Source organism: Brevibacillus jepli (assembly GCF_047229145.1).
GTDB lineage: Bacteria > Bacillota > Bacilli > Brevibacillales > Brevibacillaceae > Brevibacillus.
In genome coordinates this window covers 1-115,343 of the sequence record NZ_JBFEFW010000002.1, presented here as the reverse complement: position 1 = coordinate 115,343, position 115,343 = coordinate 1, and the positions used below count along the sequence as shown (strand labels likewise).

Annotated in this window: 87 protein-coding genes, 7 pseudogenes and 1 riboswitch (1 of these 95 running past the window's edge); of the genes and pseudogenes, 76 read left to right on the top strand and 18 right to left on the bottom strand. The window is 46.2% G+C overall.

Annotation, left to right across the window (positions count from 1 at the left end):
- From AB1L17_RS02655 to AB1L17_RS02620, 8 genes are all read left to right on the top strand, one after another.
- Positions 1–15,595 carry the 3' portion of a non-ribosomal peptide synthase/polyketide synthase gene (locus AB1L17_RS02655; protein WP_412843983.1) on the top strand. Its footprint begins 3,863 nt before the window's first position, so the window shows 15,595 of its 19,458 coding nt (coding positions 3,864–19,458); its start codon lies off the left edge, out of view; its stop codon occupies positions 15,593–15,595.
- A gap of 82 nt (positions 15,596–15,677) precedes the next feature.
- Positions 15,678–17,462, top strand: coding sequence for an ABC transporter ATP-binding protein (locus AB1L17_RS02650; RefSeq protein WP_412843982.1), 1,785 nt, complete (start codon positions 15,678–15,680; stop codon positions 17,460–17,462).
- On the top strand, positions 17,462–19,261 hold the full coding sequence (locus AB1L17_RS02645; RefSeq protein WP_412843981.1) for an ABC transporter ATP-binding protein: 1,800 nt from the start codon (positions 17,462–17,464) through the stop codon (positions 19,259–19,261). Before AB1L17_RS02650 ends, AB1L17_RS02645 begins: the two co-directional genes overlap by 1 nt.
- Positions 19,261–19,959: a 4'-phosphopantetheinyl transferase family protein gene (locus tag AB1L17_RS02640; RefSeq protein WP_412844122.1), complete on the top strand. Its 699-nt coding sequence runs from the start codon at positions 19,261–19,263 to the stop codon at positions 19,957–19,959. Before AB1L17_RS02645 ends, AB1L17_RS02640 begins: the two co-directional genes overlap by 1 nt.
- 37 nt (positions 19,960–19,996) lie before the next feature.
- A complete protein-coding gene (locus AB1L17_RS02635) occupies positions 19,997–20,731 on the top strand; it encodes a thioesterase II family protein (RefSeq protein WP_412843980.1) in 735 nt (244 codons plus the stop codon).
- 51 nt (positions 20,732–20,782) lie between these two features.
- Positions 20,783–22,369: a proprotein convertase P-domain-containing protein gene (locus AB1L17_RS02630; RefSeq protein WP_412844121.1), complete on the top strand. Its 1,587-nt coding sequence runs from the start codon at positions 20,783–20,785 to the stop codon at positions 22,367–22,369.
- A 263-nt stretch (positions 22,370–22,632) separates the two neighbouring features.
- The gene (locus AB1L17_RS02625) at positions 22,633–24,054 is read left to right on the top strand and encodes a serine hydrolase domain-containing protein (protein ID WP_412843979.1); all 1,422 of its coding nucleotides are present in this window, start codon (positions 22,633–22,635) and stop codon (positions 24,052–24,054) included.
- 24 nt (positions 24,055–24,078) lie between these two features.
- Positions 24,079–24,915 carry a M55 family metallopeptidase gene (locus AB1L17_RS02620; RefSeq protein WP_412843978.1) on the top strand — a complete coding sequence of 279 codons (837 nt, stop codon included), beginning with the start codon at positions 24,079–24,081 and terminating at the stop codon, positions 24,913–24,915.
- A gap of 67 nt (positions 24,916–24,982) precedes the next feature.
- Here the strand turns inward: AB1L17_RS02620 and AB1L17_RS02615 are convergent, their stop codons facing one another.
- The 3 genes from AB1L17_RS02615 to AB1L17_RS02605 form a co-directional block, all read right to left on the bottom strand.
- On the bottom strand, positions 24,983–25,645 hold the full coding sequence (locus AB1L17_RS02615; protein ID WP_412843977.1) for an S-layer homology domain-containing protein: 663 nt from the start codon (positions 25,643–25,645) through the stop codon (positions 24,983–24,985).
- Positions 25,646–25,744: 99 nt separating this feature from the next.
- Positions 25,745–26,008, bottom strand: coding sequence for a hypothetical protein (locus tag AB1L17_RS02610; RefSeq protein WP_412843976.1), 264 nt, complete (start codon positions 26,006–26,008; stop codon positions 25,745–25,747).
- 237 nt (positions 26,009–26,245) lie between these two features.
- Complete coding sequence (locus tag AB1L17_RS02605) at positions 26,246–26,899, bottom strand: C40 family peptidase (protein ID WP_412843975.1); 654 nt, start codon at positions 26,897–26,899, stop codon at positions 26,246–26,248.
- A gap of 145 nt (positions 26,900–27,044) precedes the next feature.
- Between AB1L17_RS02605 and AB1L17_RS02600 the strand changes: the two genes are divergently transcribed.
- The 4 genes from AB1L17_RS02600 (at position 27,045) to AB1L17_RS02585 (ending at position 30,216) form a co-directional block, all read left to right on the top strand.
- Positions 27,045–27,731 carry a response regulator gene (locus AB1L17_RS02600; protein WP_412843974.1) on the top strand — a complete coding sequence of 229 codons (687 nt, stop codon included), beginning with the start codon at positions 27,045–27,047 and terminating at the stop codon, positions 27,729–27,731.
- A gap of 3 nt (positions 27,732–27,734) precedes the next feature.
- Positions 27,735–29,108, top strand: a complete 1,374-nt coding sequence (locus AB1L17_RS02595) for a sensor histidine kinase (protein WP_412843973.1) — start codon at positions 27,735–27,737, stop codon at positions 29,106–29,108.
- 136 nt (positions 29,109–29,244) lie between these two features.
- Positions 29,245–29,484, top strand: coding sequence for a glutaredoxin family protein (locus tag AB1L17_RS02590; protein WP_412843972.1), 240 nt, complete (start codon positions 29,245–29,247; stop codon positions 29,482–29,484).
- Between the two features lie 117 nt (positions 29,485–29,601).
- Positions 29,602–30,216, top strand: coding sequence for a MarR family winged helix-turn-helix transcriptional regulator (locus AB1L17_RS02585; protein ID WP_412843971.1), 615 nt, complete (start codon positions 29,602–29,604; stop codon positions 30,214–30,216).
- Between the two features lie 11 nt (positions 30,217–30,227).
- Here AB1L17_RS02585 and AB1L17_RS02580 read toward each other — a convergent pair whose 3' ends face one another.
- Positions 30,228–31,124, bottom strand: coding sequence for a LysR substrate-binding domain-containing protein (locus tag AB1L17_RS02580; RefSeq protein ID WP_412843970.1), 897 nt, complete (start codon positions 31,122–31,124; stop codon positions 30,228–30,230).
- Positions 31,125–31,268: 144 nt separating this feature from the next.
- Here AB1L17_RS02580 and AB1L17_RS02575 point away from each other — a divergent pair.
- The 15 genes and pseudogenes from AB1L17_RS02575 (at position 31,269) to AB1L17_RS02505 (ending at position 48,446) form a co-directional block, all read left to right on the top strand.
- A pseudogene (locus tag AB1L17_RS02575) lies at positions 31,269–31,936 on the top strand (MOSC domain-containing protein).
- A 152-nt stretch (positions 31,937–32,088) separates the two neighbouring features.
- Positions 32,089–33,909 (top strand): PAS domain S-box protein, encoded by a 1,821-nt coding sequence (locus AB1L17_RS02570; RefSeq protein ID WP_412843969.1) that lies wholly within the window; start codon positions 32,089–32,091, stop codon positions 33,907–33,909.
- 68 nt (positions 33,910–33,977) lie between these two features.
- The gene (locus AB1L17_RS02565) at positions 33,978–35,177 is read left to right on the top strand and encodes an NAD(P)/FAD-dependent oxidoreductase (protein ID WP_412843968.1); all 1,200 of its coding nucleotides are present in this window, start codon (positions 33,978–33,980) and stop codon (positions 35,175–35,177) included.
- A 30-nt stretch (positions 35,178–35,207) separates the two neighbouring features.
- Positions 35,208–36,628: pseudogene (locus AB1L17_RS02560) on the top strand (MBL fold metallo-hydrolase).
- A gap of 253 nt (positions 36,629–36,881) precedes the next feature.
- Complete coding sequence (locus AB1L17_RS02555; protein WP_412843967.1) at positions 36,882–37,766, top strand: D-alanyl-D-alanine carboxypeptidase family protein; 885 nt, start codon at positions 36,882–36,884, stop codon at positions 37,764–37,766.
- Between the two features lie 50 nt (positions 37,767–37,816).
- A complete protein-coding gene (locus AB1L17_RS02550) occupies positions 37,817–38,119 on the top strand; it encodes a hypothetical protein (RefSeq protein WP_412843966.1) in 303 nt (100 codons plus the stop codon).
- Positions 38,120–38,374: 255 nt separating this feature from the next.
- Positions 38,375–41,326: a formate dehydrogenase subunit alpha gene (gene fdhF, locus AB1L17_RS02545; protein ID WP_412843965.1), complete on the top strand. Its 2,952-nt coding sequence runs from the start codon at positions 38,375–38,377 to the stop codon at positions 41,324–41,326.
- Positions 41,326–41,805, top strand: a complete 480-nt coding sequence (locus AB1L17_RS02540; protein WP_412843964.1) for a helical membrane plugin domain-containing protein — start codon at positions 41,326–41,328, stop codon at positions 41,803–41,805. Before fdhF (AB1L17_RS02545) ends, AB1L17_RS02540 begins: the two co-directional genes overlap by 1 nt.
- Positions 41,802–42,215, top strand: a complete 414-nt coding sequence (locus AB1L17_RS02535; RefSeq protein WP_412843963.1) for a phosphate-starvation-inducible PsiE family protein — start codon at positions 41,802–41,804, stop codon at positions 42,213–42,215. Before AB1L17_RS02540 ends, AB1L17_RS02535 begins: the two co-directional genes overlap by 4 nt.
- The gene (locus tag AB1L17_RS02530) at positions 42,212–42,562 is read left to right on the top strand and encodes a Na-translocating system protein MpsC family protein (RefSeq protein WP_412843962.1); all 351 of its coding nucleotides are present in this window, start codon (positions 42,212–42,214) and stop codon (positions 42,560–42,562) included. Before AB1L17_RS02535 ends, AB1L17_RS02530 begins: the two co-directional genes overlap by 4 nt.
- Positions 42,563–42,595: 33 nt before the next feature.
- Positions 42,596–43,417, top strand: coding sequence for a formate dehydrogenase accessory sulfurtransferase FdhD (gene fdhD, locus AB1L17_RS02525; RefSeq protein ID WP_412844120.1), 822 nt, complete (start codon positions 42,596–42,598; stop codon positions 43,415–43,417).
- Positions 43,404–44,411, top strand: a complete 1,008-nt coding sequence (moaA, locus tag AB1L17_RS02520) for a GTP 3',8-cyclase MoaA (protein WP_412843961.1) — start codon at positions 43,404–43,406, stop codon at positions 44,409–44,411. The genes fdhD and moaA overlap by 14 nt, the downstream gene beginning before the upstream one ends.
- A gap of 10 nt (positions 44,412–44,421) precedes the next feature.
- Positions 44,422–45,684: a molybdopterin molybdotransferase MoeA gene (locus tag AB1L17_RS02515; protein WP_412843960.1), complete on the top strand. Its 1,263-nt coding sequence runs from the start codon at positions 44,422–44,424 to the stop codon at positions 45,682–45,684.
- Between the two features lie 139 nt (positions 45,685–45,823).
- Positions 45,824–46,059, top strand: a pseudogene (locus tag AB1L17_RS02510) (hypothetical protein).
- Positions 46,060–46,190: 131 nt separating this feature from the next.
- Complete coding sequence (locus tag AB1L17_RS02505) at positions 46,191–48,446, top strand: ATP-binding cassette domain-containing protein (protein ID WP_412843959.1); 2,256 nt, start codon at positions 46,191–46,193, stop codon at positions 48,444–48,446.
- A gap of 48 nt (positions 48,447–48,494) precedes the next feature.
- Here the strand turns inward: AB1L17_RS02505 and AB1L17_RS02500 are convergent, their stop codons facing one another.
- Positions 48,495–49,052, bottom strand: a complete 558-nt coding sequence (locus AB1L17_RS02500) for a helix-turn-helix domain-containing protein (protein ID WP_412843958.1) — start codon at positions 49,050–49,052, stop codon at positions 48,495–48,497.
- Positions 49,053–49,179: 127 nt separating this feature from the next.
- Between AB1L17_RS02500 and AB1L17_RS02495 the strand changes: the two genes are divergently transcribed.
- Positions 49,180–50,136, top strand: a complete 957-nt coding sequence (locus tag AB1L17_RS02495; protein WP_412843957.1) for a PLP-dependent cysteine synthase family protein — start codon at positions 49,180–49,182, stop codon at positions 50,134–50,136.
- A gap of 75 nt (positions 50,137–50,211) precedes the next feature.
- On the opposite strand, the gene AB1L17_RS02490 is transcribed toward AB1L17_RS02495, so the two are convergent.
- The gene (locus tag AB1L17_RS02490) at positions 50,212–52,269 is read right to left on the bottom strand and encodes a LuxR C-terminal-related transcriptional regulator (protein ID WP_412843956.1); all 2,058 of its coding nucleotides are present in this window, start codon (positions 52,267–52,269) and stop codon (positions 50,212–50,214) included.
- Positions 52,270–52,456: 187 nt separating this feature from the next.
- On the opposite strand from AB1L17_RS02490, the gene AB1L17_RS02485 reads away from it, so the two are divergent.
- Entirely contained in the window at positions 52,457–52,882 is a 426-nt protein-coding gene (locus AB1L17_RS02485; protein WP_412843955.1) for a VOC family protein, read from the top strand.
- Between the two features lie 69 nt (positions 52,883–52,951).
- Positions 52,952–55,615, top strand: a complete 2,664-nt coding sequence (locus AB1L17_RS02480) for a choice-of-anchor Z repeating domain-containing protein (RefSeq protein WP_412843954.1) — start codon at positions 52,952–52,954, stop codon at positions 55,613–55,615.
- A gap of 49 nt (positions 55,616–55,664) precedes the next feature.
- Here the strand turns inward: AB1L17_RS02480 and AB1L17_RS02475 are convergent, their stop codons facing one another.
- From AB1L17_RS02475 to AB1L17_RS02465, 3 genes are read right to left on the bottom strand one after another with little or no spacing between them, the layout of a single operon-like run.
- Positions 55,665–56,756 carry a Ger(x)C family spore germination protein gene (locus tag AB1L17_RS02475; protein WP_412843953.1) on the bottom strand — a complete coding sequence of 364 codons (1,092 nt, stop codon included), beginning with the start codon at positions 56,754–56,756 and terminating at the stop codon, positions 55,665–55,667.
- Positions 56,753–57,850 (bottom strand): GerAB/ArcD/ProY family transporter, encoded by a 1,098-nt coding sequence (locus tag AB1L17_RS02470; protein ID WP_412843952.1) that lies wholly within the window; start codon positions 57,848–57,850, stop codon positions 56,753–56,755. Before AB1L17_RS02470 ends, AB1L17_RS02475 begins: the two co-directional genes overlap by 4 nt.
- A 5-nt stretch (positions 57,851–57,855) precedes the next feature.
- Positions 57,856–59,178 (bottom strand): spore germination protein, encoded by a 1,323-nt coding sequence (locus AB1L17_RS02465; RefSeq protein WP_412843951.1) that lies wholly within the window; start codon positions 59,176–59,178, stop codon positions 57,856–57,858.
- Between the two features lie 243 nt (positions 59,179–59,421).
- Between AB1L17_RS02465 and fdhF (AB1L17_RS02460) the strand changes: the two genes are divergently transcribed.
- The 15 genes and pseudogenes from fdhF (AB1L17_RS02460) (at position 59,422) to AB1L17_RS02390 (ending at position 72,835) form a co-directional block, all read left to right on the top strand.
- Positions 59,422–62,406, top strand: a complete 2,985-nt coding sequence (gene fdhF / locus AB1L17_RS02460; protein WP_412843950.1) for a formate dehydrogenase subunit alpha — start codon at positions 59,422–59,424, stop codon at positions 62,404–62,406.
- Positions 62,381–62,875, top strand: coding sequence for a helical membrane plugin domain-containing protein (locus tag AB1L17_RS02455; RefSeq protein WP_412843949.1), 495 nt, complete (start codon positions 62,381–62,383; stop codon positions 62,873–62,875). Before fdhF (AB1L17_RS02460) ends, AB1L17_RS02455 begins: the two co-directional genes overlap by 26 nt.
- A 24-nt stretch (positions 62,876–62,899) precedes the next feature.
- Entirely contained in the window at positions 62,900–63,139 is a 240-nt protein-coding gene (locus AB1L17_RS02450) for a heavy-metal-associated domain-containing protein (protein WP_412843948.1), read from the top strand.
- A 518-nt stretch (positions 63,140–63,657) separates the two neighbouring features.
- Positions 63,658–63,897 (top strand): annotated as a pseudogene (locus AB1L17_RS02445) (Na-translocating system protein MpsC family protein); the annotation flags it as partial.
- A gap of 28 nt (positions 63,898–63,925) precedes the next feature.
- On the top strand, positions 63,926–64,258 hold the full coding sequence (locus AB1L17_RS02440) for a radical SAM protein (protein WP_412844119.1): 333 nt from the start codon (positions 63,926–63,928) through the stop codon (positions 64,256–64,258).
- A pseudogene (locus tag AB1L17_RS02435) lies at positions 64,237–64,491 on the top strand (excinuclease ABC subunit UvrA); the annotation flags it as partial. The gene AB1L17_RS02440 and the pseudogene AB1L17_RS02435, both read left to right, overlap by 22 nt.
- 558 nt (positions 64,492–65,049) lie before the next feature.
- Positions 65,050–65,185: riboswitch (cyclic di-AMP (ydaO/yuaA leader) on the top strand.
- Between the two features lie 211 nt (positions 65,186–65,396).
- Positions 65,397–66,311: an ectoine/hydroxyectoine ABC transporter substrate-binding protein EhuB gene (ehuB, locus tag AB1L17_RS02430; RefSeq protein WP_412843946.1), complete on the top strand. Its 915-nt coding sequence runs from the start codon at positions 65,397–65,399 to the stop codon at positions 66,309–66,311.
- A 14-nt stretch (positions 66,312–66,325) separates the two neighbouring features.
- Entirely contained in the window at positions 66,326–66,967 is a 642-nt protein-coding gene (gene ehuC, locus AB1L17_RS02425; RefSeq protein WP_412843945.1) for an ectoine/hydroxyectoine ABC transporter permease subunit EhuC, read from the top strand.
- A gap of 5 nt (positions 66,968–66,972) precedes the next feature.
- Entirely contained in the window at positions 66,973–67,635 is a 663-nt protein-coding gene (gene ehuD / locus AB1L17_RS02420) for an ectoine/hydroxyectoine ABC transporter permease subunit EhuD (RefSeq protein ID WP_412843944.1), read from the top strand.
- A gap of 5 nt (positions 67,636–67,640) precedes the next feature.
- Positions 67,641–68,429: an ectoine/hydroxyectoine ABC transporter ATP-binding protein EhuA gene (ehuA, locus tag AB1L17_RS02415; RefSeq protein WP_412844118.1), complete on the top strand. Its 789-nt coding sequence runs from the start codon at positions 67,641–67,643 to the stop codon at positions 68,427–68,429.
- A gap of 18 nt (positions 68,430–68,447) precedes the next feature.
- Complete coding sequence (gene ectA / locus AB1L17_RS02410) at positions 68,448–68,957, top strand: diaminobutyrate acetyltransferase (protein WP_412843943.1); 510 nt, start codon at positions 68,448–68,450, stop codon at positions 68,955–68,957.
- 11 nt (positions 68,958–68,968) lie between these two features.
- Positions 68,969–70,276, top strand: a complete 1,308-nt coding sequence (gene ectB / locus AB1L17_RS02405) for a diaminobutyrate--2-oxoglutarate transaminase (protein WP_412843942.1) — start codon at positions 68,969–68,971, stop codon at positions 70,274–70,276.
- Positions 70,273–70,656 carry an ectoine synthase gene (locus AB1L17_RS02400; protein WP_412843941.1) on the top strand — a complete coding sequence of 128 codons (384 nt, stop codon included), beginning with the start codon at positions 70,273–70,275 and terminating at the stop codon, positions 70,654–70,656. The genes ectB and AB1L17_RS02400 overlap by 4 nt, the downstream gene beginning before the upstream one ends.
- Positions 70,657–70,683: 27 nt before the next feature.
- Entirely contained in the window at positions 70,684–71,580 is an 897-nt protein-coding gene (thpD, locus tag AB1L17_RS02395; protein WP_412843940.1) for an ectoine hydroxylase, read from the top strand.
- A gap of 43 nt (positions 71,581–71,623) precedes the next feature.
- The gene (locus tag AB1L17_RS02390) at positions 71,624–72,835 is read left to right on the top strand and encodes an aspartate kinase (protein WP_412843939.1); all 1,212 of its coding nucleotides are present in this window, start codon (positions 71,624–71,626) and stop codon (positions 72,833–72,835) included.
- A gap of 56 nt (positions 72,836–72,891) precedes the next feature.
- On the opposite strand, the gene AB1L17_RS02385 is transcribed toward AB1L17_RS02390, so the two are convergent.
- Positions 72,892–73,485 carry a DUF421 domain-containing protein gene (locus tag AB1L17_RS02385; protein ID WP_412843938.1) on the bottom strand — a complete coding sequence of 198 codons (594 nt, stop codon included), beginning with the start codon at positions 73,483–73,485 and terminating at the stop codon, positions 72,892–72,894.
- 165 nt (positions 73,486–73,650) lie between these two features.
- Between AB1L17_RS02385 and pepT the strand changes: the two genes are divergently transcribed.
- The 9 genes and pseudogenes from pepT (at position 73,651) to AB1L17_RS02340 (ending at position 84,918) form a co-directional block, all read left to right on the top strand.
- Entirely contained in the window at positions 73,651–74,883 is a 1,233-nt protein-coding gene (gene pepT, locus AB1L17_RS02380; protein WP_412843937.1) for a peptidase T, read from the top strand.
- Between the two features lie 423 nt (positions 74,884–75,306).
- Positions 75,307–75,903 carry a class I SAM-dependent methyltransferase gene (locus tag AB1L17_RS02375; protein WP_412843936.1) on the top strand — a complete coding sequence of 199 codons (597 nt, stop codon included), beginning with the start codon at positions 75,307–75,309 and terminating at the stop codon, positions 75,901–75,903.
- 89 nt (positions 75,904–75,992) lie between these two features.
- Complete coding sequence (locus AB1L17_RS02370) at positions 75,993–76,745, top strand: GNAT family N-acetyltransferase (protein ID WP_412843935.1); 753 nt, start codon at positions 75,993–75,995, stop codon at positions 76,743–76,745.
- Positions 76,746–77,296: 551 nt separating this feature from the next.
- Entirely contained in the window at positions 77,297–79,480 is a 2,184-nt protein-coding gene (gene katG, locus AB1L17_RS02365) for a catalase/peroxidase HPI (RefSeq protein ID WP_412843934.1), read from the top strand.
- 284 nt (positions 79,481–79,764) lie between these two features.
- On the top strand, positions 79,765–80,370 hold the full coding sequence (locus tag AB1L17_RS02360) for a glycosyl hydrolase family 18 protein (protein ID WP_412843933.1): 606 nt from the start codon (positions 79,765–79,767) through the stop codon (positions 80,368–80,370).
- Positions 80,346–80,873: pseudogene (locus tag AB1L17_RS02355) on the top strand (serine hydroxymethyltransferase); the annotation flags it as partial. The gene AB1L17_RS02360 and the pseudogene AB1L17_RS02355, both read left to right, overlap by 25 nt.
- Before the next feature lie 212 nt (positions 80,874–81,085).
- Positions 81,086–82,033, top strand: a complete 948-nt coding sequence (locus AB1L17_RS02350) for an ABC transporter substrate-binding protein (RefSeq protein WP_412843932.1) — start codon at positions 81,086–81,088, stop codon at positions 82,031–82,033.
- Between the two features lie 385 nt (positions 82,034–82,418).
- Complete coding sequence (locus AB1L17_RS02345) at positions 82,419–82,790, top strand: iron chaperone (protein WP_412843931.1); 372 nt, start codon at positions 82,419–82,421, stop codon at positions 82,788–82,790.
- Positions 82,791–82,962: 172 nt separating this feature from the next.
- Complete coding sequence (locus AB1L17_RS02340; RefSeq protein WP_412843930.1) at positions 82,963–84,918, top strand: GTP-binding protein; 1,956 nt, start codon at positions 82,963–82,965, stop codon at positions 84,916–84,918.
- A 78-nt stretch (positions 84,919–84,996) separates the two neighbouring features.
- Here the strand turns inward: AB1L17_RS02340 and AB1L17_RS02335 are convergent, their stop codons facing one another.
- Positions 84,997–85,629 carry a Crp/Fnr family transcriptional regulator gene (locus tag AB1L17_RS02335; RefSeq protein ID WP_412843929.1) on the bottom strand — a complete coding sequence of 211 codons (633 nt, stop codon included), beginning with the start codon at positions 85,627–85,629 and terminating at the stop codon, positions 84,997–84,999.
- A 26-nt stretch (positions 85,630–85,655) separates the two neighbouring features.
- Positions 85,656–86,303 (bottom strand): Crp/Fnr family transcriptional regulator, encoded by a 648-nt coding sequence (locus AB1L17_RS02330; RefSeq protein WP_412844117.1) that lies wholly within the window; start codon positions 86,301–86,303, stop codon positions 85,656–85,658.
- A 333-nt stretch (positions 86,304–86,636) separates the two neighbouring features.
- On the opposite strand from AB1L17_RS02330, the gene AB1L17_RS02325 reads away from it, so the two are divergent.
- From AB1L17_RS02325 to AB1L17_RS02285, 9 genes are read left to right on the top strand one after another with little or no spacing between them, the layout of a single operon-like run.
- Entirely contained in the window at positions 86,637–88,124 is a 1,488-nt protein-coding gene (locus tag AB1L17_RS02325; protein WP_412843928.1) for a 4-hydroxyphenylacetate 3-hydroxylase family protein, read from the top strand.
- 44 nt (positions 88,125–88,168) lie between these two features.
- Positions 88,169–88,705 carry a 3-hydroxyanthranilate 3,4-dioxygenase gene (locus tag AB1L17_RS02320; protein ID WP_412843927.1) on the top strand — a complete coding sequence of 179 codons (537 nt, stop codon included), beginning with the start codon at positions 88,169–88,171 and terminating at the stop codon, positions 88,703–88,705.
- Positions 88,696–89,700 (top strand): amidohydrolase family protein, encoded by a 1,005-nt coding sequence (locus AB1L17_RS02315; RefSeq protein ID WP_412844116.1) that lies wholly within the window; start codon positions 88,696–88,698, stop codon positions 89,698–89,700. Before AB1L17_RS02320 ends, AB1L17_RS02315 begins: the two co-directional genes overlap by 10 nt.
- Positions 89,697–90,158 (top strand): RidA family protein, encoded by a 462-nt coding sequence (locus AB1L17_RS02310; protein ID WP_412843926.1) that lies wholly within the window; start codon positions 89,697–89,699, stop codon positions 90,156–90,158. Before AB1L17_RS02315 ends, AB1L17_RS02310 begins: the two co-directional genes overlap by 4 nt.
- A 10-nt stretch (positions 90,159–90,168) precedes the next feature.
- A complete protein-coding gene (locus AB1L17_RS02305) occupies positions 90,169–91,635 on the top strand; it encodes an aldehyde dehydrogenase (protein WP_412843925.1) in 1,467 nt (488 codons plus the stop codon).
- 32 nt (positions 91,636–91,667) lie between these two features.
- Positions 91,668–92,453, top strand: a complete 786-nt coding sequence (locus tag AB1L17_RS02300; protein ID WP_412843924.1) for a 2-keto-4-pentenoate hydratase — start codon at positions 91,668–91,670, stop codon at positions 92,451–92,453.
- A 22-nt stretch (positions 92,454–92,475) separates the two neighbouring features.
- A complete protein-coding gene (locus AB1L17_RS02295; protein ID WP_412843923.1) occupies positions 92,476–93,363 on the top strand; it encodes an acetaldehyde dehydrogenase (acetylating) in 888 nt (295 codons plus the stop codon).
- Positions 93,364–93,388: 25 nt separating this feature from the next.
- Positions 93,389–94,411 carry a 4-hydroxy-2-oxovalerate aldolase gene (dmpG, locus tag AB1L17_RS02290; protein WP_412843922.1) on the top strand — a complete coding sequence of 341 codons (1,023 nt, stop codon included), beginning with the start codon at positions 93,389–93,391 and terminating at the stop codon, positions 94,409–94,411.
- Positions 94,412–94,423: 12 nt separating this feature from the next.
- Positions 94,424–95,212 carry a 2-keto-4-pentenoate hydratase gene (locus AB1L17_RS02285; RefSeq protein WP_412843921.1) on the top strand — a complete coding sequence of 263 codons (789 nt, stop codon included), beginning with the start codon at positions 94,424–94,426 and terminating at the stop codon, positions 95,210–95,212.
- A 2-nt stretch (positions 95,213–95,214) separates the two neighbouring features.
- Here the strand turns inward: AB1L17_RS02285 and AB1L17_RS02280 are convergent, their stop codons facing one another.
- Positions 95,215–95,508 (bottom strand): DinB family protein, encoded by a 294-nt coding sequence (locus AB1L17_RS02280; protein ID WP_412844115.1) that lies wholly within the window; start codon positions 95,506–95,508, stop codon positions 95,215–95,217.
- A gap of 236 nt (positions 95,509–95,744) precedes the next feature.
- On the opposite strand from AB1L17_RS02280, the gene AB1L17_RS02275 reads away from it, so the two are divergent.
- Positions 95,745–96,311: an SLOG family protein gene (locus tag AB1L17_RS02275; protein ID WP_412843920.1), complete on the top strand. Its 567-nt coding sequence runs from the start codon at positions 95,745–95,747 to the stop codon at positions 96,309–96,311.
- Positions 96,312–96,416: 105 nt separating this feature from the next.
- Here AB1L17_RS02275 and AB1L17_RS02270 read toward each other — a convergent pair whose 3' ends face one another.
- Positions 96,417–97,436: an alpha/beta fold hydrolase gene (locus tag AB1L17_RS02270; RefSeq protein ID WP_412843919.1), complete on the bottom strand. Its 1,020-nt coding sequence runs from the start codon at positions 97,434–97,436 to the stop codon at positions 96,417–96,419.
- Between the two features lie 142 nt (positions 97,437–97,578).
- On the opposite strand from AB1L17_RS02270, the gene AB1L17_RS02265 reads away from it, so the two are divergent.
- The 6 genes from AB1L17_RS02265 to AB1L17_RS02240 all read left to right on the top strand — a co-directional run bounded on the left by AB1L17_RS02265 (position 97,579) and on the right by AB1L17_RS02240 (position 106,021).
- Positions 97,579–98,487, top strand: a complete 909-nt coding sequence (locus tag AB1L17_RS02265) for a LysR family transcriptional regulator (RefSeq protein ID WP_412844114.1) — start codon at positions 97,579–97,581, stop codon at positions 98,485–98,487.
- 246 nt (positions 98,488–98,733) lie between these two features.
- The gene (locus AB1L17_RS02260; protein ID WP_412843918.1) at positions 98,734–99,288 is read left to right on the top strand and encodes a GNAT family N-acetyltransferase; all 555 of its coding nucleotides are present in this window, start codon (positions 98,734–98,736) and stop codon (positions 99,286–99,288) included.
- Positions 99,289–100,863: 1,575 nt separating this feature from the next.
- Positions 100,864–101,538: a TnsA endonuclease N-terminal domain-containing protein gene (locus AB1L17_RS02255; protein WP_412843917.1), complete on the top strand. Its 675-nt coding sequence runs from the start codon at positions 100,864–100,866 to the stop codon at positions 101,536–101,538.
- On the top strand, positions 101,520–103,466 hold the full coding sequence (locus tag AB1L17_RS02250) for a TnsB C-terminal domain-containing protein (protein WP_412843916.1): 1,947 nt from the start codon (positions 101,520–101,522) through the stop codon (positions 103,464–103,466). Before AB1L17_RS02255 ends, AB1L17_RS02250 begins: the two co-directional genes overlap by 19 nt.
- A 16-nt stretch (positions 103,467–103,482) precedes the next feature.
- Positions 103,483–104,451, top strand: a complete 969-nt coding sequence (locus AB1L17_RS02245; protein WP_412843915.1) for an ATP-binding protein — start codon at positions 103,483–103,485, stop codon at positions 104,449–104,451.
- Complete coding sequence (locus tag AB1L17_RS02240; RefSeq protein WP_412843914.1) at positions 104,399–106,021, top strand: TniQ family protein; 1,623 nt, start codon at positions 104,399–104,401, stop codon at positions 106,019–106,021. Before AB1L17_RS02245 ends, AB1L17_RS02240 begins: the two co-directional genes overlap by 53 nt.
- Positions 106,022–106,565: 544 nt before the next feature.
- On the opposite strand, the gene AB1L17_RS02235 is transcribed toward AB1L17_RS02240, so the two are convergent.
- A complete protein-coding gene (locus AB1L17_RS02235; RefSeq protein WP_412843913.1) occupies positions 106,566–107,078 on the bottom strand; it encodes a DUF4367 domain-containing protein in 513 nt (170 codons plus the stop codon).
- 138 nt (positions 107,079–107,216) lie between these two features.
- Between AB1L17_RS02235 and AB1L17_RS02230 the strand changes: the two genes are divergently transcribed.
- Positions 107,217–107,414: a hypothetical protein gene (locus AB1L17_RS02230; RefSeq protein ID WP_412843912.1), complete on the top strand. Its 198-nt coding sequence runs from the start codon at positions 107,217–107,219 to the stop codon at positions 107,412–107,414.
- Entirely contained in the window at positions 107,415–107,678 is a 264-nt protein-coding gene (locus AB1L17_RS02225) for a hypothetical protein (protein ID WP_412843911.1), read from the top strand. It abuts the gene before it with no gap.
- A 243-nt stretch (positions 107,679–107,921) separates the two neighbouring features.
- On the opposite strand, the pseudogene AB1L17_RS02220 reads toward AB1L17_RS02225, so the two are convergent.
- A pseudogene (locus tag AB1L17_RS02220) lies at positions 107,922–108,104 on the bottom strand (Tn3 family transposase); the annotation flags it as partial.
- Positions 108,105–108,354: 250 nt separating this feature from the next.
- Between AB1L17_RS02220 and AB1L17_RS02215 the strand changes: the two are divergent.
- From AB1L17_RS02215 to AB1L17_RS02200, 4 genes are all read left to right on the top strand, one after another.
- Positions 108,355–109,731, top strand: a complete 1,377-nt coding sequence (locus AB1L17_RS02215; protein WP_412843910.1) for a hypothetical protein — start codon at positions 108,355–108,357, stop codon at positions 109,729–109,731.
- 123 nt (positions 109,732–109,854) lie between these two features.
- Positions 109,855–110,658: an ATP-dependent DNA helicase gene (locus AB1L17_RS02210; protein WP_412844113.1), complete on the top strand. Its 804-nt coding sequence runs from the start codon at positions 109,855–109,857 to the stop codon at positions 110,656–110,658.
- Between the two features lie 64 nt (positions 110,659–110,722).
- Positions 110,723–113,323, top strand: a complete 2,601-nt coding sequence (locus AB1L17_RS02205) for a cadherin-like beta sandwich domain-containing protein (RefSeq protein ID WP_412843909.1) — start codon at positions 110,723–110,725, stop codon at positions 113,321–113,323.
- A gap of 86 nt (positions 113,324–113,409) precedes the next feature.
- Positions 113,410–113,694, top strand: coding sequence for a helix-turn-helix domain-containing protein (locus AB1L17_RS02200; RefSeq protein ID WP_412843908.1), 285 nt, complete (start codon positions 113,410–113,412; stop codon positions 113,692–113,694).
- 359 nt (positions 113,695–114,053) lie between these two features.
- Here AB1L17_RS02200 and gfa read toward each other — a convergent pair whose 3' ends face one another.
- Positions 114,054–114,632 (bottom strand): S-(hydroxymethyl)glutathione synthase, encoded by a 579-nt coding sequence (gene gfa, locus AB1L17_RS02195; RefSeq protein ID WP_412843907.1) that lies wholly within the window; start codon positions 114,630–114,632, stop codon positions 114,054–114,056.
- Between the two features lie 87 nt (positions 114,633–114,719).
- A partial coding sequence (locus tag AB1L17_RS02190) for a zinc-binding dehydrogenase (protein ID WP_412843906.1) occupies positions 114,720–115,343 on the bottom strand: 624 nt, incomplete at its 5' end.

Genomic DNA, 115,343 nt, shown 5'->3' with positions numbered 1-115,343 from the left:
CTTCATGGTGCTCCTGGCTGCCTATAATGTACTGCTATCCAAATACGCCGGGCAGGAAGAGATTATCGTTGGAACACCGATTGCCGGTAGATCGCATCCAGATGTAGCGGGCATTGTCGGTATGTTCGTCAACACTCTCGCCTTGAAAAATACTCCAGTGAGCAACTTGAGCTTCCGTGAGTTTTTGGGCGAAGTGAAACAAAAGACAATGACCGCTTTCGATAACCAGGATTACCCGTTTGAAAATTTGGTGGAAAAACTAGAAGTAAGACGTGATTTGAGCAGAAATCCACTGTTTGACACAATGTTCAGCCTGGATCATGAGGATACCTCCGAGCGTGAAATGTCAGGTCTGAAAATGACCCCTTATCAGCCGGAAAGTAAAATCGCGAAGTTCGATATCTCTTTGGATGCAATTGAAAACCAGGGTGAACTCTTGTTCTATGTCAGCTATTGCACAAAGCTATACGAAAAAGAAACGATGGAACGCTGGGCAGCCCACTATGTGAATATTTTGCAGTCGATTATTGCAAATCCAGACCAGAAACTAGCAGAAATCAGTGTGTTGTCAGCAGACGAGCAACAAAAAGTACTGAGCGAGTTCAACGCAACCGCAGTCGATTATCCCAAAGATAAAGTGTTCCACGAGTTATTCCAGAAGCAAGTGGAAAAAACACCGGATCAGGGAGCAGTGATCTTCGCAAACAAACAGCTTACCTACCGGGAGTTGAATGAAAAAGCCAACCAACTGGCTCGCGTTCTGCGCAGAAAAGGAGTACAGCCCGAGAGTACCGTCGGGATTATGGTAGATCGCTCCTTGCACATGGTGGTAGGTATGCTCGCGGTGTTGAAAGCAGGCGGGGCATTCGTTCCTATCGATCCGGACAATCCGCAGGAGCGTAAAGAGTTTGTCTTGGAAGATAGTGATGCTTTGCTGCTCCTGACACAGCAAAGCATGAAAGGTCAGCTTGCATTTTCACACGAAGTTCTCTTTTTGGATGACGAGGGCATGTATCAAGGGGATGCAAGTAATTTAGAGCAGATTGCTCTGCCAGAACATGCCGCTTATATCATTTATACATCCGGCACCACAGGAAAGCCAAAAGGTGTGGTAATCGAACACCGGAGCTATGCGAATGTCGCGTTTGCATGGCAGGATGAGTATCACTTGGACACCTTCCCGGTTCGCTTGCTGCAAATGGCGAGCTTTGCCTTTGACGTATCGACTGGCGACTTTGCCAGAGCATTGCTCACAGGAGGGCAGCTGGTGATATGCCCGAATGAGGTCAAAATGGATCCTGCTTCCTTGTACGACATCATCAAGCGATACGAAATCACCATTTTTGAAGCAACACCTGCGTTGATCATACCGTTGATGCACTACATTTACGATAATCAGCTGGATATCAGTCAAATGAAGCTCCTCATCCTTGGAGCAGACAGTTGTTCAGCGGAAGATTTCAAAACGTTGCTTTCCCGATATGGCAATTCGATGCGCATTATCAACAGCTACGGTGTAACAGAGGCGTGCATTGATTCCAGCTATTACGAAGTAGCAGACGTCTCATCCGTGAAGTCAGGAACGGTACCGATTGGCAAACCGCTTCCGAATATGACGATGTATGTGGTGGACGCACACTTGAATCTTCAGCCTGTTGGAGTCGTGGGAGAATTGTGCATCGGCGGAGCAGGGGTTGCGCGCGGCTACCTGAACAGACCGGAGCTAACCCAAGAGAAATTCGTGCCGAATCCATTTGCTCCAGGTGAACTCTTGTATCGTACCGGCGATCTGGCAAAATGGCGGGCAGACGGTAATATTGAATTCCTGGGCCGTAACGACCACCAGGTAAAAATTAGAGGGTTCCGGATCGAGCTGGATGAAATCGAGACACAGCTGCGCCAATTTGATGGGATCAAGGATACCGTTGTGGTCGCTATGCAAGATGGCAGCGGTCAAAGCAGCTTGTACGCCTACTATGTCTCAGAGCAGGCATTCCAAGCTTCCCAACTGCGAGATTATCTCGGAACGACTCTGCCGACTTATATGATACCGTCCTACTTTGTTCATTTAGAGAAGCTACCGCTTTCCGCCAATGGCAAGGTAGATCGCAAAGCATTGCCAAAGCCTGATCTCGTAGCAGGAACAGACACCGAATACGTAGCACCACGTAATGACATCGAATCGAAGCTGGTTGCGATCTGGGAAGATGTTTTATCTGTCAAGCAAATTGGCGTCATGGATAACTTCTTCGATCTCGGCGGGCATTCTTTGCGGGCCATGAACGTCATTTCGTTGGCACACCGAGAATTCCAAGTGGATATACCACTGAGAATACTGTTTGGCTCACCAACCGTTTCTGCCTTGTCTGCGTATATTGCGCAAGCTCAAAAAGGAACGTACACAGCGATTCAGCCTGTTCCAAAGCAAGAATGCTATCCTGTTTCTTCCGCGCAAAAAAGAATGTTTATCCTTCGCCAATTAGAAGGGGCAGACATCAGCTACAACATGCCAGGGATTATGTATGTGGATGGACAGCTGGATATCGAGCGACTTGAACATGCGATGAACATGCTGGTGAAACGACATGAATCCCTGCGGACATCCTTCCACTCAATTCAAGGCGAAACGGTTCAGCGTATTCATGAGGATGTCGAACTGAAGATTACGTATTTGCAGGCAACAGAGGATGATGTCAAGCAAATCGTAGGGCAATTTATCCAGTCCTTTGACTTGGAAAAAGCTCCACTCATTCGCGTAGGGCTTGCAAAATTGTCTGGCGAACGCCACTTGTTCATGATTGATATGCATCATATCGTTTCGGATGGTATCTCAATCGGCATTCTCATTGATGAATTTGTTCGTCTTTATCAGGGGGAGATTTTGCCAGAACCGCGCATTCAGTACAAAGATTTTGCCCAGTGGCAGAACCAATACTTCCAATCTGATGCGTTTAGATCACAGGAAGCTTTCTGGGCCGAGCGTTTTGCCGAAGAAATTCCGATTCTCAACCTTTCGACGGATTATCCGCGACCCTCTGTGAAAAGCTTCGAGGGAGATCGATATGGATTTGGCAGTGGCGCGCAATTGAGAAATGATTTGTATCGACTTGCTAACGCTTCTGGAGCAACCCTCTATATGGTGCTGTTGGCGGCGTACAATGTATTTCTATCAAAATACTCCGGGCAAGAAGATATCATCATAGGCACTCCAACAGCTGGGCGTTCCCATGCGGACACAGAAAGCATGATCGGCATGTTTGTCAATACGCTGGCCTTGCGCAATAAGCCAGAAGGTTCGAAATCATTTAGAGGCTTTTTGGAAGAAGTTAAGCATCATACTCTGCAAGCCTTCGAACATCAAGACTATCCGTTGGAAGAGCTTGTCCAGCGGTTGGACATTCATCGGGATCTCAGCCGAAACCCGTTGTTTGATACCATGTTCATCTTACAAAATACCGATGACTCCTCTTTTGTCATTCAGGATTTGTCCTTTACGCCGTATTTTCCTGAGGCAAAGCAAGCCAAGTTTGATTTGACTTTGGAGGCCGGTGAGGAAAACGAAGAGATTGTCTTTTACCTGGAGTACTGCACGCGATTGTTTGCACACGCAACGATTGAAAAAATGGCGGGACACTTCTTGCAAATCCTGCGGACGATCAGTGAGCAGCCTGACATTGTCCTGGCAGAGATCGAGCTGCTTAACCAAGCGGAAAAAGAGCGCTTATTGATTGATTTCAACGATACCCATCAAGACTATCCAGAGGAAAAGACACTTCATCAGCTCTTTGAAGAGCAAGTGGCGAAAACTCCGGATCAAACGGCCATCGTTGTTGGCGAGGAGTATTTGACCTATCAGGCATTAAATGTGAGAGCCAACCAGCTTGCCGTCACCTTGAGAGAGCGGGGCGTGAAGGCTGACCAAACCGTGGGCATCATGGCAAACCGTTCTGTGGACATGATTGTGGGGATCATGGCGATTTTGAAAGCAGGCGGAGCGTATGTCCCAATCGATCCGGAATATCCAGCTGAACGTGTAGCTTATATGGTAGAAGATTGCGAAGCTCGTTTGTTGCTGACCCAAAAACATCTTGAACCGAAAATGGCTGCTCACGTGGAATGCCTGTATTTGGAGGATGAAACGAATTATTCTCCCGATCATTCGAATCCGGAGCCGATCAATACGTCTGCCGATTTGGCTTATGTCATATACACATCTGGTACGACAGGCAAGCCAAAAGGGGTCATGGTGGAGCATCGAGGCATTGTGAACAGCGTGACGTGGAGGAAAGAGGAATATGGCTTGTCTGTCCATGACAGGAGCTTGCTGCCACTATCCTTTGCGTTTGATGCCTTCGTCCTTGCCTTCTTTGCGCCGATTCTTTCCGGTTCAACCGTCGTACTGGCGCAAGAGGATGAAGCCAAGGATCCGGTAGCTCTCCGAAACCGAATTATTGTTTCTAAATGCGCACACATCACATGCGTACCAAGCTTATTCCAAGCCATTTTGGAATGCAGCACTCCTGCGGATATCAGCCACTTGCAAGTGGTCACACTCGGGGGAGAAAAAATTTCGACTCAGCTTGTTGAGAAGACCAAGCAGATGAATCCGCAATTGGTCATCGTCAATGAGTACGGTCCGACAGAAAGCAGCGTTGTTTCTACCTTTTTGCGTATCACACATCCGGATTCAGCGATCACCATCGGGCATCCGATTGCAAACACCCGCATTTACATCATTGACAATACCCAACAGCTACAACCACTTGGCGTAGTTGGAGAGATTTGCATCGGCGGTCGTGGTTTGGCTCGGGGATATTGGAACAAGCCGGAACTCACTCTGGAGAAGTTTGTACCGAATCCTTTTGTGACTGGCGAACGCATGTACAAAACAGGCGATCTTGGCAAGTGGCTCCCTGACGGAACGATTGAATTCATCGGACGTGTGGATGAACAGGTGAAAGTAAGGGGCTACCGGATTGAAATCGGCGAGATTGAGTCGACTCTGCTCACTGTTGAAAAGGTGAATGCAGCCGTGGTCGTTGTCCATGAAGATCGACTGGTTGCCTATTTCACTGCTGAAGCAACACTTGACACCTCTCTGCTGTGGTCGAATTTGTCGAAAAGACTGCCGTCCTACATGCTTCCTGCATACTTTGTCCAGCTCGACCAAATTCCGCTTACGCCCAATGGAAAAATGGACAAGAAAGCACTGCCGAAGCCAGACGGCAAACCTGTAACAGGAGCGGACTATGTTGCACCAGGAAATGATATAGAAAGAAAGCTGGCAGATATTTGGGAACGTGCGCTCGGTGTTAGCGGCATCGGCATTCTCGATAACTTCTTCCAGTTAGGCGGCCATTCATTGAAAGTGATGAGCGTCGCTGCCCAGGTGCATCGTGAGTACCAAGTCGAGGTTCCACTCAAAGTACTTTTCTCGACACCTACCATTAAGGCCCTGGCACAGTATATCGCGACGAGTGGGAAAGACACCTATATACCGATTCAACCAGCACCACTGCAAGAGTATTATCCCGTTTCCTCGGCACAAAAGAGGATGTATGTCCTTCGTCAGTTTGAAGGCACAGGCACTGTCTATAACATGCCGAGCGCGATGTATATCGAAGGCGAGCTGGATTATGAGCGCTTTGAGTACGCAATTCAAGGACTGGTCAAGCGGCACGAATCGCTGCGAACATCCTTCCACACGGTCAATGGCGAGCCAGTGCAACGCGTGCATGAGTCTGTTGAGTTGAACGTAGCGTATGGAGAATTGACGGAACAGCAAGCAGAGCAAACAATCGAATCGTTTGTGCAAGCATTTGATTTGGAGAAAGCACCGTTGCTACGGGTCGGACTCTTCCGATTGAGCGCAAAACGTCACCTTTTCCTGATGGATATGCACCACATCATCTCAGATGGCGTCTCTGTCGGAATCATAATGGAAGAGTTTTCGAGGTTGTATCACAACGAAATATTGCCGGAGCTGACTGTACAATACAAAGATTTCGCCCTCTGGCAGTCTGACCTGTTCCAATCAGACATCTATTCGAAGCACGAAGCTTATTGGGTGGATTCCTTCGCGGGAGACATTCCGGTACTCAACCTGCCAGCCGATTATTCTCGACCACTGGTACAAAGCTTTGAAGGAGATTGCATTTCGTTCCAGACAGACAAACAGTTGATGGACGATTTATACGCGCTTGCTCACGAGAACCAAACCACACTTTTCATGGTTCTCTTGGCAGCTTACAATGTGCTCCTTTCCAAGTATTCCGGCCAAGAAGACATCGTGGTGGGAACACCGATTGCCGGCAGATCGCACGCTGATGTAGAGAGAGTCTTGGGGATGTTCGTCAATACGTTGGCTTTGCGAAATTACCCAGCTGGCACGAAAGCTTTCCAAGCATTTTTGGAGGATGTCAAACAAAATACGCTGCAGGCATATGTCCATCAGGATTATCCATTTGAAGCATTGGTAGAAAAACTGGAAATCCAGCGGGATCTCAGCAGAAATCCGCTGTTTGACACGATGTTCATTTTGCAAAACCTGGACAAAAAAGCTTATCAACTGGATGGACTGAATTTTGAACCGTATCCCGCTCAGGAAGGCAATGCCAAATTCGATCTCACATTGGAAGCGCATGAAGATGAGTCAGGAATTCATTTTGGTCTCGTATACTCCACGAAATTGTTCCAGAAAGAGACCATAGAAAGAATGTCTCATCATTTCCTCGAGGTACTTCGGGGAATCGTTGCAGACCAGACCGTTTCCTTGCATGAGATCAGCTTGTTGACCGAAGAAGAGAAGCAGCTTGTGACTGTTGGTTTTAACAACACGTCTGCTGCGTATCCCCGGGAGAGCACGATTCAGGATCTGTTCGAGGAGCAGGTTGCAAGAACGCCTGAGCATGCTGCAGTCGTTTTTGACGGACAGATGATGACGTATCAGGAGCTGAACTCACGAGCAAATCAGATCGCACATGCACTTCGCCGGTTTGAAGTAGGAAACGATTGCGTCGTAGGACTTATGACAGATCGTTCACTCGAAATGATCACAGGCATCATGGGGATTCTCAAAGCAGGAGGAGCCTATCTGGGAATTGATCCGGAGCATCCGTCAGAGCGCATTTCTTACATGCTTGAAGATGGCGGCGTGAAGGTTGTCCTCGTGCAAAGACATTTGCTGCATCTCGTGGACGAAGGTCTCATTCCGATTATTTTGGAAGATGAGAGCCTGGTTCGAGAAGATTCTAGCAATCTGCCCATCATCAATCGTGCCACTGATCTGGCGTACGTCATGTACACATCAGGCTCTACGGGCAAACCAAAAGGAGTCATGGTCGAGCATCGCAACGTCACGCGTTTGGTGAAGCATACGAATTACGTTCAAGTACGCGAAGAAGATCGTATGATTCAAACGGGCGCCATTGGCTTCGACGCCATGACGTTTGAGATTTTCGGGGCGCTGCTGCATGGTGCCAGCCTGTTCCTTGTGAGCAAGGATGTATTGTTGGATTCTGAAAAGCTGGGCAGCTTCCTGCGAGAGAATCAGATTACCACGATGTGGTTAACGTCTCCGCTCTTTAACCAGCTCTCACAAGACAATCCGGCGATGTTCGAAGGATTGCGAGCTTTGCTTGTCGGTGGGGAAGCCTTGTCTCCGAAGCACATCAATAGAGTAAGAAACGCCAATCCCAATCTGGAAATTTGGAACGGGTACGGCCCAACCGAAAATACGACCTTCTCCACATGCTATCTGATTGAGAAGGAATTCGCAGACAATATTCCGATTGGGAAGCCGATCACCAACTCCACTGCCTACATCGTAGATCGCTACAATCAGCCGCTGCCAGTTGGCGTGCCTGGTGAACTGTGCGTAGGTGGCGACGGGGTAGCCAGAGGATATTTGAACAAACCGGAATTAACCGCTGAGAAGTTTGTTCCGAATCCGTTTGTTTCTGGCGAATACATGTACCGCACAGGGGACTTGGCGAGATGGCTGGCGGATGGAACGATTGAGTATTTGGGTCGAATCGACCAGCAGGTAAAAATCAGAGGCTATCGGATCGAGCTTGGGGAAATCGAGACCGTTCTGACCCATCTGGAAAAGGTAAAAGAAGCTGTCGTTACCGTGATAGATGATACGAACGGCCAAAAAGCTCTCTGCGCTTATTTTGTTCCGGAAGCGGCACTCGACGTATCCGAGCTGAGAGAAGCTATTGCCAAAGAATTGCCTAGCTACATGGTTCCAGCCTTCTATGTCCAAATGGATAAACTGCCGTTGACCGCAAACGGAAAGGTCGATCGTAGAGCACTGCCTGAACCGTCTGAAGATCGAGTCCTAGGCTCTGCCTATGTAGCGCCACAAAATACAACGGAGCAAAAGCTGGCCGAAATTTGGCAAGAGGTTCTGGGAATTCATGCGATAGGCATTCACGACAACTTCTTTGAACTGGGCGGTCATTCCTTGAAGGCCATGAATGTGATCACACAGGTTCATAAAGCGTTCCAGGTTGATCTTCCGTTAAAAGCACTGTTTGAATCACCTACGATCCATGAGTTGGCAGCCTTTATCAACGCGAGTGAATTCGAACAGTTCGAGACGATTCAACCAGTGGGGCAAGCTGACTTTTATCCGGTTTCGTTCGCACAAAAAAGAATGTACATCCTTCATCAGTTTGAAGGAAACGGAATCAGCTATAACGTGCCAAATGTACTGGTGATGGAAGGCAATCTGGATTACGAACGCTTTGAACACGCCATCCGAACACTGGTAAAACGTCATGAATCGCTGCGAACTTCCTTCCATTCGATAAATGGGGAACCAGTCCAACGCGTCCATGAGAATGTCGAGATGCACATGGTCATTTCCGAGGCGGCAGAAGACCAAATCGAACAACGCATACAGGAGTTAGTCCAACCGTTTGATCTCAAAGTGGCTCCGCTGTTCCGGGTTCACCTGATCAAGCTGAGTGCAGAGCGTCACTTGTTCTTCATGGATATGCACCATATTATCTCGGATGGTGTATCGCTTGCGGTTATCGCCAAGGAGTTCGCCAGCTTGTACGAGGAAAAGCAGCTTCCTGATTTGCGCATCCAGTATAAAGATTTCGCTGTATGGCAAACAAGGCTGACACAGTCTGATCGCTTCCAAAAACAGGAGGATTATTGGACCAATGCCTTTGCAGGGGAAATCCCGTTACTTAACCTGCCAACTGATTTTCCACGACCTACTGTTCAAAGCTTCGAAGGTGACACGGTAGAAATCGGCACAGGAAATCACTTGCTTGCGGAGTTGCGGCAACTCGCTGCAAATACGGGATCAACGCTGTTCATGCTACTTCTTGCGGCTTACAATGTACTGCTATCCAAATACGCAGGACAGGAAGAAATCGTTGTCGGCACACCGATTGCAGGTCGATCCCACGCAGATGTGGAACCAATCGTCGGCATGTTCGTCAACACGCTCGCCTTGAAGAATGTGGCTGCTGGCAACCTGACCTTCCGTGAATTTTTGGATCATGTGAAACAAAGCTCTCTGAATGCGTTCCAGCATCAGGATTATCCGTTTGAACATCTCGTAGATAAGCTGCAAGTTCGGCGCGATCTGAGCCGAAATCCGCTGTTTGATACGATGTTCAGCCTGGGGCTTGCGGAATCATCAGAAGCAGAAGTAGCAGGACTGAAGGTATCCCCTTATCCGGTAGACGGTAACATAGCGAAATTTGATCTCTCTCTGGATGCCATGGAACAACAAGATGAGCTTCTCGTGCAGTTCAGCTATTGCACGAAGTTGTTTGCAAAAGAAACGATCGAACGACTGGCGGCTCATTTCGTCAATCTTTTACAAACGATCATCACCAATCCGGATAGCAAGCTGGCAGAGATCAGCGTGTTGTCAAAAGGTGAAATGGATCAGATGCTGCATGACTTCAATGCAACAAAAGCTGCTTATCCAACGAATAAAACGTTCCAGGAGCTATTCGAGGATCAAGTCGAAAGAACACCGGATCAGGTGGCGGTAATTTTCGGGGATCAACAGCTAACCTATCAGCAAGTAAATGCAAAAGCGAACCAGCTCGCCCGTGTCTTGCGAAGAAAGGGAGTCAGACCGGAGAGTACAGTCGGCATCATGGTAGACCGCTCGTTGCACATGGTTGTTGGCATGCTCGGTATTTTGAAAGCAGGGGGAGCATACGTCCCAATCGATCCAGACTATCCGTTGGAGCGTCAGGGATTCATATTGGAAGATAGCAATGCGAAGCTGTTCCTTACCTTGCAAAAAATGAATAATCAGCTTGTCTTCCCGTATGAAACCCTCTATCTGGATGCAGAGGAGCTGTATCAGGAAGAAGCGAGCAATCTGGAGCATGTTGCACTGCCGGAGCACGCCGCTTACATCATTTACACCTCCGGAACTACTGGCAAGCCAAAAGGGGTCGTTATCGAACATCGGAGCTATGCCAATGTCGCATTTGCATGGCAGGATGAGTATCACTTGGACAGTTTCCCTGTTCGCTTGCTGCAAATGGCCAGCTTTGCCTTCGACGTATCGACTGGCGATTTTGCCAGAGCTTTGCTTACAGGTGGGCAGCTGGTGATATGCCCGAACGAGGTCAAAATGGACCCTGCTTCTTTATACGACATTATCAAACGCTACGAGATCACCATTTTCGAGGCGACACCAGCATTGATCATGCCGTTGATGCACTACATTTACGAAAACCAGCTGGATATTAGTCAAATGAAGCTCCTGATACTCGGTGCAGACAGCTGCCCGGCGGAAGACTTCAAAGCCTTGCTGGAGCGATTCGGCAATAGGATGCGGATTATCAATAGTTATGGAGTAACAGAGGCGTGCATCGATTCCAGCTATTATGAGGAAACAGACATTTCATCCATCAAGTCAGGAACTGTGCCGATCGGCAGACCGCTTCCGAATATGACGATGTATGTGATGGATCAACAATTGAACCTTCAGCCTGTCGGAGTCGTGGGTGAATTGTGCATCGGTGGCGCAGGCGTTGCGCGCGGCTATTTGCACAGACCAGAGCTGTCGCAAGAGAAGTTCGTGCCGAATCCGTTTGCCCCAGGTGAACTGTTGTACCGCACGGGTGATCTCGCGAAATGGCGCGCGGACGGTAATGTCGAGTTCCTGGGACGGAACGACCATCAGGTGAAAATCAGGGGTGTCCGTATCGAGCTGGGCGAAATTGAGACACAGCTGCGGAAGCTGGACGGAATCATGGAAGCAGTTGTGGTCGCAAGAGAAGATCACAGACAGGAAAAGTATTTATGCGCATACTTCGTGACGGACCACGAGATCGACACAGCACAATTACGCGCGTCTTTACTGAAGGAATTGCCGCAAGCGATGATTCCATCGTATTTCGTTTCCCTTGATGCACTGCCGCTTACTGCGAATGGAAAGATTGATAGACGTTCCTTGCCGGCGCCAGATGTATCCTTGCTCAGAACGACCGAGTATGTTGCGCCTCGCTCCGTATTGGAAGCACAATTGGCTCGCGTCTGGGAGGATGTGCTGAATGTCCAGCAAGTGGGGGTACTGGATGATTTCTTTGCCATTGGCGGTCACTCACTACGTGCCATGAATGTGATTTCGAGCATGCATAACGAATATCAAATCGATATTCCGCTTCGCATGTTGTTCGAAAAACCGACGATTCAGGAATTGGCAGCTTACATCGAAGAGTCAACAGGAGAGAATGTCATCTCGATCCAGCCAGCTGGCGAGCAAGAGCATTACCCTGTTTCATCTGCCCAAAAGCGAATGTATATCCTCCATCAGTTTGAGGGAGTGGGCATCACCTACAACATGCCTTCTGCCATGGTGATTGAAGGGAAGCTCGACCCAGAACGTTTGGAACAAGCATTCAAGCACCTGATTGAGCGACATGAGAGTCTGCGCACCTCGTTTGCCGTGGTAAATGGGGAGCCTGTTCAGAAGATTCATCAGGAAGTTCCTTTTGAGATTTCGTATTCGACCGTCACAGAAGACCAGGCCGAGAGGATCGTTTCAACCCTCGTTGTGCCATTCGATCTGTCGGTAGCTCCGTTGCTTCGTGTCTGGCTATTGAATATCGGGGAGGATCGTCATGTGCTCTTTACCGATATGCATCACAGCATTTCTGACGGCGTTTCATCGGGCATTCTCATGAACGATTTGGTGCAGCTGTATCATGGTGATGCTTTGCCTGCGCTGCGAATCCAATACAAAGACTTCTCTGTCTGGCAGCAAGAGCTGTTCCAATCCGATGCATTCAAAAAGCAAGAGGAGTATTGGGTTCACACGTTTGCAGACGACATTCCCGTGTTAAACCTGCCAATTGATTTCACCCGACCAAGCACGCAAAGCTTTGCAGGCGATCAATATACGATCGGAACTGGAAAGCAGCTGATGGAAGGCTTGAACCAGTTAGCACAGTCAACGGGAACGACATTGTACATGGTTCTTCTCGCGGCGTACAACGTTCTGCTTGCCAAGTATTCCGGTCAGGAGGACATTATCGTCGGAACACCGATTACAGGTAGATCCCATGCTGATCTGGAACCGATTGTCGGTATGTTTGTGAACACATTGGCGATGAGAAGCAAGCCGCGGGCAGAGAAAGCATTTACCGAGTTTTTGCTGGAAGTCAAACAACATGCGCTGGACGCGTATGCCCACCAGGATTATCCGTTTGAGGAACTGGTGGAAAAGCTGGCTATCCCGCGAGACTTGAGCAGAAATCCGCTTTTCGACACCGTATTTACCTTGCAAAACAACGCGGATGAATCCATCAAACTGCCTGAGTGGACACTCGCTCCTTTCCTGACAGAAGAATCAGGCAAGCACGCCAAATTCGATTTGACGCTGATCGCCACAGAAGAGAGTGAAGAGATCACGCTGGGTGTGGAGTACAGCACGAGCTTATTTACGAGAGAAACGATTGAACGATTCAGCAAACACTTCCTTGCGATCACAGAGATCATCGTACAAAATCCGCACATCCGACTGGGTGAGATCGACGTGCTCTCGCGTGAAGAGAAGCAGCAGATTTTTGCGGAGTTCAATGATACGACAGTTAGCTATGACCTAGATAAAACATTGCACCAGCTATTCGAAGAACAGGTCGACAAGACACCGGATCAGGTAGCGATTCTCTTTAACGGGCAATCGCTGACGTACAGAGAGCTTAATGAGAGAGCAAACAGACAGGCAAGAGTTCTGCGAGCAAAAGGGATCGGCCCAGACCGTCTTGTCGCGATCATGGCAGAGCGTTCACCGGAGATGATTATCGGTATTCTCGGCATTCTGAAGGCAGGCGGCGCCTATGTTCCGATCGATCCTGCTTATCCGCAAGAGCGCATCCAGTACCTGCTGGAAGACAGCGATGCTGTAATGCTTCTGTGCCAGTCCCATCTGTCACCTATCGCATCTAGCGTGTCTAGTGAGCTGGAATGGCTTGATCTGAACGAAAAGCAGGGCGCTGAGCTGGATTGCTCCAATCTCCCAGCAGTCAATCAACCAACGGATCTTGCCTATGTGATCTATACATCTGGTACGACCGGCAAGCCGAAGGGAGTGATGATCCCGCATCGGGGAATCGTGAATTGCATGCAGTGGAGAAGAGATGAATACCGTTTCGGACCGACTGACAAGGCGTTGCAGGTGTTCTCGTTTGCCTTCGATGGATTTGTAGCAAGCTTGTTCGCCCCACTTCTCGGAGGTGCTACTTGCGTGTTGCCGAGAGAGGAAGAAGCCAAAGACCCGGTAGCGTTGAAAAAGCTGATCGCCTCGACTGGTGTCACACACTACTATGGCGTGCCGAGTCTGTACCAAGCGATTCTGGATTGCTCAACTGCAACAGACTTCCGTGATCTGCGCTGCGTAACTTTGGGAGGAGAGAAGTTACCCGCTCAGCTTGTTCACAAAACGAAAGCAAAACATCCTGGAATCGAGATCAACAATGAATATGGTCCGACCGAAAACAGCGTAGTCACGACCATTTCCCGTTCTATCGAAGCAGGTCAAGACATCACGATTGGCCGTCCGCTAGCCAATGTACAGGTCTACATCGTAGATGCGCAGCATCACTTGCAGCCAGTTGGGGTAGTTGGTGAGCTATGCATCGGTGGTCCTGGACTTGCGAGAGGCTACCTGAACAAACCGGAGCTCACAGAAGAAAAGTTTGTTGCGAATCCGTTTGAATCAGGTGAGCGCATGTACAAAACAGGTGACTTGGTGAAATGGAGGACGGATGGCAAGATCGAATACATCGGTCGGGCAGATGAACAAGTAAAAGTGAGAGGGTATCGAATCGAGATCGGGGAGATCGAGAGCGCCATACTTGCTTACGAGAGCATCGATCAAGCGGTCGTGGTTGCGCAAGAGGGTGACTCAGCTGCTGGACAGTACTTATGCGCGTATTTCGTAACAGCCGCAGAAGTGTCTGTATCCGAATTGAGAAGGCATCTTGCCAAGGAACTACCTGCTTACATGGTGCCAAGCTATTTTGTCCAGCTCGATCAACTGCCCCTTTCTGCCAATGGAAAAGTGGATCGCAAAGCATTGCCGCAGCCACAGCAATCCGATGCGATCACTCGTGAATACGTCGCGCCAAGAAATGCGACAGAGCACCAATTAGCATCCATTTGGCAAGAGGTTCTGGATGTAGAGCCAATCGGCATCACTGACCATTTCTTTGAACTCGGCGGACACTCTTTAAAAGCGACGCTTCTCGTAGCCAAAGTGTATGAGTACATGCAGATTGAACTGCCGCTGAACCTCATCTTCCAGCATCCTACGATAGAGAAGGTAGCAGACTTCATTACGCATAAAACCTTTCAAACCAATTACACCCGAGCCATTCTGTTAAATAAGGAGACGGCCCGAAATGTATTCTGCTTCACTCCAATTGGTGCCGAGAGTGTCTACTATCAAAAGCTTGCGGATGAAATCCAAGGCGTCTCCCTGCATAGCTTTGATTTCATCCAAGAAGACAATCGAATGGAACAGTATATGGAGGCCATCCTCGCAATTGATCCGAAGGGTCCCTATACGCTCATGGGTTATTCATCCGGAGGCAATCTGGCTTTTGAAGTTGCAAAAGAGCTGGAGAACCGGGGATATGCCGTGAATGACCTCATCTTGTTCGACTCGTACTGGAAGGATAAGAGGATAGAGCAGACCGTAGCGGAAACAGAAAAAGACATAGCCCAGTTATTTGCCGACATTGGAGAAAACACCGAGATGTTCAATATGACACAAGAAGATTTCAACTTGTACGCTGCCAATGAATTCGTCAAGCAGAGCTTCATTCGAAAAACGGTCAACTACGTGATGTTCCACAATCAACTGGTTAGCACAGGCACAACGAATGCATCCATCCACCTCATCAAATCGGAGCTGGAAGGGGACGACGAAGATCTGGTAGCAGCACAATGGAACGAATCAGCTTGGGCAGCATCAACAAAACGACTGCTGACGTACGACGGGTACGGTATCCACGCCAGAATGCTAGGAGGCAATTACGTATCTAAGAATGCATCTATCCTCCGAGACATCCTTCAAGAGCTGTTCATTCTGAAGTAAGACCGTGGCTTTGTGATGATTCCCCTTGGGAAAGATCTTTCCAAGGGGAGTTCATCCATCACATCCTTGGAGAGGAGCACACATGAGTGTTACCAAGCAAGCTCAACACCTAGGGAACAAATCGGTGTTCCGTTGGGTCCTGACATATGTGAAGCCTTACCGCAATTGGGTATTGATCTGCATCATCGCCTCCCTGATGGTGGCAGCTGCAGACATTTGGATGGGGATTCTGATCAAAAACATGGTCGATCATACGAACGATTTCAACAAATTGATCAGTATGGCCCTTATTATCTTTTGCCTGACCATCGTCGGTTTTCTCTCGAAATACTTCATCACCTATTCCGCAGCCAGATTTAGTTCAAGAGCCATGAGAGATTTAAAAAACAGCATGGCTTCTCATCTCGAAAAAGTCCCCATGTCCACGATGGATAAGTACCATTCGGGCGATCTTGTTTCTCGTCTAACTTCAGATTCTCAAATCGTGCAAAGCTTTTTGCAGCAGCATTTTTTCCAGCTTTTTTATTTGCCGGTTGTGTTTATAGGGGCTCTGGGACTGCTATTGACCATCAATTGGAAATTAATAATCGCAAGCGTCGCAATCCTGCCTATTGCCATCTTGATTACCGGGAGTATGAGTAGGCCTCTGCAAAAGTATTCGGAGCAAATGCAGGACCACCTGGGGCGAACCAACTCGATTGCGCAAGATACTTTATCCGGGATTCACATGGTGAAAGCTTTTCGATTGGAAGACATTATGTATCGCAAATACTCCACAGGTATGGACCAGGTGCTGAAAAATGGGATTCTGGCTGAGAAGAAACGCGCGTGGATGACTGCTCCCGGGATTTTACTGTTTTCTGCTCCCATCCTGTTTTTTGTCGCATACGGTGGGTACTTGATTCAAACGGGGGAATTAAATCTTGGCAGCTTGGTCATCTTCAGCTATTTGCTTCATTTTATTATCGAGCCGCTATCACTCGCTCCCGTATTGTTTGCCCAAGTACAAGAGACCTCCGGTGCAGCGAAGCGTCTGCAAGAAGTTTTTTTACAGCCAATCGAACAGAATGATCACCCAATCATTCCAGTCGATCCAGCGGCTATTCCAGTACAGTTTGAGAACGTAACGTTCGCCTACGACAAGGTGAACATCCTTGATAACGTAAGCTTTACCCTACACCATAACAAAACCGTTGCTTTAGTAGGCGCGAGCGGCAGTGGAAAAAGCACCCTATTAAAATTGCTGTGCGGTTTCTATCGAATGGAACCGGGTAGCGGCAGCTTGAAGGTTTTCGAGCACTCCATGACTGACTGGAATGTAGCGGAGATGCGGGAATATCTCTCTCTGGTCTCTCAGGATACGACACTCTTCCCTGTGTCCATCGCGGAAAATATATCATATGGACGCATCCATGCGAAAAGATATGAAATCATTGCAGCAGCAAAAGCGGCCAATGCCCATGACTTCATTATGCAGCTTCCAGAAGGGTATGAAACAAAAGTGGGGGAACGAGGCTCACGTTTATCTGGTGGACAGAAACAGCGCATCGCGATTGCCCGCGCGATATTGAAGGATGCCCCGATTCTGTTGCTGGATGAACCAACGTCAGCGCTAGATACAGAGTCCGAGGCATTGGTTCAGGAAGCGCTGGAAAATGTGATGAAGGATCGGACGGTTCTGGTCATTGCACACCGTCTCTCCACGATCAAAGACGCGGATGAAGTACTCGTGCTGGAGCAAGGACACATCGTAGAACGGGGCACACACTACGACTTGCTAGCCCAAGGTGGCGTTTACACCCGCTTGTACCATAAACAGTTTGCCACAGATGAGCAGAGAGTACTGGCGGCAGAGGGGGTATCGTAGTGTTCATCCAGAAGCTGATACGGGAACTACTTCAATTGCTGTCACTGATGAAAGCCAAAAAGAGAGCGTATTTTCTTGGGCTCTTGGGTGATGGAATCGGTCAAGCCTCTGTTTTGGTAGCTTTGCCATTTGTCTTTAAGGATCTGACCGATTTTGCGAACACAAAAGACCCGGCTTTGTTAACCCGCGCCATTGTAACTATGTCCGGAATGTTCCTTTTGCTGAGTATCCTGTCTCCATTGTTCAGCTACATCTATCGTCGTTGCGTTCGCGAGCTCATTGCCAACATTCGGCTTCTTGTTTTTCAACGATTGAGCCGATTGCCTTTCGCTTACTATGAGCAGCACCATTCTGGCGATACGATGTCAAGACTGGGCAACGACGTTCAGCTCATGGAAAACGCGTACGCCGAGCAGCTGAAAACGTTGAGCATCATCCTGCTGTCACTGATCGGTTCGATTATGGGAATGTTTGTTTTGGATTGGAAAATTGCTGTCGTTCTTTTGATCGTAAGCACACTGACTCTTTATGTGAATGCACAGTTTGCTAAGTCAGTACGGCGCATTGGCGATCAGATGCAGCAGCAGCTGGGAATTAGTACAGAAAGGTTAAGTGATTTTCTTTCGGGCCTGCCTGTAATCAAGATGTTTCATTTACATAACGTCGTGACCGCGCGTTACACGGAAGCAAACGAAGAAGTTGCCTCGTCTGCCATCAAGCAAGGGCATAAACACGCGTTGTTGGAAGGGACCAATTTTTTCATACACTTCTTAAGCTTCGGTGGAATGCTTGTTTTTGGAATCATGTTGGTGTCCAAGCAAATGATCGGATTGGGTGTGCTAGTCGCCTTGGTCCAGCAGCAGATGCTTGTTACACTGGCGTTCCTTCAGCTTGGTCAGGTCATTACAACCCTGCAGAGCTCGCTAGCAGGCGCTTCGCGGATTGTCGAATTTCTGGATGAACCGCTCGAACCAGAACAGTATCAGCACAGCGCAGGTAAAGATCAGCAATGTGACAGTATGCTGAAAATGGAGCAGGTCGTTTTCGGATACAACGAAGATACGAAGGTACTGGATGGTGTTTCGCTGCGAATTGAGCAAGGCCAAATGGCTGCGCTGGTCGGTACGAGTGGTGGTGGTAAAAGCACAGTCATGAAGCTCTTGTTGGGGTATTACCCGCCTGCAAGTGGTTCGCTTTACTTGCTAGGCAAACCAATCGGACAATATTCACTCGCCGAAATGAGAAGTATGATTTCCTACGTGCCTCAGGATGCTTTTTTGTTCGAAGGAACCATCGAAGAGAATATTCGTTACGGATGCTTGGATGCTACGGAGTCAGATGTAATAAGAGCAAGCAAAGCTGCCTACGCTCATGATTTCATCATGGAGCTGCCGGATGGCTACCAGACCAAATCGGGTGAGCGCGGTGCCAAGCTATCTGGAGGTCAGCGTCAGCGTATTGCGATTGCCAGAGCCATCCTGAAAAATGCACCGATTCTTTTACTGGATGAAGCCACCTCTGCTTTGGATACAGAATCGGAATACTGGGTGCAGCAAGCGTTAGCTGCACTGATGAAGGATAAAACGGTACTCGTCATCGCTCATCGTCTATCTACAGTAGAGCATGCGGATGTCATTTACGTTTTGGATCAAGGGAAAGTCATCGAGCAAGGAAGTCATGTCGAATTGATGGCACAGGACGGCGTCTATGCCCACTTGTATGAAGTGCAGCAGAGAAAGGACAGAGCCGAACAAGTCCAAAGTCTCGAATTGTCGGAAAGAAGAGTGAGCGTCACGTGATGAACATTTACGCTTTGAAATGTCCTGCTGTGATCCATAAGGAGCTGTATGAACGATTTCTGCAAGTTCTTCCCAAGGAAAAACGGGAGCGTATCATCCGTTTCAGGAACCCAGAGGATTCCTATCGAACCTTGCTTGCTGATGTGCTGGTACGCTCTCTCATTTGTGAGGCTTGCGAGATTTCCCATGACAAGATCGTATTTGACTACAACGTATACGGAAAACCTTTTTTCAAGCCATTACCCAGCTTTTGCTTTAATGTCTCTCATTCTGGAGAATGGGTGGTCTGCATTACCGATGACTTTGAGGTAGGGATCGACGTAGAACAAATCGTTCCGATCGACTTGGATATCGCAAACCATTATTTTGCACCGACCGAAGTAGAAGATCTCCTGGCAAAGCATCCAGCTGAAAGGCTTGCTTATTTTTACGACCTGTGGACATTGAAGGAAAGCTATATAAAAGCAAGGGGCATGGGATTGTCCATCCCTTTGCAATCATTCGCCATCAGAAAAAATCACGATCATTCGATTCTGTTATCGCAGAATGATTCGCGAGTAGCTTGGTTTTTTCAACAGTATGCAATTGATCCAGGGTATACATTGTCCGCGTGCGGGACTACGAATCAGTTTGCCGATCAAGTAGTTATGAAGGATTTGCAAGATTTACATCGGGTTATTTTTCACGAAAGCATGTAGCTCTCATTTACGAGAGCAGGAAAGGTTGGGGAAAGAAATGAAATTGTTCTGCTTTCCGTATGCAGGTGGACTTCCCAGCATTTATTACAGTTGGAAGCGGGCACTACCGCCAGCATTTTTGGAAATTGAACCATTCGAGGTGCGGTCTTTCACTCATTTTCAGAGTGAAAACACCATTCTTCCAACCTCTTTTTATGAGCTCTTGGAGCAGGTATATCAACGAATCAAGCCAGAGCTGGTTGGAGGGCCGTTTGCCTTTTTTGGTCACAGTATGGGTGGTTTAATGGCGTTTGAATTGACAAGAAAGCTGGTGCAGAGTGGAGAGCCGCTGCCGCAGCACTTATTCTTGTCAGCTTCCCGCGTGCCCCATGCTTATCACAAGCTGGAGAAAACATACCACCTTCCACACAATGAGTTCATCGAAGCTTTACGTAATCTCGAAGGCACTCCCGATGAAGTCTTGGACAATCAAGAGATGCTAGAGCTATTTCTGCCGATGATTCGTGCAGATTTCCAAGCCGTGCAAACCTACGAAATGGATGCCAACCTCCCTCGGCAAGTACCTGTCAATATGTCGGTTCTGTATGGAAGGGAAGATTCTATTGAATTAAACGATATTTTGGGTTGGCGCGACTATTGTGAGAGCGAATGCCGATTCTACCCGTTTCCTGGTGGGCATTTCTTCATTCATCACCAAATGAATCCGATCATCGATATCATTCAACAAGTACTGAATGTAGAACGGACGGTTGCAATCCGTACACAACGCTAGAAAATGTGTGCGGCAACAATAAATCCTATGGTGAAGGTTGGTGTTCTCATGATGAATCAGAAAGCTCTGTCCCGTTTATTGGCAGCCGTCACGTTATCGACGGTGCTGGTCTATCCGAATGCCGCAAGCGCAGCTGCTCCAGCACCGGAATTGCATGACGACAATCCGAATGGTCATTTCGGCGACTGGTACACGGGTGCCATTCCTCCCAACGCATCTGACGACAAACCAGTGATTCTGTTTGTGCAAGGCTTGCACTCCACCTACAAAACCTGGTATACGACTGAAGGATATTATGATGCGGCCTATAAAGCAGGGTATCGCACCGCTTTTGTGCAGTTGCGCGACGCTGACGGGAACGGCGGCAATATGTGGACAAACGGCGCCAAGCTCGCTGAAGTGATTGAAAAGGTAGCAAACCATTACGGCGTCTCCAAAATCAATATCATCGCTCATTCCAAAGGCGGCATCGATACGCAGACAGCACTGGTCCACTACGGCGCGCATCCGTATGTAAACGTCGTTCATCAGCTGTCTACGCCAAATAAGGGTTCAGAATTGGCTGACATGGCATACAGCAACTGGGCAGGGTGGCTCGCTGACATTCTTGGCAAAAAAGACGATGCAGTGTATTCTCTGCAAACATCATACATGGCCAACTTCCGTGCACAGACAGACGACCGTAGCGAAAATCGTTCAACGAAGACATACATGTCGGCGGGAACAGGGGACGATGGCTGGTTCAGTGCTACCTGGTTTGCCCACGCTGTTCTTCCCGGCGAAGATGACGGTGCTGTTTCCGTTGACTCCGCACTCGGTTTACCTTATGGAATTAAGAGCTTCACAAAGGACATTTCCCACGGTCAGATCGCCAAAGCCTCGCAAACATGGAAATTGGTCGAGCCGAAATTGCAAAAGGCATCCAGCTCAGCCCGGGATCGCCAGAACAAATCCAACCGCTCCAAATCAGGCTCCACAGTGGAAGAGAGCTCCGTCATTCTTCGTGGAGGAGAAGTGGAAGACACCGTTTCGGAAACATTTTTCCTGGAGAGTGGCATCAAACAGTTCAATCTGGACACCATGACATCGTCGAAAGACACCAACGTGACATTGATCAGTCCGTCTGGCAAAGAGTATGAAGTGGACCGAAGCAAGAAGAGCAAATCGGAGGATGATCCCCAAATTTTCAATGAAGCCGTTCATCATTTCATTGAAGTGGATGAGCCCGAAGCAGGTGAATGGACACTAGAGGTCGAGGGCTCAGACGATGCATTCTTCATGGTTGGTTTGCTGGAAGGCGGAGAACAGGCGAAGGTAAAAGCGAGCAAAAAGGTATTCGAAAAGGGCGACAAAGCGAAGATCTCCGTCGACCTTGGGAAAAACGAAATTGATGTATCTTCACTGGAACAAGCAAACCTGACCCGTTCCAATAACGGCGAAAAAGCAAGCGTCCTTGATGAGGTGAAGTTTGCCGTCAAAGAAGATGAGCTTTCCGGTCATTTTACAGTGCCAACAAAGCCAGGCGTTTATAATCTCTCGTTTGACGTAACTGGTATCAATGAGGATGGCGAACCATTTACCCGCTCTATCAATTACAACTTTGCGGTGACGGATTCCGATGGAGAATTAGAAAAATAAGAGCGAATCATGTAACAGTTCAAACGATCCTGAAAAGGGTCGTTTTTTACTGAATCCAACAGCATCAATGCAGGGTGGTTTTAGTTATCAGAATTGAATATTGATTATATTCTGAATTTTATATTGTAGTTTTTTATTTGGGCGCTTATAATTCTACTAGCGCAATAACTTCAGACATTTTCGTAATTTGAAGTTTACACTTCGGTACGACGTAATTGTTTTTCAGTTTTCGTAAGTAAGTGAAGAAAACAGGGAGGCATGACATGAAAATGCATGAGTGGGAAGCGTCGTTTGAAGCATACACCCAGAGGCTGATGGAAGAATTTCAGGTTCCTGGTGCGATCATCGCCGTGGCCAAAGACGGGGAGCTCACGTACGAAAAAGCATTTGGCTATCGGGACCGGGAAGAACAAGCGCCAATCGATCTGGATACGGTGTTTGGCATTGGTTCCATTACGAAGTCGTTTACATGCTTGGCAATCATGCAGCTTCAGGAAGAAGGCAAGCTATCTGTACATGATCCAGTCGTTACTTACTTGCCAGAGTTCCGCACACCGGATGAAGCCCAGACAAAGAGCATTACCATTCATCATTTCATGACACACACCCTCGGGTTTCCACCACTTCCATCTCTTATTCCCGCTATGCTACCCAGCCTAAAAGCTGATCCCACAGCAGAAGAGTTACTCCACCATTTTGAAGCGCATTGTAAACACCCAATCGATACCTTCGAGGACCTCATGGCGTATATAGAGAAGCTGCCCTTTGAATTGTTGGGACCTGCGGGTACTGAATTCAGTTACTCAAACGAAGCTTTTGGCTTGCTTGGCGCAATCATTGAACGTGTCAGCGGCAAAACGTACGAGGCATATGTCCACGAACATATTTTACAGCCGCTTGGCATGGAACGAACGGTATTTCATGTGGAGGAATTAGTCGAGCAAGACAATTGTACGATGCTGTACACCCCTCGAATGAATGACGGCGTACGTGAAGTAGTACGCGCTCCCGGATGGTGGGATTCTCCCTCTATGCGTGCAGCAGGCTTCCTCAAATCTTCCGCACGCGACATGCTCCGCTATGCGGAAATATATCGAACAGGCGGGCTTTCCCAAGGCACGCAAATGTTATCAAGAGAAAGTGTGAAGCAAATGACAGCCCCTCACGCTCCGATTGATTTGACCCGCAGCTATGGTTATGGACTAGGTGTACTTCCATTTTCCGAGGACTATACCTTGATTACGCATACGGGTGGCTTGAAAGGAATGACCGCACAAATGATCATCGTCCCGGAAGCGGGAGTGACGGGCGTACTTTTGACCAACATGGATGATGCCCCGATTACCAACCTGACGTTAGGGTTGTTAAACAGTTTGTTCGGACGTCCACTTGAGACGCAGTTTGCCACCTTCAACGATTTCGATGTACCGCTTGCCCGCTTGCAGCAATGTCCCGGCACCTATCAATCCGGAGAAGGAGACACAGTGAAGATCGGGATTGATGAGGCAAATAGCCAGCTCGTACTCGCTTTAGGGAGTGAGGAGTTCTCCCTACGCCCAGTTGGCGAGGATACGTTTCTGTTCACACGTCACAACGCCGATACACTCGTCCGTTTTGTTCGCAATCGAGACGGTGAGATCAAAAGACTGGCGCTGGGATCACGTCAGCTACCGAAAGTCATCTAATCATAGATCGGGAGGCAGGTTCGCATGAAGGTATTCATTTCGTTGGATATGGAAGGGATCTCTGGACTTAGCGAGTGGGAAGACGTCATTCCTGGCCGCAGACACTACGAAGCTGGACGGCGGCTATTGACACAAGATGTGAATGCGGCGATTGAAGGTGCCTTGGAAGCTGGGGCAACACAAATTATCGTCAACGAGTCACATGGACCGATGAATAATATCATTCTGGAGGAATTGCATCCCCAGGCAGATGTCATTCGTGGTTTTTTCAAACCTCTTTGTATGATGCAGGGGATCGACAGTAGCTGCGACGCCGCTTTTTTCATTGGCTATCATGGAAAAGCCGGAACAGGGGATGCTGTGCTCAATCACACATTGTCTGGCCTTGCCATCCATCGACTTATGTTAAATGGAAAAGAGGTAGGCGAGGCAGGTTTAAACGCCGCTATCGCGGGAGCCTTTGGTGTGCCTGTCGTATTGGTTACCGGTGATTCGCAAACCGCCAAGGAAGTGGAGGAGGATATCCCTGGTGTCTTTACGGTCGCCGTGAAAACGGGGATAACAGGACTCTCGTCGCAAGCTATGCATCCAGTTCGTGCACGAGAGCTGATCCGCCAGCAGGCAAAAGAGGCATTGCTCCAGCGTAGTCAAGTAAAACCGCTTGAACAAAGAGCTGAGAATACAATCGAAGTCGAGTTTACCAAATCACAGTTTGCTACAGCAGCTAGCTGGATGCCTGGAATTGAGCTCATCGAAGGACGTACCGTTCGCTTCCATTCCCATGATCTCGTCAGCATGATGCCTGTGTTGCAAGCGATGCTGTTAATCACCGGGCAAGTGAATCGAATGATTACTGGTTAACATGCACAAAAAATGCAGCGCCTCATGAAGAGGATCGCTGCATTTTTTAGTGGAAAGAATGGAACGTTTAGTTCAGTGGCTTATGACTTTTCAAATACGCAAGGGCATTATAAATCATTTCAGCAGCTTCTTCACGCGTAATAGCCTTTTGCGGATGGAGCTTTTTGTCTTTATCTAGGCTGAGAATGCCTCTTGCCAGTGCTCGTTGGACTGAGCCTTGGTAGGAGGCAGTGAGTTCATTTTGATCCTGGATTTCAACAGGTGCAATCTTGATCATAGGCAGATTGCCTTTCGACTCCATTACTTTCATCAGTTGGTGAATGAACTGCTCTTTCGTCCATTCTGCATTCGGGTCGAGATCGGCTGGTAACTCAAAACCGTGAACTGCCGCTATGATCAGACTCTCTGCATACCAAGCATCGTTATCCGCTTTGGAATAATAATCAGTGGCTTGCGGCGCTTTGATAAACTTGATAGCTGCCAAATTCAGATCAAAAGCGTTAACAATCAGTTGAATACCTTGCGCAGCTGTCATCTTTTCATCAGGTGCAAATTTGCTGTCATCTACGCCTTTTATCACGCCTTGTTGTTGTAAGGCAAGAATCTTATCTTTAGCTCCCGTATGGGTAAGATCCGTAAATGGAGTCGTTGCAGCCAAGCTCGGTTGGGCAAAAGATATGGTTAACAAAGCGATAACGGAAAGAGACATGATGTTTTGTCTAACGTTCATGGTAGCCACCTCGTCAATATTTGAAGTTTCACTCCATTTGACGAGAAACCGTTGACAACGTTTCAGCTTTTCTTTTATTCAACTATCGATCTCGCTAGTTTAATGAGACTGCAGCAATCCTTTAATCACATCTATTTTTGTTACATCTTTATTATTGTTTTTTGTCTTTCTATAGCTGTCAGTTAAGCATCTAGAATAAACCTTTACGTAATCTTCTAAACTTAATGTTTGATACTTCGCTCCATCTATTTCAATTCGTTCAAGTCTTGTGTAATCTACACCTGCAAAATCAGCCAAATCTTCCATAAAAGCAAATGCCAGTTTGATTCCTTCCTTACGAAATTCATGTTCTTGCAAGTCCACAAACGTGTAACCCATTATTTCAACGGTCTGTTGTAAGTCGCTCCACTTCTCGTTCAAAAAGTGTAATGGCACAAGAACGTCAATATCTTGTGGGTCGAAGTCGTGAATGAGAGGCCGTTAAACAAGTGGCCAAGTGAAACGAACGGGTACCTTAGTTTAACAACAAAAGCGGTAGTCTAAGACTTTATTAACACAGTCTTAAACCACCGCTTTTTCTTTTTATGGATCAGTCTATACCTAAATCACACGTTTTGCTTTTTCAAAGCGTTTTTCCCATGAAGTCCCCTCGAATTTCGTTGTCGTGACTCCTGGCTTTCCATAAGTATGAAGCAGTGTGTTGTCTCCTGCATAGATGGCGACATGCGTAATTCGATCAGACGAGCTGCCATAGCTACGGAAGAAGACAAGATCTCCTTTTTGCAGCTGATCCTTCGAAACAGATTGACCTACCTTGGACTGTTGGCGAGAATCTCGCGGCAGTTTAATTCCAACTTCTTTAAACACCCGTTGTGTAAAGGAAGAGCAATCAAATGTACGCGTAGTTTTTTTGCTAGAACCATACTTATACGGAACGCCTTCATACTTCATTCCTTTTGAAATGACCTGATCGGCGATAGCGGAAGAGGAGTCATCGCTATCGTTCTGTTTATTCGGAATACTCTCAGGAGTTGTTACCTGATCGGTTGTCTGGTCGACTTGTACCTCTTCTCGGATCACTTGATCAGCTTGATCATTTTCTGCCTGCTCGTTGTTCTGATCCAGACTGTATGTGTCTGTGGAGGTGTAAGTATTCTCTGAAGCCGCGTAGGCTTGTCCACTCATTAGAAGAGAAGTTCCCATTAGGATGGCTACTACCGTGTTGGTTCTACCTTTCCAGTTTCGCTTAGTCATGATGTTCCTCCTTCTGATGTGGGGTCTCATTGTGTGTTTCTCATCCACGCATTCATCGTACAGAACAAAACTAAGATTCCCGGTAGAATTTCATGAGAGTTTCCTGAGAAAACTGTTGGTAAGATATTCAAACGGAGATGATCCCATGTCAATGCCGGATAGCAAAGGCTACTTGCTGCTCGTTGAAGATGAGCATAACTTGGCTAGATACTTGCAATTGGAGCTAGAAAATGAAGGATTTGCAACGGACATCGAGTACGATGGGCTTTCAGGATTAGAGAAAGCCATGACAAATGAATACGACCTCATCCTCCTGGATGTCATGCTCCCCGAATTATCTGGGATTGAATTGTGCCGACGCATTCGGGAAACCAAAGAGGTCCCGATTATTATGATCACCGCTCGTGGTGACGTCCCGGATATTGTTACGGGATTAGACAGTGGCGCCAATGATTACCTTGCAAAGCCATTTGCGATCGAGGAGCTGTTTGCCCGTATTAGAGTCTTATTGCGTCATCGGGAAGCAAAAGCAAATCAGGAGATACTAGTGGGGCCATTGCGTATACAACCAAACGCTCGGCGTGTGTTCCTCGATGAAGAGGAACTCATGTTAACACCACGCGAATATGATTTACTTCTTTATCTGGTTCAGCACAAGGAGCAAGCCGTCTCACGGGAACAAATCCTCACAGCCGTTTGGGGATATGACTTTATGGGGAACACCAACATCGTGGATGTGTATATTCGGTATTTGCGGAACAAAATCGAAAGTGATCCATCGGTCAAGCTCATTCATACCGTTCGAGGAATTGGCTATACACTACGAGATTAAAAGGTGATCGCAGTGCTTACACATCGCAAATACTCGCTTAAATGGAGACTCACGCTGTTTTTTAGCTCTGGTATGCTGGTTTTACTTCTCTTTTTGTCCATATTTATCTTTTTTAGCACCTCCAATCTCGTCCATCAACATGAGCAAAAATTGCTCAATCAAAAAGCAACGGCAATCGCAGCCGATATAAAGACGGAAATCACGGAAGAAGCAGCACTAAAGGTTACCTATTTGACTCGTTTACTCACCAACTACGCGGATATCAATCAATTCATATTCATAACAGACCAAAAGGGCAATCAAATCGCTTCGATACAGGGAGCAAATTGGAATAGAGAGCCCAAAGACTTTTATGAAAGAACCTTGCTCGCAAAAGAACCTGTTCAGTTACCATTCACATCAGAACTTCTGTTTGTACAAATTTCAACATCGACAGAAGCGCTGGAGTGGTATTTTTCCATTTTGCTCACGATCCTTTTTTTCTCATCCTTTTTCACTCTGCTTCTTTCGGGCATCGGCGGTTATTGGCTGAGTAACTGGGGACTTAAGCCTCTCGATCACCTCATTGCGCAAATCCATTCCATTTTCCCTCAGCGTCTATCCCAAAGAATTCATCATCATCATATGGAGACCGAAATCTACGAACTGATCCACGCCTTTAATCTGCTGTTAGATCGCATGGAAGAATCGATGGTCTCTCAGCAGCGATTCGTGACAGATGCATCTCACGAGTTACGTACACCTTTGTCTATTATCGAAGGGTATGTGAGTCTTCTGCAAAGATGGGGGCAGAACAAGCCTGAAGTTAGAGAGGAAGCGCTCGTTGCCATACAGCAGGAGTGTAAACGACTTTTCAAGCTCATTGATGACCTGTTGTCGCTAGCCAAATTGCAGGATATCTCTCAACCGGGATCATCGAAAGTCATACAGCCACTAACGCCGCTCCTTCTTGAAGTCAAACGAGCCTGGGTCCCGATATACCCTAAACAAATTAAGCTGTCTTTTGAATGGGAAGAAGCCCTTTTTCTTCTGATGGATCGCGAGCGCATTCGACAGTTATTGGATATCCTCCTGGATAATGCACGGAAATACACTGATGAAGGGCATGTAACGGTGCGAGCATACAGCGATGAAAATACTGTACATATTGTTGTAGAAGATACCGGGATCGGTATCCAAGAAAAGGAGATTCCCCACCTATTCAAACGATTTTATCGCGTAGACAAATCACGTACACGAAAAAGGGGAGGAAGCGGGATTGGATTGTCGATCGCTCAAGCGATTGTCGCAGATCATGAAGGCAGTATCACCATTACTCCCTCCCCGAAACGGGGCTTGATTGTCCATGTCTTGTTGAAAAAAGCGAAGATGGCCTAACTACACCGATTATGGAGAAAAATCATCGTTTTTCCCTATGGTAACGATAGGGAATTTGTAATTGTTCCTATGGCTGGTCGCTCCTATAATCAAATGTGTAGCAATGCTACATAAAAAGAAATGGAGCTGATTACAAATGTTAAAAGCTATTTTTTATCATGCAGGTTGCCCAGTTTGTGTAGATGCGGAGCAAGTTGTACTAGACTACCTGGACAAAGCAAAAATCGATACAGAAATCGTACATCTTGGTACAGAGCGTCATCGCCTGGACGAAGCAGAGAAGGCTGGTATTCAATCCGTTCCTGCACTCGTAATTGGAGGAAACGTCTACCACATTAACTTTGGGGCAAGTTTGGAAGATGTAAAAAACAGCTAAGATTGAAAAAGGAGGTGTCCGTTAAGGCGCCTCCTTCACTCTACAATGTGCTATGCTACGACCATGTTTCCATTTACAATGATCGAAGAATGAAACATGGAAGGGTAAGAGAAGCTCATGATTTTTGATCCCCAGCACCGCAAGGACAATCGCTCAGCCCGTATCATGATGGCTCTATTCCGAATGTCGCAGGCGATTAAAAAGGCGACACAGGCCGAGAGTGATGAACAGGGCTTGTCACCCGTACAAATTCATGCGTTGCTGTTCACAGCGTATACGCGAAGCGATGTGGCTACCATCGGTAACTTTGCCAATGCAATAGGAACGACGCATGTGACAGCTGTAAAGATTATCAATGGACTCGTCAATAAAGAGCTCATTAGCAAAATGCAAAAAACAGAAGACCGCCGAGTGACCCTGCTTCAACTGACCACGAAGGGAAAAGAAGCTGCTAAGAGCCTTGAGAAATGGGGGTACACGCTGGAGGACGTCCTTCATTCGATCCCGGATGAGGTCCTGGAGGATTTCGAGATCGGACTCGGAGCCGTCATAACAGCCATGCAAAGAAGTGGTCATCTCGTTGTAGCGGAGCCCTGCTTAGGCTGCATTCATTTTCGGCCGAATACAGGTACTTCCAGTGCACCACACTTTTGCGCGCTCACACAAAAGTATCTCACACACGAAGCATCCCTGAAGGAATGCCCAGAGCATACAACCTCCACGGATGACTAATGTACCTTGGATCATGAAGCATCATCACGTTGTACGGTGGCAATCAGCTGCTCCATAAAGACGCGGCTTGCTGCGCACAAATACTTGTTTTTCCGGTAAACGATTCCGATTTGTGCCGTGAGATTCGGGTGCTTGATAGGGATCGTACGAATCCGTTTATCGGCAATATAGTCAAGGTAGCCTTTTGAAAGGATCGTGACACCTACACCTTGTCTAACCATATTCGTAATGGATTCCATCGTGGTCATTTCCAGGACTGGCTGTGGCGAGAAACCCAGCTCACGACATTTTTCGTCAATCAACTGACGCAAATAATACGTACCAGGCAATAAAATGGACGGCGTTTCTTTTAAAATATCAAGCGAAACAAATGGCTCTTGCGCAATCGGATGATCCACAGATACCCCAAGGGCCAGATTTTCTGTATAGAGCGGAATGGTTTCCAAATCATCATGCGCCATCGGCAAAAATACAACGCCTAAATCGAGCTCGTTTTTCAAAAGACCTTCATAAATGTCGCCGGTCCTCATTCCGAAAACAGACAATTCAACCTTCGGATAACGTTGGTGAAACTCGATAACCGTAGGCGGAAGCAAGTAATTGACGACCGTCAGCAGGACACCAATCTTTAATGCGCCTCTGCTCAAGCCCTGCAGCTCACTAATCGCTGCACGCGCCTGTGACAACTCATGAAACACATTATAGCTATGATGAAGCAATGTTTTGCCTGCTTCAGTCATAACGGTTCGTTTGCCGACGCGATCAAACAGCTGTATACCGATTTCATGCTCCAGCAGGCGGATTTGCTGACTGAGTGAAGGCTGTGCAATGCCCAATTTCTCGGCAGCACGAGTGAAATTCAATTCCTCACATAGTGTCATGAAATACTCCAATTGCCTTAGCTCCACCGCTCATCCCTCCGACGAATCATCATCTATGAATAGGTAATACCTATGATTATAGGACAAATCATAGTGAATTTGCATGGTTATAATAGTGAATTCCATACAATGATGAGGTGAACGCTAGTGGAACATACAGATATCCTTTCGATGAATGTTGGTAAACCAAAACAGGTACCGTATCAAAATAAGGAGATTTCTACCGGCATCTTCAAGAACCCTATCCATCAATCTCTTTATTTATCCTTTTTAAACTTCGACGGAGATGGGCAGGCAGATCTTGTCCACCACGGTGGGAAGGAGAAGGCCGTATGCGTCTATCCCTATGAACACTATCCATTCTGGGAAGCTGCATTACAGAGGAAACTGGCATACGGTGCATTTGGTGAAAATCTCACAATCAGGGGATTAGTAGAGACGGATGTTTGCATCGGCGATACCTTTCAGCTAGGAGAAGCGATCGTACAGGTTAGTCAGCCAAGACAGCCCTGCTATAAATTATCGGTGCGTTATGGCGTACCTGAAATGCTGCTAAAGGTACAGGAGACAGGCTTTACTGGCTTTTATTTTCGTGTGTTAAAAGAAGGGCTTGTATCTCCCTCAGACAAATTGACAAGGCTCTCCTGTCATCCGAAAGCTATCACGGTGTCTTATGCAAACCGAATCATGCATCTCAAGAGAAGGAGAATATCGACGGCATGAAAAAGCTGCTGGAAGTAGAGGAGCTGTCCGAAAATTGGCGAGCGACATTTCTCAAACGACTTTCTGGCATAGACATCGATACCCGGGAAAGGTTGACTGGCAACATCCCGATGTAATCCACATGCCAATGAAAAGTAGTAGATGATATGTGCCGCTCCAGTTGGGGGCGGTATCTTTTTAGTGTGATAGATATTTTCACAAGGATTTTTATTATAAAACCAGAATATTACCATCATTCACAATCTTTATTTAAGGAAGGTATAAACCCATGGATAAAGATACTCTGCGAACAAATCTTACTCAAGAACAGATCAACATGAAAGAGCTGCTTCAATCTCTAGTTGAAACGACAACTGACGCTATTTCAATTAGAGACATGCAGGGTAATGTACTACTTGTGAATAGTGCCTTTGAAAAAATCTATGGTTGGACATATCAAGACGTCCTTGATGATCCATACTGCCTCGTACCTGAACATCTAATAGACGAAACGAAAGAAATTTTTCACGGCATTAAATTCGTAGGTGAGAAAATTTCTGGATATGAGACCACACGTCAAACAAAAGATGGCCAGATCGTTCAGGTTTGTCTAACAGCTTCGCCAATAAGAGATACAACCGGGAAGATCGTAGGCACGTCGGTAATCGCCAGAGATATAACGGACCGCAAAATCGCTGAAGAAGCTCTCCTGAAAAGTGAGGCGAAATACCGGATTCTCGTAGAGAATACAAACGACGTGATCAGCCAATATGATGTACACATGAATAAACTGTTTGTATCTCCTTCTGTCGAGCTCCACTTGGGATACACACAGGACGAATATCTTCAATCGAGTACGTTGGATTTCATTCACCCCGATGATGTAAAAACAATAAAGGATCTGCGTTACTTAATTTCCACTTACCCAAAAAATGTGCAAATTGAGGTCAGAGTCCAACATAAAAATGGATCATGGGTGTATTTGGAGTCACGTTGTGTACCGATCTTTTCTGACAACGCTGAGATTGAGAGCTATTTAATCGTTTCGCGCAATATTACAGAGAGAAAACACTCTGAAGAAGCTTTGCGGAAGAGCGAGGAACAGTACAGATTCATTGCTGAACACACGGCTGACTTCATCTCAGTCATTGATAAGTACGGACACGTTTCGTATAGTTCACCTTCCCATATGAAGAAATTAGGTACGAGCCAAATTCATTTTGACAGCATCCATCCCGAAGATGCTCCAATCGTTTGTGAGCGATTCTCAACGATGCTTCAATTGAATACATCTATTACTTGCGAGTATCGATACAAATTGGAGAACGAAAAATGGATATACTTGGAATCGAAAGGAATGCCCTTTTTCATTTCTAACGGAGAAAATCAGTACTTCATCAACGTTACTCGCGACATTACGGAGAGAAAGCAAAACGAAGAACTTCTCCGGAGAACAGAGAAGCTGTCAGTCATCGGAGAATTGGCTGCAAGTATCGCCCACGAAATAAGAAATCCACTTACTTCCCTAAAAGGCTTTATTCAGTACTTACGGCCCACACGATCGGAGGGCTCTCCTTACACAGATATTATGTTGTCAGAGCTAGATCGAATCAACTTTATCGTGAGCGAGCTGCTTATTTTAGCCAAACCGCAAAATCTCCATGTAAAACCGATACTATTACACCCTCTCCTTGAAAACGTGGTAAAGCTGCTTGATTCGGAAGCTACTTTCAATAACGTTGCCATTCATACAAGATTCTGTGTGACACCGATCGTAATCAATGGTGAAGAAAATCATCTCAAACAAGTATTTATCAATATCCTGAAAAATTCCCTGGATGCCATCTCAGCAAATGGTGATATTCGCATAGAAACAACATGTATCAGCGATAACCAAGTCCTGATTCGCTTTACTGATAATGGTTGTGGCATCTCTCAGGACTTGTTACCCAGGCTCGGAGAACCTTTTTATACCACGAAAGAGAAGGGTACTGGATTAGGTTTACTTGTTAGTAATAAGATCATAAAAGATCATCAAGGCAGTATCACCATCACAAGTGACATCAACAAGGGTACAATCGTCGAGATTCTTTTACCATTTTCGAGATGAAGATCAGTACGCATTCAAATGTGCTGATGGACTTGTCCGAGCTGAACGGACCATCAAAGGAGGAAAATATGGCAAAACAAGATCATTATTCCGTTGTCATTGTGGGAGCAGGATCTGCCGGAATCAGTGTGGCAGCCCGTATCGTCCGAGCTTGCAAAAGGCTTAAGGGACAAGTCGCCATCATCGATCCCGCAGCCAAGCACTATTATCAGCCTTTGTGGACGTTAGTCGGGGGTGGCGCTGCGAGAAAGGAAGAATCCGAGCGTGAACTCTCCTCCCTGATCCCCGCTGGAGTTGACTGGGTATGCGATGCCGTCACCTCGTTTCAACCAGAACAACACACGCTCAGTACGAAGCAGGGAGCCATCTTTTCCTATGACTATCTCGTAGTTGCTGCCGGTCTGCAAATAGACTGGGATGGGGTAAAAGGGCTGAAGGATACCGTCGGGAAGAATGGCGTTTGCAGCAATTACGCATACCAAACCGTAGAAAGTACATGGGAAAACATCCGGAATTTTAAAGGCGGCACTGCCATTTTTACACACCCGAATACACCCGTGAAGTGCGGTGGGGCCCCACAGAAAATCATGTACTTGGCTGATGATTATTTCCGCAGGACAAATGTGCGGAACCAGTCAGCGATCATTTTTGCATCGGCGAAGGGAAGTATTTTCGACGTTCCCAAGTATGCAAATACCCTCCATAACGTTATTCGTCGCAAGAACATTGATACCCGATACAAGAGAAACCTACTGGAAATACGATCGAATACCAAAGAAGCCGTGTTCGAGCATCTGGAGACCAAAGAGCAGGAAGTATGGAAGTATGACATGCTTCATGTGACCCCACCCATGAAAGCCCCCGATTTCATTAAGGACAGCCCGCTAGCAGACACAGCAGGATGGGTCGATGTCGATCCATATACGCTACAACACAAGAGATTTTCCAACATATTCGGCATTGGAGATTGCACGAATCTTCCTACTTCTAAAACTGGGGCTGCGATTCGCAAACAAGCGCCAGTCGTCGAACAAAACCTTCTTGCGCTGATCAATGATACTTCCTTGAACGCAAAATACGACGGATATACATCCTGCCCACTCGTAACGGGGTACAACAAACTGGTACTCGCCGAATTTGATTACAACCTGGAGCCGTGTGAAACATTTCCCTTTGACCAGTCTGAAGAGAGATTCAGCATGTATCTGATGAAAAGAAATCTGCTTCCCATCCTATATTGGAATGGTATGCTAAAAGGATTGATGTAAGGCAAAAACGAGTTGAAGGGGGGATGCACCATGTTGTTACGTTACTTCTACGATGAAAAGCTGGCACATGCATCTTATTTGGTTGGTTGCCAAAAAACTGGCGAGGCGATCTTGATCGATCCCAGCCGCAATCTGGCTCCGTATTTTCAAGCTGCCAAAGCAGAAGGAGTCAAAATTGTAGCCGCCACCGAAACCCATATTCACGCCGATTTTGTTTCTGGCACTCGCGAACTGGGTGTAACCTATCAGGCAAAGCTATTTTTATCCGATGAGGGCGATGAAGATTGGAAATATCGATACGCGAAAGATGTGCATCACCAGCTTCTCCACGACGGGGATCGCTTTTCCATTGGAAACCTGCTCTTTGAAGTCATGCATACCCCTGGCCATACACCCGAAAGCATCTCCTTCCTTTTGACGGACCACGGCGGGAATGCAGATCGACCCATGGGGATCTTCACGGGAGATTTCGTCTTTGTCGGAGATATCGGCAGACCAGACTTGCTGGAAAAAGCGGCGGGGATTATGGGGACGTCCGAATCGGGGGCAAGAGCGATGTTTCAGTCTCTCCAAAAATTCAAGCAATTGCTGAATATTTGCAGGTATGGCCAGCCCATGGGGCAGGGAGTGCTTGCGGTAAGGCACTGGGAGCTGTGCCGTCTTCTACTGTCGGATATGAAAAGCTCTTTAATTGGGCGATGACACACACAAATGAAGAGGAATTCGTCAAGACATTGCTTGACGGACAACCAGAACCCCCCAATTATTTTGCAGTGATGAAACGCGTCAATAAAGAAGGCCCTGCGTTACTCAAGGAGCTCCCCGATGTCCAAGAGCTCGACACACTGGAGCAGGTCAAGGAATGCCTGGAAAACGGACAGATTGTCGATACACGACCTTTCCAGGAATTTGCGAAGGGGCATATCGAGGGAACACTCCACATTCCTTTTCAAAAATCATTTGCCAACTGGGCGGGCTGGATCGTCGATTACAATCGCCCCTTGCATATCCTGTCCAACCCGGAAGAGCTGGACGAGATTTTGTTAGCCTTGCATTCCGTAGGCATCGACAATGTCACAGGCTTTATCGACAGCCGTAAGCTCATGGCCATAAGCGAAGCGTCTACGCTCGGAACAATTGAAGAGGTAACACCCTTGGAGATTGCGGAACGGGTGGAAAAGGGAGAGGTGCACGTAGTAGATGTACGTAATCTAGCTGAGTGGAATGAAGGGCATATTCCAGATGCACAGCACATTATGCTGGGGACACTCGCTATGCGGCTTGATGAGATTCCTCATAATAAGCCGATTCTTGTACAATGCCGTTCTGGGGCCAGGTCCGCCATGGGGGCAAGCATCCTTAAGGCGAACGGCTTTCAAGATGTTTTGAACTTGAGCGGTGGAATCATGAAATGGCAAATAGACGGTCTGGCATTGGAAGACCGAGGATAATCGAAGACATTCTTGCCTTGACGATCCGGGTGGACAACAACGTCTGCAAAATCACATTCTCCCCAAAACGATGCCCTTTGTCTTTCCAACAAGGAGAGATAAGGGGTATTATTTATATTTCGGGTCATTCCATAACCAAAAAGGGATTTTGTAGATCAAGGGAGAGATCATGTTGAACAAAAACAATGAATTATTCATTCCTTACAAGCGCAAAAGATCAACCTGGAGGAATCATTTCCTAGGTGTAATGATATTGCTTTGTTTATTTGTTGTTCCCGCTTCTGCTTTTGGTGAACCAGCCACTATTCAGGCACTATCACCAGAAGCGATCGACGCAAAAGCGGCCGTGCTATTAGAACCATCAACAGGACAAGTCTTATTGTCAATAAACGCAGATCAGCCTTACGCTCCTGCAAGTATGACGAAAATGATGACAGGATACATTGTCGAGGACAAAGTCAAAAAAGGAGACATTTCATGGAGCGATGTTGTAACCGTCAAAGTTAATGCTTCTAAAACGATTGGCTCACGTGTTTATCTTGCTAAAGGGGATACCCACACTGTAAAAGAACTGTATACTGCGATGCTCGTTCATTCTGCTAATGACGCTGCCGTTGCTCTTGCGGAATACGTATCCGGCTCTGAGCAGCAATTCGTTCAACGAATGAACCTGGAAGCCAAACGGATGGGAATGAAACATACAACCTATATCAATGTAACTGGACTTGACCGTGCGGATATGCCGATTGATTTCCGGCCTGAGAAAAAAGGGGAAAATAAGATGTCCGCAATGGACGTTGCGACACTGGCTACCTATATCATCCAGGATCACCCTGATCTATTAGAAGTTTCCGCTATTCCATCCTATAAGTTTCGGGCTTCAGACAGTGAACCTCTTACAAGTACAAATTGGATGCTAGAATCGAATGAACATTCAACAAATCGCAAGCAATTCGCGTATGAGGGTCTGGACGGATTGAAAACAGGATTTACTGACAACGCTGGTTATTGCTTTGCGGGTACTGCCGAGCGCGATGGAATGCGCTTGATCAGTGTCGTGATGGGAACAGAATCTGTGGCCAAACGATTTACAGAGACGAAAAAAGTGTTGACTATGGCTTTACTCACTTTGAAGTAAAAGAAGTCGTAGCCGCCAGTCGTTCGGCAAAAGGCATGGAAAGCATTCCAGTGAAAAAGGGGAAAGAGACAGAGGTTCCTGTGCTGACTGACCAAGCTGTTCAATTTCTTGTACCAAAAGGCATCGATGCTTCTCAGCTTACATTTCAGACGAATTTCAAGATAGACGAGCTTACCGCACCTTTTGATGCCGGAACAAAGACGGGGACTGTTACTTACACCTATCAAATGGAAGGGAAGGATACGGTCCAAGAAAAAACCGTTAACCTGGTCACTGCAGAAAAGATGGAAGAGGGAGGGTGGTTCCGCCTATTGTTGCGCTCTATACGGGACGTATTTAGTAGCCTGTTTTGAGTATCCTTCCATAAAAAAAGTTGGATTTCCATATAAGTCGAGTGATATAATGTAGCCGTAACTGATCATTGATGGTTAGTAATGACGAATTGCTGAATCATCCTGATCTCACTCATAGGTACGTTGGGACGGATAACGAGTATCATTGGATGCTTAGGAATTAGCCCACCATCAAACAATTTGTGCATGTTCACGTGTTCATGCCCAGGTTGTTTGATGGTGGGCTTTTATTATTTTCTTGGAGGTTTAGAGAGTATGAAAAAAATCAGCTTTGAACTAAATGGCGTGAAGCATGAAGCGGAGGAAGGAACCCGTATCCTGGATTATTTGCTACAACACGAAATAGAGCACCCTCACATCTGTTACTCACCCATTTTAGGGCCCATTCAAACTTGTGATACGTGCATGTGTGAGATTGACGGGAAAATCATGCGCGCGTGCTCGACGCCTATCGAGGAAGGCATGAATATCCTAACCTCCTCCGAAATAGCAAAAGGTGCACAGGCAGAAGCAATGGATCGAATATTGGAAAATCACATGCTGTATTGTACCGTCTGCGACAACAACAACGGAAATTGTCGGGTTCACAATACGGCAGAGCTGCTCGAAATTGACCACCAAACACGCCCATTCCGCGAGAAAAAGGAAGAAGTGGATATGTCACATCCTTTTTATCGTTATGATCCCGATCAATGTATTCTCTGTGGACGCTGCACGGAGGTTTGTCAGGATTTACAGGTAAATGAAACGCTCACCATCGATTGGGAACGAGAGATTCCAAGAGTAATCTGGGATGACAATCGATCGATTAATGACTCATCTTGTGTGTCTTGCGGTCAGTGTGTAACAGTCTGTCCATGCAATGCGCTGATGGAAAAATCCATGCTCGGTGAAGCTGGCTTTATGTCTGGGATCAAAAAAGACCTGTTGAATCCGATGATTGATCTCATTAAAGAAGTTGAGCCTGGTTACAGCAGCATTTTCGCTATCTCTGAAGTCGAAGCGGCCATGCGGGAAACACGGACCAAGAAAACAAAAACCGTATGTACGTTCTGCGGCGTCGGCTGTTCATTTGAGGTATGGACCAAAGGCCGCCACATTCTAAAAGTGGAACCAACGGAAGACTCTCCAGTCAACAGCGTCTCTACTTGTGTGAAGGGCAAGTTCGGTTGGGACTTTGTTAACAGTGATCAGCGTTTGACTACACCTTTGATCCGAAAAGGAGACGTATTTGTGCCGGCTACATGGGATGAAGCACTCTCACTAATTGCCGAGCGTATGGGTTCCATTAAGCAAAATTTCGGTGGTAATGCGCTTGGATTTGTAAGCTCCTCCAAAACAACCAATGAAGATGCCTACCTCATGCAAAAACTGGCGCGACAAGTATTTGAATCAAGCAATATTGACAACTGCTCACGGTATTGCCAGGCACCAGCTACTGATGGCTTGCTGGCAACGGTAGGACACGGCGGGGACTCGGGTACGATTCAAGATATCGCAAGTGCCGGACTGGTCATCATCGTGGGGGCGAATCCAACAGAAGGCCATCCTGTTTTGGCAACCCGCGTCAAACGGGCAAAGAAATTATACGATCAAAAACTGATTGTCTCTGATCTACGCAAGCATGAAATGGCCGAACGCTCGGATCTTTTCCTCCATCCAAAGCAAGGGACTGATTTTGTCTGGCTGACAGCAGTCGCGAAGTACATCATTGATCAAGGCTGGCATGACGAAGACTTTCTCCAACAACGGGTAAACGATTTTGACGAGTATCGGAAAATGCTCGAAACATACACGCTGGATTACGCTGTGGATGTAGCAGGGCTGACAAAAGAACAATTGATTCAAACAGCCAAAATGATTCACGAAGCAGATGGCACGTGCATCCTGTGGGGAATGGGTGTAACTCAGAATATCGCGGGTTCGCATACGTCTGCGGCTATCTCCAATCTCTTGCTTGTTACAGGAAACTACGGCCGACCAGGAGCAGGAGCCTATCCATTGCGTGGACACAACAACGTACAAGGCGCATGCGACATGGGGACACTCCCTACCTGGCTTCCAGGGTATCAGCCTATTACGGATGATGCCGCGAGAGCCAAATTTGAAAAGGCGTATGGCGTAACGATCGCTAACAAACCAGGCCTGACCAATATCGAAATGCTGGAAGCGGTGGAGAAAGGTGAACTGAAAGCCATGTACCTGATGGGGGAAGACATGGCTTGGGTCGATTCCAATGCCAACCACGTGCATGATACGCTCAGCAAGCTAGATTTCTTTGTCGTACAAGACGTATTCCTGACCAAAACGGCTCAGTTTGCCGATGTCGTTTTGCCTGCGTCTCCATCCCTGGAAAAAGAGGGTACCTTTGTAAATACCGAAAGACGTATTCAGCGGTTGTATCAAGTCATGGAACCACTGGGAGAATCAAAACCGGACTGGTCGATCATCCAACTGATCGCACAACGCATGGGTGCAAATTGGAATTACCAACACCCTGGTGAAATCATGGACGAAATTGCGAGCCTGGCACCAATTTATGCTGGAGTCTCGTACGATCGTTTAGAAGGATGGAGCAGCTTGCTTTGGCCGGTGAAACAAGATGGTACCGATGAGCCGCTTCTGTACAAAGAACAATTCAATTTCCCAGACGGAAAAGCGAGACTTTCGCTCGTCGAATATGTTCCGCCTATGGAGTATCCGGCGGAATTCGATCTTACCTTGAACAACGGACGACTATTGGAACATTTCCATGAAGGAAACATGACGAATAAATCAAAGGGCATCCAATATAAGCTGCCAGAAGTATTTGTGGAGGTTTCCCCTGAGCTTGCCAGCGAGCGGGGGCTAAAGGACGGTTCATTGGTACGTCTCGTCTCTCCATACGGTGCGATCAAGCTTCGTGTCCTCGTGACAGATCGAGTAAGCGGTAAAGAGCTGTATGTACCGATGCACTCGGTCAGTCATGAAAATGCCATTAACATTTTGACCGGGAGCGTCGGGGACGTTCGTACACAAACTCCTGCATACAAGCAAACAAAGGTACGCATGGAGTTTCTCAAAGAAAAAGGAATGACTCCACTGCCCATGTACAATCCCCGTTATGCCAAGCGAAACCCTCAGCTGGGCGTCCAAGTAGAACGCAAATGGGCAAGAGACGATTATGAACCAATTGCAGATGTAAACGTTGTGGGAGGTAAAAAATAATGGCAAGACCGATATCAAAGGTGGTTGAACCCGTTCTAACCGAAAAAGAAAAACAAGATCAAACGGTAGAAAGTGTCTTACAAGCGCTCGCCAAAAATCCGGAAGGTATCCAGGCAACGATCAAGCTGCTCCAGGAACTTCACGAAAGTGGAATTCTTGGAGCACTTAACGCCGCCGTCGAGGCGAAGGAGGATATTGCCAAGATTGTAGTGGGCCAAATGGTGCGCCCTCCTGTCACCAATATAATCAATAATGCAATGGCTGCAGCAGGTGGGTTAGCAGAGCTAGATCCTGAAATGACAAAAAAGCTGATGGGCGGGGTTACAAAGGGTCTACTAAGGGCTGATGATGCTCTGCGCTCTGGAGAAAAGGTGGGTATTCTCGATGTAATGAGAGCTCTACGTGACCCAGACATCAATCGGGCGATGGGTTTTGGAATAAACCTGCTGAAAGGATTAGGAGAAGGCTTAAAGGAATGATGAAAGCGACAACGATCGTGTACTTCTATCAACGGATATTAAATAGTTCACTCATAATTCTGGGCTTGGTCTTGAGCTTTTATCTTGTACGTGAACTGTATTTCATTGTGACCGCTGCACTTTTTGGTAATACTAACGTTCATGATATTTTGGAGGAAGTCTTAGCCTTTTTCCTATACTTTGTTTTTGTTTCCATGATCGTCAAGTATTTCAAGGAAGAGTATCACTTTCCGCTGCGTTACCTCATCTATATCGGGATTACCGGCACCGTACGTTTTATCATCGTCAATCGGGATGACGCTATGAATAATCTGATTCTATCGCTTGTTATTCTTATTCTGGTCATTTGTTACATGTTGCTGGCTCCTCGTAAGAACAAGCTGGGGGAATTAAAGGAGAACATTGAATGACGAAAAACCTCGAACATCAATTCAGCATGCTGGTTCGTGAGATACGAAAAGAATACGTTGGTAACGGTCCGAGAGAAATCGTTACACGTTTTAGTGGTCCATGGGTGATCTGCGAGATGAAGGGGAACCTCACAAATGTAGAAAAATTTATGATTCTGTCTGAAGAAGGCAAGCGAATGGTACACGATGCGCGCACGAAGCTCGTGAAGAACATTTACAACGACCCTGCAGTAATAGCAAAGCTCGAAGAGATCATCCATGCAAAGATCGTGAGGATTTTTTCAGATATCAGTATTGAAGAGGATATTGCGATGACCGTCTATGTTTTGGATAGACCGATTTCTTGATCAATATGTGAGGGAAAGGGGGAAACACTCGTGATTCAACCTGTGTGCGTTTTATCACATGTCCTGCATTATGAAAATGGTACGTTAAAGGAAGTGGAAGATTCAATCGTAACAGAGTCACCGATTACGATCATGTTGAATCAGGAAGAGTTTGCGACTTTAGTATGCAGCCCGGAAAACATCGATGAACTTGTCATTGGTTTTTTGGCGTCTGAAGGAGTAATAAACTCGTATTCCGATATTGCAGATCTCTTTATCGACGAAACAACCGGCCACGCCTATGTAGAAGCAAAAAAAGTGAACAAATACAATCAGATGTTTCACTCGAAAAGATACGTTTCTTCCTGTTGTGGGAAAAGTCGGCAAAGTTTTTACTTTTATAATGATGCGCGAACGGTAAAGAAGGTGGAAGCCAAAGGAGTCTCGGTTACGAGTGCTGATTGTTTTCGACTCATGAAAGAGATGCAACAATCTGCAGAACTCTTTCAACATACGGGGGGCGTTCATAATGCTGCCTTGTGCGATAAAAGCGGAATCGTCCTCTCACGGATGGATATAGGACGACATAATGCTCTCGATAAACTATTCGGTTATTGTTTGAAGCATTCCGTATCTATTGAAGATAAAGTCATGGCCTTTAGTGGCCGGATCTCTTCGGAAGTATTGTTGAAAGTAGCCAAGATTGGATGCAGCGTTGTTTTATCAAAATCAGCTCCTACTGAATTGGCTCTTCGTCTAGCACAGGAGCTTGGCATTACCACGGTTGGTTTTATTCGAAATCAGTCGTTTAATGTGTACACGTGGCCCGAACGAATTGCAGAGGTAGGGAGGGGAAAGCTCAGTGGTTCCAAGTGAATTGGTGGACGCATTTGGTCGTGTCCATGATTATCTGCGCATTTCTGTAACGGATCGTTGCAACTTGCGGTGTGTGTACTGCATGCCTGCTGATGGAATGGAATTTGAACCTGATGAAAATATCCTGTCTTTGAACGAAATCACCGAGGTTGTAAGGGTTTTGGCCGAAATGGGGGTCAAAAAAGTAAGATTGACAGGTGGAGAACCATTGGTTCGTAAAGGAATTGAACATTTGGTATCTGCGATAGCAGGAATACCAGGAATCGAAGATATAGCTTTGACTACCAATGGAATTTTCTTGGCGAAAAAAGCCAAACAATTAAAAGAAGCAGGCTTGAACCGTGTGAATATCAGCCTGGATACATTGAAAGCGGATCGTTTTTCGCTCATTACCCGCGGTGGAGATGTCCATCGAGTTCTGGATAGCATAGACGCATGTCAACAGGTAGGGATAGATCCGATTAAGTTGAACGTCGTCCTTATGAAGGGGATCAACGATGATGAAATAGATGATTTTCTTCAGCTTACGATCAATAGTCAGTTACAAGTTCGATTTATTGAGTACATGCCCATCGGCCACAACGACATGAGATGGAAGCAAGCCTATCTGCCATTGACCGCCGTATTGGAACGCTGTCATCAATTGGGCTCGAAAGTAGCTGAGAGTCATGAGATGCGTGGCAACGGACCCGCACAGACCTTTCGCATTGAAGGCGCAAAGGGGAGTTTTGGGCTTATTCATCCCGTGAGCGATCATTTCTGCGAAACATGTAACCGGCTTCGTTTGACAGCGGATGGAAACATCAAACCATGCTTATATTGGTCAGATGAATTTAACGTTCGTAAGTGCATTGGCAATGATGAAGCGGTACGCGTGCTCTTTTTGCGAGCATTGCTTATCAAACCAAGGAATCACGAAATGGCCAAGGCTTTGGTCGATGAGAGTCAGTCGCATGTACCAACCGTAAGGCGCATGTCTCAAATTGGAGGGTAGTGTAGATGATATGGATAGAGTAGAAAGCGTAAATCGATTTCGCCGAAACGCGGTTCAAGTCGAGGAAGCCCAGCGCAGAATTGAGCAACATCTGAAGCAACTGGGTGTGGAAGAAGTCTCATTGGAAAACGCCTACAGTCGTACGTTGGCGGAGGATTTGATTGCGCCTGATCACATGCCTCATTTCCGGCGTTCCGGGATGGATGGTTTTGCGATCATGTCCAGTTCTACGCGCGGGGCATCACCTGAATCGCCTGTCCTTTTGGAAGTGATCGACACCATTCCGTGTGGCGCTCTTCCTACAAAACAATTATCGCAAAGAACGGCTTCCCGAATCATGACGGGAGCCATGGTACCTGAACAAGCAGACGCCGTGATTATGCTGGAAATGACAGAAGACTTAGAGGTACATGGCAAAACCTACATTTCGATAAAAAAAGAGATCCATCCTGGGCAGAACCTGACTCCGATTGGCCACGAAATCACAAAGGGCGATGGTGTCCTGGAAAATGGTACAGTTATCCTCGCTGGCGAGACTGCATTGTTGGCTAACTTCGGTTTCTCTCGCGTCAAAGTATATAAGCGCCCAACCATCGCGATATTTGCAACAGGCTCAGAGCTTTTACCAGTAGAGGCGCCACTTTGCTCAGGTAAAATTCGAAACAGTAACTCTTACATGCTGGCAGCACTTATTCGGGGGGCAGGAGGGATTCCGTTACTGATGGGGTCTATCCCAGACGAAGCGGACCTGGCACAAACTCTTATTCTTGAAGCCTTTTCCGTTGCGGATTTCGTAATCACATCAGGCGGAGTATCAGTAGGCGACTACGACATTCTCGTAGATATTTTTGAAAAATGGAATGGGAAGGTCCTATTTAACAAAGTAGCGATGCGCCCCGGAAGCCCTACGTCCGCAGGAATTTGGAATGATCAATTTTTGTTTGCCATGTCAGGCAATCCGGGAGCGTGCTTTGTTGGATTTGAGCTCTTCGTTCGTCCCGTTATCTTGGGCATGCAGGGTATTCAAAATAGATATGCGCAAGAGTTTACTGCATTTTTAGGGGAAAACTTTCAAAAGGTCAATGCGTATCCTCGCTATGTTCGCGGAAAGGCATATGTAATCGATGGCAAGGTATTCGTAAAGCCTGTCGGAATGGATCAATCAAGCGTTACGGTATCTATTAAAGATTCCGATTGCTTGATCAAGATTCCACCTGGAGGGAAAGGAATGCTACAAGGTGAGCTTGTCTGTGCCTTGATGCTAAGAGGATAATTCACACTGCTTGCGATACGTCCGAAGAGCCGCATACTTTAAGGCTGGTGTAAGGAACGCTGTCCCATGGAAATAATAGGTAGGAGAGTATGTTGTGTTTGACGCGATTGTGAATCCAACTAGTTGTGGAGGTGGAAGAATAAGTTTATCCTTAACTTTAGATTTTCAGTTCACGACATCGATTGAGAAGCTTTGGTCAGCCTTAACTGATTCTAGCAAGCTTGCCAAGTGGATCATGGAAAATGATTTTGAGGGGACGGAAATATTAACCTTCATTACGAACACATCGGATTCTCAAATGCTCAAGGAGTCGAAGGCGCAAAGTATGGCTGGGGTCAATGGTTCGGCGAGCTTGAAAAAGTGCTGGAACAATAACCTGAATGGGTAGGATTTTTGACCCCTTGACCCGAATCAGATAGAAACCGGCTGCATGTCGTTTGCAGCCGGTTTCTATCTACAACGGACAATGTGATGATAGAAATTAACACTGCGGAAGGATGTTAAACATGCGCGAATCGAATCAGGAGCATATCGTTATCTCGGGTGCGAGGGAAAACAATCTCAAAAACGTATCCTTGCGCATTCCCAAGCGGAAGATCACGATCTTCACCGGGGTATCCGGATCTGGCAAATCATCGATCGTCTTCGATACGATCGCCGCAGAATCCACGCGATTGCTGAATGAGAATTTCAGCATGTTCGTGCGCAATTTCCTGCCCCGCTATCCACAGCCGGATACGGACGCAATCGAGAACCTGAGCATGGCGGTTATCGTGGACCAAAAGCGGCTGGGCGGCGGTTCCCATTCTACAATGGGCACGATTACCGATATCTCTCCTATTCTCCGTCTTCTCTTCTCCCGAGTGGGTCAGCCCTATGTTGGACAAGCGCACATGTTCTCCTTTAACGATCCACAAGGTATGTGTCCCGAATGCAACGGGATCGGTCGCAAATTAGGCATCGACCTAAGCAAGGCAGTGGACATGTCAAAGTCGTTGAATGAAGGGGCAATCATGCTGCCGGACTATAAGGTAGATAGCTGGGACTGGACGATAGTCGTGCAGTCAGGGTCCTTCGATCCAGACAAGAAGCTGAGCGCCTATTCGGATGAGGAGCTGGAGCAACTGCTCTACGGCAAGGCCAGGAAAGTAAAGATGGATTTCGCCGGGAAGGCAACGAATATTACAGTGGAAGGTGTCATTGAAAAGTTCACCAACAAATACATCAAGCAGGATGTGAAGACAAAGTCTGAGCGCACACAAAAAGCAGTTGCGCCGTTTATCTCCGAGGGTCCTTGCCCCAGCTGCCATGGCGCAAGACTCAGTCAGGCTGCGTTAAATTGTAGAATCAATGGACTCAACATTGCGGAGATGTCCTCCATGGAGGTTGGTCAGCTCATCCGCATCATTCGGGAGATTGATGATTCGGTCGCAGCACCAATGGTCAAGTCGCTGACGGAGCGGTTGCAGCATCTGGTGGATATCGGGCTAGACTACTTGACGCTGGACCGTGAGACCGATACTTTGTCCGGTGGGGAATCGCAGCGCGTCAAGATGGTGAAGCACCTGAGTGGCAGTCTGGTGGATGTCACTTACATTTTCGATGAGCCCAGCGTTGGCTTGCACCCCCGTGATGTACACCGATTAAATGAATTGCTGCAAAAGCTGCGCGACAAGGGCAATACCGTGATTGTTGTCGAGCATGATCCCGATGTGATCAAGGTGGCAGATCATATTGTCGACGTCGGGCCTCATGCAGGCAGCCGCGGCGGTACCATCGTGTATGAAGGAAGCTTCCAAGGCCTGCTGGAATCAGGTACACTGACAGGCACCCATATGAAGCGCCCGCTCCAACTGAAGCACGACTCCCGGCAGTCGTCCGGCAAGCTGTCCATCGAGAATGCTACACTGCACAACCTGCAGAACGTGAGTGTTGATATTCCAACCGGAGTACTGACAGTAGTTACGGGTGTCGCCGGCTCAGGCAAGAGTACGCTGATTAACGAGGTATTCCTCAGCAAGCATCCGGATGCGATCGTCATCGACCAATCGGCGGTAGGCGTGTCAACACGCTCGAATCCCGCGACCTACACAGGCATTATGGATGATGTACGCAAGGCGTTTGCTTCCGCGAACAAGGTCAATCAAGGCTTGTTCAGCTTCAACTCCAAGGGCGCTTGCGAGAACTGCCAAGGGCTGGGTGTCGTGTATACCGACCTTGCATTCCTTGAAAGCGTGAAGCTGCCGTGCGAAGTATGCGGAGGTAGACGCTTCAAGGAAGAGGTACTCGCGTACAAGCTAAACGGCAAGTCAATTGCAGAAGTGCTGGAGATGACTGTAGAGCAGGCATTGGAATTTTTTGAGCTGAAAGAGGTTGTACGCAAGCTCCAGGCGATGAGTGATGTAGGGCTGAACTACGTTACACTCGGTCAACCGCTCAGCACGCTCTCGGGCGGGGAATGCCAGCGCATCAAACTGGCAAGCGAGCTCCATAAGAAGGGCAGCATCTACGTGATGGACGAGCCGACAACCGGCCTGCATATGTCAGATATCGGTCACCTTCTGGAGATCATGAACCGCCTCGTGGATGCTGGCAATACGGTAATCGTCATCGAGCACAACCTCGACGTGATCAGCCAAGCAGATTGGATTATCGATATGGGACCGGATGGAGGCAGCAACGGCGGTCAAGTGGTCTTCGAGGGCACACCTTTGCAGATCATCCATGCGGAGCAGTCGATCACAGGAAAATACTTGAAGTAATGTATCAAACCAGTGGGCTGCCAGCAGAATCGGCAGCCCACTATCTTCTCATTGACTTGAATAGTGAATGACTACTGAACACTTTACGATACGATTTCCATTATTCCTATAAATGTGAGGCTTGTCTGCTTTAAAAATAATCGTATCCTCAGGTTCAACTACATAAACGAATTCATTGACTACAACCTCAAGCGTGCCTTCATTAACTAGAATAAATTCCTCAACCCCTGTATGATGCGGTTCTGCTATATGCTCGCAACCTGGTTCAAGGGTGATTGAATAGATCTCAAACTGCTGTTCTGGATTATAGGGTACGAGTGGATACACACGATATTGCCCATTATCTTCAATAATTGGATTTACTTCATTCTTTTTTACGATGGTAACAGATGGCTTGTATTGACTAACCAGTGAAGAAAATGATAAGCGCAACCCACTGGCTATTTTCCAAAGAGTGGTTATGGTTGGAGCAGACTTGCCTCTTTCAATTTGACCTAACATCGTTTTGCTAACCCCTGTTAATTCAGAAAGCTTATCTAAGCTCATGTTTCTTTCTTTCCGGATACGCTTTATGTTCTCTCCAATATTTGTATGAAACTCTTCCATAAAATGTCCTCCATAGATTTCCAGACGTTATATTGCACGCTTGTTCGTTATATTTTACAATCAGGCTATATATAGTTCTAAACAAACACTATATAGTCCAAAATATACGAAGAGAGAGGTTTTGTCTATGGAGAACATGATTTTATCAGGCGTTCATCAAGCGATTGGTAACACGCCAATTGTTCATCTTTCTAGGCTTACAGAAAATCTCGATGGAAATATTTTCGCCAAACTTGAATACGTAAATCCAGGCTTTAGCAAAAAGGATAGAATTGCCCTGCAGATTATTGAAGAGGCGGAGAAGGACGGAATACTAAAACCAAATGACACCGTTGTGGAATTAACGAGTGGCAATACAGGGACAGGGCTTGCCATTGTTTGCGCAGTCAAAGGGTATAAATTCGTTGCGGTCATGTCAAAAGGAAATTCAATGGAAAGAGCGCGGATGATGAAAGCACTGGGAGCAGAAGTTGTTTTAGTAGACCAAGCACCTGGTTCCCCGATTGGGCAAGTATCTGGAGAAGACCTTGCAAAAGTGGAAGAAGTAGCGCAGCAAATAACAAAAGAAAGAAATGCGTTTCGTGCAGATCAGTTTCATCATAGTGGCAATATTCATGCTCATGAGTTTCACACGGGAGAAGAAATTTGGAAACAAACGAATGGAAAAGTAGATGTTTTCCTTGATTTTGCTGGTTCTGGTGGTACCTTTACAGGTTGTGCAAAAACGTTAAAAAAGAATAATCCCAATATTCGGTGTTATTTAGTTGAACCTTATACCGCTCCGTTCTACTCTGGTAAAACCGCTACGAACCTCAATCACAAGATCCAGGGTGGGGGATATTCAATGGAATTGCCTCTTCTGGATAAATATTTCGTTACAGACTACATCCATGTTACCGATGAAGAAGCGACACAAGCTGCTAGGGAGCTGGCAAGAAAAGAAGGAATATTTGCTGGTTTCTCTTCAGGAGCAAATGTTGCGGCAGCCTTACAACTTTTGAAAGGGAAAGAAAAAGGAGCAAATATTGTGCTGACGATTAATGATTCAGGCCTCAAATATTTAAGTACAGATCTATATGAATAACTCCAAACAGTCCGATCATCTGAGTATGCATGTCACTAAAGAGGAGCCGCCATCGACGGTTCCTCTTTTTTCGTCCTACACAAGCATTTTTTTCACCAGCTGTGTCCGGTTACTGACATCCATCTTTTCAAAAATCGATTTCAAATGCTTTTTTATCGTGACTTCGCTCAAATACAAGCGGGCAGCAATTTCCGCGTTGGTCAGCCCTTCCACAACATGGGCGGCCACTTCCTGTTCCCGCGCTGTCAGCATACCTAAGTCCAGCGCTGTGCCTATGCCAGTTGATGCCGGTGGAGCAGGAGATGGAACCGCTCCCTCTTCCAGACGCAAATCCGCATCCAGTCCAGAGCGTTTCAGCAGCTTTTGCAAATAAGCGGGGAGATGCTCGCCTTGCGTATCACGGAAAAACACGAGAGTGGGTGTTACTCCGTCATAGTTGGTGTGGGTGGCAAACTCAGCGACATCAAATCCTAAACTTTCGTGGGCGGCTTTGAAAAAAGGAAAAGGAGCGGGTGAACACAACAAAAATTCTCCGGTGAACATCAAGCCATGCAGCATATGACCAATGGCCGTATGTTGAGATACATCCTCGTAATCGTCTTGATGAATCGTGTGAATGAACCAGCCAGCCCGCGTGTGTTCCGGCACAGTGAAGCGATCCAGCTCTTGTTGTGATAGCGCGTTGAAATAGGAACGGGAGCCGGAATGCTCCATCAGGTACGGAAGAGTTTTTTCGTTGATCGGAACAACTGCGGTAAGTGCCGAGATCGCTCCATTGTCATTGCGCAGAACACGAAGCACATCGTATCCCAGTGAGAATAGACGGTCAGGATCAAGCCAATTCAACGGGTATAATGTTTGCTCCGCTGTCAGGTGAAAATCAAAATGGCGATTCGTATGCGGATCAAACAGCTTGATCGTTTTAGGGGAAGGACATTGACGCTGAATGCGGATATACTCCAGTAGTTCTTCCCGCTGACCAGAGTGAAGCGATTCGAACGGTTTGGGCAATGGATCGAACCAATTTAAAAAGGCTCGGATGAGTGCGTCACCTAAAAAGAAAGTAAGCTCCAAAGCTTCTGGTGTGCGGACCGAATGAGCTGACTTCGTGAACTTCTCGTAATAGTAGTGAATGGCCCGCTTCTGCAAATCTGCAAAATGAATCGGCGTCCTTGCTCGTATATCCTGGGCAATGGATTCTCTCATCAAGGAATGAATTGTCCAGCCACTGTCCACTTTCCGTACAAACGAAAAACGGATCAATTGAAAAAACTCGGAAGCCGTAATTTCCCTCTTCAATAAAAAGGACAGATTATCCTGATTGAAATGCCGCAATACGGCAGCGGCTTCCACGAGAGGACGCAAATGCTCCCCGGGAACTTCGCGCAGCCATTGGCTTACGACGAAGGGCAGCGTATCCATTTCCTCATGAAAAGCGCCGTTTCCTTCCTGATCCTTGGACTGCAACGTAAAGGACAGCAAGGAAAGGGTAAGGGGATGTCCTTTGGAGCGCCGCCACATTTCCTGAATGCGATTCAAATCGAAAATGTGACAGTAATGCGCATACCGCTCGACAGCATCGTAAGGAAGATGGGACAAGGGGACCCTGCTGATGAAGTGCCGCCAACCGGGTGAAAGAAGCCAAGCTTCAGACAGTGGGTGCCTTCCTGCGATTACGATCAGAATATTCGCGCTTAATCGTTTGAAAAAATATTCGCGCAACCAATGATCCAAGCCGTCCAAGTTCTCGTAATTGTCGAGAAAGAGGACGAGTCTCTGATCAGCTGCCATTTCATTCAGCTTCGAGATACTTTCCTCCAACAATTCGGATGGACGCTGCTCTGCTCCCTGATGATAAACATGCAATGTCTGCAAAATATGTAGGCAATAATCAGAGGGCGTATGCCAAAATTGCTCGCTGTCCAAAGAGAGCGTCGCTGCTTGACGCAGATGAGCTTGCCGTCTGAGCTCGTCGAGCAGGTAGCTCTTTCCCACGCCTGCGGTCCCGAAGAGGTTCATGATTTTTTTGGAGCGCCGCTCATCCCCAAGCAAGTTCAAAAAATGAAGGACTTCCTCCGTTCGACCAACCAGAAGACGACTTTCCAGCTCTTCAAGGCTATCCTGATAATTCATAGCATCACCTGCTCCATCACTAGGTTTTCCTTTTTCTTCCTATGATTTTACTACGCTTCGATTATGCTGGGTACTCATATTTATCGCAAGGGTATCCTTTGGGATGCATCCTTTCGAGTAATACCTGGGCCAGTATTCTCGGTGTTAGGATGAAACAGGCGAGTCAATACGAAAGGATGGAGGGAACATGTCAAAGCTAAGCCGCTTGGGTCACATTTCCTTATATGCGCATGATGTTCGCAGATTGGCCTCTTTTTATGAAATCGCACTTGAACTGGCAGTGGTGAACCTTGGCGACGAAACGGCAAGCTTGGCGATTGATCCGCAATCAAGCAGGCACGATTTGCTCATCCTGGGCAATCCGCATCATGTGCATCTGGCATTTTGTGTAGATACGTTGAATGACTTCAAGGACGTATGGAAGAAGCTGACGGAACACGGAATTTTAGCACATGGTCCGTATGTGGAGCGCGAATATGCCAGCTTTTCTTTTCTTGATCCAGAAGGCAATCATGTGGAAATCATTTGGGCGCACCAAAGCGAAGCCTCAGATCCACAACGAAGAAAAATCAGCTTTCGGGAGTTGGAAGAATTCCTCGTTAGCCAAGAATGATCGTCCGTTCAAATGAGACTGACTCGCACAAACCTATTTCATTCATGGTGATAAAGGAGAGAAAAAAGAATGTCAACATCTACAAGCACGTTTACTGCAGGCGGAAATACGCTCGGGATCACGACCATGGCTGTGAATCGGGCATCCTTCCAAGCAGCACCCCAAATGGTTCAGGATCGAATGACGTATCACAAAGCGGTGCTGGAGTCATTCGGGATTACATCCCTGTCCAACCTGGGGTCGCTCAAGATCCGCGGGACGGTAGTACCTCAGTCGGGATTGACGAAACCAAGCCCCACTCTTATCAGTGGGAATACCGTGGTTCAGTCTGCCTATCGAATCGACGCAGCAAAGTCGACGCCAACATTGCAAATGTTGAGCGGAAAAGCGGAACTGCTGCAAACCATCCCGTTTCCTAAAAAAATGACTGCTACACTAGCTGTACCGTCTCCTGCTTCAGCCTTGAATATATCGGTGGACACCGCCTATTGGGCCGCGTCGGAAATATATATCGAGGATGGAACCAATGTTATTTTGAAATATCCGCAGCGCTACCTGATCATCATCACCGAAAAGTTGACAGTCGGACAGAATGTAACCTTCACCTGGGAGCGTCCTTACCGCTATGTCCCAGCCAAACGCCAAAAACCGATAACACCGACAGATGCACCGATGTCTTCGACGCTCTCAGGCATCCCGGGGACAAATGGAACAGCTGGATTGCCCGGAGACCGTGGATTCGACGGCGCTGCTGCTCCTGAACTCGAATTATGGGTCCTCGATATGGCGGGACGCCCGAATTTTGACCTGAAAGGGCAAGATGGCACACAAGGTGGGCCTGGGCAAGACGGAGGAGATGGCGGACGAGGAGGAAAAGGGAAGCCAGCTGAATTGGATTGGGCAGGATTTTGCAAAGCCGGAGCGGGAGCTGGCGGAAACGGAGGGCGTGGCGGAGCGGCAGGCTACGGAGGTCCGGGAGGCAATGGCGGCGCTGGCGGACGGTTGACCTTGTACGCACCACAAACCATCATCCAAAATTATTCGCAAGGCTTTGCGATCACGATTGAGGGGGGCAGCCCGGGTGCAGGCGGAATCCCTGGCAATCCAGGAGCAGGCGGACCGGGTGGAGCAGTGGGTGCCACCAAGAATGGAAAATTCGGTACGGCATGCGGTCCTGGGCCGAGATCGGCAGGTCAACCAGGGGCCCAGGGTCCCTTTGCGGAGGCCGGTCGTGCCGGATATGCGGGGGGCAGATTGTCTGAACCTGTCAGCTTTCGAGCCATCGACGCAGATGATTTCAGACGCAAGCTCTTGGAGCCGTCCATCAACCATGTATCCCCGGCGTATGCACTCGCAGGAGATACAGTGACGCTGGAAGGAAAGCGTTATACCAAAACAGATGTCGTGCTCATCGATGGGACTGAAGCGAAAACCCAGGTAGTAAGTGATACGATGCTCCATTTTGTCTTGCCTTTTGTGTCTGGCGGCTCTCATACACTTCAGGTGCGACAATCAGATATGACGCTCTCCAGCAAGGCATCCATCTTCGTGAAGCCACAAGTCATTTCCGCCCAACAGGAAAATCAAGTGAAAACGCGGGTGAGACCCGGACAAAAAGTGATCGTGAACGGCAGTGGCTTTTCCGAAGGGACACTCGTCTTGGTCAACAACCAAGAAATGCCCGATGTACGGATGGTAAGCTCGACGCAAATGGAATTTACCTTGATTCGTCCGGCCGAAGTGGAGAGCAATCCAGCGGGTGAACAGGTAACCCTGAAAGTACGCCTTTCCGATGGCACACCGTCCAATGAAATTACACTAACACTGGAAACCTTCCATATGCTCGTGATGGGTGATTCTGTGAGTTGGGGGCAAGGCTTGCAAGAGCATGAGAAGTTTTATTCCATCGTGGGTGCAGCCATTCAGGCAAGAGAAGGTAATATCAAGCAATATACACAAGTAATCGCTCATTCCGGCGCCATTATTGGAGTGGATAAAGATGAAGTTCATGCACCCGTTGACGGCGAGGTTCCTACGTCCTATCCAACGATTCTGCAGCAATGCGCTGATTTCTCCGGTGAGGCTGACATGGTGGACTTGATTCTATTGGACGGGGGCATGAACGATGTAGATGTTCGGACAGTTCTGAATCCTTTCCATCCAGCAGAATTGACACAGTTGTTCGAAGACCATTTGTATAAGGGCATGAAAAGATTGCTGGTGGACGTTACGAAGAAATTCTCCAACGCCAAAATTATCGTCACCGGATACTATGCACCTGTTTCGGATAAGAGCGATATGACCGCGGTGGAAGCACTATTGATCGGCGTAGGAGCCATAGTAGGAGGAGTCGGTGGCGGTGCAGCCGGAGGAATTCTCGGTATGGCTGAGTTGGAAAAGGTATACAAGCGCAGCACCCAGCTCGAGACAGAATCGAAGGTCTACCTGCGTAAAGCCATTGATGAGAGGAATGCTGAGCTCGGCAAAACGCGCATCTTTTTCGCCGATCCGAATTTTGGTCCGGAGCACGCGGCTCTGACGGATGACCCCTATGTTTTCGGCATCAATTTGGACCTCACTCCACAAGACCTGATCGCAGCCGAACGACTCGTTTCTTGCACAGAAGCAGGGTGCACAGGCTTGAATTTCGAGATTTGCAAGCGTGCATCCATCGGTCATCCCAATCAAAAGGGTGCACAGGCGTATGCGAACGCAATTTTGCCTCTTTTGTAAGCGCAAAAAAGCTGTTGGAGGAACGATGTTCCCCGACAGCTTTTTCCATTCATTTCACACCACCTGACCCGATAAGATCGATGTTTACTTTGATATTCCAATCAAGACGAGGATAAATGTCTTTCCATCTTTCCCAGTCTTTGTCCCCATGATAATGAGTTGCCCGATAACGTAATCCGAATCCGATTGGATCAACTCTGAGAGACTGGAGTTTCCGAAGCACGTGAAGATAGCGTTTCGCCGTTTCGGATTCGGCTTCCACCTTATATCGGTCCCATTGTGAATGATAAAAAGACTCCGTCGACTCCTCTGATATTCCTCTCATTCGAACGTTCATCGCAAGTTTAGGCGCAGATTCATTTCGTTCATCAAAGACGTACGAATACCCGAAGGAGGTCACATTCAAAGCAAACTGGGCCTGTTCCGTCTTGGTTTCGATATCAAAGTTCCGGATCTTCTTGGATAGTTCATTAAAGATCCGTGTTTCCTCCGGAGTTAAAATCACTTTGATCTTCTCCTTGTCAAAGATGGCGACTTGATCAATCAAGTACGTATCCTTCATTGGGCGAATAACCGGCAAATACGGGTCCAGTCCTTTTTCGCTTAACCGGCGGTGAAAATCAAACAAAAATTCGGTAACGATAAAAGACGATTCAGTTCCCTCCTGGTCGAAGCTCAAAATCAAGCTATCGGCAGGAAGCCGCTCGGACTTGGGCCTGACATTCAACACCTGCTCCGCCGACGGGTTGCCAAGCGCCATAAATGCAATCCCTTGGATTTCTGGTCTTCGCAGAAACCAATCAATCGTTACCTTATCCAATCGTTCCTCTCCCAGTTTTCTCCCGAATACAATCATTTTGGTCTGCGAAAAATCGAGTTCTTTATCCACCTTTGATTTTAAGTGCCGAACCGCTTCCGATATCGTGGACGCATCGTCGCTGATGAGATGAAACGTATTCGATTGACCCGGTTGAATTTGCGAAGTAGGGATGGCGAGTTTCAACGATACATGATAAGGCTTATCTTTTATTTCCGACTTATCGACGCCGACTGCCATGACCAGATAACGTTTGTCAATGTCCTTGAATCCGCAGCCTGTTAGCAAATACAATACCGACAGCCAAACCAAGACATGTTTCACAAAGCCTTCCTCCACTTGCTCAGCATAAAAACCGAAAGGACGATAAAAATATCAATCGGTGAACGTATCATCATCCAAGTTGAGGATACCGTGAACAGATCGTCCTCGCCCAACCAATTTCCAACAATCACAGTACCTATGCCAAATATGGCGCAGCACACCATGTTAGGAAGCACGGTCTTGACGGACGACGTATTGGGTTGATGCCCCGGGAGACACCCACTGATCAATTCGGAGCCGACATGCCATGTGATCATGGCGAAAAGATAGGAGATACCTAAATAAATGAGCAAGAAGATATAAACAACGCGTTCGATAAATGCATACTTCATCCGAATCGCATCTGCCGTAGCAACCCATGTGAAAATAAAATCATTCACGCCGTCCGTACCCAAAATACCGATAGGCACAAAAAATTCTGTCAGCAGTATGCAAAATCCAAGACAGGGTACCGCCCAGCGATGCCTAATCGTTTGTAAATCAGTAAACGCGCGGTTAAAGATAGCCAGGCTGATGTATCCCGTTACGGCATAAGTCGAGACGGATAAGCTTTTCCAACTGGGGAGAATCCACGTGTAATCAATCATTGCTCGTACTTCATCGAAGTTCATATTTTGGTTCGTATACGCTTTGAAAATCGAAAACAAAAGTAACGGTAAACTCAGCATCAGAATCAGCTCCGTGCTGTACATAACCGTTTTGGTAGATTGCAAGGCACCGAAGCTCGCTACCGTGACGAAAAGAACTAACACGATATAGATCGGTGTCTTGGGGATCAGATATCTGGATACGATGAAAGAATAATTGATCAATACGAGCGCTCCCGAGATAAATGACACACTGCCCAGAACCAATAGCAACGGAACAGAAATGCTCTTGGGTAGCGATTGCTTCAAAATTTCAGGCAACCCTTGACCGCGAAACTTCAGCATAGAGCTGGTGAAGATATACATGAATATGCCTCCGATGATCGGACCGAGTATCATGGACAGGATCGCGCCGTCATAACGCTCGTCCATCAGAATACGCGGTACAAACAGGATAGCATTAATCAAGATGGACAGTGTCACAAAATAAAAAAAGTAACGGGACAACCCTTTCACCTGCTCTTTTTCGCTTCTCCGATGAAAAGCTTCAAATAGGGTCGACCAAAGCTTCGCAGACTAGCCGCGTAAATCAGGAAACAAAACAACCCTGTAAAAACCCCAGTCAAGCCAAAAAAAATGGCCATTACGACAAGTGGAAATTTAATCACCCGCAATGCAAAATTCATCGTATTGATCGGAATCATAAAGTTGGAAATGGCTACCACGGAGGCGACGATGATCATGATACTGCTTACCAATCCTGCCATTTGAGCGGCTTGTCCCAAAATCAGACCTCCGACGGTGGTGGCCATAGATCCTATGTATTTTGGCAGGCGAATGCTAGCTTCGGTGAGAGCCTCGATCAGAAAAAGCATAAAGAACACTTCGTAAAAGGACGGGTAAGGAACAGCCGCACGACTGCCTGCGATCTCGATCGCTAATTGCGCCCGAAATATTTCCGGATTATACGACACGGTCGCTACGTACAAAGCTGGAAGAGAGGTAGTGAGGAACGCTCCTATATATCGCAATATCATAAGAGGCCTGGCGAACCATGGAATATCATAAATGTCATCCATCGATGCCATGAAATCGTAAAAAACCGCAGGCACAATGATGGCAAAAGGGGTTCCGTTAAGAAGCAGCACCACTTTTCCTTTACTTAGATTAAATACCGCTCTGTCAGGCCGCTCTGAAACCATGGCAGTGGGCAACAAATTAAATCTTTTCGTGATCAGCATTTGAACTTGATTCGAAGCCTGGACTACTTCCGCGTCAATTTGCATCAAGCTGTTCTCCAGGCGCAACAGAACGTCGTCATCCACCTTGGATTTATCATAAACCATCGCTAATTGGGTTTGGCTCACCGTACCGATATTCATGTATTCGACCTGTAGATCCTGCAACGGGTAACGGGTCCGAATAATATGAATGTTCGTTGCGATATCTTCTGAAAAAGCGTTTTGGGGTCCCTGCAAGACGTATTCGATTGTGGCTTCCTGAGGCTTGGAAGTCGATGGCTTCTTGACTTCGATGGCACAGGTTTCATGAGGGAGAAACAACAGGGCATAGCCTTGAATGAGCTTGTCTGCCAATTGATCGTTGTCCACTATTTGCACATAGCCTGGCATCGTTGCCAAGACCGCTTGAAACCTCGATAAATGATTGCTTTCGATAAATGAATGGACGATTGTGGCGTGAATTTTGGCAGAATCGCACATGGTGGATAAATAGACCAAATAAGCCGTTTCTTCATTCAGGTTGAGCTTTCTTTTTACGAGATCTCCGGCGTGCGCCAGCCCTTGAATATAGTATTCCAGGTTGGGGTCTTGCATGAGATCGCTCCCTTGTCCATTGCATCTTTGAATATAGACTTCCTCGCTCATAGAAAGTTATGCATAGAGTGGAATAAACCGCCATTGTACATAAACGCCTGAATCATGAGCATTTATCCTTGAATATTGTTTCTCTTGAGAGGAAAGCCGTTACATAAAAATGTATATTGCTTCATATTTTCGGCAAAATAAATTCGAAAACGAAGGAAACAAATGCTACAAAGATTTTTGGAGGGATACAGAATGGAAGGGCGATCCTACTCGATTCAAATCAACGACCAAGCTTATCAGGCAGAGCAAGGACAAAGTATTTTGGATGTTGCCGCGTCCCATGATTGTTATATCCCTCACATATGCAAGCATCCCAATCTTCTGCCGATTCAGACATGTGATACCTGTATGGTAGAAGTGAATGGCCAGTTAGTTCGCGCCTGTGCAACGACAAGTGAACCAGGAATGATTGTGAATACAAAGTCAGACTTCGTCAAAGAAGCACAACTGGAGGCCATGTCACGCATCTTAAGAAATCATGAATTATACTGTACGGTCTGTGACAATAACAACGGGAACTGTGTGGTACATAACACGGCAGAGTACCTGGAAATTGAGCATCAGAAGTATGAATTTAAACCAAAACCGTATCCACCCGATCTTTCCCATCCAATGTATCGTTATGAACCGGATCAATGCATACTTTGCGGTCGATGTGTGGAAGCCTGTCAGGATCTTCAGGTCAGTGAAGTGCTTTCTATCGACTGGAACCGTGAGAATCCTCGTGTGATCTGGGACAACGATGTGCCCATCGATCAATCTTCCTGTGTTTCCTGCGGGCATTGTGTATCGGTATGTCCATGCAATGCGTTAATGGAAAAATCGATGCTCGGAGAAGCAGGCTATATGACTGGTATCCCGGCGAACGTTCTCGCGCCTATGATCAATATCACCAAAGAAGTGGAGCCAGGCTACAAAGAGATTTTTGCTGTATCTGAAATAGAGGCAAGCATGCGAAAAAGCCGAATCAAGCGTACCAAAACAGTTTGCACCTTTTGCGGCGTCGGTTGCAGTTTTGAAGTTTGGACCAAAGGCCGTAAAATCTTGAAAATTGAACCACAAGTAGAAGCTCCCGTAAATGGCGTCTCTACTTGTGTAAAAGGAAAATGGGGATGGGATTTCGTGAACAGCGAAGAGCGCTTGACCAAGCCGCTTATTCGTAGAGGGGATACGTTCGTAGAAACAACCTGGGAAGAAGCCCTCACCTTTATCAGCAATAAGCTTGCAGAGTTAAAAGGAAAATACGGACCAGATTCAATTGGGCTCATCGCCTCATCCAAATGCACCAATGAGGAGAATTACATTTTCCAAAAATTTGCTCGTGCCGTTATCCAAACAAACAACGTAGACAATTGCTCCCGATATTGTCAGTCACCTGCTTCCATGGCTTTGATGCGGACAGTGGGCTATTCCGGTGATTCGGGAACCATTGAGGACATCGCAAATGCTGGCTTGGTGCTCGTAGTCGGGGCTAATCCGGCTGAATCTCATCCAGTACTGACAACCCGAGTAAAACGAGCGCATAAACTGTTTGGGCAAAAGCTGGCAGTCGCCGATTTGCGGAAAAACGAATTGGCGCAAAAAGCGGATTTGTATCTCCACCCAAAACCAGGCACGGATCTCGTATGGATTTCCGCAGTAACCAAGTACATCATTGATCAAGGCTGGGCAGCTAAGGATTTTATTGAAACCAGAGTAAACGGTTATGAAGACTACGTCCAATCGTTGCAGAAATTCACTTTGGAACATGCAGAAGAAGTCACCGGGTTAAGCAAGGAAGAAATAATCAAGCTGGCTACCATGATTCATGAAGCGGACGGTACGTGCATCCTGTGGGCGATGGGTGTCACTCAGCATGTTGCTGGCACTGATACGAGTACGGCAATCTGCAACCTGTTGTTGGTTACAGGAAACTTCGGCAGACCTGGCGCAGGTGCGTACCCGCTGCGAGGGCATAACAATGTGCAAGGAGCGTGTGATTTCGGTACAATGCCCGCATGGTACCCCGGTTACCAGCCTGTGCAGGACGCAGGGGCAAGAGACCGTTTTGAAAAAGCTTGGGGCGTGACACTGCCTAAAGAACCAGGGTTTAATAACCATCAAATGGTAGAGGGTATTTTTGACGGGAAACTGAAGGCGATGTATTTATTTGGGGAGGATATGGCTGTCATTGACTCCAATATCAATCACGTCGAATCCGCATTTGAGAAGCTTGAACTATTCGTTGTTCAAGATATCTTTTTCACCAAAACGGCCCATTTTGCCGATGTCGTGTTACCTGCGTCCCCCAGCTTGGAGAAAGACGGCACCTTCGTAAACACGGAACGGCGTATTCAGCGGTTACACAAAGTGTTTGAGCCGTTGGGAGAATCAAAACCGGACTGGATGATTATTCGCGATCTTGCCAACAAGATGGGAGCGAACTGGAACTATACGCATCCAAGTGAAATTATGGCAGAAGCGGCTAGCTTATCTCCAATGTTTGCAGGTGTCAGTTACGAGCGACTCGAAGGCTGGAACAGCCAATTATGGCCTGTGAAGCCTGATGGAGAAGGAACACCTTTACTCTACACAGATCGCTTCCCATTTCCAGATGGTAAGGCAAGATTGATTCAGCTTGATTGGACACCGCCAATGTTTGAGCGAAACATGGAATTCGATTTGCATCTGAATAATGGCCGTTTACTGGAGCATTTCCATGAAGGAAACATGACATATAAGTCAGAGGGAATCTCACATAAGGTTCCCAATCCGTGGCTTGAAGTTTCTCCAGATCTGGCTGTTGAGAGAGGCATCAAGGATGGAGCACTGGTCCGCCTTTCTTCTCCGTATGGGCAAGTGGAAGTACGCGTATTGGTAACAGATCGCGTGAAAGGAAACGAATTGTATTTGACGATGAATACATCAAAAGACAAGCAAGCTGTCAATAGACTTACCAGCAGTTATCATGACAAAATGACACATACGCCAAACTACAAAGAAATGGGAGTGAAAATGGATATCCTAGAACAAGAGGGAGAACCGCCACTTCCGCGAGTGAACTACCGATTCGGAAATCGACAACCGCAATTTGGCGTTCGCGTAGAAGACAAATGGAAACGCGAAGATTGGATTTCAATCCCTGATTTACTTGGAACAGGAGGACAAGCCGATGGCCAAAGCGATTTCAAACATTGATCGATATATGCCAAGTCCAGAGGAAGAAAGACAGCAGGCGATTCAGCAGGTGCTTGATGCCGTTAGTGAAAACCACCAGGCATTGCTTACTCTTTTGGACATTGTAAAAGAATTACAAGAGATTGGCGTATTGGATATCCTTCAAGGGGCATTAAAGAACCGGCATGATATTGGGGTCATCGCGGTGTCGCAGCTTAATAAGCCGGGCATGCATCATATGATGAAAAACGGGATGAACGCGCTCCAGTTCATAGGCAAGTTGCAGCCTGACAAACTACAGAACATCTTGAACGCCGTCGATCATGGAATAAATAGGATGACGGATACCAAAAACGATAAACCGATGGGCTTGTTAGGAATGAGTAAGGCCATGATGGAGCCGAATGTCACCACAGCCCTCAGTTCCATGATCAATTTTCTGCGCGGAATGGGAGAGGGAATGGATCATGCGGAGAAGCAGGTTCATTAAGCATGACAATAAGGAGACCTGACCATGCATACAGAAAGAATCTCTGTTACGGGAATGAAGGATGAAAATGATGCGAAAAAAGTGAGTAAGACCTTACACAACGTATGGGGCATACAGCAGGCGGAAGTGAGCCTGCAAAAAGGAGAAGCACTTGTTTCCTATGATGAAAAGGCAGCGTCATTGGTTGATTTTCAACAGGCAATTCGCGATTTAGGATATGAAGTGGCTTTTGCTCATGACCCTTTTCATGCGGATATGAAATAAAATGGCATTTTGGAGGCTACGATCATGTCAAGAGTATGTGAAGTATGTGGACGGGTAGAAGAAAATACGTCTCTAGAACAGGAGATAGACACAACCTCCACGCAGCAGATGAGTATTTTGCATGTATGTGAAAGCTGTATAAAAGATCGACAGCATTCTCATTATTAATTCCTTCCATAAAAAAATGGGATTTTCATCTAGATCCGGTGGTATAATGTAGCCGTATCTCATCATCGATGGTTAGTAATGGCGAATTGCTTAATCATCCTGATCACACTCATATGTACGTTGGGACGGATAACGAGTATCATTGGATGCTTAGGAATTAGCCCACCATCAAACCATTTGTGCATGTTCATGTGTTCATGCCCAGGTTGTTTGATGGTGGGCTTTTATTATTTTCTTGGAGGTTGTAGAGGGTATGAAATAAATCAGCTTTGAACTAAATGGAGTGAAGCATGAAGCAGAGGAAAGAACCCCTCATAAGAGCAAATGGGAGAAGTAAAGGAGAACATCAAATGACGAAAAACCTCGAACATCAATTCAGCATGCTGGTTCGTGAGATTCGAAAAGAATACGTCGGAAACGGTCCAAAAGAAATCGTTACACGTTTTTGTGGTCCATGGGTGATCTGTGAGATGAAAGGGAACCTGACCAATGTAGAAAAATTTATGATTCTTTCCGAAGAAGGCAGACGAATGGTTCACGATGCGCGAACGAAGCTCGTGAAGAACATTTACAACGACCCTGCGGTAGTAGCAAGCATTTGGTCGTGTCCATGACTACCTGCGCATTTCAGTAACGGATCGAAGCAACTTGCGGTGTGTGTACTGCATGCCCGCTGATGGAATGGAATTTGAACCTGATGAAAATATCCTGTCTTTGGACGAAATCACCGAGGTTGTGAGGGTTTTGGCTGAAATGGGGGTCAAAAGGCTTCGATTGACAGCGGATGGCAACATAAAGCCATGCTTATATTGGTCGGATGAGTTTATCGTTCGTAAATGCATTGGAGATGATGAAGCGGTACGCGAGATCTTTTTCCGAGCATTGAGTATCAAACCAAGGAATCACGAAATGGCCAAAGCATTCGTTAATCGCAACGCGTCAAGATGGTGAAACATCTGAGCGGTAGCCTGGTGGATGTTACTTACATTTTCGATGAGCCTAGCGTTGGTTTGCATCCCCGTGATGTACACCGATTAAATGAATTGCTTCAGAAGCTGCGCGACAATGGTAATACCGTCATTGTCGTCGAGCATGATGCCGATGTGATCAAGGTGGCTGATCATATTGTCGACGTCGGGCCTCAAGCTGGCAGCAACGGCGGTCAGGTGGTCTTAGAGGGCACACCTTTGCAGATCATCCATGTGGAGCAGTCGATTCCACTTCATGGACACTCTATGGCCCATCATGTGATCTGTTTTTACATTTGTCGGCTGTATCTGAATTTGGCTATCCCTTTCCTTTTTGAAGTCATGGGTCGAAATAACGTTCACAAGCAGTGAACTGGAGCCGAATGAACCTCCAGTGAAAAAGCCGAACGGACAACCGGTTATCATGTACATTTCAAATCAGTAAGTCATTCATATATAAATGCGTCGGGAGTCTTTCCGAGTAAGCATCAGGGGACTCTGGAGAAAAATAAAGAGGAGGAAGGAAGGTGCCGTTTGTTCACCTATCATTTATACATCTGACGAATCTGATCATGTTTAATGTGAATAGACGAGGCAGAATATGGAAGGATATCTTTGGATACGACTGGTAATCATGGGGTCACTTCATCTGAGCGGGATAGAGGGCTGAAAATACGGGATTTTGCGGGGTGAGTATCTAAATTCAGTTATGTTACCATAACCCCCAAGTTAACCATAATGATTCGTGAAAGGAGAACAAGAAACCAACCTCCAACCAAATAAGGGCCTAGTTCCGCTCATGGCGGAAGCGGGGGAACCATCTAACAGGGGTTAATTCTGTTCAAGCAGAAGGGATGCAAAACTGCCATCCTACCCGTCAGCTAACCTCGTCGGCTAAAGCAGAGTCATTTTACATCAGTTGCATGTCATCTTTTTATGCAAGTATCGGGCGCCCATGTCCTTTGAGGAGATGGCTAGCTTGTCCCGTGATATTTGGCATGCTCATTTTAGAGAAATCAGTCGGCGCATTTTGCTTTTCCGTCAGGGATGGCCCTCCTGAAGCGGAAGCGATGTGCCGACTTTTTTTCTACTATTTTTCATGAAAGTGAGGGGCAATAGGAATGACCAAGAGAAGCATAACGAGATGGGGAGGCATGGCGATCCTGACGTGTGTCTTGCTGTTGGGAGGATGCGGCTCGGGAACACAGGATACCCAGCCAGCAGCAAGCGGGAATCCCGCTGAATCTAGCCAGGATACACTGGAAAAGGCCAAGAGCCAGGGGGTTGTCACTGTAGGCTTCGCCAATGAAAAGCCGTTCGCCTATGCCACGCCAGATGGAAAGCTGACAGGAGAAGCGGTCGAGGTGGCGCGAGTGATCCTGAAACGGATGGGAATCAATGAAATGAATGGAGTGCTTACTGAATTCGGCTCCCTGATTCCCGGACTGAAGGCGAAGCGCTTTGACATCATTACAGCAGGGATGTACATCACTCCCAAACGGGCACAAGAGGTTGCGTTTGCCAATCCTGAATACAGCATCGGGGAAGCTCTCGCAGTGAAAAAGGGCAATCCGCTCCGCCTCAAAAGCTATCAAGACATTGCAGCTAATCCCCAGGCAAAAGTAGCGGTGATGAGCGGCGGCATCGAAACGGAGTATCTGGAAAAATCAGGAGTGAAAAAGGAGCAAATGGTGCTTGTTCCTGATCAACCTTCTGCCGTTGCTGCTCTACAAGCAGGTAGAGCGGATGCGATTACGATGACAGGTCCTTCCCTGCAATCCGTGCTAGATAGCGCCAAAGACGACCAGCTGGAGCGCGTGATGGATTTTGTCCAACCGGAAATAGACGGGAAAAGCGTACGCGGCTATGGAGCAGCGGCCTTCCGCAAAGAGGATGAAGCGTTCGTGAAAGCCTACAATGCGGAGCTGCAAAAGCTGAAAGAATCAGGGGAACTGTTGGAAATTTTGAAGCCTTTCGGTTTTACTGAGCAGGAGCTGCCGGGTGATATGACAGCGAATGAGCTTTCGCAGCCGTAGTGGAGGGTGAAGCTATGAGTGATCTACTGCCATTTTTGGCAAAAGGAGCTGGAACCACTCTCCAGGTGACAGCCTTGTCGGTGCTTGTCGCTCTGTTTGTCGCATTTGTGGCAGGGTTTGGACGTCTCAGCCGATGGAGCGGCATTCGTATTGCGAGCACGGTTTATGTGGAGTTGTTTCGCGGGACCTCTCTTTTGGTGCAGTTGTTTTGGTTGTTTTACGCTCTGCCACTGTTGGGGATCGAGCTGCCGCCTCTGGCTGCGGGAGTCATTGCGCTGGGGTTCAACTACGGCGCTTATGGATCAGAGGTTGTGCGCAGCTCCATTCAGGCGATTCCAAAAGGACAGACCGAAGCGGCGATTGCCTTGAATTTGACAGCTTGGCAACGAATGAAGCTGGTCATCTTGCCGCAAGCCTTCGTCATGATGCTTCCTGCATTCGGAAATCTGTTGATTGAACTTTTGAAGGGAACATCCCTGATTTCATTGATTACCCTTGCGGATTTGACGTTCCAGGGCATGATTTTGCGTACAACTGACTCGTCCAGAACATTTGAAATATTCTTTTTGATCTTGGTCATGTACTTTCTCATGGCGTATCCACTGACACTTGCGATGCGGTGGCTTGAAAGGCGTTTTCATGCAGGGAGGGTGTAAGGAAAATGTGGAGCTGGTCTTTTACGTGGAGTATTCTTCCTGCAATTTTGCAAGCGATCCAAACGACGATTGCGGCGACGCTGGCCGGTTTTGTCCTGGCCTTGGTCGGGGGCTTGGTTCTTGCCTTTGGGCGCAGGTCGAAAAGGCGCGTGCTCTGCTGGTCTTCAGCGGCATTCATCGAATTTGTGCGCAGCACGCCGCTTCTCGTGCAGCTGTACTTTCTCTTTTACGGGCTACCGGCGATTGGCATCTCGCTTGGTCCCCTAACCTCTGGTGTTCTTGGTTTGGGTATTCATTACAGCTGCTATTTGTCGGAGGTATACCGATCCGGCATTGATGCGGTCCCCCGCGGACAATGGGAAGCAGCACGGGCGCTGAATTTTTCTATGGGGCAGACATGGCTGCGCATCATTTTACCCCAAGCGATCCGTCCGGTGGTGCCAGTGCTGGGCAACTATTTGATCGTCATGTTCAAGGAAACGCCTATCCTGTCAGCGATTACCTTGGTGGAGATGCTGGCGACAGCCAAGATCATCGGTGCCGAATCGTTCCGTTATCTGGAGGCGTTCACGGTAGTGGGACTTCTGTTCCTGGTGCTTAGCTATGTTTCCTCCCTTTTGATCAAAAAATGGGAGCTGTCATGGAACAAACAGTACATGCAGAGGTGATCGACATGAAAACAGGCATACAGACGGAACCGGTCGTTCGTTACCGAAATGTGAGCAAAGCTTATGGCGACCTGCAAATTTTAAATGGGATTGACCTAGATATTCATCCCGGGGAGAAGATTGCGGTCATTGGCCCGAGCGGTTCCGGCAAAACGACGCTCGCCCGCATATTGATGACGCTGGAGGAGCCGACGGAGGGAACGGTTGAGGTGGCTGGTCAGCTTTTATGGCACAAGCAAGTAAGCGGCAGACTGGTCAAGGCGGATGAGAAGCATTTGCACAGCATCCGTGGGAATATCGGGATGGTTTTCCAGCACTTCAACCTGTTCCCGCATATGACCATTCTGCGAAATGTGACGGAAGCACCGATCCATGTCTTGGGCATGAGCAAGGAGGAGGCAAAAGAACGGGCCGTGACGATGCTGAAAAAAGTCGGGCTCGATGACAAGCTGGCTGCGTATCCTTCCCAGCTTTCCGGAGGGCAGAAGCAGCGAGTGGCAATTGCCCGTGCGCTGGTAATGCGTCCAAAGGTCATGCTGTTCGACGAGGTAACGTCGGCACTCGATCCGGAGTTAGTGGGCGAGGTGCTGGCCGTGATCAAGGAAATCGCCAGAGAAGGCGAGATGGCGATGCTATTGATCACCCATGAGATGGATTTTGCACGCGATGTTGCAGATCGCGTCATTTTTACAGACGGTGGCACGATTGTCGAGCAAGGTTCTCCCGAGCAAATTTTTTACAATCCGCAAAGCCCGCGTTTGCAGGCGTTTCTGAGCCGCTTTCGTGCCGGCTGATGAAAGGAGGTGAAATCAGTGAAAGCGATTGGTCGTGACCGCATCGTTCTGCGCCTGCCGACTGAGGAGGATGGAGCGAGCATGTGGCAGCTGGCAAGAAGTTCGAAGACGCTTGACCTCAACTCTTCCTATGCCTACCTGATGTTTGCGAAGTATTTTTCGGACACATGCCTCATTGCCGAAGTTGATGGCAAAGCTGTCGGTTTTGTAAAGGGCTTCCATCCGCCAGAGTCCCCTGATACTTTGTTTGTCTGGCAGATTGGAGTAGCGGAGGGCATGCGAGGTCAAGGAATTGCCAATGCGATGCTCCGGTCATTGCTACAGCGATCTGCCAAGAGAAACGTGCGTTTCTTGGAGGCGACAGTCTCCCCATCAAACAGCGCTTCCCGTGCCCTTTTCATGAAAATCGCCAACGAGCTTGCTACCGAATGTGAAGTAACGGAGTGCTTTCCCATCCGTTTGTTTCCGGGAGGTGCACACGAGGCGGAATGGACATACCGAATCGGTCCGGTTCCCACCATTTCATAAGGAGGTTTTGCATGAAAACGATTGTCGAGACGAGTTCACCTTTAGCTGTGTTTGACCAGATGGAATCGGAAGTGAGAAGTTATTGCCGCAGCTTTCCTGTTGTCTTCACCAAGGCGAGCGGGCATACGGTCTGGGATCGCCAGGGCAAGGAGTACATCGACTTTTTTGCAGGTGCGGGCGCACTCAATTACGGGCACAACAATCCCTCTATCAAGAAAAAGCTGATGGAGTATCTGCAAAATGACGGAATCACGCACAGCCTGGATATGGCGACGGAAGCAAAGGAAGCACTGCTCACCCAGTTTCACGAGGTCATTCTCACCCCAAGAGGGCTTTCCTACAAAGTGATGTTTCCTGGGCCAACCGGGACCAACTCGGTGGAAGCGGCAATGAAGCTCGCCCGCAAAGCTACCGGGAGAGAGACGATCATGAGCTTTACGAACGGCTTTCACGGGATGACCCTTGGTTCTTTGGCTGCCACAGGGAACCGGATGAAAAGAAAGGGAGCAGGCGTCCCGCTCTCCCATGTGATGTCTCTGCCTTTTGACAAATACATGGGCGAGGAGATCGACACAACAGATTATATCGAACGGCTGCTCGAAGACGATGGCAGCGGCGTACCTCTCCCCGCAGCTATGATCCTCGAAACCGTTCAGGGAGAGGGCGGCATCCATGTAGCGAGTGCCTCGTGGCTGAGACGGATCGAGCGCATTTGCCGAAAACACGATATCCTGTTAATCGTGGATGACGTGCAGGCGGGATGCGGACGCACGGGTCCTTTCTTCAGCTTTGAAGAGGCGGGCATTACCCCTGACATCGTGTGCCTGTCCAAATCGATTGGGGGATTCGGCTTGCCCTTTTCGCTCACTCTGCTGAAGCCGAAGCTTGATGTATGGCTGCCGGGCGAGCATAACGGAACCTTCCGGGGCAACAATCTCAGCTTTATTGCGGCGGCCGAAGCGCTAAAGTACTGGCAAGACGACCGTCTCAGCGAGTCAGTCAAGGAAAAGGGGAGCATCGTGCAAACGCACTTGTCACATCTGGTACAAACGTATCTTGACCTGTCGGGAGAAGTGAGAGGGAAGGGCTTGATGCAAGGAATTGCCGTGGGCGTGGACGGGTTGGCAGAAGAAATATGCGCGAAGGCCTTTCAACGCGGGCTGATTATGGAGACATCCGGGCCGAAAAGCGAAGTCATGAAAGTCATGCCGCCTTTGACCATCACCGAGGAGGCGCTGCGTAAAGGCTTGAACGTGCTGGAAGAGGCCGTGAAGGAATGCCTGTCTAATGATTCTCGAAAAAGGAGTGAAGGAAAATGATCGTCAAACATTTGGAGGAAATGATCGGGACCAGTGATGACATTGATACGCCAACATGGAGCAGCAGACGGATGCTTTTAAAGAAGGATGGCATGGGATTTTCCTTGCACGACACGATTATCAAGGCGGGAACGGAGACCTTTATCTGGTACAAAAACCATCTGGAAGCCGTCTATTGCATAGAAGGGGAGGGAGAAATCGAGGTGGTAGGAGGCGAGACCTACCAGATCAAGCCAGGAATGATGTACGCCTTGTCGGAAAATGAGAAGCACTATTTGCGCGCGAGAAGCCAGATGAGGATGGTGTGCGTCTTCAATCCTCCGCTGACAGGTCGTGAAGTGCACGATGAAGAAGGCGTTTATCCTTTGCTTGACGTTTAACTTTTTTGAGGAGAGAGGAGCTGTCATATGAATCAATCAAGACCGGACCTACTGGTAAAAGATCAATACCCTTCCCGTATCCATGAGCATCCCGCACTCCTGCAACGAGTAGATCCCGTCGTCTACAGGAATGAAAAGACGAAGGAAGGGCCACTTACGCAGGAGGCGCTGAATTCGTATGAGAAAAAAGGCTACCTTAGTCTGCGAGGATTTTTCACACCGGAGGAAGTGCAGGAATTGCGCGATGAATTGACCAAACTTTGGCAAGAAAACCACGGGTCAACCCGCAAAGAGGTGATCTGCGAGCCGCAAAGCAGCGAAGTCCGTTCCATTTTTGCCGTTCACCGCGATAACCTCGTATTTCAACACTTGTCTCGTCATCCGCGCCTGGTCTCTATCGCTCAACAAATTTTGGGGAGTAAGGTTTACATCCACCAATCCCGGATCAATTACAAGCATGGCTTTACAGGAAAAGAATTTTACTGGCACTCCGACTTCGAGACGTGGCATGTCGAGGACGGGATGCCGCGCATGAGAGCACTCAGCTGCTCCATTTCGCTGGAAGAAAACTATCATTACAACGGGCCGCTGCTGTTGCTGCCAGGCTCGCATCAAACGTTTGTCTCATGCGTGGGCCAGACGCCAGAGTCTCATTATGAGCAATCCTTGCGTAAGCAGGAGTATGGTGTGCCAGATCAGGAGAGCTTGAAGAAAATGGTGGAGCAGCACGGGATCGATACGATGATCGGTCCTGCCGGTTCAGTAGTCTTTTTCGACTGCAATACCATGCACGGCTCCAATGGAAATATTACGCCACTGCCGCGAAGCAATGTATTCATGGTCTACAACAGTGTAGAAAATCGGTTGGTGGCTCCTTTTTCCGGCCAAAAGCCGAGACCGGACTACATCGCCACAAGGGACTAAGGAGTACGGATCACAAGTCTAGCGAGCAAATGGGAGGAGAAAAATGGCTCTCGTTGTACAAAAGTATGGTGGAACATCGGTTGCTTGCGTGGAACGAATTCGCGCGGTTGCGCAACGGATTGTCCAGTCCAGACAAAGCGGAAACAAGGTAGTGGTAGTTTTGTCGGCGATGGGGAATACCACGGATCGGCTGCTGAAAATGGCGACGGACATCGATCCTTGCCCAGAAGGACGTGAGCTAGACATGCTGGTAAGCACGGGGGAGCAGGCTGCAGCAGCCCTCCTGTCGATTGCTCTGCGGCAACAAGGCTGCGATGCAATTTCTCTAGCCGGGTGGCAGGCCGGGATTTTGACTGAAGCCAAACACACCGATGCCCCAATCGTGCACATTGATCCCACGCCGATCGAAAAAAGGCTGGCAGAAGGAAAAGTAGTGGTGGTAGCGGGTTACCAAGGTGTGTCGGCAGACGGGGAAATCACGACCCTGGGGAGAGGAGGATCAGATACAAGTGCAGTTGCGTTGGCTGGTAGCTTAGGTGCAGAGATTTGCGAGATTTTCACCGACGTGGAAGGGGTATACACGGCTGACCCGCGAGCCGTGCCCACTGCTCAAAAAATTCACCGCATCTCTTACTCTGATATGCTGGAGCTTGCCCGCTCAGGCGCTGGTGTCCTTCACCCTCGTTCTGTGGAGGAGGCGAAGAAAAAGCAAGTGCCCTTAGTCGTGCGCTCCAGCTTTACGGAGAGGGAAGGGACCTACGTAGGCCAAAATGAGAGGAGCAGATGTGCACAGCAGGTATGCGGGATTGCACATCAGGAAAAGATGTCCGTCCTTTCGCTAAGGAGAAAATCGTATTCTACCGACCATGTGGATGTCGAACTTGCTGAAATTTTTCGTGAAGCGGGAATTCATGCGGAGGTATGGGCAAGGGAAAATAACTGCCTCGACATTTGTTTGCCGACATACCAGGTAAAACCCTTGCTCGCTCACCTTCAGGAGAAAGTAGACGGTGGCGTGGATTTTTGGAGGGAAGAGTTGGAATGGACCAAAATCCATATTATTGGAGTGAATCAATCGAGCATTCAAGAGCTGATGCAAAAGGCTAAAGACTTCACTTTTCCGATCCGCTGGCGGAGGCAGGGAACGAAGGGAGCTTCTTGTCTCGTCCCTCAAAAATATAGCAAGCGCGCCATTCAGGCTTTGCATACGGCACTTGGGCTGGACGCAAAGATGAAGGCAATCGTTGGTTCATAGCTGAGTATATCCAAACCGAGCGGAGAATCGTCCAATCGGTTTGGGTTTTTTTATCTTTACTGTAAGTTGTCCGAGTGAGTTGTTTGATGTCCATACTTGATTTCTGAAAAAATATTATCTTCGACAGTCAGTTTTTTTTGTACCAGTGGGATTCTATTTTCAATAAATTGAATTAACTTTTGAATATCTTCTTTCGTTGCTGGTTGTTTAGCTGATTTGAGTTGATACCCTAAATTTCCGCTAACTTCAATCGTAGCCCATTCTATATCGGATATGCTTGATAGTCCCGCTTGCCGTAGTCTCATTTCTAATTTGTCAGTGGTGAGCCTGAGTTTCCGCATGTTTTCAATGTGCAATTGTCCATTTTCAACAACAAGAACTGCCTTGCCTGTAATAATGGTTTCGAATAAATTGGATTTCACTCCCAAGTACTCTATCAGAATCATTCCAATAACGAGAACGAGTGCTAAAACAAAAGTAGGCCAATATCCGTAACCACTTATAGGCTGAATCATCAATGTTCCTATGCCAATCATGACAACTACTTGGGCCATTGTCATCTGGGAGATAGATTTTCTGCCTGCAATACGCAGCAAAAGAGTACCGAGTACGATAACGCCGACGGTCTGCAAAATTAGTGTCCAGCTCATTTTTTACCCCCATCTTCCAATCATGTCCGTATAGGTTTTCCAAATGATGGAGGTATTATGAATTTGGAAGGAGCCAGAAAAATATATTTCCAGCTTTTTCTTGCTGATATAATGGGAATGAACGAATTGTAAATGAACGAATTGTAATGGAGCTGAGATAAGACCATGAAAACCGAGATCATCGATAGATTCATCTCTTACGCAAAAGTTGACACACAGTCCGATGAGAACAGCGAAACTTGCCCCTCAACCCCAGGGCAGCTTGTGCTGGCCCAAATGCTCGTAGACGAGCTGAACGCCATAGGTATGCAGGAAGTTACGATGGATGCGAACGGTTATGTAATGGCAACCCTTCCGGCCAATACAGACAAAGAGATTCCCACAATCGGCTTTCTTGCCCATATGGATACAGCCACCGATTTTACCGGCGCTGGCGTCAAGCCGCAAATCATAGAAGATTACAACGGACAAGACATTGTCTTGAATGGAGCACAGAATATTGTCCTTTCGACGCAAGATTTTCCAGAGCTGACTGGCTACAAAGGCCACACGTTGATCACGACAGACGGTACCACATTACTTGGCGCTGACGATAAAGCCGGTATTGCCGAAATCATGACCGCTATGGCTTATCTGATTCGACATCCAGAACTGAAACATGGGAAAGTACGAGTGGCTTTCACCCCGGATGAAGAAATCGGCAGAGGCCCAGACAAGTTTGATGTGTCCGCCTTCGATGCAATGTATGCCTATACGATGGATGGCGGTCCTCTTGGCGGGATCGAGTACGAGAGCTTTAACGCTGCATCAGCCATCATTACTTGCAAAGGGAAGAACGTGCACCCTGGCTCGGCGAAAGATAAAATGGTCAACGCTGCAAAAATCGCCATGGAGCTGCATGGAAAGCTGCCAGCTGATGAAACTCCTGAGAAGACGGAAGGCTATGAAGGCTTCTATCATCTGTCTTCCATTCAAGGCGACGTCGAGCAAACACAGCTTCGTTATTTGATCCGGGATCACGATCATAACCGTTTCCAGGGAAGAAAGTCCGAGCTGGTTCGAATCGTAGAAGAATTACAGAAAAAATACGGAGAAAAGCAAATTGAACTCGAAATCAAAGACGAATACTTCAACATGAGAGAAAAGATTGAGCCAGTCAGGGAAGTAGTGGACATCGCTATACAAGCTCTAGAAAACCTCGGAATCGAGCCGATGATTCAGCCAATTCGCGGTGGTACGGATGGCTCCCAGCTTTCCTACATGGGATTGCCAACACCGAATATATTCACAGGTGGGGAAAATTACCACGGGCGGTTCGAGTATGTATCAGTAGACAACATGATGCAGGCTGTGAACACCATTATCGAAATCGTGAAGCTGTATGAACGAAGAACTTGATGACGGGGGACTTGCGTTTCACACTGTGTGAAGCTTTATCATGAATCCATAAATCCATTTCCAACTGACATTGATGGCTATAGAGAAGGTAAAAACGATTTTGTCAAAAAAATAGATAAAGAAGCTCTACAATGGCATTGGACTAATCGCTGAATTTTGCCCCTGTGAGCCACGAGCGGGGCATGCTAGCGAATCCGTCCGGACTTACTGGGGTGAATCGGCACCTATTGACACACCACCCAATACGAAGATATTATAGATACAATAAATCTATAATAGTTAACAAAAATAACCAACGCTTGCTCAGCATCTATACTACTTTTTTAAACCTTATTAAAGACATAACTGATCTTTTATATCCACAAAAAGAATTCTAACATCATGATTGTACCTTACAATATTTTAATCAGGAGGCCGATGAGAATGGGCATTATTTGGAATGAGCGTTATAACTCTGAAGAGTACTATTACGGAGAAGAACCGAACGTATTTATTCAACAACAAGCTTTCCGCTTAGAACAGTGTCAAAAAGTTATTGCTTTTGCCGAGGGTGAAGGCCGAAATGCTGTTTTCTTAGCAAAAAGAAATCATGAAGTGACAGCCATTGACTATGCGGAGAGCGGTTTGCAAAAAACGAAAAAACTGGCACGGAAGCATGGCGTTGACGTTCATACCGAAAAAATTGATCTTTTGGTAGAGGATGTGGCGAGTGAGGAATATGATGCCGCCATTATGGTAAATGGACATTTTTATAAAGATGCTCAAACTATGATTCTTAATAAAATGAAAAAGGCGATAAAGCCCAAAGGAATACTCATGCTTGAGGTATTCTCCAAGGAACAAGTAAAGTATGGTACAGGTGGCCCTTCGGAACATGAAATGCTGTATGATCCAAAAGATATTCTTGCTTGGTGCGAAGGTCATGAGGTAATCCATTTCTTCTATGGCGAACAAGAGCGTGTGGCGGGAAAGGCGCACACTGGATTAGCCCATGTCATTCAGCTCGTATTAAGAAAATAATGGGGTGTTTTGTTGTTGACCTTGTCAAGGTATATAATGTGTTTCATATCCGAATAAGGAAATTTCTGACTTTCAGGGAAGTGATAATAATGACATATCAAGTAAGAAATGAGCCTGTATTTTCACAAACGATCACTGACTTTTGGCGGGAGCCATTTTTGAGCGGTGATGTCCTCTATCGTGATGAATCTTTTACGGTTGCCATCAACTCCGAACTTGACGAAGATAGTCGAGTCATGGTGCTGGAAACCTGCGACGGACGTATGATGGCGGTCTTGACGCCTGCGCTGGCCGATAAAATTGGCCTCTCGCCACAACAAAACTTGTCTGAGTCGACCCTTCGCCAGAGATTGAATGAAGCGGGAGTCACTCTGCATGGAGCAGATTATCTTTTTTATTTTTCAGAAGCCGATAAGAACATATTGCTACTGGAAAACCTCGAAGGGGACTTGCGCCGGTTAACCGAGGAAGATGAGGCGGTTTTCGCCGAGTTCACGTCCTCCTCCTCGGAACAAGACTTGGATGACGCTTATGTGGAATTGGATCACTGGGCGGTGTTCGGGTCTTTTGAGCAAAATCGCCTGGTCAGTGCTGCCAGTATGTATCCATGGGAGGAGGATACGCAAATTGCGGATCTCGGCGTACTGACGCTGACGTCCTTTAGAGGAAAAAGTCATGCTCGCAAAGTGGTGCGTTCCATCTGCAAATACGCTTATGGTCAGGGATACGAACCGCAGTACCGATGCCAAATCGATAACGATGCGTCTACGGCTCTGGCCAAAGCGGCGGGTTTTACACTGTTTGGAAAGTGGGAGGTGATTTCTCCCGACTCCACTGAGTGAGAGTTCTATTTGAAGACGAAATCGAAGCTAAGCCCACACACTTTTCGTTACGGGGAGGAGAGTGGGCTTTTTGTGAATGCGCGGAATATGAATCAAATGGTAATTCAACCAATAATAGGATGAGAGTTCTTGTTTTCTATACCGAACAAAGGAGTTTGACCGCAAGCTGTAACCTCAGGGAAAAGCGGCTAACGAGCTGGTGACAAGATCATAATCTAGACGGCCCCTGCATACCTTAGAATCAGCATAATATCCCGAAATGAAAGAGTTCATATATTTCATCGTTTACTCACGATCCCTTCGTTGTTAGCTCTTTACAGCTCCTCCCCCGCAACGATGATCGATTCCAATAGACGCCAAGTAATAATGAAAATTTCTGCGCTGATAGACCCCTGAACGCGGAATACTAACCGCCCACGGATTTGCTACCAACGACTAACTCCCTTACACCCGTAAGAAAATTAAATGTTGATTTCTCTTGTTAACTGCTATATAAATTAATTAGAAGTATTATTATTTAATACTTAATTTAAATGACGGGAGAGGTACAAATGGACTCTATGGCAACAGCTAACACTGGAAAGTGCCCGTTTTCTCATGGTAGCACGACTACTCACAACCCCAGTGCTACGTCAAATAAACACTGGTGGCCCAACCAGTTGAACCTGAACATCCTGCATCAGCATGACAGAAAATCCAACCCGATGGGCGAAGAATTCAATTATGCAGAAGAGTTCAAAAAGTTGGACTACCAGGCTCTTAAGCAGGATCTTTATGATCTCATGACGACCAGCCAAGACTGGTGGCCTGCCGACTACGGACATTACGGCCCACTCTTTATCCGTATGGCTTGGCACTCCGCGGGTACATATCGTACAGGAGACGGCCGTGGTGGTGCTGGAACCGGCACACAGCGTTTTGCTCCACTGAATAGTTGGCCAGACAATGCCAACCTTGATAAAGCTCGTCGACTGCTATGGCCGATTAAACAAAAATATGGCAACAAGATCTCTTGGGCCGACTTGCTAATTCTAGCAGGTAATGCTGCTATTGAATCTATGGGCGGTAAGACAATCGGTTTTGGAGGCGGACGCGCGGACGTTTGGCATCCAGAAGAAGATATTTACTGGGGAGCTGAAAAGGAATGGCTAGGGGATAAGCGTTACTCCGGCGATCGTGAGCTCGAGAATCCGCTTGCTGCTGTTCAGATGGGCCTGATCTATGTGAATCCGGAAGGTCCGAACGGGAACCCAGATCCGCTTGCAAGTGCCCGCGACATTCGCGAAACCTTCAAACGCATGGGAATGAACGATGAAGAAACCGTAGCACTCGTAGCAGGTGGCCATACGTTTGGTAAGGCACACGGCGCAGGAGATGCTGCTCAGGTTGGCCCAGAGCCGGAAGCTGCTCCTGTTGAAGCAATGGGCTTAGGATGGCAGAGTACACACGGTTCCGGTAAAGGTCGCGACACCATCTCCAGCGGTATTGAAGGGGCCTGGACTGCGAATCCAACACAATGGGATAATGGTTTCTTTGAACTACTTTTCGGATATGAATGGGAGCTTACCAAGAGCCCGGCAGGCGCACACCAGTGGGTTGCTGTAAATCCTGCTGATGAGCATCTTGCGCCAGATGCAGAAGATGCATCCGTTCGTGTTCCAACAATGATGACGACTGCGGATATGGCATTGCGTATGGACCCAGCATACGAAAAGATTTCTCGTCGTTTCTATGAGAATCCAGAAGAGTTTGCAGATGCATTTGCTACTGCATGGTTCAAACTTACACATCGAGATATGGGGCCTCGCGCAAGATATTTAGGTCCAGAAGTTCCAGCAGAAGATTTTATTTGGCAAGATCCTGTACCCGCTGCTAATTACGAATTAACGGATGCAGATGTAGCAGAACTGAAAACACGGATCTTAGACTCGGGACTTACGGTCAGCGAACTGGTAACAACGGCTTGGGCTTCCGCTTGTACCTTCCGTGGCTCGGATATGCGTGGCGGCGCCAATGGTGCTCGTATCCGTCTTGCTCCACAGAACGAGTGGGAAGTGAATGAGCCTGCTAAACTTGAAAAAGTACTGACGATCCTGGGAGTCATTCAAGAGGACTTTGGGAAGAAAGTCAGCATGGCCGATTTGATTGTACTCGGCGGTAGTGCCGCTGTAGAAAAAGCTGCACAAGATGCCGGCTTTGATGTAACGGTTCCTTTTACTCCTGGACGTGGCGATGCAACACAAGAGCAAACAGATCCAGAAAACTTTGCCGTGCTAGAGCCGATCGCTGATGGTTTCCGGAACTATCAGAAGAAGCAATATCGTGTAAGTCCTGCAGAGCTCTTGATAGACAAGGCACAGCTATTGAACCTTACTGCACCAGAAATGACTGCACTTGTTGGCGGTATGCGTGTAATCGGCACAAACCACGGTGGCACACAACATGGTGTATTCACGGATCGTGTAGGCACTCTCACGAACGACTTCTTTGTTAACTTGCTAGATATGGGCGTACAGTGGAAGCCTGTAGACGGAGGTGTATTTGAAGGACGCGATCGCAAAACAGGTGAAGTCGTGCGTACGGCGACTGCTGTTGACCTCGTGTTCGGTTCTAACTCCGTTCTGCGTGCCATTGCAGAAGTTTATGCGCAAGACGATAACAAAGAAAAGTTTGTGCGTGACTTTATCGCTGCCTGGGTGAAAGTAATGAATGCGGATCGTTTTGATCTTAATTAACGGCTACTTTGACTTACGTCTCCAAACATGAAAAGCGTAATATGAAAATGCAAAGCAAAGAACAGTATTTGTTGTTAAGTACTGTTCTTTGCTTTGCTATTATCTATTAGGTCTTTCACCCTGATTTGTTTACAAATTTTGAGAGGAGAGACCATATGAAGCGCTTTTTTTCATTAGCTAGAGATTTTTGATAAATACGCTTCCACATTAGCCCCTATTGATGGTGCCAAAGAAGGTTCAAAAGATGCAGGAACACTTCTGGCCATGTTCGCCAACCAGATCCAGTGGACTCTCTGGATGACTTGGGAACTCCAAACGCTGATGCAAGTGAAAGAGAAACCTTTACACTCCTATTAAAAGATCTCCGTAAAGCACTCGATAAGGCAGGAGTGGAAGATGGTAAGTATTATGAACTTACTGTTGCTGTAGGAGCAGGAATCGGTATGATACAGAGAACAGACCCAGATAAATATCATCAGTATCTAGATTTCATAAATATCATGAGCTACGATTATCACGGCGCGTGGGAAAACGTAACCGGACACCAATCTCCTCTGCATCAAAATCCAAAAGCACCGTATGATCAGTATACAAAAACCCATAACAATATAGAGCAAACTCTAAAAAACTTTGAAAAATACGGTGTACCCCAAGATAAACTAATCATGGGAACTCCATTCTACTCCCGAGGTTGGGGAAAAGTGAAAGATGACGGCCCAATCCCTGGATTGCCTGGTCTCTTTGCCTCTGCTACCCCTAATGGAGTACGGGGTATCTGGGATGGTGGAAGGAATGCAGGTATTCACCCTTTAATAAAGGGCTTGTGGACTTGTCCCACAGGTCCTTTTCTTTTATGGGGGACGAACGTCAACCATGGGCGCAAGCAATAGATAAAGCGATGTTCCCCAGGGTACAAGGCGGCCCGCTTATGCATGTCATCGCGGCAAAAGCGGTTGCACTAGGCGAGGCATTGCAATCAGATTTCAAGACGTATATGGAAAAAGTGCTTGAAAACGCCAAAGTATTGGCGCAAGCACTAATGAGTGAAGGGATAACAGTCGTATCGGGAGGAACAGATAATCATATTGTCTTGGTTGATTTGCGCACGATTGGACTTACCGGTAAAGAAGCCGAAACGATACTCGATGAAGTGGGGATTACGGCGAATAAAAATGCTGTTCCTCATGATTCGGCAAGCCCATTTGTAACGAGCGGCATTCGCTTCGGGACACCTGCTATGACGTCTAGAGGGTTAGGGCCTAAGGAAATGAAAGAAATTGCCCGACTTATTGGACTTGCCTTTAAAAATCCCAAGAGCTCGGCTGTTAAAGATCAGATAGTAAGAAGTGTACGTGAGATTACGTCTCAATTTCCTTTGTATGAAGGATTATAATATTGCTCCATTACAGGAGTAACTTCTGCAAGAAAAAAGGGGCTGTCCCAGTCGAAAGACAATAGGACAACCCTTTTTTATATGAACAACGTAAATAAAAATCATTGACATAATCGCTCGAATATGTGATTATCTACTCTGTCACTTATAATGATAATCATTATCAAAGGATGCTTCACACAAAACACCATGTGGCAAGGAGAAATGAGCGTATGAAAAAAGGAACACGGATCGTATTGGCCTGCTTGGTTGCAGTAGTCACTGCCGTTTCGGCGGGTTGTGGAAGCAGCCAAACAGCTTCAGAAGCAGACAAGAAGCCTGAGACACGCGTAGTCAAGCATTTGATGGGCGAAGTGACGATCCCGGCAGAACCAAAGCGGATTGCAGACGTATCGGGAGCAGCGGAGGAGCTTTTGATTTTGGGACACAAGCCGGTTGCTACGGCCAATACATACAAGACAAAAATCATGTCCCACATAGCAGATAAGCTGACAGATGTACAACCGGTTGGCTGGATGTGGGATGACTCTATCAATCTGGAAGCTGTGGTAGAAACAAAACCAGACCTAATTATTATGAATAACCGCCAGCAAAAGATGTACGAGCAACTGTCCAAAATTGCGCCGACTGTCGTTCTCGAAACGGACATGGACAAATGGCGTGACAAGTTTAAAGAAATCGGCCGCCTGTTTGGACAAGAAGAGGACGTGAACAAATGGCTGGCTGGCTACGACGAGAAGACGAAAGGGATGCGCGAGCAACTCAAGCAAGCGTACGGCGACCAGACCTTTATGTTCCTGGCCGTAACGCCAAAACTGTTCCGCGTTTACGGAAACTATGGATATGCAGATATTCTGTTCTCTGACCTCGGCCTGAAGCCGGCAGCCGGAACACCTGCCGATAAAACAATGGAAATGATCGAGCTGGAAGGACTGACGAAGTTTCAGCCAGACCATATGTTCCTCGTCAATTTCGGCGGAAAAGCGGATGAGATATATTCAGAACTGAAAAAGAGCCCGGTATGGAAAAGCAACAAGGCAGTTCAACAAGGCCATCTCTATGAAGTAACCAATGAAACCTTTAACATCAAAGCCTTTGGCCCAATCGGCAAGGAAATGCTCTTAGAGGAGATTGGTAGCATGTTGCTGAAAAAGCAATAACCAGGCGATCTACTCAAAAAATGGGGCTGTCAGAAGTGGAGGGTATTCTCCTAGAAACTCTCCCGGGGTAGAAACCGCTATTGTAGTAGAGAATAAACGAACCACCTGAAGCTAGCCTCCAGGTGGTTTTTTCTATCTTAAACCATCGTTAGCATGTGGGGTTTAAAATGTGGTTTACACGATACCAAGTGGTGTACCAAAATCAAATAGACGCGAAAAGTCGTCGATTTAGGGGTCCTCTTCTCGTGAGCGCTAGGTCCGATAACAATAATGGCTGTCCCTTGGTAATAATATGTAGGAGCGGGTGTTGTGAGCGAGAACTCCCTGTTGCGGAATGTGTTTGTGGAACTCTTTGAATGACATAGATATCTTAGGAGGGAATACTATGGAAGTTTTTGGAGAATTTTTAGCACGTATTGAAAACCCGCAGCATCGTGCCCGAACTGAAGAAGTTCTGGGGTGGGTAACGAAGAAATTTCCAAATTTAATGCCAAAAATTGGGTGGAATCAACCTATGTTTATCGATCACGGCACATTTATTATTGGCTTTAGCGTAGCCAAACATCATTTGGCTGTTTCCCCTGAAAGAGCAGGGATTCATCAATTTTCTGATGAAATTGTGCAGGCTGGCTATGATCACACCAAGGAGTTGGTACGTATCCGGTGGGATAGTCCGGTTGATTTCTCATTACTTGAGAAAATGATCGAATTTAATATCTTTGAGAAGGCAGACTGTTCAACTTTTTGGCGGAAATAGGAAATAGCCCAACATTATAAAACAGATCACTTGATGGGCATGGGTACCAGTAAGTGACCTGTTTTTACACGTATGTCGGCTATGTCCGTTTTGGATTTCTATTCTTCTTCTCCATTCTTATGTTTTAATGAGAAAAGAAATGGCAGTCGAGTAGCTATGGAAGAGGGATAACATGAAACGTCTGACGATCGGCTTGTTTGCCCATGTGGATGCGGGCAAGACTACTTTTGCCGAACAGTTGCTATACCATACGAACAGCATCCGGTCGCGGGGCCGGGTGGATCATCAAGATGCCTTTTTGGACAGCCACGATATCGAGAGGAAAAGAGGCATTACCGTGTTCGCCGATCAGGCGGTTATGCACCATAAAGGCGACGTTTATTATTTGATCGACACGCCTGGACACGTCGATTTTTCTTCCGAGATGGAACGGGCGATCGGGGTAATGGATTACGCGATCGTGATTGTCAGTGCGGTAGAAGGTGTTCAGGGTCATACCGAGACAGTCTGGCAGTTGTTGCGCAAACATCGGATACCGACATTTTTCTTCATCAATAAAACAGATCGGATCGGCGCGGATGCCAGCAGGACGGAAGAAGAGATACGCAGTCAGTTGACAGGGGATGTCTGTTGCATCAGAGACAACTTCGCCAACGGTATTGTCAGCGAAGGGCTACGAGAAATGATGTCCGAGCGGAACGACTCACTGCTGGAAGCATTTTTAGAGGAAAGGGACGATCAAGAATTCTGGCTGGGTGCCTTGCAGGAGATGATACGAGAAGGTCATCTTTTCCCTTGTACCTACGGCTCGGCACTACAGGATGATGGCGTGGCTGAATTCCTGAATCAACTGTCCTTGTTGACGACTGCGTCTTATGACGAGACGGCTCCGTTCGGGGGACGTGTATATAAAATTCGACACGCAGCAAACGGGTTGAGGCTAACGTTCATCAAAGCGCTGAGCGGCAAGCTGAAAGTACGGGAGCTACTAAGCTATGAGAGCGGTGGACTTCGATACGAAGAGAAGATTACACAAATCTTATTGTTTAATGGTAGGAAATCGCACTCGGTTGAACAAGTAACTGCCGGCGATTTGTTCGCGGTCGTCGGCTTGTCCGAGGCCGAAGCTGGACAAGGGGTGGGGCTCTACTCAGACAAGTTTGCTTATGAGACTGAGCCGACACTACAGTCGAAAGTACAGTTTGACAGTTCACTTCACGTGCAGCAAGTGCTCGGTGCGTTTCGCATTCTGAATGCGGAGGACCCGTCTCTGAATGTGGTTTGGGAAGAGAGTTTGCAAGAGATTCACATTCGCGTCATGGGTCTGATCCAATTAGAAGTGCTGGAGCAGGTTGTGAAGAAACGCTTCGGTTTCGTTGTCTCTTTCGGCCAACCAGAAATCTTGTATAAAGAAACGATACAGTCTGCTGTGACGGGGTATGGACACTTCGAGCCGCTCAGGCATTACGCAGAAGTGCACCTCCTGCTTGAACCGGGAGAGCGTGGCAGCGGGATCCACTTCACTAGCGTATGTCATCCTGATGAACTGAGTTCTAGCTACCAGAATCTGGTTCAGTCTCATCTCTACGAACGGGAGCATCATGGGCTATTGACAGGTATGCCGGTCACCGACATGAAAATTACGCTCCTAATAGGCCGTGCGCATAACGAACATACGCACGGGGGCGACTTTCGTGAGGCCACCTTCCGCGCGCTGCGGCAGGGACTGGAGAAAGCGGATAATATTCTGTTAGAACCCTATTATGATGTCAAAATAAAAGTGGGAATGAACGAGATGGGGAGGGTGCTTTCGGATATTCAGCGCGCCTCAGGTTCGTTCGAGCCACCGCAGATGTCGGACACGCATGCGGTCATTACGGGAAGGGTGCCCGTCGCAACATTCATGAATTACAGCACCGAATTCGCTTCCTTCACACATGGACGAGGCAGCATCCGCTGCGTATTTGGCGGATACGATCGCTGCCATAACGCGGAGGAAGTGATTGAAAAGAAAGGCTATGAAAAGGATGCCGATCCGCTTTATACATCCTCCTCGATCTTTTGCGCCAAGGGGGCAGGCTACTCGGTGCCGTGGAACGAGGCAGAAGCCAAGATGCATCTGCTCTAGGCAGAACTGAACAGGTCTGTATCAAGATTTTCAAAGGTTATTTTCAATGCAGACGGGCGAGCCTGATTAGGGTTCGCCCTATTTACATTGGATGCGAGAATAAATCGCACGCAATCCCTCTACATCCACAACTCGAATGGCACTACGCTCAGATAGCTCAATCAAGCCTTGCTGTCGCCATTTCTGCAAAGTCTTGTTCACCGTAATGCGAGACGTATCAATATAGCGTGCAAAAGACGTCTGATCGATAGGGATATGATTTTTTCCGTACACAGCTATCAGTTTGAGCAGATAATTAGCCATCGCAAGCTCAATTGGACTGTCAGTGAAGGCGATGATTTCAGCCAGGAGACGGAGCTTATAGATTTGTGAATTGGTGAAAATCACTGCCGATTGTGGGTGGTCTTGGCATACGCGCGATAAGACCTCGTCGGAGAAAAAGTAAATGACGGAAGGATAAATCGTTATGGCAGATGTCAGGTATGAACCGTTGTAGGCGCCATGCTCCCCGAACAACCCACCTGTGGGAATGTAATCGATAGACCGCTCATGCCCGTTCTCAGATAAGAGAGTGATCTTTACACTCCCTTTGTCCAGATAATAAAATCCAGTTCCCACATCGCCTTGATGGTAGATCGTTGTGAGTTTTCCCATTTCAATCTTCTTGCCATATATGAGGTACGGGGTCCACTGATAGCGGAGACAGGCCATTGTGACCACCTTTCACATTGATATGCTTACACTGTGCGAGCTGTATGTGCCGTGAGCTGTGGAGGCTTCAGCATATCTGGGCGTTTGACGACAAAGGATCGGTTATTGATTTCAATGATGCCTTGTTCCTTCCATGCCTTCAGGATCTTGTAGACAGTGATACGGGTGAGGCCAGCACATTCAGCAAGCTCTTGTTGCGTGAGGGGAACTTCGTGGTTTTTAAAGTCTTCGCAAATGTTGAGCAAAAGACGAGCGATTTGCTCTTCTGAAGTCAGTGCCTTCATGTTGATGGCGGTTAGAAGAATCCGCATTTTTTGATTGATTGTTTGGGTGAAAAGAGACAAGAGTTCAGGGCGTGCCTTCAGCATTTCGAGGAATTGCAAGCAGGAGAAGTGGTAGACGACTGCATTCTTTACAGCAATAGCCGTGGTGAAATGAGGTTGTTGATCCATCGTTTGAAGTCCCATGATTTGACCAGGGACTACGATATTTACTAGGCGATCTTTCCCCTTGAAGGTAGCGGTCACAATCTTGACTAATCCCTTATGAAGGTAATAAAAACCTTCTCCCATCGTCTCTTGCTTATAAATTGCTGTTTTTCCTTTCACAAATTGACGGGTGCCGTATTCTAAAAGGGTTTCCCATTTCAAATCAGTTTCAAAAGGGGATACCATCATCACCGCTCCTTTCCTCATCAATGATCTTGCCTCATCCAATCATCCACTCAAGATTAAGTCTTAATTTTCTGAACTTACTACTCTTGATTATATGAAAATGAAAAGCTCCTTACCAATATTTCAACGTGAAAATGACGTACTTTCCAAAGAAAAACAGAATGGATGTTAATTCGTTTACATATCCTCCGTTGCCCTTGAATCAGGTGAGCGGCATTTTTATTTTCAGCCGTGATGTTAAGTGGATTACATTTTTCAGAAAAGACAGACATTATAATGCGGTTTAAGAACAAAAACGGCTCAATCAACAAAAAACAACAGGGAGGATTTGTGATGGGAATCCGTACAGGTGACCAATACATGCGGGGCTTGAGATCACGACAACGGGAGATTTGGCTGCAAGGCAGAAAGGTGACGAACGTATGTGAGGAAGCTGTTTTTCGACAGCCGATTCATGAAATAGCCAAACTGTATGACATGCAGCATGATGAAAAGTTCCAGGAGAAGATTACCCATATTTGTCAGGAAACCGGCGAGCGTGTGAACAACGCCTTTCTCGTTGCAAAGACCCCTGAGGAATTGCAGGCGAAAAGAGCCTTGTACGAAGCTTATGCAGAAGCCACTTTTGGCTTGATGGGAAGAACGCCGGATTTTCTCAATGTCGTCTTGACTTCTCTATACAGCAATGCGTCTTTCTTGGAAAAGTACAATCCGCAGTGGGCGGAAAACGTGAAAAATTATTATAAGCATATTCGTGACCAAGACCTGTTTTTAACACACGCGATTATCAATCCGCAAAATGACCGCAGCAAGTCCTCTCATGAACAAAACGATGTGTATACCCATTTGGGCGCAGTAAAGGAGACGCCGGAAGGGTTGATTGTCAAAGGAGCAAAAATGCTCGCGACACTGGCGCCGATCACAGATGAAGTCATCATTTATTCGTTCCCGGGGTTCAAGCCTGGAGATGAGCGTTACGCCCTGGCATTTGCCATTCCAATTGACACCCCTGGCCTGCGTATCATTTGCAGGGAGCCCATGCAGGATGGAACTCGTTCCGTTTATGACCATCCTTTGGCATCGCGCTTCGAAGAAATGGACGCTCTTCTTGTCTTTCATGACGTACTCGTACCTTGGGAGCGCTTGTTCCTGTACAACAACATAGAAGCAGCCAACCTGCTTTATCCAAAGACAGGCATCGGACAGCAGCCGGCGCATCAGACAGGAGTAAGAGGACTGTTGAAGCTCCAATTTGCCACGGAGGTTGCGATGCGGCTGGCAGACTCCATCGGGGTGGACATCTATCCGAATGTCCAAAACAATCTCGGGGAGCTGGCGCAGTCGTTGGAATCGGTCAGAGCGCTCCTGAAAACAGCCGAGCTGGAATACGAAACCTTGCCGTCGGGTGAGCTCATGCCAGGTTACGTCCAGCTCGAAACCATTCGCGGACTGCTTCCGAAGCTGTACCCGCGGGCGATCGAAGTCATCCAAATCATTGGAGCAGGTGGATTGCTCATGTCCCCGACTGACAGTGATATGGAGCATCCCGAGTTGGTGGAGGATATGAAAAAGTTTTATGCGGGACGCCAGGGTATCTCCGGTACAGATCGGGTTCGCCTGTTTAAGCTCGCTTGGGACCTGTGCGGGGAAGCCTTCGGACAGCGTTTGCTGCAATACGAGCGGTACTATACCGGAGATCCGGTGCGCAAACTGGCGATTTTTTATAACAATTACAAGAAGTTTCATGCATGTACGATGGTTGATGACGCGCTCAGCGTTTTTGCTGCCAAATCGGCATCGCAGACAGAGCAGATTCTGTAAACAAGGAATCGCTAAGAGCTAAAAAACAAAGGAGGAAATAAAGCATGAGTACATTGGCACCTATCCATCTGTGGAAGTTTATCGAGGATCACATCGATCAGCTCAAGCCACCAGTGAATAACAAGGTGATTTGGAAAGATGCAGAACTAATGGTCATGGTAGTGGGAGGGCCGAATAAGCGGCGGGATTTTCACATTGATCCATCGGAGGAAGTCTTTTACCAGCTCAAGGGTGATTGCTTCGTAGAGATCATGAATCAGGATGGGAAGCGTGAGATCATTACGGTAAGAGAAGGCGAAATGTTCCTTCTTCCTGCGAATGTCCCGCATTCCCCACACCGCATCGCGGATACGATCGGACTCGTGATTGAGCGCAACAGAGATGAGGGAGAGCTGGAGGACTTTGCTTGGTTCTGCGAAAACTGCGACCACGAAATGCATCGGGTACGGATCCAACTGACCAACATAGAGGTGCAGGTAAAAGAGGCGATCAATGGATTCAACAGCAATCTGGAGCTGCGTACATGCCAAAAATGCGGGCACGTCATGTCTCCGGAAGCGAGTGAGTGGAAATGCGAGTAGACTTCCATACCCACATTATTCCAGAGGATATTCCCAACCTGGCTGAACGCTTTCATGGAGAGCGCTGGCCAGTTCTGCACCGCACCTGCACATGCGGGGCAAACATCATGGTCGGGGGAAAAGTATTTCGCGAAGTGACGGATCAGGTGTGGGATCCCCAGAAACGGATTCATGACATGCAGCAAGAAGGCGTGGATATGCAGGTGTTGTCACCCATTCCGGTCACGTTTTCCTATTGGGCCCCCGCAGCCGAAGCAGAAGTGATGGCGCGGATTCAAAACGATTTTATCGCAGAGACGGTCAACCAACATCCGAATCATTTCATCGGATTGGGTACCGTTCCATTGCAAGATACCGAGGCAGCCATTCGGGAAATGGATCGCTGCATGCATGAGCTCGGCCTGAGAGGGATCGAAATCGGAACCAACGTAAATGGCAACAATCTGGACGATCCGGGACTGATTCCTTTTTTTGAAATGTGTCACACATGGGATGTGCCACTCTTCGTACATCCATGGGAGACGCTGGGCAGAGAACGGATGCCGCGGCACAACCTGATGTACACCCTCGGGATGCCAAGCGAGACAGCGCTTGCCGCAGCAAGTCTTATCTTGGGAGGCGTGCTCGAGAAGTTTCCGCGCCTGAAAATCTGCTTTGCCCATGGTGGCGGGTCCTTTCCTTATATTCTCCCCAGGCTGGACCAAGGCTGGAAGGTATGGCCGCATCTGCGTCTGACCGATCAACCGCCTAGTGTGTACGCGAAACAATTCTACTTTGATTCCTTGACGTACGACCCATTGAACATCCACTTCATGATAAAGCGCTTTGGCGAAGATAGAATCATGATGGGATCGGATTATCCCTTCCTGCTTCGAGAAACACCTCCCGGGGATGTCATCGATCATACTTTGGAGCTGACGGACGGACAGAAGCGGGCGTTGCTGGGTGAAAACGCGCTTCGCTTCCTGAACATAAAGGAGATGAACGGACTGTGAAGCATCAGACTGAAACGCCGGAACAACGTCTACAGGCTATTGGCCTAGAACTGCCCGAACCAAGACAGCCGGTCGGTAATTATGTCGGTTGTGTCCAGGCGGGCAATCTCCTCTTTCTGGCAGGCCAAGGGACAAACGAATATCGAGGGAAGCTGGGACAGGATGTCACGATAGAGGAAGGCTATCTGGCTGCCAGGCAGTGTATGCTCAATCTGCTGGCTGTTGCCAAACAGGAGCTAGGGGAACTTAGGAGAATCAAACGAGTGGTCAAAATACTCGGATTCGTTAACAGCGATCCAGCTTTCACAGATCAGCCTAAAGTCATGAATGGGGCATCCGATTTGTTGGTGGAGCTATTCGGCGAGAAAGGCAGACATGGGCGGTCCGCTGTAGGGATGGCCCAGCTCCCGCTAAATAACGCCGTAGAAGTAGAGATGATCTTGGAAATCGAGAATTAGGAGGATTCCCATGAATCAGACTGCCAAGGAAAACCAGGTACGAAAAGACGCCAAGCTATTCATAGACGGAGATTACGTGGACGCTGTTTCCGGTGAAACCTTCGATACGATCAACCCAGCGACAAATCTCAAGCTGGCTTCTGTGGCGAATGCAAGTGAGCAGGATGTAATAAGGGCGATCGATGTGGCGCAGCGTACGTTTGAGTCTGGCGTTTGGAGCGAGATGTCTGTAGATGAGCGCGCCAAGATTCTTTGCAAAATGGCTGACCTGGTGATGGAGCGTGTGGATGAACTCGCTTTGGTGGAGACGCTCGATGTCGGCAAGCCAATCAAAGAAAGCCGGGGCTTCGATATTCCGAGGGCGGCCGCCAATTTGCGATTCTTTGCCGAAATGGCCAAATACATGGTCCATGAGCATTATGAAATGCGCCATTTTATGTCCTACGCCAAATATGCTCCGGCAGGTGTGACAAGTCTGATTATTCCATGGAATTTGCCCTTCATGCAGATGACCTGGAAAGCATCGGCGGCTTTAGCGGCGGGAAATACCGTCGTTGTAAAGCCAGCCTCGTACACGCCTCTCTCTGCGGTGATGCTCGGAGAGATTGCCAATGAAGCAGGTCTGCCTCCTGGCGTACTCAACATCATTACCGGACCGGGCGGCACTGTCGGGACGGCGATGACGACACATCCCCATGTGCGCCGGATATCATTCGTGGGAGAATCCAAGACTGGCAAGACCGTCATGCAGAATGCCGCTTCGCAGCTGATTCCAGTATCACTCGAGTTGGGCGGAAAATCGGCCAATATCGTGTTTGAAGATGCCGATCTTGATGAAGCGGTAAAAGGGTCGATCGAGGCGATATTCCGCAATCAGGGCGAGATTTGTCTGGCAGGATCGCGTTTATTGGTGCAAGAAAGCGTATATGATCTGTTTCTGGACAAATTTGTGGCGGCTGTTCAAAGGATCAAGGTGGGAAATCCTCTAGAATCAGAGACTGATATGGGGGCGTTGGTGTCCCGCAGTCACTTGGAGACGGTGGAGCACTACATCCAAATCGGACTGGAAGAAGGAGCCAAGCTCGGTTACGGCGGAAAACGGATCAGCGGGCTGGGTGACGGCAATTTCCTAGAGCCAACCGTTCTCTATGATGTAGACAACAAAATGAGGGTGGCGCAGGAAGAGATTTTCGGTCCAGTTATCGTGATCATTCCATTCCGTACAGAAGAGGACGCTATTCGGATCGCCAATGATTCGGTTTACGGCTTGGCAGGAGTAGTTTGGACCAACGACCTGCGGCGCGCGCATCGCGTGGCTGATCGAGTGAAGTCAGGTCTTTTATGGATCAATTGCTGGTATGTGCGTGACTTGCGAACGCCGTTTGGCGGTGCCAAGGACAGCGGGATTGGCCGCGAAGGCGGACGTCACAGCTTCGAATTCTACTCCGAGGTCAAGACCGTCACCATGAAATTATAGGGAGAAGGACAGCAAATCAGGGAGGGAACCGTGTGGACATAGAAAAAATCACGCGATTCGCCGATCATTTAGCGGCGGCGAGTCGAGAAGGAGTGGGAGTAGCTCCACTCACATCACTTGATCCGCAAATCAGCGAGATAGAGGCATACCACGTTCAATTGAAGACGATTGAACGAAAAGTGAAAGAAGGCGCGAGGATTACAGGAAAGAAAATCGGCCTGACCTCTCTTGCCATGCAGACACTACTTGGCGTGGAACAGCCAGACTATGGACATCTATTGGACGACATGGTCGTGGAAAACAACGGAGAACTGCCTTTCGAGCATGTCATGCAGCCAAAGGTAGAAGCAGAAATTGCCTTCCTGCTGAAGCGTGATCTGGAAGGGCCACATGTAACAATCTTCGACGTCATGATGGCAACGGAATATGTAGTGCCTGCTTTGGAAATCGTGGACAGTCGTATAGCCAACTGGCAAATCAAACTAGAAGACACAGTTGCGGACAATGCATCCTCGGGCTTCTATGTGCTGGGTGGTCATCCCGTGAAACCGCAAGATCTGGATCTTCCCCTGGTTGGAATGGCGTTTTATAAAAATCAGGAGCTGGTCAATACCGGTGTGGGTGCCGCCGCATTGGGCAATCCCGCATCCTGTGTGGCGTGGTTAGCGAACAAGCTGTACGAATTAGGGATTACACTCAAAGCAGGAGAAATCATCTTGTCTGGTGCGTTATCGGCAGCGGTTGAAGCTAAGCCTGGCGATGTATTTCATACGAGGATTGCAGGGCTTGGTTCAGTAGGAGTCAGGTTTGGCAAGTAAAAAATAGGAAAGGAGGGCATACATGAAGAAAGTAAAAGTAGCCATACTGGGCTCGGGGAACATCGGGACAGACCTGATGATCAAGCTTGGAAGGTCACCCGTTCTTGAATTGACGTCCATGATTGGAATCGATCCTGATTCGGATGGTCTGCGTAGAGCACAGGCAGCTGGATACTACGTATTTGACGGCGGATTAAAACCGTTTTTGGAAAGCGGTGCAGATCTTGCTGATATCGTCATTGACGCTACTTCAGCCCATGCACATATTCGGCATGCCAAGGCGCTCAGGGAGGCAGGAAAGCTCGCCATCGATCTGACGCCTGCTGCTGTGGGGCCCTATGTGGTACCATCTGTGAATCTCGGTGCGCATTTGAATGAAAAGAACATCAATCTGATCACATGCGGCGGCCAGGCTACTATTCCAATCATTCATGCGATAGGGAGTGTGAGTCCGGTCAGCTACGCAGAGATCGTGGCCACTATTTCCAGTAAAAGCGCGGGGCCTGGCACACGTTCCAACATCGACGAATTTACGGAGACGACCGCACATGGTATCGAAGCGATCGGCGGAGCGAAGAAAGGCAAGGCGATCATCATCCTGAATCCGGCGGAGCCGCCGATCCTGATGAGAAATACAGTCTATGCAATCGTGGAGGACGGTGCGGACCGACAGGCGATCGTGAAGGCTATCCACCAGACCGCTGCCTATATTCAATCTTTCGTTTCTGGCTACCGCCTGCGCTCAGAACCGATCTTTGATGGAAACAAAATCACCGTTTTTTTGGAAGTGGAAGGCGCGGGCGACTACCTCCCTACTTATTCAGGCAATCTGGATATCATGACGGCGACAGCGGTGAAGGTAGCAGAGGAATATGTAAAGCATGCTGTCGGAACCGGCACGGGTATATAGCCACGAAGGAAAGGAGGAACCGCATATGAGTCGTGAAATCGTGATCACCGAGGTAGCGCTTCGAGATGGGAGCCATGCGATCAATCACCAGTTTACTGTGGAGCAAGTAATCGAGGTGGCGCGCGCATTAGATGAAGCGAACGTACCGTATATTGAAGTCTCCCATGGAGATGGATTGGCCGGGTCGTCCCTGCAGTATGGGCTGTCCAGAACCCCTGAACTGGAGCTGATCGAGGCTGCCGTTTCCGTTTGTAAACAAGCGAAAGTGGGTGTGCTCTTGCTGCCGGGAATCGGCACGATCAAAGATTTGAAGACGGCTGCAGAGCTAGGGGTAGGCATGGCACGAATCGCCACACATGCGACCGAAGCAGACGTTTCCGCTCAGCATATTTATCGGGCGAAAGAGCTAGGCTTGACGACAGTTGGCTTTTTGATGATGTCACATATGGCTGCTCCGGAAAAACTGGCGGAGCAAGCTGGACTCATGCAGAGCTATGGAGCCGATGTCGTGTATATTGTCGATTCTGCTGGCGCTCTGCTACCTGATCAGGCAGGGGAACGAGTCCGGGCGTTGAAGCAATGTCTGCATATTCCCGTTGGCTTCCATGCACACAACAATTTGTCTTTAGCCATGGCCAATACGCTCGTCGCCATTCAAGAGGGTGCCACCTGGATTGACGGCAGTGTTCGGTGCTTGGGTGCAGGTGCGGGCAATACACAAACCGAGGTTCTCCTTGCTGTACTGGATCGAATGGGCATTCAGACGGGCGTCGATCTGTACAAAATGATGGACCTTGCGGAGGAAATTGTGTCGCCGATTCTTCAAGTCCCACAGGAAATTACCAGAGACGCTCTGGTTCTCGGATACGCGGGTGTCTATTCCAGCTTCCGGCTTCATGCCGAGCGAGCAGCCAGGAAATTCGGCATCGACTCCCGGGATATTTTGATTGAGCTGGGAAGACGAAAGGCCGTGGGGGGACAAGAAGACATGATCGTGGATGTCGCAGCGGAAATCGCCGAACTGAACAGCTCTACCAAAATCAGATAGGGGGTGATCAGCGTGCAATCGGAACTATTGTACAAAAGGTTGGCTCAGAAGCTAGTGGATGCGGAGTTAAATAGGGAGGAGGTCGTCAAACTGACGGCTGAATACCCCGAGCTGACAGTGGAAGATGGATATCGTATTCAAAATAAGCTGGTCTCCCTCAAGCTTGAACAGGGACATCGAATCTTTGCCTCTAAAATGGGTTTGACCAGTCAGGTGAAAATGAAACAGATGAATGTGCACGAACCGATTCGGGGCTACATTTTTGACTATATGAATATCGAGGACGGCATTCTGCCGATCAATGAATTGATTCATCCCAAGGTAGAAGCGGAAATCGCCTTTGTTTTGCGTGAGGATTTGGAAGGACCCGGCATCACGGAGGCTCATGTCCTGGCATCCACTGACTATGTGGTTCCCGCACTGGAGATTATCGACAGCAGGTATGCACAGTTCCAGTTTACCTTGCCGGATGTCATTGCCGACAATGCATCGTCTTCTCGTGTGTTTATCGGATCGACGTGGAGAAAGCCTGATGAACTTGAACTCGATTTGCTAGGTGTTACTCTTTCGATCAATGGCGAGCTCAAAGACTTGGGGGCTGGTGCGGCAGTTCTCGGTCATCCAGCCCACTCGGTCGCGATGCTGGCGAACATGCTGGCTCGCGAAGGGCGCAAGCTGCACAAGGGAGATTTGATTTTGTCCGGGGGCATTACCGGTTCCCACCAGCTACGGGAAGGGGATGTCGTAAGCGCCAAATGGGGTGGCCTCGGAAGCATTGAGTTTGTGGTGAAAACGGGATAGATTTATCTCACAAATGTAATATAGTCAATATTAACTGGTTCATTACCCACTGCTCGAAGTCGTGAGTTTATCTGTCCGCGATGATACTGACCATGCAATGCTACATGAGCTAAAATATCCCTTACAGAATACGTAAACTCTCTTCCTTTACTATTCGTGTAGGCTATTATTTTATCTAGGTCAGTATTTGCTAGATTCGTAAAAAAAGCTGTGAAGCTCTCTTCATTTTGTTTCATAAGTTCTGCACAAATCTCTATATCGGCCTCCGACCATATGGGAAGTTTTGAACTGTCCATTCCACGCAATCGAGTTTTTTTATAAATCACTCGTGTTCTTACCGTTCGTTGAGCAATGCCAATGCCGTCAGTCTTCTACTTTATTATTTCAGTCTACAACATCATATTATCTTGTCTAAAACTTTAGGAAAGAGAAACGACGTGCCATTTTATCCTGAGTCATTCAAATTTGTGATAATATAAGAAAAAAATGAGACCTATTTCTGCTAGAGTTCTTTTAAACTAGAGGTGGCAACATGTTAAAACGTTTATTTGTTTCAGGATACAAAGCTCACGAGCTTGGCATTTTCAATGAAAAAAATCCGGGGTTAGCCATTATTAAGAAAGCACTGAAGCGGGAACTTGTAAGATTCCTTGAGGAAGAATTGGAATGGGTCATCATATCAGGTCAACTCGGAGTAGAAATGTGGGCAGCCGAAACTGTTCTGGAATTAAAAAAGGAGTATCCACATCTAAAACTGGCGGTAATTACTCCGTTTTTGAATCAAGAGGAAAAGTGGAAAGAAGAAACCCAGGATTACTACCGAAATATTGTGACGCAAGCCGACTATATCAATAGTGTCTATCAAACACCGTTCCAGGGAGCTTGGCAGCTGGGTGAGAAAGATAAATTCTTGCTATCCAATTCAGACGGCATCTTGTTAGTTTACGATGAAGAAAACGAGGGCTCACCGAAATTTCTAAGTAAGCTCGCCGCCAAAAAAACGGCTCTGGGCGATTATCAGTTATTTCGAATTAACGCATATGACTTACAGACCATTGCAGAGGAACAGCAGCAAGAATTAAACAATGACTATTTCTAGGCTAAGAAACCAGCTATGAAAAGCTGCATAGTCGCTGCGACTAAATCACCGACCAAAATACTTTTATCTGAGGCAGCCTATAACGGCTGCCTTTTTCTGGATGATCTATCCGTTTGTACTAAGCGCCAACAAGCGTTTTAGGTTGTCATCAATAAATTTATTATCGGCACTGTTGATTCCGCGACCGGCAAAATGGCCCCAGATCGACTCGATCGGTTTAAAAATAGCATTAGGTATTAGCTTAGCCTCGTATTCGTTATCGTCTGCCGAGCAGAAGAGATCCGTGCTCCCTGGCATGATGCAGGCAAGCGCTTTAATGCTTTTGAGCGCCTCATCGAAATCTCCGTTATAGGAGGGGTTTGCACTAATATCTGCATGTTGCCCTGTCCATAACATGGCCAGGACATTGTGCGGATTCATCTTCATAAAGCTATCTTCCCAGACGCCAGTTACAAAATCTGCCAATGAGTCAAATCCTAGCTCACAATAAAGTTCCTCTCTGTAAAACGCCTGCGATACGCCCCATCCTGCATAGACACGGCCAACGGCGCGCATGTCTGCAGAAGTCAACTGGTTTCGTTTACTTGAATCGAAGCGGGCCGCAGCCATGAGCGGAGCTCTCATACCGTCCAGGACCACATACGTATGGGGCCATGTCTTTGCAACTCCGGCAAAAGGGGCAATTCGTTCCACCATATCGGGATAACTTGCTCCCCATTGGAATGCTTGAATGCCTCCCATTGACCATCCTACTACGAGAGCGATCTTTTGAATGCCGAATTTTTCGGTCACCAGCCGATGCTGTAATTTAACGTTGTCATAGATGGTCACCTGCGGAAAATTAGCCCGGTCGAACGGGGGAGGCGTGTTACTGGGAGACGAAGATAATCCGTTGCCCAGCAGATTTGGAACGATAATGAAATATTTCTGAGGATCTAGTGCCATGCTGTTTCCAATCAACCATTCATTCTGAACATGCTGGTCGCCAAAAGCAGTTGGATAGACGATGACATTATCTTTCTTTTCATTCAGTCTTCCATAAGTCTTATAAGCAAGAAAAGCACTCGGAAACGTCACTCCTGTTTGCAAGGTTACGTCACCCAAATCAAAAATCTCATAATCCATCGTATTGTCTCTCCCTTCAAAATGAACCCATACATGAAGAATGTATTTCTTGTTGTTAGTATAGATCTGTGATAGTTTCAGTAAAAGTGAATGAAATTCAAAGTAATATTCAATAATTTTGAAGGTAAAGGGGGATCGTATGATGGAATTGCGCCAACTGATTACGTTCCGCACGGTTGCATCAACTTTAAATTTCAGTCGGGCTGCGGAAGTGCTGAACTACGTCCCCTCCAACGTCACGATGCAAATAAAAGCATTGGAGGATGAGCTTGGCGTTCGTCTCTTTGACCGCTTGGGCAAGCAGCTCGTTCTAACAACTGCGGGTAAACGCTTTTTAACTCATATCCAAAGCGTTCTAGACAAACTGGATGAAGCTCGAAGCGTCGTTCATGACAATGAAAATTTAAGCGGCACCTTAATAATAAGTGCTAACGAGGTTCTTTGTGCCTATCGGCTTCCAGCTGTCTTTCACCTATTTCGTTCGCTCCATCCGAAAGTTCGTCTCATCTTCCGCTCCGTTCCAAATCAACAACTCAAGCAAACGCTCTTTGAGGGCACCGCGGATGTCGTCTTAATGTTGGACGAACCCATTCGCTCGAGCGCACTTGCAGTGGAGCCGTTGGTGGAAGAAACTTTCCGCTTTTTCTCCGCTCCAGACCACCCACTCTCGAAACTAACTGTACTGCAGCTGGAAGATTTTCACGGACAAGTGTTCCTGACGAATGAAAAGGGTTGTCCCTATCGCACCATGTTTGACCGGCAATTTGAGAAAAAGGGCATTGATAGTATTACGTATTTAGAGTTTCAAAATGCCGAAGCCATTAAACAATGTGCAATTACGGGAATCGGTATTGCTTTTCTTCCTGAAATGACAACGAAAGCGGAAGTTGAACGTGGCGAACTTGTTGCTCTTCCATGGCAAATTCCGGACTTGCACGTGTATACACAGATGTTATGGCATAAAGACAAGTGGCTTTCACCAATCCTATTATCTTTCATAGAAGCAGCAAGGGAGGTTATCACTATAGAGGAGGGGGATATATCCGTTTAGTACCATAAGAGGTTCCGGTCTAAAACTTTATTATCACTGAACACATGGACATCACAAAGCTAACGGGCTTAACGATTAAAAATCCGTAGCACCTGCTAAGCAATGATTGTACAATTATCTAGAGAATCTTACATGCTAAATAATACCAGGAGGTTATGAAAATGACGGAGCAATATGTATTCCGTTAAGTCCGTGGTCCTCCTTTATATCTTTATTCTCACCTTATAAAAATATAGGAGGACGAATATGGATATTTTAATTCGAGAACTGAGGGCTGGGGACGATGGGTGTGGTACAAACATTGATGGGAGCTTTATCGTGGACTCTACCCTTGTCTTGCAACTAACGGGACAGCGAATCGGATATACGGTGAAGGAGAGTCCTCTTAGGAATAAAAGCTACGATGATGAACCGCTTGAAGAAGATACTGTTGAGGATTATTCGAACTATATCGGCGATCCCCATCAAATCATTTATGTAGCACTCGTAAATAATCAAATTGTGGGTAAAATTGTTTTGAAAAGAAATTGGAACAAATATGCCTATGTGGAAGATATCAAAGTTGATAAGCAATATAGAGGTTACGGTGTCGGTAAAAAACTAATCGAACAGGCTAAACGTTGGACGAAGGATGGCGGTATGACGGGAATCATGCTGGAGACACAAAGTAATAATGTCCGCGCATGTAAATTCTACGAAAGTTGTGGTTTCGTCATCGGAGGTTTTGATTCCTACGTCTACAGAGGTCTTGATAAAGATAGTGATGAGGTAGCAATTTATTGGTATCTCATGCTTGATTAATAAATGAACGATCCTCAGCATATGTCTTAAGAAGCCGAAATTATGGCGGGTACTTCCTTACTCAACAGTCGGGAGGTACCGATTTCTTCGAGATCAACGAACGATTCGGCGTACCGTTAAACACATCATTTGCGGAATGGAAGCTCGATGCCGCCATACGGGGAGTGCGGGAGAATCACTTTGAAGTCGTAGGCCATTCCGTGGCAAATCCCGGATTTCGAAGTCGATAAATACAGAGAAGAGCTATACAGCACCGGTTTTACTTGCTAGCCAAAGCATTGTCTTAGTTTATTTAAATATTAATCAAATGGATTTCTAGGAGCTTGTCGCGCCGCGACAGCTCCTTTTGCAGTTTTCGCCGATAACCCCGTAAATCTAAACTGTATCATATAGCAAATTGGCCCATTACGCTAACGGTTCCGATTTCATCCCGATTGTATGAGCATTACCCGCCCCGATGGCTGCAAGCTTACATATGATGATTTCAATAACTATTCGGTATGGTATGAGGAGCACATATTATTAGAGAATCGTACACTGAATGTCGCAAAAGAGTTCTGAAAGCAAGACCCAATCAAAAATGTTGGGGGATAGAAGTTATCATTTTCCGTGGATTTGATTTTATGCAATACCGCAAAAGAAAGAAAAGTACGCCATTATATGAAAATCTCGTCAATGAGTTTGTTGAAGAGGAAAAAGGAGGAGGATTTCAAGTGTTTAAAAGACATAACTTTACGCATAAAGATCGCGAGAGGTTCAACAGGATTTAAACTTAATGAAACAGGTTCAATGAGTCGAGTCAAATCAAACAGTAGTTCAGTTCATGAAAATTACATTTCATGAACTGAAGTTAAAATGAATCATTCATTAGAAGAGGAACATGTACATAGAGTGTCTATTCTAGAATATTCACTATATAAAATATAAAGAATTGAATACTTTGGTGTGCCTCTACATTTGTTGAACTTGTGAGCTTTAAGACCTTCCAATATATTTAGATCCAATAATCACGTATGTTATAGCGGTATGTTGATGTCGCCAGACACTCGCGTGCACAATCATAAAACTGTGACACAAACAATGTATACCAGTGATCCAAATTTACTTGTTTGTGTCACTCGAAAATTGTCTGGCGACACAAACATACTACCAATCAGCTTGTTTCAAAACCCTTATTTCAAGGTTTTTTTGTTTTTTAGCAGTATGTTTGTGTCGTAATTTTTCACGACACAAACATACTATCATAAACGGAAAACGACGCAAACATACTGCTATAACATGAGAATCTATGTACGCTGTCCAGCGAACCGCAACAGAGAAATTGTTACAAGGAAAAGTCGAAAGATGTAGCAGAGCTTTTGATTCAAATGCGAAAACTGCCTTATTATTAGAACCTTTGTCGATACTATTGATCTAACAGTCGATTTTTTATATTTTTACAATATGTACCTCTAAATTCATCGAAATATGAACTTAGCAAAAAGTTCGTTCAAAAAGAATAAATTCGGGATATTAATCTAACACTATGTAAGAGAATCTTTGTTCATTCTTAGATCCTTACAAAGGGTGATATATATGTATAAACCTATCAAAAGTAAAGGGAGAGGCAAATACGGCAATAATTTATGGGATGTATACAGTCCAAAACTAAATCGAATGGTTCGGCTATATAGTGACTTGGAGAGGGACCATTGGGTCCTAATCGAAACAAATCCCAATATCAAAACATTTTGCGAGCAGCCTTTAAAAGTATCGGTTCCGGTTGAAGGAAGAATTGTATCCACCATCTTTGATATGTGGATCCAATGGACAGATAAAACAGAAAGTTTTATCGAGATAAAATACAGTAATTCATTTCATCAATCACATCCAAATTATGAAGATGTCCGAATCCAAACGACTGCTCAGAGAATATGGTGTTTGGAAAACAAATATGATTATATCATTCGTACCGAAGAAGATATTCGTAAGAATAAATTATTTCTATCTAATATGAAGCGCATTTTGTCATTCATTAGAAATCGCTCAAATCCTGTTGAAACTGATTGCTTTCAAATAATGCGGAGTATTCAGGAACATGGAAAGTTAACTGCCAAACAACTTGAAATGATGCTTCCAAAAATTTCACAGTCACGAATTTACGAAGCATTGAGTTGGCTATTTTATCGTTCGGAATTACAAGCAAACTTTGAAAGAGGTGAGTTTGGACCAAAAATGGAGGTATCAAGAACATGCCAAGAAGAAAAATAATTGAGAGACCTAGTGCTGACATTGACATTTCACAATGGCCAATTGTAAACATTGAGTCACTTACTGAGACGGACCAGGTGAAATTTCAAAAAAGAAAACAAGCAGTTAATTTATATATTACGGACAAGGCTACATTAGAAGAGATAAAGCAAACTACTGGAATAGCTCCCATTGACATTCGTCGTTTTACCTCCCGTTGCCTTGAGCATGACGAACATGGAAAGCTATATGGTTACCGTGCTCTTATACCCCAAGTAAAAATAAAACCCTACCAAAGAATCCTTCCTATTCCTAACATGAACGAATCCAAATCTGTTTTCACAGGAGCTTTTATGAAGCTCCTAAACGATTATTCAACGATTAAGGATACGATAGACGACTTATACTTAAAGCGAAATAAGCGTACGGTACACGAACCTCGCATCAGGATAAAAGACCTACATAGAAAGTTTTTACATGCGTGCAAAGCTGCTGGCATTGCAGAAACAGAGTACCCATTCAATACAATATCAAAGGGAAAAAGAGCCTTAGAAAGATATATAAAAGCCTTACATAATCAACATTTTCATGAGGCTTCAGCAAATCGTTATGGAGAGGAAGCCGGAAGAAGGGCTAGAAATTCATTACATTTTGATCCTGACAAAAGAATCATCACACGACCGTTTGAACAGGTCCAATTCGACGGTCACAGGATTGATGCTATATTTACAATTACGTTTACAACGCCATCAGGAAATAGGATCACAGATGTTATCGAAAGACCTTGGTTGTTAACTGTAATCGATGTTGCAACACGCGTTATACTAGGATACCATTTGTGCTTAAAACCGGAATACGATCGAAGTGATGTGTTAATTTGCTCAAGGAATGCTGTGGCCCCTTGGAAACAGAAAGAATTGACTATAGAAGGCCTAACTTATCCAGAAGGAATCGGTTTTGCATCGGAAGCTATACCTACAACAAAGTGGGCACTCTGGGATGAGATTCTCTTTGATAATGCAAAAGCTCATTTAGCAAATATGGTTAAAGATCGACTGAAAAATGTAATTAAATGTGACGTGAATTTAGGGCCTGTAAAAATGCCTGAAAGACGAGGTTTAATTGAAAGGTTCTTTGGGTTGTTAGAGGCTAATGGATACCAGCGTTTGCCAAACACGACTGGAAACAATCCAAAAGATATCCGGAGAAATAAGCCTGAGGTAGCAGCTAGAAAATACGACATCTCAATTGAAGATCTTGATGAACTAACTGAAATATTAATTGCAACATATAACCTTACTCCGCATTCCGGTGTAGATTACCTTTCTCCCTTACAATCAATGGAACAAAAAATATCTCGAGGAGAGGTGCTCCGAATAATGCCAATAGAAGAACAACAGGACATATCATTTTTAACATTTGAAACTACGAGGAATATTGTTGGGAACGCCAAATATGGGAAAAGACCCCATATCGAATTCGAAGGAGTGACATATCACAACGATATTTTGTCCAGATCTCCTAATCTTGTAGGAACAAAACTCACTATCTTCGTCAATATAGATGATGTTAGGTTTGTTCGTGCATTTCTTCCTTGTGGAAGTGAATTAGGAATGTTAACTGCAAAAGGAAAATGGGGTGTCACTCCTCATAGTTTAAAAACACGAAAAGCGATTAATCAGCTTCGAAGAGAAAAATTAATAACCATTATGACCATGGATGATCCAATAGATATATATCTAAGATATCTTGAAAAACGAGCGGTAGATGACAAACGTTCCAGAACTAAGCTTGGACATTTACAGTACCAAAACAAGGAATTTGTTCTACAACAAGACAACATTTCTTCAAATCTGAAAGCCATTGAGTCGGATTTGGACAAGCCTTTAGATAAAAATAGGAGTTCAGAACTGATAACCCGTAAATTAAGAAAAACAATTGTTTACTAATATGGAGGTGAAATGAATGATTATCAGGCCAAATATACCTCCTGGGTTACATCCAATTGAAACTGGTACTTACTTGGTAGCAACTCACAAGATTGACTCTATGTTTGAAGTCATTCAACAATGGTACGACGAAAGAGCAACCGGAGGAATCATCTTCGGAAGACCTCGCTTGGGGAAAAGTAGAGCAATAAAGTACATTATCCAGACCCTTCCGTTATTTTTGGAGAGAGAGGTTCCGATTTTTCATATATGTTGTAAACAATACAAACAGCCGAATCCAGGTGAGTTCTTCGAAGATTTATTACGTGGTGTCGGACACGCTTTTGCCTCAAGTGGAAAACCAAGTGCTAAAAGAGATCGTTTGACAAAATTTTTAATTGAACGTGCTGAATCAACAATTTTTAGACGGATCATTATGTTTGTTGATGATGCCCAACTGCTTCACGAACTACATTATGGTTGGTTAATGGATATCTATAATGAATTAGATCGTCTCGGAATTACTTTAACAGTGATTTTAGTCGGCCAGGAAGAATTATTGTTTCAAAGATCTGCTTTTCTAGCCTCAAAAAAGACACAAATTGTTGGTCGTTTCATGGTCAAGCAACATAAATTTTCAGGTATTGAATCTGCCGAAGAACTTCGGGTTTGCTTAACAGGCTATGATGAGGATTGTGAATATCCAGCAGAAAGTGGTTGGTCATTTACCAAATACTTCTTTCCAGAAGCATTTGTAGAAGGGTACAAACTAAGTCAATGTACAGACGATTTGATTGAGTTGTATGAAGAAAAGAGAAAAAATGCAGGAATTAAAACATCTTTTGAGATACCAATGCAGTATGTAACAGCAACAATAGAATATGCTTTTAAAAAATTTGGCGCAAACGGCAAAGGAGTAGAGTGGCTAAATAAGTCGCATTGGAGTGAGGCTATTGATAAATCCGGTTACATTGACTCCGAGATCTACTACGAAATCGCCTTATGATCAATTAACTAAGCAAAGTACCACTTTCACTTGGAGGCCTGAATGGATTACGCCATTTGAATCTCCTTGGTCCATACTAGAAAAGTTCAAGTTTGCAAATGAAATGAGCTCTAGAAATATTCTTAAAGTCTTCGGAATTGAACATGTAAAAAGTTTAAAAGCAAATATCGGTGCCTGCCACCGAGATCTGACAACAATACAGGGATTAGATGATAATCTCATTCAAGAGACGTTTCGGTTATCTATTAAAAAATATAATGACTACTTAATTCAGAAAATGATTGGTTACTTGCCATACGGAGAGAACAAACGCTCTCCTTTAAGTTATCTTCGTAAACAATTAGTGCTTTGCCCTGCCTGCGTAAGTAACGGATATCACAGTCTTTTACATCAATTCTCACTTATTCATGAATGTCCTTATCACAAGATTCCGTTAATAAAGAGCTGCCCTAAGTGTAGACATAAATATCCGTATGAATTATCCGATGAAATCATGACTCGTCCATTCACCTGTCGTTGTGGATACGAATTTTTCAAAGTAGGTACAAAAGAATTGTACTATTCAAAATGGGGGGGGAGCATAACGTACCAACTGTCTTGCGACAAGGTTAGGCGTTGGTTTAATCTCAATGATCAATCAGGAGGTAAACTCCCGTACATTTTCTTTTTTACGGAACAATCGCTGGATCAAACTTACGGTCTTTTGGACTATCTACTCACAATTGCATCTCCCAGTTTTCATTCCTGTAGAGATGAAAAGCACTTCTCTGTTCAGACGAGTAAATTTATTTTATCAATTAAAGGTTATGAAGAAAAACTTGAACATCGGAAATATTTCCATTATCCATTACCACATCGTAGCGAATATGCTAAACGGGAAAAAAGATTCCAGGACTTTCAACGCGAGTTATATAAAGGATTCATCCAAACAATTAAGGCAGTAGCCCGACATTTAAGGAAAAAGGTTTTACCAAAACACAAAACTTGCATCAGAAGATTCGTACAATATGGATTTGACGATTGCAAATGCCCATACGCATATGCGTATGTTTTCTGGTGTCAATTTGTTCTTCAATATCCTTATTATTTTTATGTTGATAACAAGTATAGTCCTCGTCGTCAGCACGAGAATCATATTGAGTTCCCTAATGCCAGAGATTCTGAGTACTTGTATGAGCTATATAATGCCTGGGAAAGAAACTTTGACGACATTACTTTAACAAGTCGTGCTGCAACTAAATGGCTCTTAAATCGTAATATGGTTCATTTGATATTCAACCATTTTAACGAGTGGTTAAAAGTCTCTATGTATTATGTAGAGAATAAAAGAGCTCCCAAATCAGAACCCTTTCGTTATGATGACCTTCCTTATTTTGTCAATATTATATCAACTAATACAGATCAACCTTTAGAATATCATTGGTGGAAAAGCGAACAACATTCACTTTCAAATCTCCTTTTACAACTTAAGTGTCCATATCCTACCGTGAAGCTAAGAAAAAAGCCCCCATACGATCCTGATAAGCGTACGATTGGTTGGGTAACGTTTATGGGCAAATTCAATAAGTAAAGCCGGCTGCAAAAAGCAGTCGGCTTTACTTATTGTGCAGTGATAATAATCTTTTAGACCCACATGCCGCTTACGCGGCATGTGGGTCTAAAACTAATTTTACGAAGGCAGTTGATTTAGTACTGCAAGAAACTAATTAAATAAACAGCCGGTTTTCACCACGCTAAGGGTGTAACCGGCTTTATTGCTATCCTTGATTCAATGGCCTCAATGATTGGGCATGCGGAACGGATCTTATCTTGGTCATCGTAGCCACACATCTGCTTTACCAATCGCGACGAGACGTTAGCCAGAGACGGCGCATGTTGTACACAAGCAGCTTCGGACGCTGGCGATGGTTCTTTATTAGTCCTGCAGCTCGCCAGCTTTGCTAATCAATGCGGTGTTGAGCAGATGCATGCTCGCGCACTCCCTGCCGGCCGCTACAGGCATGCGGAACGGATTCCTGGTTGTTGTCAAGAGCTCATCGGCTTGACGGTCGCGACGAGACGTTGGCTAGAGGATGCGCTTGTGATACGCAAATGGGGACTGTTTTACGCTTACTCTACTTTAGTGATTTTGCGATTTTTATCATTTCTTCTTTAGACAGTCTAGAACTTTCCATTTCGACATAAGTGCCTTTTTGAATCCAAGGTAAATACCCACCAGGAGTATCATTTGCACCATTTCTACCACCAACCCAAGCTTCGAAATGTCCTTCAAAGTTATTTATTTGAACGATTTCAGTATTGTCGCGCCTGTTTTGGTACGAATCTAGTTCCTTAAAAATAACTTTTTTTTGATTTAGAGACATCATTAAGTATTGATCATTTTTGTCCAAAAAATTTAAATTACAATAATCTTGTTTTCCATCTGTCCGAGATCCCTCTTTTATTTCTAATATCCAATCTTTAGGGATTTTGGTTGGTACAAGTAATTTGAAATCAATTTCTTTTTGCAGTGTTTCAATCGTAATTGTGTTATGCGGACCATATTGGAAGGTTACTGCATGTACCACAGTTGTAATTGGACTAAATACGAAACATAGACTTAGAAAAAAACCAGGAAAAATCCTCATAAATTCACCCTTAGTTGTAAAGTAATATTAGTTTCTCTAAGATAGGCAAATCTTATTCTCATTTTATGTAAGAAAAGGAAGGATAAAGTACACAATTGTATAATTCTTAATATTATAAATAATGAAGGAGTGTTAAATATGATGCTTAGAAAAGTTTTGATTTCCACTCTTACCTTAGGGTTGGCATTTAGCTCTTTCACACCTAGTTTTGCAACAGAAAGTAAAATCAATAGAAATTCATCAGAATCAATTGAAAAGCTAGCTATTTATAAAAAATGGGGACCATATTTAGTTCGTCCTACTACTACTGGAGATAATGACGAAGTGAATATTTAATTGCATGAAGAAGGTTACATATCATTACATCTTAAGCAACAGGGGATTCATAGTGGCCAAAAAGCTAAAACATTATGGACATTAACTAATACCTACGGAGACGTAGTGTGGGATAAAATTATTGGTGAAGTTAACAACGAGACTATTTACAATCTAGGGTATCGTGAGGCAGGGAAATATAAACTGACTTGGTATTCAATGACGAATAACAAGACTGAAGGAGGATTCTATGTTGAAATTCCAGTTGGGGAAGTTTCGCAATAACCGTTAGAATTCATCTAGTATTTAGGCGTATTAAATAAATAGCGTAAAATAGTCCCTATCTTTTTACAAGGTGGGGACTATTTTACGCTTACATAAAAAGTGGTAGACTAGAACATTTTCTTTATAATGGGGTACCACCAGCTGTAAACGCTAATCAAAAAGTTGACCAGTTGTGGGGAAGACGCTCATCTTCGAGTTGACCACCTAGGATGCTTCATTTCACACAAAGTAGCACCAGCAGTATTCGGTGTAATGCTCCTCAATTGATAAGTCCGACTCATGATGCAAGAGGCCGTCGATGACATGTACCGCATCACGAGCGTTTGTATTGATAATTTTCGTATAAAACGATGAAAATTGATCACTGACGAATTGATAAATAGTAGCGCCTCTTGCTGATCCGTAATGTGGGTTAGGATCGGCACCGGTACCCCTATCATAGTGTGTAATAATCAGTTTTTTGCTTACCAAATTGTTTTACGTTATTTATATTAGTAGTTTTCAGTTTTCAATTACATGGTGATTTAGAAGACCGGGACTCCTTGTACTGTAAGGGGTTCCGGTCTATAACTTTATTATCTCAGAACACTTATTGAATTTGCCAAGTATTATTAACAGTCATTCTTGGAAAAATGAGTTAGTAGATGCAATTAATCATAAATTGAAGGGGAGTAGAATGACACAATTACGGCAAAGAGACAAAGAGCATTATACTTGGAATAGTCAATGGGTAGATCAATATGAATCACCTTGGAGTATAATTGAAAAATTTCGATATGCAAATAATATCACTTGGAAGGAAGTCAAAATACTTCTTAGCGGCGAGAATGTTACTAAGAAAGGTAAGCGACTACCTTTCATTGAGTATTCTTCATGGTATCACGTTAATGATACTGTCTTTGAATATATCTTTGGCTTTTCACTATTGGGTCACTATAAGAAGCTAATACAGAATATGTCTTTTGTATTTACTGGTGAACATGAAATAGCGCATCTATATTTGAGGGAGAGTTTTTCCTGTTGCAAAATTTGCATTAGTTATGGATATCATAGCTTATTTCATCAATTTGTTTTATTAGATACTTGTCCATTTCATCTTTGCAACCTCATACACCATTGTCCCTCATGTAACAAGAAACTTAATTTCCAACGTCTATCTTTTTCCGTTACGCCATTTCTATGCAGGTGTGGCTACTCTTTTATAAAGCATACTTCTCACACCGGATTCCCTTGGAACAAAAGAATTACACACAAAATCGCATTACCAGAATTTAAACTATGGACCGAGCAAAGAAAGGACTCAAAGATATTAAATACACTTCTATTTTATGAAAAGAATTTTCTTAAAAATAACAATCAAGTTTTAAAAAATCTTCTATCGGTATTTGAAGAAAGAAAACACTTGGATCAGAGTTGCCAAGTGAGATCACACCCCTTATATTTATCCGAAAGGTTCAATAAAAAAGAAATTTCGGTAAACGATCTGTATTTTGAAACACGTCTGCTATTTAAATCAATTGCTAGGCACTATAGAAAAACAATTTTGTTTAAACATAAGAAATGTATTAGGAAATTTGTAAAATTGTACCCTGATGAGACTATTTGTCCCTTTGCCTATGCATACGTCCATTGGCGTAAGAGTATCGAAGGCATCACAAATTATTGGCAGGTTGATAACAGTGTTAGATGTACCAAGCCCACTATGTTTGATCATTTTTATTCAAAACCAGATAATAATTTGTTACTAACTCTTTTGATTCGCTGGAAAAAAACTATGCCCTTGTATTCAACGGATATAGTTATGAAATGGGGAGTTAATCACGTTGCAGCACAATTATTCACTCATCATTTTAAGGTATGGTTAAAAATAGCCAAGGAATATGCCCCCCAAAAAAGTATCCTGCATACAAGAGAACATACATATGAGGGTTTACCTTTATTTACCATTTGTTTTTGCGAAATTGGGAAGAAGCAAGTGGAATTTCATCTATGGAAATCAGTCCATGATGAAAGAAGGGAAACTCTAACGCAATTGATCTGTCCATTTAAGTAGATCATCTATATGTTGTGCTATTTGATATTTCCCGAAACATCTGATACAATATATAGAGAAGGATATTTTTTCTTATCCTGCAACTAGACTCTCTTCAATTAATTCGTTTAGGAGTGGTAGACAATTTCACAATCACTACTTAAAAAGAAGATTGTTGAGGATCTTTTTCCCCTGTTTGATCGCCTTATTGAAGGAGGGCAAATAGTAGAAAGAGAAGCGCAAGTTAATATCGCTTTAGATATTGCAGAGGCGATTGAAAACGGGAAGAATATCATGGTGGAAGCAGGTGTGGGAATAGGTAAATCTTATGGATATTTGTTTCCAGCATTAATCGCTTCAATTTATTCTGGAAGGCCTATTTTAATTGGAACGTCTTCTATCCAGTTATCTGAGCAATTAGTGGATGATGCACACGTCGCTGCAAGTTATCTAGGGATGAAAGTAAAGGTTACAGTAGGCAAGGGAAAAGGAAATTTTGCTTGCTTGGATCGTGCTATAAAGTCTATAAAACATACGAAGAAAGCAACGAAGCTCAAACAGTGGATATTAGAAAATGCTGTTGGCGATAGAGGTAAGATTCCTTTTTTAGTTGATGATTCGGAGTGGGAAGAAGTAAACGTAGATCGATGTATTTTTGAAGATTGTGATTATCGACATGAGTGCGAATTTTATAAAATGAGAAGTGAAATTAGAGAAGGTGGGCCTTCCGATGTCATAATTGTTAATCAGGATCTATTAATTGCACACTTACTTAAACGTGCTCAAACTTCTCGGGGTTTCATCGCTAATCGTGTGCCTGTGATCATTATAGACGAAGCTCACAATTTAGAAGAAAAAACACGCAAAGCATTGACACGTATGTGGTCCCCTAAGAAATTTAAGAATCTATTTAAAAGAGTAAACAAATTATTATTGCGTCATAACTAACACGGACAGTAACGCAACGGGTCAACAAACAGCGACGGCAACAACTAGCGTAGCGAAGGTCCAAGTGAACACACTAACCAACGCCTCGATCCCTAGCATCGATACACAACCATTGGATCAAACCGTAAATGTGGGAGCAAATGCCACATTGAGTATCGCCGCGAGCGGTGGAGCCTCCTTCAGCTATCAGTGGTACAGGAACTCCGTTAACAGCAGTAATGGAGGCACAATGATTCCCGGTGCGACAAGCTCAACGTTTGCAGCGCCAACCGGGGTGGCGGGGACAACGTATTATTTTTGCGTCGTGACCAATACAGACAGCAGTGCAACTGGCAATAATACTGCTACATCAACAAGTAACGTAGTTGGGGTAACGGTCAACTCATTGATAGATGCAGAACTACCAACTCTGGACACACAACCAACAGGCCAGACGGTAAACCAAGGGGGCATCAATCCGAATTTGACCGTAGCAGCTTCGGTAAACGACGGAGGAACCTTGAGCTACCAGTGGTTTAGCAATTCTTTGAACAGCACCAATGGTGGAACTGCAATCAACCGAGCGACAAGCCCAACTTATTCAGTACCGACCGACACTGCGGGAACGAAGTTTTACTATGTCGTCGTAACAAACTCGAACAACAATGCTTCCGGAAGCAAGACTGCAACTTCAACAAGTAACGCGGTAGGGGTAACAGTCCTGTCTGGTAACGCGGACTTGAACGACCTGACGCTGAGTGAAGGGACGTTGGATCATGAATTTACACCTGGAAGGACGAACTATACCGCAAAAGTAGGTAATGCAGTGACGAGTGTGGAAGTGACGGCCGTAGTGGCAGATTCAACGGCCTCCTTGTGGCTATCAGGCTCGAGTGTGGGAAGTGGCCAACCAAAGACAGTAGCATTGAATGTAGGAGACAATGAGATCGATATTATCGTAACTAGCCAGAGCGGTTCGACCAAGCACTATACCCTTACTGTGAATCGTAGACAAGTCATCATTCCCTCTCCACCATCCACGGGTGGTGGTAGCAATCAGGGAATTGTAGAAGATCAGCTAGACCTGAACAAACGTGTTTCGGGAACTATTACCTCTGCCAAAGATGGGCTATCAGTTCTTGATGCAGTAGACAAAGTTCTAGAGCACCTTAACTTGGTAACAGAATCGAATAGTGTCCCTACTGAAGAGAAACTAAAAGTGATTTCCAATACAGTTTCAGAAGTACTTGGACCGATGATGGATAAAGAGGATGAGGGTCTTGTGAGTGGCGATGATATCGTCAAAATCACAATGGAGCTGCTCTCCAAACATGTTGATCAAGTCATGGAGGATATGTCAGATTCTAGCGACGGGCTCCATCAAGGCACGGAAATTCTAGGTGATATCGCGAGCACCGTCATCGCGAAACTAGATAAACGCGATCTCGACGACAAGTTTAAAGAAAAGTACTCCGCACTCGTTAATAGGTTGATAGATAAGTCGAGCAACGTAGATGTGGAATCCCGCGATATGATCACTGATCTGGAGGACCAAATGGAACAGTTTGACAAACTTGTTACCACCATAGTCCATAACTTGGGTGAAACCGCGGACCAATTCTCATTTAACAAACGCATCGTTTTGACAATACTGGACGAGCAGAAAGAAATCAGTGTGAAAAGTGCAACCGATACTGGTTCTGTCCACTTGTCAAAGGAAGTCGTCAATCAACTAGTGAAAAAGCAAATTATCTTGGTAGTGAGAGACGAGCAGCAGAACAGTATGGAGTTGACTGAGGACTTACTGGCAAAACTAAAGAATAAGAAGGTGAGTCTCTCTGTCGAAGAAAGCAAATCTGTTCCTGTTCCGAGCTCTTTTGGTAGTCACAGTAAGGCATATGAATTTAACATTCTCGCGGATAATAAGGCATTTACCCAATTTGGGAAATCAGTTGTACATGTGACGATCGCCACAAAAGCCAAATCTCGCGACTTGTTTGCTTATTACTATGATGTAAAGAAGAAGAGTTGGAAGCAGCTGACTGACTCACGCGGTAAGACAATTACTGTTAACAGATCTACGAACGGGTTTGCCTCATTTGATACATCGCATTTCACTACGTTCATGGTTGCAGAGGCACCCATCCGCAGTCTTAGTGTGACACCAAAAACGGTGAAGCTGATGACAAACAGCGCCATTGATCTAAGCGTAGTGGCCACATTTAGCAACGGAAAGAAAGTAGATGTGACGTCAGAAGAAGCAGGAACGGTTTACGAGTCCAGTAACTCAAAATCAATAAAGGTATCTGATAATGGGATTATCACTGCCACAGAGGCTGCCGAAGCTGGAGATAAAGCATCGATCACCGTCTCGAACGGAAACAAGAATGTGACGGTTAAGGTTACCGTAGTCACTCTGTCTTCCATCTCCGCATCAGCAAATAAACGGACAGTCTTCGCAGGAGATAAGATAGCGGTGAAGGTAAAAGGATTGTTATCGGATCGGAGCTCACTCGACCTGACCAAAGATAAAGGCACCTCCTTCACTCTGGAGGATGATGAGTACGACAGTATAAATAAGGATGGATTACTGGTTATTAGCAAGCAAGCACCGAAGGGTACCAGCATCAAGGTGATGATACAGAACGATGATCATGCTACTGAGTTAGAGATCACCGTAAAGTAGAAGGAAAAACAGCCCGCGACTTTGTGGGTTGTTTTCATTTGGAAATATACGAAATCCTTGAAATTACGTGAGCTTTCTTATGCAACGTGCAGAGGTTTCAACTGCTGTCCCCTCTACTGGCTACAGAGTTAGATCCTGCGAAGGCTAGCCAATTAGAGGCAGCCATCTGTGAGCAAACGGGGCTGTCCGAACGCACCCTTCGAAGATACCTGGCTCAGTATCGTGAAGCAGGCTTTGACGGTTTGCGACCGAAACCCAAGGGGAGAAAACCTACGTCTGACGCCATTCCGGCAGAGCTATTGGAAGAAGCCATTCTCCTCGGCAGCCGGCGACAGAGCTCTCGGGCGGCGAAGCGCAGCGCATCAAGCTAGCATCCGGCCGACGTTGATCGGTTGATGCACCTCCTGCAGGGGCTTGTCGATGCCGGTAACACAGTCGTCGTTGTCGAACATGACATGCGTGCCAACGCGCAGATGGACAGGCTAATCGATCTCGGGCCTGGGGCGGGGGAAAGTGGAGGACGCATCATCGCGAATGGCCCCCCCGTGAAGTCGCCAACGTGTCAAATAGTCGTACGGCGGCGTACCTGAAACCGTTCGTGGAGCGGAGTAGGAACGAAAGCGAGACGTAGCTTTGAATCGGTTTCTCTATGGTGTAAAAAATACCCAGTCCAGAAAATGAGCATTTTCTGGACTGGGTTCTCTTAACATTTATTACATGTAGCTTCAGCTTAATCTCTATATGTCCCTTTTAATTTAGCTGTTTTAATTGCAAGTAAATCCATTAACTCAGGTGACAAACAATCATAGGTAGGCAGGCCTACATCGTGTAAAGTGTTTCTAACTTCACTCATTTTTGAAGCTGGTGTTCCTGTTTCAATTACTGAAGAAACAAACGCTGCAAATTCAGGTGCTGACCAGCCTTTTTCGTTAGATAATTCTGTGTGTACAAAATCTAATCCATAAAATGCGTGGTCCTTATTTTCGATTCTTCCGAATAAGTGAGCGCCGCAATCTTTACATGCATAACGTTGGATTACCGCTGATTCATCGACAATTTGTAATTTATCTTCATTGTTTAATACTTTAACATTTTCTTTACCGACAACGGCAACAAGAGAAAAAATTGCACCTTCTGGTTTCCAACATTTAGAGCAGCCGCACGCATGGTTGTACATAATTTGTGCCTTGATAGCTACTTCTACAGGATTATTTTCACATAAACATTTTAAAGTTCCACCAGAAAAATTGGAGACTTCTTCATAACGATATCCGTTATCTAATCTTGGGTGAAGGGAAATTCTAGACATAATATACACACCTTTATTTTTTATTTATTAGCAAGATTTGGTCTTTTTTTGTTTCACCACCAAATACTACGCTCGGTTGTCTTGTGTTTAGTCTTCATAAGTTAAAATAGTACGAATGGATTCACCTTTGTGTAATAGATCAAATGCTTTATTAATATCGGTGAAGTTTAGATGACCAGAGATAAATGAATCTAGATCAATTTCGCCATTCATGAAGTCTTCAACCATACCTGGTAGTTGAGAGCGACCTTTCACACCACCAAAAGCGGACCCTTTCCATACACGTCCTGTTACCAATTGAAATGGTCGTGTGTGAATTTCCTTACCAGCGCCTGCCACACCAATAATAATACTTTCACCCCAACCTTTATGACAGGCTTCAAGAGCGGACTTCATTACTTCCACATTCCCAATACACTCGAAGCTATAATCTACTCCACCATCCGTCATTTCAATCAAAACTTCTTGGATTGGGCGATCATAATCTTTAGGGTTCACAAAATCAGTGGCTCCCATTTTTTTAGCCAATTCCCATTTGTTAGGGTTTAAGTCGATCGCAATAATCCGTTTTGCTTTTGCTTTTTTCAATCCTTGGATAACGGCTAAACCAATTGCTCCCAAACCAAAAACTGCAGTTACCGCACCTTCTTCAACTTTCGCATTGTTTTTTACCGCACCAAGTCCTGTCGTTACGCCACAACCAAATAAAGC

Coding starts and splice junctions, on each gene's coding strand:
- AB1L17_RS02245 (WP_412843915.1), top strand. CDS start 103,483: ATGATTATCAGGCCAAATATACCTCCTGGGTTACATCCAATTGAAACT.
- AB1L17_RS02650 (WP_412843982.1), top strand. CDS start 15,678: ATGAGTGTTACCAAGCAAGCTCAACACCTAGGGAACAAATCGGTGTTC.
- AB1L17_RS02295 (WP_412843923.1), top strand. CDS start 92,476: ATGAAGAAAGTAAAAGTAGCCATACTGGGCTCGGGGAACATCGGGACA.
- AB1L17_RS02345 (WP_412843931.1), top strand. CDS start 82,419: ATGGAAGTTTTTGGAGAATTTTTAGCACGTATTGAAAACCCGCAGCAT.
- AB1L17_RS02635 (WP_412843980.1), top strand. CDS start 19,997: ATGAAATTGTTCTGCTTTCCGTATGCAGGTGGACTTCCCAGCATTTAT.
- fdhF (WP_412843950.1), top strand. CDS start 59,422: ATGGAAGGGCGATCCTACTCGATTCAAATCAACGACCAAGCTTATCAG.
- AB1L17_RS02280 (WP_412844115.1), bottom strand. CDS start 95,508: ATGGACAGTTCAAAACTTCCCATATGGTCGGAGGCCGATATAGAGATT.
- AB1L17_RS02530 (WP_412843962.1), top strand. CDS start 42,212: ATGACGAAAAACCTCGAACATCAATTCAGCATGCTGGTTCGTGAGATA.
- AB1L17_RS02495 (WP_412843957.1), top strand. CDS start 49,180: ATGGAGAACATGATTTTATCAGGCGTTCATCAAGCGATTGGTAACACG.
- AB1L17_RS02490 (WP_412843956.1), bottom strand. CDS start 52,269: ATGAATTATCAGGATAGCCTTGAAGAGCTGGAAAGTCGTCTTCTGGTT.
- AB1L17_RS02450 (WP_412843948.1), top strand. CDS start 62,900: ATGCATACAGAAAGAATCTCTGTTACGGGAATGAAGGATGAAAATGAT.
- AB1L17_RS02480 (WP_412843954.1), top strand. CDS start 52,952: ATGTCAACATCTACAAGCACGTTTACTGCAGGCGGAAATACGCTCGGG.
- AB1L17_RS02535 (WP_412843963.1), top strand. CDS start 41,802: ATGATGAAAGCGACAACGATCGTGTACTTCTATCAACGGATATTAAAT.
- ehuC (WP_412843945.1), top strand. CDS start 66,326: ATGAGTGATCTACTGCCATTTTTGGCAAAAGGAGCTGGAACCACTCTC.
- fdhF (WP_412843965.1), top strand. CDS start 38,375: ATGAAAAAAATCAGCTTTGAACTAAATGGCGTGAAGCATGAAGCGGAG.
- ehuD (WP_412843944.1), top strand. CDS start 66,973: ATGTGGAGCTGGTCTTTTACGTGGAGTATTCTTCCTGCAATTTTGCAA.
- ectB (WP_412843942.1), top strand. CDS start 68,969: ATGAAAACGATTGTCGAGACGAGTTCACCTTTAGCTGTGTTTGACCAG.
- thpD (WP_412843940.1), top strand. CDS start 70,684: ATGAATCAATCAAGACCGGACCTACTGGTAAAAGATCAATACCCTTCC.
- AB1L17_RS02215 (WP_412843910.1), top strand. CDS start 108,355: ATGACACAATTACGGCAAAGAGACAAAGAGCATTATACTTGGAATAGT.
- gfa (WP_412843907.1), bottom strand. CDS start 114,632: ATGTCTAGAATTTCCCTTCACCCAAGATTAGATAACGGATATCGTTAT.
- AB1L17_RS02375 (WP_412843936.1), top strand. CDS start 75,307: ATGGGCATTATTTGGAATGAGCGTTATAACTCTGAAGAGTACTATTAC.
- AB1L17_RS02515 (WP_412843960.1), top strand. CDS start 44,422: ATGGATAGAGTAGAAAGCGTAAATCGATTTCGCCGAAACGCGGTTCAA.
- AB1L17_RS02385 (WP_412843938.1), bottom strand. CDS start 73,485: ATGAGCTGGACACTAATTTTGCAGACCGTCGGCGTTATCGTACTCGGT.
- AB1L17_RS02400 (WP_412843941.1), top strand. CDS start 70,273: ATGATCGTCAAACATTTGGAGGAAATGATCGGGACCAGTGATGACATT.
- AB1L17_RS02250 (WP_412843916.1), top strand. CDS start 101,520: ATGCCAAGAAGAAAAATAATTGAGAGACCTAGTGCTGACATTGACATT.
- AB1L17_RS02605 (WP_412843975.1), bottom strand. CDS start 26,899: ATGACTAAGCGAAACTGGAAAGGTAGAACCAACACGGTAGTAGCCATC.
- pepT (WP_412843937.1), top strand. CDS start 73,651: ATGAAAACCGAGATCATCGATAGATTCATCTCTTACGCAAAAGTTGAC.
- AB1L17_RS02305 (WP_412843925.1), top strand. CDS start 90,169: ATGAATCAGACTGCCAAGGAAAACCAGGTACGAAAAGACGCCAAGCTA.
- ehuA (WP_412844118.1), top strand. CDS start 67,641: ATGAAAACAGGCATACAGACGGAACCGGTCGTTCGTTACCGAAATGTG.
- AB1L17_RS02625 (WP_412843979.1), top strand. CDS start 22,633: ATGAAAATGCATGAGTGGGAAGCGTCGTTTGAAGCATACACCCAGAGG.
- AB1L17_RS02340 (WP_412843930.1), top strand. CDS start 82,963: ATGAAACGTCTGACGATCGGCTTGTTTGCCCATGTGGATGCGGGCAAG.
- AB1L17_RS02335 (WP_412843929.1), bottom strand. CDS start 85,629: ATGGCCTGTCTCCGCTATCAGTGGACCCCGTACCTCATATATGGCAAG.
- AB1L17_RS02315 (WP_412844116.1), top strand. CDS start 88,696: ATGCGAGTAGACTTCCATACCCACATTATTCCAGAGGATATTCCCAAC.
- ehuB (WP_412843946.1), top strand. CDS start 65,397: ATGACCAAGAGAAGCATAACGAGATGGGGAGGCATGGCGATCCTGACG.
- AB1L17_RS02640 (WP_412844122.1), top strand. CDS start 19,261: ATGAACATTTACGCTTTGAAATGTCCTGCTGTGATCCATAAGGAGCTG.
- AB1L17_RS02390 (WP_412843939.1), top strand. CDS start 71,624: ATGGCTCTCGTTGTACAAAAGTATGGTGGAACATCGGTTGCTTGCGTG.
- AB1L17_RS02465 (WP_412843951.1), bottom strand. CDS start 59,178: ATGCAAGACCCCAACCTGGAATACTATATTCAAGGGCTGGCGCACGCC.
- AB1L17_RS02330 (WP_412844117.1), bottom strand. CDS start 86,303: ATGGTATCCCCTTTTGAAACTGATTTGAAATGGGAAACCCTTTTAGAA.
- AB1L17_RS02265 (WP_412844114.1), top strand. CDS start 97,579: ATGGAATTGCGCCAACTGATTACGTTCCGCACGGTTGCATCAACTTTA.
- AB1L17_RS02325 (WP_412843928.1), top strand. CDS start 86,637: ATGGGAATCCGTACAGGTGACCAATACATGCGGGGCTTGAGATCACGA.
- dmpG (WP_412843922.1), top strand. CDS start 93,389: ATGAGTCGTGAAATCGTGATCACCGAGGTAGCGCTTCGAGATGGGAGC.
- AB1L17_RS02235 (WP_412843913.1), bottom strand. CDS start 107,078: ATGAGGATTTTTCCTGGTTTTTTTCTAAGTCTATGTTTCGTATTTAGT.
- AB1L17_RS02500 (WP_412843958.1), bottom strand. CDS start 49,052: ATGGAAGAGTTTCATACAAATATTGGAGAGAACATAAAGCGTATCCGG.
- AB1L17_RS02370 (WP_412843935.1), top strand. CDS start 75,993: ATGACATATCAAGTAAGAAATGAGCCTGTATTTTCACAAACGATCACT.
- AB1L17_RS02320 (WP_412843927.1), top strand. CDS start 88,169: ATGAGTACATTGGCACCTATCCATCTGTGGAAGTTTATCGAGGATCAC.
- AB1L17_RS02505 (WP_412843959.1), top strand. CDS start 46,191: ATGCGCGAATCGAATCAGGAGCATATCGTTATCTCGGGTGCGAGGGAA.
- AB1L17_RS02230 (WP_412843912.1), top strand. CDS start 107,217: ATGATGCTTAGAAAAGTTTTGATTTCCACTCTTACCTTAGGGTTGGCA.
- AB1L17_RS02565 (WP_412843968.1), top strand. CDS start 33,978: ATGGCAAAACAAGATCATTATTCCGTTGTCATTGTGGGAGCAGGATCT.
- AB1L17_RS02260 (WP_412843918.1), top strand. CDS start 98,734: ATGGATATTTTAATTCGAGAACTGAGGGCTGGGGACGATGGGTGTGGT.
- AB1L17_RS02255 (WP_412843917.1), top strand. CDS start 100,864: ATGTATAAACCTATCAAAAGTAAAGGGAGAGGCAAATACGGCAATAAT.
- AB1L17_RS02590 (WP_412843972.1), top strand. CDS start 29,245: ATGTTAAAAGCTATTTTTTATCATGCAGGTTGCCCAGTTTGTGTAGAT.
- AB1L17_RS02540 (WP_412843964.1), top strand. CDS start 41,326: ATGGCAAGACCGATATCAAAGGTGGTTGAACCCGTTCTAACCGAAAAA.
- AB1L17_RS02585 (WP_412843971.1), top strand. CDS start 29,602: ATGATTTTTGATCCCCAGCACCGCAAGGACAATCGCTCAGCCCGTATC.
- AB1L17_RS02615 (WP_412843977.1), bottom strand. CDS start 25,645: ATGAACGTTAGACAAAACATCATGTCTCTTTCCGTTATCGCTTTGTTA.
- AB1L17_RS02630 (WP_412844121.1), top strand. CDS start 20,783: ATGAATCAGAAAGCTCTGTCCCGTTTATTGGCAGCCGTCACGTTATCG.
- AB1L17_RS02275 (WP_412843920.1), top strand. CDS start 95,745: ATGTTAAAACGTTTATTTGTTTCAGGATACAAAGCTCACGAGCTTGGC.
- AB1L17_RS02350 (WP_412843932.1), top strand. CDS start 81,086: ATGAAAAAAGGAACACGGATCGTATTGGCCTGCTTGGTTGCAGTAGTC.
- AB1L17_RS02600 (WP_412843974.1), top strand. CDS start 27,045: ATGTCAATGCCGGATAGCAAAGGCTACTTGCTGCTCGTTGAAGATGAG.
- AB1L17_RS02270 (WP_412843919.1), bottom strand. CDS start 97,436: ATGGATTATGAGATTTTTGATTTGGGTGACGTAACCTTGCAAACAGGA.
- AB1L17_RS02570 (WP_412843969.1), top strand. CDS start 32,089: ATGGATAAAGATACTCTGCGAACAAATCTTACTCAAGAACAGATCAAC.
- AB1L17_RS02455 (WP_412843949.1), top strand. CDS start 62,381: ATGGCCAAAGCGATTTCAAACATTGATCGATATATGCCAAGTCCAGAG.
- katG (WP_412843934.1), top strand. CDS start 77,297: ATGGACTCTATGGCAACAGCTAACACTGGAAAGTGCCCGTTTTCTCAT.
- AB1L17_RS02620 (WP_412843978.1), top strand. CDS start 24,079: ATGAAGGTATTCATTTCGTTGGATATGGAAGGGATCTCTGGACTTAGC.
- AB1L17_RS02485 (WP_412843955.1), top strand. CDS start 52,457: ATGTCAAAGCTAAGCCGCTTGGGTCACATTTCCTTATATGCGCATGAT.